Annotated in this window: 99 protein-coding genes, 2 tRNA genes and 2 pseudogenes (2 of these 103 cut by a window edge); 55 read left to right on the top strand and 48 right to left on the bottom strand. The window is 62.4% G+C overall.

Going from position 1 to position 115343, the window contains the following annotated elements:
- On the bottom strand, positions 1-155 hold the start of the coding sequence (locus ACQY7R_RS05060) for a hypothetical protein (protein WP_428304505.1). 202 nt of this gene lie to the left of the window's left edge; only the first 155 of its 357 coding nucleotides appear in the window; it begins with the start codon at positions 153-155; its stop codon lies beyond the left edge, outside the window.
- A 236-nt stretch (positions 156-391) separates the two neighbouring features.
- Here ACQY7R_RS05060 and ACQY7R_RS05055 point away from each other — a divergent pair, with 236 nt between their 5' ends.
- From ACQY7R_RS05055 to ACQY7R_RS05045, 3 genes are all read left to right on the top strand, one after another.
- On the top strand, positions 392-628 hold the full coding sequence (locus tag ACQY7R_RS05055; RefSeq protein WP_428304504.1) for a hypothetical protein: 237 nt from the start codon (positions 392-394) through the stop codon (positions 626-628).
- A gap of 41 nt (positions 629-669) precedes the next feature.
- Positions 670-969: a hypothetical protein gene (locus tag ACQY7R_RS05050; RefSeq protein WP_428304503.1), complete on the top strand. Its 300-nt coding sequence runs from the start codon at positions 670-672 to the stop codon at positions 967-969.
- 96 nt (positions 970-1065) lie between these two features.
- Positions 1066-1443, top strand: coding sequence for a small ribosomal subunit protein bS21 (locus ACQY7R_RS05045; RefSeq protein ID WP_428304502.1), 378 nt, complete (start codon positions 1066-1068; stop codon positions 1441-1443).
- Between the two features lie 146 nt (positions 1444-1589).
- Here the strand turns inward: ACQY7R_RS05045 and ACQY7R_RS05040 are convergent, their stop codons facing one another.
- From ACQY7R_RS05040 to ACQY7R_RS05025, 4 genes are all read right to left on the bottom strand, one after another.
- Complete coding sequence (locus tag ACQY7R_RS05040) at positions 1590-2816, bottom strand: hypothetical protein (RefSeq protein WP_428304501.1); 1227 nt, start codon at positions 2814-2816, stop codon at positions 1590-1592.
- Between the two features lie 401 nt (positions 2817-3217).
- Entirely contained in the window at positions 3218-5212 is a 1995-nt protein-coding gene (nadE, locus tag ACQY7R_RS05035) for an NAD(+) synthase (RefSeq protein ID WP_428304500.1), read from the bottom strand.
- A 63-nt stretch (positions 5213-5275) separates the two neighbouring features.
- Positions 5276-6544: a CinA family nicotinamide mononucleotide deamidase-related protein gene (locus ACQY7R_RS05030; RefSeq protein ID WP_428304499.1), complete on the bottom strand. Its 1269-nt coding sequence runs from the start codon at positions 6542-6544 to the stop codon at positions 5276-5278.
- 50 nt (positions 6545-6594) lie between these two features.
- Positions 6595-7206, bottom strand: a complete 612-nt coding sequence (locus ACQY7R_RS05025) for a glycine zipper domain-containing protein (protein ID WP_428304498.1) — start codon at positions 7204-7206, stop codon at positions 6595-6597.
- Between the two features lie 366 nt (positions 7207-7572).
- Here ACQY7R_RS05025 and ACQY7R_RS05020 point away from each other — a divergent pair, with 366 nt between their 5' ends.
- The 4 genes from ACQY7R_RS05020 to ACQY7R_RS05005 all read left to right on the top strand — a co-directional run bounded on the left by ACQY7R_RS05020 (position 7573) and on the right by ACQY7R_RS05005 (position 11430).
- The gene (locus tag ACQY7R_RS05020; RefSeq protein ID WP_428304497.1) at positions 7573-8820 is read left to right on the top strand and encodes a trans-sulfuration enzyme family protein; all 1248 of its coding nucleotides are present in this window, start codon (positions 7573-7575) and stop codon (positions 8818-8820) included.
- A 61-nt stretch (positions 8821-8881) separates the two neighbouring features.
- Positions 8882-9247 (top strand): four helix bundle protein, encoded by a 366-nt coding sequence (locus tag ACQY7R_RS05015; RefSeq protein WP_428304496.1) that lies wholly within the window; start codon positions 8882-8884, stop codon positions 9245-9247.
- Positions 9248-9300: 53 nt separating this feature from the next.
- Positions 9301-10446: a trans-sulfuration enzyme family protein gene (locus ACQY7R_RS05010; protein ID WP_428304495.1), complete on the top strand. Its 1146-nt coding sequence runs from the start codon at positions 9301-9303 to the stop codon at positions 10444-10446.
- Between the two features lie 72 nt (positions 10447-10518).
- On the top strand, positions 10519-11430 hold the full coding sequence (locus tag ACQY7R_RS05005; RefSeq protein WP_428304494.1) for a sugar phosphate isomerase/epimerase family protein: 912 nt from the start codon (positions 10519-10521) through the stop codon (positions 11428-11430).
- A 126-nt stretch (positions 11431-11556) separates the two neighbouring features.
- Here the strand turns inward: ACQY7R_RS05005 and ACQY7R_RS05000 are convergent, their stop codons facing one another.
- The 3 genes from ACQY7R_RS05000 to ACQY7R_RS04990 form a co-directional block, all read right to left on the bottom strand.
- On the bottom strand, positions 11557-14058 hold the full coding sequence (locus tag ACQY7R_RS05000; RefSeq protein WP_428304493.1) for a class I SAM-dependent methyltransferase: 2502 nt from the start codon (positions 14056-14058) through the stop codon (positions 11557-11559).
- 441 nt (positions 14059-14499) lie between these two features.
- Positions 14500-14970: a TraR/DksA C4-type zinc finger protein gene (locus tag ACQY7R_RS04995; protein WP_428304492.1), complete on the bottom strand. Its 471-nt coding sequence runs from the start codon at positions 14968-14970 to the stop codon at positions 14500-14502.
- A 260-nt stretch (positions 14971-15230) separates the two neighbouring features.
- Positions 15231-16085, bottom strand: a complete 855-nt coding sequence (locus ACQY7R_RS04990; protein ID WP_428304491.1) for a formyltetrahydrofolate deformylase — start codon at positions 16083-16085, stop codon at positions 15231-15233.
- A gap of 230 nt (positions 16086-16315) precedes the next feature.
- Here ACQY7R_RS04990 and ACQY7R_RS04985 point away from each other — a divergent pair, with 230 nt between their 5' ends.
- A complete protein-coding gene (locus ACQY7R_RS04985) occupies positions 16316-17848 on the top strand; it encodes an AAA family ATPase (RefSeq protein WP_428304490.1) in 1533 nt (510 codons plus the stop codon).
- Between the two features lie 380 nt (positions 17849-18228).
- On the opposite strand, the gene dcd is transcribed toward ACQY7R_RS04985, so the two are convergent.
- Together dcd and nth are read right to left on the bottom strand one after the other, a co-directional pair.
- Positions 18229-18801, bottom strand: coding sequence for a dCTP deaminase (gene dcd / locus ACQY7R_RS04980; RefSeq protein ID WP_428304489.1), 573 nt, complete (start codon positions 18799-18801; stop codon positions 18229-18231).
- A gap of 20 nt (positions 18802-18821) precedes the next feature.
- Positions 18822-19532, bottom strand: a complete 711-nt coding sequence (gene nth / locus ACQY7R_RS04975) for an endonuclease III (protein WP_428304488.1) — start codon at positions 19530-19532, stop codon at positions 18822-18824.
- A 293-nt stretch (positions 19533-19825) separates the two neighbouring features.
- On the opposite strand from nth, the gene ACQY7R_RS04970 reads away from it, so the two are divergent.
- From ACQY7R_RS04970 to ACQY7R_RS04925, 10 genes are all read left to right on the top strand, one after another.
- Complete coding sequence (locus tag ACQY7R_RS04970) at positions 19826-20236, top strand: DUF309 domain-containing protein (RefSeq protein WP_428304487.1); 411 nt, start codon at positions 19826-19828, stop codon at positions 20234-20236.
- 153 nt (positions 20237-20389) lie between these two features.
- Positions 20390-21118: an LON peptidase substrate-binding domain-containing protein gene (locus tag ACQY7R_RS04965; protein ID WP_428304486.1), complete on the top strand. Its 729-nt coding sequence runs from the start codon at positions 20390-20392 to the stop codon at positions 21116-21118.
- A gap of 102 nt (positions 21119-21220) precedes the next feature.
- Entirely contained in the window at positions 21221-21877 is a 657-nt protein-coding gene (gene folE / locus ACQY7R_RS04960) for a GTP cyclohydrolase I FolE (RefSeq protein WP_428304485.1), read from the top strand.
- 27 nt (positions 21878-21904) lie between these two features.
- A complete protein-coding gene (locus ACQY7R_RS04955) occupies positions 21905-22681 on the top strand; it encodes a hypothetical protein (protein WP_428304484.1) in 777 nt (258 codons plus the stop codon).
- 56 nt (positions 22682-22737) lie between these two features.
- The gene (locus ACQY7R_RS04950; RefSeq protein WP_428304483.1) at positions 22738-23214 is read left to right on the top strand and encodes a hypothetical protein; all 477 of its coding nucleotides are present in this window, start codon (positions 22738-22740) and stop codon (positions 23212-23214) included.
- 330 nt (positions 23215-23544) lie between these two features.
- Positions 23545-26550, top strand: a complete 3006-nt coding sequence (locus ACQY7R_RS04945) for an anaerobic glycerol-3-phosphate dehydrogenase subunit C (RefSeq protein WP_428304482.1) — start codon at positions 23545-23547, stop codon at positions 26548-26550.
- A gap of 8 nt (positions 26551-26558) precedes the next feature.
- Entirely contained in the window at positions 26559-26792 is a 234-nt protein-coding gene (locus ACQY7R_RS04940) for a MoaD/ThiS family protein (RefSeq protein ID WP_428304481.1), read from the top strand.
- A 23-nt stretch (positions 26793-26815) separates the two neighbouring features.
- Positions 26816-27241, top strand: a complete 426-nt coding sequence (locus ACQY7R_RS04935) for a molybdenum cofactor biosynthesis protein MoaE (protein WP_428304480.1) — start codon at positions 26816-26818, stop codon at positions 27239-27241.
- A 15-nt stretch (positions 27242-27256) separates the two neighbouring features.
- A complete protein-coding gene (gene moaA, locus ACQY7R_RS04930) occupies positions 27257-28297 on the top strand; it encodes a GTP 3',8-cyclase MoaA (RefSeq protein ID WP_428304479.1) in 1041 nt (346 codons plus the stop codon).
- A 43-nt stretch (positions 28298-28340) separates the two neighbouring features.
- Positions 28341-29585, top strand: coding sequence for a PQQ-dependent sugar dehydrogenase (locus tag ACQY7R_RS04925; RefSeq protein ID WP_428304478.1), 1245 nt, complete (start codon positions 28341-28343; stop codon positions 29583-29585).
- 61 nt (positions 29586-29646) lie between these two features.
- Here the strand turns inward: ACQY7R_RS04925 and ACQY7R_RS04920 are convergent, their stop codons facing one another.
- The 4 genes from ACQY7R_RS04920 to ACQY7R_RS04905 all read right to left on the bottom strand — a co-directional run bounded on the left by ACQY7R_RS04920 (position 29647) and on the right by ACQY7R_RS04905 (position 31386).
- Positions 29647-29868, bottom strand: a complete 222-nt coding sequence (locus ACQY7R_RS04920) for a hypothetical protein (RefSeq protein ID WP_428304477.1) — start codon at positions 29866-29868, stop codon at positions 29647-29649.
- 43 nt (positions 29869-29911) lie between these two features.
- A complete protein-coding gene (locus ACQY7R_RS04915; protein WP_428304476.1) occupies positions 29912-30259 on the bottom strand; it encodes a hypothetical protein in 348 nt (115 codons plus the stop codon).
- Between the two features lie 286 nt (positions 30260-30545).
- On the bottom strand, positions 30546-30746 hold the full coding sequence (locus ACQY7R_RS04910) for a hypothetical protein (protein WP_428304475.1): 201 nt from the start codon (positions 30744-30746) through the stop codon (positions 30546-30548).
- Positions 30747-30897: 151 nt separating this feature from the next.
- A complete protein-coding gene (locus tag ACQY7R_RS04905) occupies positions 30898-31386 on the bottom strand; it encodes a hypothetical protein (RefSeq protein WP_428304474.1) in 489 nt (162 codons plus the stop codon).
- A 322-nt stretch (positions 31387-31708) separates the two neighbouring features.
- On the opposite strand from ACQY7R_RS04905, the gene ACQY7R_RS04900 reads away from it, so the two are divergent.
- On the top strand, positions 31709-34111 hold the full coding sequence (locus ACQY7R_RS04900) for a hypothetical protein (protein WP_428304473.1): 2403 nt from the start codon (positions 31709-31711) through the stop codon (positions 34109-34111).
- Positions 34112-34193: 82 nt separating this feature from the next.
- Here ACQY7R_RS04900 and ACQY7R_RS04895 read toward each other — a convergent pair whose 3' ends face one another.
- From ACQY7R_RS04895 to ACQY7R_RS04880, 4 genes are all read right to left on the bottom strand, one after another.
- The gene (locus tag ACQY7R_RS04895) at positions 34194-35231 is read right to left on the bottom strand and encodes a hypothetical protein (RefSeq protein ID WP_428304472.1); all 1038 of its coding nucleotides are present in this window, start codon (positions 35229-35231) and stop codon (positions 34194-34196) included.
- A gap of 249 nt (positions 35232-35480) precedes the next feature.
- Entirely contained in the window at positions 35481-36320 is an 840-nt protein-coding gene (locus ACQY7R_RS04890) for an XdhC family protein (protein WP_428304471.1), read from the bottom strand.
- Positions 36321-36379: 59 nt separating this feature from the next.
- On the bottom strand, positions 36380-38746 hold the full coding sequence (gene xdhB, locus ACQY7R_RS04885) for a xanthine dehydrogenase molybdopterin binding subunit (RefSeq protein WP_428304470.1): 2367 nt from the start codon (positions 38744-38746) through the stop codon (positions 36380-36382).
- Between the two features lie 11 nt (positions 38747-38757).
- A complete protein-coding gene (locus ACQY7R_RS04880) occupies positions 38758-40206 on the bottom strand; it encodes a xanthine dehydrogenase small subunit (protein WP_428304469.1) in 1449 nt (482 codons plus the stop codon).
- A 174-nt stretch (positions 40207-40380) separates the two neighbouring features.
- Here ACQY7R_RS04880 and ACQY7R_RS04875 point away from each other — a divergent pair, with 174 nt between their 5' ends.
- Together ACQY7R_RS04875 and allE are read left to right on the top strand one after the other, a co-directional pair.
- Complete coding sequence (locus ACQY7R_RS04875) at positions 40381-41649, top strand: allantoate amidohydrolase (protein WP_428304983.1); 1269 nt, start codon at positions 40381-40383, stop codon at positions 41647-41649.
- A gap of 41 nt (positions 41650-41690) precedes the next feature.
- On the top strand, positions 41691-42437 hold the full coding sequence (gene allE / locus ACQY7R_RS04870) for a (S)-ureidoglycine aminohydrolase (protein WP_428304468.1): 747 nt from the start codon (positions 41691-41693) through the stop codon (positions 42435-42437).
- A gap of 24 nt (positions 42438-42461) precedes the next feature.
- On the opposite strand, the gene ACQY7R_RS04865 is transcribed toward allE, so the two are convergent.
- Complete coding sequence (locus tag ACQY7R_RS04865) at positions 42462-43469, bottom strand: hypothetical protein (protein WP_428304467.1); 1008 nt, start codon at positions 43467-43469, stop codon at positions 42462-42464.
- A gap of 160 nt (positions 43470-43629) precedes the next feature.
- Entirely contained in the window at positions 43630-45549 is a 1920-nt protein-coding gene (locus tag ACQY7R_RS04860; RefSeq protein WP_428304466.1) for an acyl-CoA dehydrogenase family protein, read from the bottom strand.
- A 236-nt stretch (positions 45550-45785) separates the two neighbouring features.
- Here ACQY7R_RS04860 and ACQY7R_RS04855 point away from each other — a divergent pair, with 236 nt between their 5' ends.
- Positions 45786-46898, top strand: a complete 1113-nt coding sequence (locus tag ACQY7R_RS04855) for an aminopeptidase (protein WP_428304465.1) — start codon at positions 45786-45788, stop codon at positions 46896-46898.
- A 122-nt stretch (positions 46899-47020) separates the two neighbouring features.
- On the opposite strand, the gene ACQY7R_RS04850 is transcribed toward ACQY7R_RS04855, so the two are convergent.
- Complete coding sequence (locus ACQY7R_RS04850) at positions 47021-47275, bottom strand: hypothetical protein (RefSeq protein WP_428304464.1); 255 nt, start codon at positions 47273-47275, stop codon at positions 47021-47023.
- Positions 47276-47591: 316 nt separating this feature from the next.
- Here ACQY7R_RS04850 and ACQY7R_RS04845 point away from each other — a divergent pair, with 316 nt between their 5' ends.
- The 8 genes and pseudogenes from ACQY7R_RS04845 to ACQY7R_RS04810 all read left to right on the top strand — a co-directional run bounded on the left by ACQY7R_RS04845 (position 47592) and on the right by ACQY7R_RS04810 (position 55021).
- On the top strand, positions 47592-48065 hold the full coding sequence (locus tag ACQY7R_RS04845; RefSeq protein WP_428304463.1) for a CBS domain-containing protein: 474 nt from the start codon (positions 47592-47594) through the stop codon (positions 48063-48065).
- A gap of 195 nt (positions 48066-48260) precedes the next feature.
- A complete protein-coding gene (locus ACQY7R_RS04840; RefSeq protein WP_428304462.1) occupies positions 48261-48668 on the top strand; it encodes a hypothetical protein in 408 nt (135 codons plus the stop codon).
- Positions 48669-48831: 163 nt separating this feature from the next.
- Positions 48832-49152, top strand: a pseudogene (locus ACQY7R_RS04835) (DUF1559 domain-containing protein); the annotation flags it as partial.
- Between the two features lie 689 nt (positions 49153-49841).
- The gene (locus tag ACQY7R_RS04830) at positions 49842-50705 is read left to right on the top strand and encodes a hypothetical protein (protein WP_428304461.1); all 864 of its coding nucleotides are present in this window, start codon (positions 49842-49844) and stop codon (positions 50703-50705) included.
- 210 nt (positions 50706-50915) lie between these two features.
- The gene (locus tag ACQY7R_RS04825) at positions 50916-51914 is read left to right on the top strand and encodes a hypothetical protein (RefSeq protein ID WP_428304460.1); all 999 of its coding nucleotides are present in this window, start codon (positions 50916-50918) and stop codon (positions 51912-51914) included.
- Positions 51915-52607: 693 nt separating this feature from the next.
- Entirely contained in the window at positions 52608-53444 is an 837-nt protein-coding gene (locus ACQY7R_RS04820; RefSeq protein ID WP_428304459.1) for an all3515 family Zur-repressed PEP-CTERM protein, read from the top strand.
- Between the two features lie 260 nt (positions 53445-53704).
- Positions 53705-54253 carry a PH domain-containing protein gene (locus ACQY7R_RS04815; protein ID WP_428304458.1) on the top strand — a complete coding sequence of 183 codons (549 nt, stop codon included), beginning with the start codon at positions 53705-53707 and terminating at the stop codon, positions 54251-54253.
- A 279-nt stretch (positions 54254-54532) separates the two neighbouring features.
- Positions 54533-55021, top strand: a complete 489-nt coding sequence (locus ACQY7R_RS04810) for a thioredoxin fold domain-containing protein (RefSeq protein ID WP_428304457.1) — start codon at positions 54533-54535, stop codon at positions 55019-55021.
- A gap of 14 nt (positions 55022-55035) precedes the next feature.
- On the opposite strand, the gene ACQY7R_RS04805 is transcribed toward ACQY7R_RS04810, so the two are convergent.
- Positions 55036-56004, bottom strand: a complete 969-nt coding sequence (locus ACQY7R_RS04805; RefSeq protein ID WP_428304456.1) for a hypothetical protein — start codon at positions 56002-56004, stop codon at positions 55036-55038.
- Positions 56005-56211: 207 nt separating this feature from the next.
- Positions 56212-57210 (bottom strand): aldo/keto reductase, encoded by a 999-nt coding sequence (locus ACQY7R_RS04800; protein ID WP_428304455.1) that lies wholly within the window; start codon positions 57208-57210, stop codon positions 56212-56214.
- Positions 57211-57511: 301 nt separating this feature from the next.
- On the opposite strand from ACQY7R_RS04800, the gene ACQY7R_RS04795 reads away from it, so the two are divergent.
- Positions 57512-61813 carry a tetratricopeptide repeat protein gene (locus ACQY7R_RS04795; RefSeq protein ID WP_428304454.1) on the top strand — a complete coding sequence of 1434 codons (4302 nt, stop codon included), beginning with the start codon at positions 57512-57514 and terminating at the stop codon, positions 61811-61813.
- Here the strand turns inward: ACQY7R_RS04795 and ACQY7R_RS04790 are convergent.
- Together ACQY7R_RS04790 and ACQY7R_RS04785 are read right to left on the bottom strand one after the other, a co-directional pair.
- Complete coding sequence (locus ACQY7R_RS04790) at positions 61799-62635, bottom strand: dimethylarginine dimethylaminohydrolase family protein (RefSeq protein ID WP_428304453.1); 837 nt, start codon at positions 62633-62635, stop codon at positions 61799-61801. The two genes, ACQY7R_RS04795 and ACQY7R_RS04790, sit on opposite strands and share 15 nt — an antisense overlap.
- 116 nt (positions 62636-62751) lie before the next feature.
- Complete coding sequence (locus ACQY7R_RS04785; protein ID WP_428304452.1) at positions 62752-64032, bottom strand: TIGR00300 family protein; 1281 nt, start codon at positions 64030-64032, stop codon at positions 62752-62754.
- A gap of 267 nt (positions 64033-64299) precedes the next feature.
- On the opposite strand from ACQY7R_RS04785, the gene ACQY7R_RS04780 reads away from it, so the two are divergent.
- The 4 genes from ACQY7R_RS04780 to ACQY7R_RS04765 all read left to right on the top strand — a co-directional run bounded on the left by ACQY7R_RS04780 (position 64300) and on the right by ACQY7R_RS04765 (position 69295).
- The gene (locus tag ACQY7R_RS04780) at positions 64300-65703 is read left to right on the top strand and encodes a hypothetical protein (RefSeq protein WP_428304451.1); all 1404 of its coding nucleotides are present in this window, start codon (positions 64300-64302) and stop codon (positions 65701-65703) included.
- A 113-nt stretch (positions 65704-65816) separates the two neighbouring features.
- Entirely contained in the window at positions 65817-67460 is a 1644-nt protein-coding gene (gene ade / locus ACQY7R_RS04775; protein ID WP_428304450.1) for an adenine deaminase, read from the top strand.
- A 232-nt stretch (positions 67461-67692) separates the two neighbouring features.
- Positions 67693-68130: a nucleoside deaminase gene (locus ACQY7R_RS04770; RefSeq protein ID WP_428304449.1), complete on the top strand. Its 438-nt coding sequence runs from the start codon at positions 67693-67695 to the stop codon at positions 68128-68130.
- 109 nt (positions 68131-68239) lie between these two features.
- Positions 68240-69295 carry a type II secretion system F family protein gene (locus ACQY7R_RS04765; RefSeq protein WP_428304448.1) on the top strand — a complete coding sequence of 352 codons (1056 nt, stop codon included), beginning with the start codon at positions 68240-68242 and terminating at the stop codon, positions 69293-69295.
- Positions 69296-69316: 21 nt separating this feature from the next.
- On the opposite strand, the gene ACQY7R_RS04760 is transcribed toward ACQY7R_RS04765, so the two are convergent.
- The 6 genes from ACQY7R_RS04760 to rimO all read right to left on the bottom strand — a co-directional run bounded on the left by ACQY7R_RS04760 (position 69317) and on the right by rimO (position 75759).
- Positions 69317-69901 carry a phospholipid scramblase-related protein gene (locus ACQY7R_RS04760; protein WP_428304447.1) on the bottom strand — a complete coding sequence of 195 codons (585 nt, stop codon included), beginning with the start codon at positions 69899-69901 and terminating at the stop codon, positions 69317-69319.
- Positions 69902-70015: 114 nt separating this feature from the next.
- Positions 70016-70852, bottom strand: a complete 837-nt coding sequence (locus ACQY7R_RS04755) for a hypothetical protein (protein WP_428304446.1) — start codon at positions 70850-70852, stop codon at positions 70016-70018.
- A 221-nt stretch (positions 70853-71073) separates the two neighbouring features.
- Positions 71074-72210, bottom strand: a complete 1137-nt coding sequence (ispG, locus tag ACQY7R_RS04750; RefSeq protein WP_428304982.1) for a (E)-4-hydroxy-3-methylbut-2-enyl-diphosphate synthase — start codon at positions 72208-72210, stop codon at positions 71074-71076.
- Positions 72211-72406: 196 nt separating this feature from the next.
- Entirely contained in the window at positions 72407-73540 is a 1134-nt protein-coding gene (locus ACQY7R_RS04745) for a lysostaphin resistance A-like protein (protein ID WP_428304445.1), read from the bottom strand.
- Positions 73541-73625: 85 nt separating this feature from the next.
- A complete protein-coding gene (pgsA, locus tag ACQY7R_RS04740) occupies positions 73626-74261 on the bottom strand; it encodes a CDP-diacylglycerol--glycerol-3-phosphate 3-phosphatidyltransferase (RefSeq protein WP_428304444.1) in 636 nt (211 codons plus the stop codon).
- 76 nt (positions 74262-74337) lie between these two features.
- Positions 74338-75759 carry a 30S ribosomal protein S12 methylthiotransferase RimO gene (gene rimO, locus ACQY7R_RS04735; RefSeq protein ID WP_428304443.1) on the bottom strand — a complete coding sequence of 474 codons (1422 nt, stop codon included), beginning with the start codon at positions 75757-75759 and terminating at the stop codon, positions 74338-74340.
- Between the two features lie 662 nt (positions 75760-76421).
- On the opposite strand from rimO, the gene ACQY7R_RS04730 reads away from it, so the two are divergent.
- The 3 genes from ACQY7R_RS04730 (at position 76422) to ACQY7R_RS04720 (ending at position 78762) form a co-directional block, all read left to right on the top strand.
- Entirely contained in the window at positions 76422-77177 is a 756-nt protein-coding gene (locus ACQY7R_RS04730) for a HEAT repeat domain-containing protein (RefSeq protein WP_428304442.1), read from the top strand.
- A gap of 70 nt (positions 77178-77247) precedes the next feature.
- Complete coding sequence (locus tag ACQY7R_RS04725; RefSeq protein WP_428304441.1) at positions 77248-77925, top strand: hypothetical protein; 678 nt, start codon at positions 77248-77250, stop codon at positions 77923-77925.
- A gap of 201 nt (positions 77926-78126) precedes the next feature.
- On the top strand, positions 78127-78762 hold the full coding sequence (locus tag ACQY7R_RS04720) for a PEP-CTERM sorting domain-containing protein (RefSeq protein WP_428304440.1): 636 nt from the start codon (positions 78127-78129) through the stop codon (positions 78760-78762).
- Positions 78763-79072: 310 nt separating this feature from the next.
- Here the strand turns inward: ACQY7R_RS04720 and ACQY7R_RS04715 are convergent, their stop codons facing one another.
- The 4 genes from ACQY7R_RS04715 to ACQY7R_RS04700 all read right to left on the bottom strand — a co-directional run bounded on the left by ACQY7R_RS04715 (position 79073) and on the right by ACQY7R_RS04700 (position 82265).
- Positions 79073-79975, bottom strand: a complete 903-nt coding sequence (locus ACQY7R_RS04715) for a DMT family transporter (RefSeq protein ID WP_428304439.1) — start codon at positions 79973-79975, stop codon at positions 79073-79075.
- A gap of 197 nt (positions 79976-80172) precedes the next feature.
- Positions 80173-81057 (bottom strand): SMP-30/gluconolactonase/LRE family protein, encoded by an 885-nt coding sequence (locus ACQY7R_RS04710; protein WP_428304438.1) that lies wholly within the window; start codon positions 81055-81057, stop codon positions 80173-80175.
- Positions 81058-81096: 39 nt separating this feature from the next.
- Positions 81097-81612 carry an EamA family transporter gene (locus ACQY7R_RS04705; RefSeq protein WP_428304437.1) on the bottom strand — a complete coding sequence of 172 codons (516 nt, stop codon included), beginning with the start codon at positions 81610-81612 and terminating at the stop codon, positions 81097-81099.
- Positions 81613-82028: 416 nt separating this feature from the next.
- On the bottom strand, positions 82029-82265 hold the full coding sequence (locus tag ACQY7R_RS04700) for a hypothetical protein (RefSeq protein ID WP_428304436.1): 237 nt from the start codon (positions 82263-82265) through the stop codon (positions 82029-82031).
- Between the two features lie 180 nt (positions 82266-82445).
- Between ACQY7R_RS04700 and ACQY7R_RS04695 the strand changes: the two genes are divergently transcribed.
- The 4 genes from ACQY7R_RS04695 to ACQY7R_RS04680 all read left to right on the top strand — a co-directional run bounded on the left by ACQY7R_RS04695 (position 82446) and on the right by ACQY7R_RS04680 (position 90539).
- Positions 82446-83408 carry a DMT family transporter gene (locus ACQY7R_RS04695; RefSeq protein WP_428304435.1) on the top strand — a complete coding sequence of 321 codons (963 nt, stop codon included), beginning with the start codon at positions 82446-82448 and terminating at the stop codon, positions 83406-83408.
- Between the two features lie 255 nt (positions 83409-83663).
- Positions 83664-87905, top strand: coding sequence for a beta-1,3-glucanase family protein (locus tag ACQY7R_RS04690; RefSeq protein WP_428304434.1), 4242 nt, complete (start codon positions 83664-83666; stop codon positions 87903-87905).
- A 170-nt stretch (positions 87906-88075) separates the two neighbouring features.
- Positions 88076-89404 (top strand): sugar porter family MFS transporter, encoded by a 1329-nt coding sequence (locus ACQY7R_RS04685; protein WP_428304433.1) that lies wholly within the window; start codon positions 88076-88078, stop codon positions 89402-89404.
- A 256-nt stretch (positions 89405-89660) separates the two neighbouring features.
- Positions 89661-90539: a transposase gene (locus tag ACQY7R_RS04680; RefSeq protein ID WP_428303583.1), complete on the top strand. Its 879-nt coding sequence runs from the start codon at positions 89661-89663 to the stop codon at positions 90537-90539.
- A gap of 101 nt (positions 90540-90640) precedes the next feature.
- Here ACQY7R_RS04680 and ACQY7R_RS04675 read toward each other — a convergent pair whose 3' ends face one another.
- From ACQY7R_RS04675 to ACQY7R_RS04665, 3 genes are all read right to left on the bottom strand, one after another.
- A complete protein-coding gene (locus tag ACQY7R_RS04675) occupies positions 90641-91354 on the bottom strand; it encodes a class I SAM-dependent methyltransferase (RefSeq protein ID WP_428304432.1) in 714 nt (237 codons plus the stop codon).
- Between the two features lie 214 nt (positions 91355-91568).
- Positions 91569-91781: a hypothetical protein gene (locus tag ACQY7R_RS04670; RefSeq protein ID WP_428304431.1), complete on the bottom strand. Its 213-nt coding sequence runs from the start codon at positions 91779-91781 to the stop codon at positions 91569-91571.
- Positions 91782-92001: 220 nt separating this feature from the next.
- Positions 92002-92898, bottom strand: coding sequence for a sulfotransferase domain-containing protein (locus ACQY7R_RS04665; protein WP_428304430.1), 897 nt, complete (start codon positions 92896-92898; stop codon positions 92002-92004).
- 347 nt (positions 92899-93245) lie between these two features.
- Here ACQY7R_RS04665 and ACQY7R_RS04660 point away from each other — a divergent pair, with 347 nt between their 5' ends.
- Positions 93246-93452 carry a hypothetical protein gene (locus tag ACQY7R_RS04660; protein ID WP_428304429.1) on the top strand — a complete coding sequence of 69 codons (207 nt, stop codon included), beginning with the start codon at positions 93246-93248 and terminating at the stop codon, positions 93450-93452.
- 84 nt (positions 93453-93536) lie between these two features.
- On the opposite strand, the gene ACQY7R_RS04655 is transcribed toward ACQY7R_RS04660, so the two are convergent.
- Positions 93537-93749 carry a hypothetical protein gene (locus ACQY7R_RS04655; RefSeq protein WP_428304428.1) on the bottom strand — a complete coding sequence of 71 codons (213 nt, stop codon included), beginning with the start codon at positions 93747-93749 and terminating at the stop codon, positions 93537-93539.
- Between the two features lie 6 nt (positions 93750-93755).
- Between ACQY7R_RS04655 and ACQY7R_RS04650 the strand changes: the two genes are divergently transcribed.
- On the top strand, positions 93756-94574 hold the full coding sequence (locus tag ACQY7R_RS04650) for an ImmA/IrrE family metallo-endopeptidase (RefSeq protein ID WP_428304427.1): 819 nt from the start codon (positions 93756-93758) through the stop codon (positions 94572-94574).
- Here ACQY7R_RS04650 and ACQY7R_RS04645 read toward each other — a convergent pair.
- Together ACQY7R_RS04645 and ACQY7R_RS04640 are read right to left on the bottom strand one after the other, a co-directional pair.
- Entirely contained in the window at positions 94565-95437 is an 873-nt protein-coding gene (locus tag ACQY7R_RS04645; protein WP_428304426.1) for a hypothetical protein, read from the bottom strand. The genes ACQY7R_RS04650 and ACQY7R_RS04645 overlap by 10 nt on opposite strands.
- A 15-nt stretch (positions 95438-95452) precedes the next feature.
- Positions 95453-96169 (bottom strand): PTS sugar transporter subunit IIA, encoded by a 717-nt coding sequence (locus ACQY7R_RS04640; RefSeq protein WP_428304425.1) that lies wholly within the window; start codon positions 96167-96169, stop codon positions 95453-95455.
- A gap of 207 nt (positions 96170-96376) precedes the next feature.
- Between ACQY7R_RS04640 and ACQY7R_RS04635 the strand changes: the two genes are divergently transcribed.
- A complete protein-coding gene (locus tag ACQY7R_RS04635) occupies positions 96377-97666 on the top strand; it encodes a hypothetical protein (protein ID WP_428304424.1) in 1290 nt (429 codons plus the stop codon).
- Between the two features lie 178 nt (positions 97667-97844).
- Here the strand turns inward: ACQY7R_RS04635 and ACQY7R_RS04630 are convergent, their stop codons facing one another.
- Complete coding sequence (locus tag ACQY7R_RS04630) at positions 97845-98522, bottom strand: PEP-CTERM sorting domain-containing protein (protein WP_428304423.1); 678 nt, start codon at positions 98520-98522, stop codon at positions 97845-97847.
- 320 nt (positions 98523-98842) lie between these two features.
- Positions 98843-100417: a hypothetical protein gene (locus tag ACQY7R_RS04625; RefSeq protein ID WP_428304422.1), complete on the bottom strand. Its 1575-nt coding sequence runs from the start codon at positions 100415-100417 to the stop codon at positions 98843-98845.
- A 227-nt stretch (positions 100418-100644) separates the two neighbouring features.
- Here ACQY7R_RS04625 and ACQY7R_RS04620 point away from each other — a divergent pair, with 227 nt between their 5' ends.
- Positions 100645-102513: a serine/threonine-protein kinase gene (locus ACQY7R_RS04620; RefSeq protein ID WP_428304421.1), complete on the top strand. Its 1869-nt coding sequence runs from the start codon at positions 100645-100647 to the stop codon at positions 102511-102513.
- Positions 102514-102561: 48 nt separating this feature from the next.
- Positions 102562-103860 carry a glutamate-1-semialdehyde 2,1-aminomutase gene (hemL, locus tag ACQY7R_RS04615; RefSeq protein WP_428304420.1) on the top strand — a complete coding sequence of 433 codons (1299 nt, stop codon included), beginning with the start codon at positions 102562-102564 and terminating at the stop codon, positions 103858-103860.
- Between the two features lie 114 nt (positions 103861-103974).
- Here hemL and tsaB read toward each other — a convergent pair whose 3' ends face one another.
- On the bottom strand, positions 103975-104676 hold the full coding sequence (gene tsaB / locus ACQY7R_RS04610; RefSeq protein ID WP_428304419.1) for a tRNA (adenosine(37)-N6)-threonylcarbamoyltransferase complex dimerization subunit type 1 TsaB: 702 nt from the start codon (positions 104674-104676) through the stop codon (positions 103975-103977).
- 174 nt (positions 104677-104850) lie between these two features.
- Between tsaB and ACQY7R_RS04605 the strand changes: the two genes are divergently transcribed.
- The 5 genes from ACQY7R_RS04605 (at position 104851) to ACQY7R_RS04585 (ending at position 112156) form a co-directional block, all read left to right on the top strand.
- Entirely contained in the window at positions 104851-105405 is a 555-nt protein-coding gene (locus tag ACQY7R_RS04605; RefSeq protein ID WP_428304418.1) for a DUF1579 domain-containing protein, read from the top strand.
- Positions 105406-105777: 372 nt separating this feature from the next.
- Positions 105778-106530, top strand: coding sequence for a metallophosphoesterase family protein (locus ACQY7R_RS04600; protein ID WP_152098682.1), 753 nt, complete (start codon positions 105778-105780; stop codon positions 106528-106530).
- 158 nt (positions 106531-106688) lie between these two features.
- The gene (locus tag ACQY7R_RS04595; protein WP_428304417.1) at positions 106689-109025 is read left to right on the top strand and encodes a YidC/Oxa1 family insertase periplasmic-domain containing protein; all 2337 of its coding nucleotides are present in this window, start codon (positions 106689-106691) and stop codon (positions 109023-109025) included.
- A gap of 24 nt (positions 109026-109049) precedes the next feature.
- A complete protein-coding gene (locus tag ACQY7R_RS04590; RefSeq protein WP_428304416.1) occupies positions 109050-110450 on the top strand; it encodes a tRNA modification GTPase in 1401 nt (466 codons plus the stop codon).
- A gap of 89 nt (positions 110451-110539) precedes the next feature.
- A complete protein-coding gene (locus ACQY7R_RS04585) occupies positions 110540-112156 on the top strand; it encodes a M20/M25/M40 family metallo-hydrolase (RefSeq protein ID WP_428304415.1) in 1617 nt (538 codons plus the stop codon).
- Positions 112157-112213: 57 nt separating this feature from the next.
- Here ACQY7R_RS04585 and ACQY7R_RS04580 read toward each other — a convergent pair whose 3' ends face one another.
- Positions 112214-112540, bottom strand: a complete 327-nt coding sequence (locus ACQY7R_RS04580) for a DUF971 domain-containing protein (protein ID WP_428304414.1) — start codon at positions 112538-112540, stop codon at positions 112214-112216.
- Positions 112541-112704: 164 nt separating this feature from the next.
- On the opposite strand from ACQY7R_RS04580, the gene ACQY7R_RS04575 reads away from it, so the two are divergent.
- Positions 112705-112786, top strand: a tRNA-Leu gene (locus ACQY7R_RS04575).
- 99 nt (positions 112787-112885) lie between these two features.
- Positions 112886-112958, top strand: a tRNA-Lys gene (locus ACQY7R_RS04570).
- 713 nt (positions 112959-113671) lie between these two features.
- Here the strand turns inward: ACQY7R_RS04570 and ACQY7R_RS04565 are convergent.
- Positions 113672-114235, bottom strand: a pseudogene (locus ACQY7R_RS04565) (phage integrase SAM-like domain-containing protein); the annotation flags it as partial.
- 18 nt (positions 114236-114253) lie between these two features.
- Positions 114254-114433 (bottom strand): helix-turn-helix domain-containing protein, encoded by a 180-nt coding sequence (locus ACQY7R_RS04560; RefSeq protein WP_428304413.1) that lies wholly within the window; start codon positions 114431-114433, stop codon positions 114254-114256.
- Positions 114434-114797: 364 nt separating this feature from the next.
- Here ACQY7R_RS04560 and ACQY7R_RS04555 point away from each other — a divergent pair, with 364 nt between their 5' ends.
- Positions 114798-114977, top strand: coding sequence for a hypothetical protein (locus ACQY7R_RS04555; protein ID WP_428304412.1), 180 nt, complete (start codon positions 114798-114800; stop codon positions 114975-114977).
- Positions 114978-115207: 230 nt separating this feature from the next.
- Here ACQY7R_RS04555 and ACQY7R_RS04550 read toward each other — a convergent pair whose 3' ends face one another.
- Positions 115208-115343, bottom strand: partial view of a hypothetical protein gene (locus ACQY7R_RS04550; protein WP_428304411.1) — the final stretch only. Its footprint extends 287 nt past the window's final position; the window shows 136 of its 423 coding nt (coding positions 288-423); its start codon lies off the right edge, out of view — the gene reads right to left on this strand; it ends in the stop codon at positions 115208-115210.

The raw sequence follows: 115343 nt of genomic DNA, 5'->3' as shown, positions 1-115343 counted from the left end.
AAGCGATCCAACTTCGCGATCAGATTGTTCAAGACCAGCAAGCCGCCAATAAAAAACGCGATCATGATCGCCTCGCCTCCGAGCACCAGCGCGCATGCTGCAGCGGGCACGCCGGCATAAACGATCGCTCGCAGAATTCCGATATGCTTGCACATTTCGTCAGTATACGGCCATCCGCTATTCTCCCCAATCTTTTTGAGGTTCGCCTTGATGCCCGTACCCGATCTGGTATCCCGCTCTTTTCTTCGCCTTATCCGGCGTCGTATCCTTTCGTCTGGGGCGCCGCTGCACGCTCCGCTAGGCGCTCATCGCCACGGCGGTTATTGCCGGGGTACTGGGAATGGCAGCGGTGTAGTAGGAACTATCCGCGGCGGCGGTTATAAAGGAACCTATGGCGTCTCGACTCTTCTACTCTGCCGTTCGGATCATCGCCCTCAGCTTGGCTGCTGCGATAGGCTACGTCGCCGTCTATGTTCCGCTGATGAATCTGTTCTTCAGGAAGGAGCCCGTGGGGTTCCTGGCGATCCTTGCGCTATCGATTACTGCCGCGTTCAAGTGCGCTCAACTGGCCGACAAGCTTCTTCCTCGGAGGGCGGCGTCCAACTCCGCTGAGGAATCTAGCGGCTAGGTCTGTTTTCGCTCCTAAGAATTGCGGGGAGAGTACAGGGCATGGATCAAGCCAAACTCGCCGTTGCTGCATGGGCTGTCTTCCTCGGCGGATTCGTGGTCCTCGCCGCGGTTCACAGCTGGCAGCGGAGCCACGGGACCGCGATGTCCGACAAAGTGTGGTTCGGCGTTCCAGCAACGCTCGCCATCGTGGCTGCGCCATTGCTTTGGCGATCGACGTCGCCGCACCGTCCTGCTTGGATCCGCGGACTGCTAGTCGCTTGCCATGCGGTTGCGGGGTTTGTTATCTACACCGCCATGTGTCTTTGGTATGTTGTCGGGACGGGGCTCGATGGCCAGTAGCTGGCCTCCTAAGCTCTGGCTGCCGCCGAGTGGTGCAGTCGGGTAAATTCACATCCAGATGAGGTGGCGCAGCGTCAGCCATACAAGACGCACCGAATGCCAGGTCGTATCGAGGTTCAAGAAGGCGAGCACCTCAGCAGTGCGCTTCGCCGCCTTTATTTCGCTGTCAGGCACTCAAGCAAGCGGCAGTGGAGCAAATCACGCCCCGGCTGCTACGAGAAGCCCAGCGATTTACGCCGCCGCAAACAGGCGACGTCTCGCCGAAATGCTCGCCGGCACTCCAGCGGCCGTTCCGGGTACAACACCGTCTACCTTGGGCTCAGTCAATTGCTGGCGCCAACTGAGCCTTTCGCGGGGCAGCCGTCGCGAAAGCGAAAGCAGCGGTGGGACGACCAGCCCGATTCGTTTGCGGCGGCGCAGCAAGCGCGGCAGAGCGGCGACGCCCACATCAATGGGAAAGACACAGTAGCCTAATGTATCGAAATCAGGAGGCGCGAGGCCGCGCGGTTACTGCCCGTCAACGAAAACAGGCTCCGGCATCCGAAGATGCCGAAGCCTGTTGATGTTGAGTCTAACGTCTTGTGACTAACCCGACTGCGAACAGACGGCGCCAGTTCGTTCTACCAGATGTACTCGATGCCGCCGTGGAAGCCGTTGTACAACGCATCGCCTTGAGTGTAGAGCGCCGTTGAGGCAACGTTCGTCGAGTCGATGTTGTTGCCGACCGTTACCAGGCTGCTCATGTACAGCACCCGGTAGCCGCCGCGGAGCGAGATACTCGGCAGGATGTCGGCGACGAGGTCGAACTTCGCTTCGCCGACGAAGGCGACTTGGTTACCGTCGTCCTGGAAGTTGACGTTGGTGATGTCGGGATCAGGAATGTTCGTCTGGTGGCCGTACTTGAAGCGGTTGTTATAGATGCCGCCTTTCACTTCGCCGCCGAGCCGCAGGCCTTGACGCAGAGCAATCCAGCCGTCGCCGCCGAGTTGGGCGCCGACCAAGTCGTTCGTCGTGTCCCAGCCGATGGTGCTGTCGCCGAGCAACGCGGTGGCGTCGAAGTTCATTTCCTCCGTCATCCGCACATAGCGGAAGCCGGCGAGGTAGGTGCCCGAGATCCGCGGGTTGTGACCGACCCAGTAACGGCGGTAGCTCAGCTCGGTGCTTTGCAGATCAGACTGGTAGTCGAGGCTGTAGACCGACCCCTCGTCGAGGCCGTCGATCGGGACGACGCCGTATTCAGAGAACACCGAGTTCAACTGGAAGTCTACGCCGTTGGCGACGTTGACCGAGCTGACGCTCGTATTGAACCCGAGGTCGTAGATACCCATGTAGGTCGCTTCGAACACTGATAGCGGGCCGAGGTCGAGCCGGGCGGCAATTTCCCAGCCCGGTTCGTAATCCTCGTTGAGCTGGTCCGCATCGAGAATCTTCGTCGGGCCGTTGACGCCGACCGAGCCGAGTGGCGGCACGTCTTGGAACGAGCGGGTGCTCTGCAGGAACACCGCGTTGGCTGCGATGTCGAAGTAGTGCGGACCGCACTGGTCGGGCGTGCCGTAGCCGCCGAAGTCGGCGTAACCAGGGTCGCCGTATTCGCAGCCAGGTTGACAGCCAGGCTGGCACATCTCGCCGTAGCCGGGGCCAGGCGCGTTGTAGCTAGCAGGCATGACGATCGATTCGCCGTAGGCGTTTTGGTAGGCGCCCCCTTGGTAGGCGGCTTGCCCACCGGCTAGCGGCGCGGCAGGAAAGTTGCTGGGCACTTGGGCCAGTGCCTTCGTTCCGGCCCCGGCGCCGCAGGCGAGCGCGGCAGCGACCATGGCCGCTGTCGAGCGATTGAAAAGCGATTTCATCCGTCCATTCCCCCTAGTGCGACGAGAAGGGGCGCGACAGTTCCGCCCCCCCGGGTGGATCTGTCGGCTGCCGCGTCGACCCCCGCCGACGCGTGCTCGCCTGTCTCCTGCCGTTGTATCGTGGCAAGCGCTCAGAGCAGATTGCGTATTCGCAACCTACTATGGGCTCGGAACAACTTATCGGACTCAGAAATGAGGAATAATCAGGGGTTTCCGTAGATGCGGCAGATTTTCGCGCAAGTCCCCAGCTTAACGCGCTGCTGGCGGACGCCCCGCCGAGCGCAAGTGCTGGCGCCAAGCTTGCGGTCGGCAACGAGAGTGGCGGCCATTTAGCCGCGGGCGTGAGCCCGCGAACTCGCCGCAAACGGCGGGGCTAAATGGGCGTCGCGGCGTGGCAAATGCTATTTCGCCGCCGCCAGATAATCGCGCAGCGCCGCTAATTCGCGCTCGAACCCGCCGCTCAGAATCGGGAACCGGCACCAGCCCTTTGGATCGAGCCCGCGATCATCGACATGGAACCCGGGGGCAAACCGCTCGCGCTTCCACTGATTGCGCGACCAGAGCGTGAAGAACCGTTCGACCCACGCCCCGAGTTGAGTGACCGTCTCGTCGGCGAACTGCGGGCGAATCGTTTCGAGCACCTCGACCGGCGTCAGTTTGTCGCGGATCGCCGAGCGTTCAATCGCGTCGAGCACGCGATACGGCATCAAGTCGCCTTCGTCGGTCTGGCCCTCGGCCGGCGGGCGGAGTTCCGCAGTTGGGCGTTGATTGTTGACGACCGACAATGCCGCCAGCGGCCCGACGCCTTGCGGGCCGGTCGTTTCCATCCACTTCAGCCAGTCGAGCAAAAAGGCCTTATCGACGCCGCCGATCGGCGCGAGCCCGCCGCACGTGTCGCCATCCATCGTCGCGTAACCGACGGCCGCCTCGCTGCGGTTGCTGGTGACCAGCAGCAGCGCGTCGCGCAGGTTTGCCAGCAACCACGCCGCCGGACCGCGCGTGCGGGCCTGAATGTTCTGCAGCGCGACGTCGTCGCGATCCCACGTCAACTCGCGGCCGGTTGCTTTGGAGACCGTCGACACGTAGCCGTCGACGAGGGCGTCGATGTTCCACTGGAGGAACTCGGCGCCGACCCCCTTCGCCACCGTCTCGGCGGCGTTCCGCGTCGTTTCGCCGCTGTTGCGCGTCGCTTGATAGACGCAGGCGAGCAATCGGCCCACTGCTGCTTCAGCCGATTTCGCGCCGGCCAGATCGCGAATCTGCGGCAGTCGCGATGCGAACGGCTCGACGCCAAGTTCCGCGATGCCGAGTTTCGCCATCAACCACACAAGCGTTGTCACCGCCGAGGAATCAGCGCCGCCGCTGAGCGACACGACGAACCCGCGACTGCGGCTCTTTCGCAAGTAATCGAACAGCGCGAGCGCGACGGCCCGAGCGAACTCCTCATTCTTCGGCGGCGGCGAAGCATCCCACGGCGACGGCGTGGCGACAGGGCAGGGGAGTTGCGGCGATTCTAGTTTGAACGAAGACCGTACCGTCTCGCCGCCGTAGGCATGCGGCGGGAGGCTGGGCTCGCTGGAGGTCGCCTTCAAGCGACGGGTCTGTTCAACGTCGATATCGGCGCAAATGAGCGAATGGTCGCCGAACGATAGTCGCGGCCCCTCGGCCAGCATTCGCCCACTGCTGGCGATGTGCGTCCCGCCGTCGAAGATCGCGCGGCCCGCTTCGTTGCCCAGCAAGTTCGCAAACGCGAAGCTGACGTCGAACGTCCGCGAACCTTCGAGCACTAGTCGCCGGCGGATCTCTTGCTTGCCGAACGAAAAATGACTGGCGGTCGGATTCAGAATAATGTCGGCGCCGCCGGCGGCGAGTCGCGAGCCGGGCCGATCGGCGACCCACGCGTCGCGGCAGATCTCGATGCCAATTCGCACGCCGCCACAGTTGTAGAGCAAGTCGCCGACGGGAACCTCGCGGCCGTCGAGTTCAATTCGCTCGACGGCGCTTGTCGGCCATTTGCGGAACCAGCGCGGCTCGTAGTGAATCCCGTCGCCGGCGAGATGTTGCTTGAGCGTGAACCCCAGCACTTCTCCGTTGCACACCAGCGCCGCGGCGTTGTACAGCCCGCGGTTGACCATCAGTGGCAGGCCGAGCGCGACTGCCATGCCTTCAGTGGCGGGCGCGATCTCGGCAAGCATCTCCAGCGCCGTCCGCTGCAACCCAATCGAGAAGTATTGATCCTCGCAGCCGTACCCAGTGATGCAAAGTTCCGGCAAGCAAAGAATCGCCGCCTCGGCGGCCTTCGCTTCAGCGATGGCGGCGAGTATACGGTCGCGGTTGCCCGCCCAATCCATGGGGGTTTGATTCAACGAAGCGGCGGCGAGGCGAAGTTTGTGCATGCCCAAAGTATACGCCGCGCCGTGCGGCGCGAAAGGCTGCCGCAAACGCCCGTTAACGTCTCCTTAGAGCGGCGCTTGCGTCTCTTCCGGCAACTCGCGGGCGAGCAGTACCAGCCGCAACGCATTGAGCGCCTGCTTAGCTGCTCGTGACTGGCGGATAGCCGGATGCGTGGCGCTGTCGAACTGCAACCGCCGCGTTCGGTCAGGCCCGGCAATCGAAATACACAGCTTCGCCGCTCCGCCGTTTTGGATCGGCGGGAACGCGGCGACGCCAATGCCGTAGTCGGCGCCGATCGTTCGCCGCACCCACTCTGCCGCCGCGGTGGCGACAATCGAATCGCTTGGCGCGGCGTCCTGCAACGCCGCCTCTCCCGTGAGCTGTTCAAGCTGCTTCAGACTGCCGATGACGAACCCGCCCGCCAGCACGCTCTCCATCGGCGCTGCCTTAGCCAGCCATTCCGACACCAGCCCGCCCGTCGCCCACTCGGCGACGGCGACCGTTTGATGCCGGTCGACGAGTAGCCGCGCATCGACGGATTCAAGTTCGTCTTCCTCTTCGCCGTAGGCGATCGTGCCGAGGATCTCGTAAATCATCGCCGCCGTCGGTTCCATCGCACGACGGCAGGCGTCGTCGTCAGGGCCGGCGGCGGTGATGCGAAGGGTGATCGTCGCATCGCTTACCGTGATCCCGACCGAAGGTTCGCGGCCGCGGCGGATGAGGTCGGGGAGCATTGCTTCGAGTTGGCTCTCGCCGACGCCGAAACATTTGATTCGCCGGTGGCGAATCACTCGCGCCTCGCCCCGCGCCGAGGCAATGGCGGGAGCGACCGTTTGCTCCCACATCGGCCGCATCTCGGCCGGGACGCCAGGCAGCGCGAACACGCTGCACGGGAGTCGTTCAGCGCGGTCGACATGAAGCTCAACGCCCGGCGCCGTGCCGTGCTCATTCGGAATCGCCGTCGCTCCCTCCGGGAAATCAGCCTGCACGGCGTTCCGCTCCGGCATCGTCCGGCCCCGGCGTTCGAACAGTTGGCGTATGTAGGCCAGCGACGCGTCGTCGCGTACGAGCCCTACGCCTGCCGCAGCCGCGATCGACTCGCGCGTCAGGTCGTCGGCCGTGGGACCCAGGCCGCCAGTGGCAACGACGACGTCGACGCGCTTGATCGCCAGCTTAAAGGCTTCGACGTTGTCGGCGAGGTTGTCGCCGATCGTCGTATGAAACGCGACGTCGACGCCAAGTTCCGTCAATCGCTCGGCCAGCCACTGCGTGTTCGTATCAAGCCGCTGGCCCGTGATGATCTCGTCGCCGATGGCAATGATTTCTGCTCGCATTCCAGAAGTCTCCCTGACGAGGGACGACTTGGGAAGGCACTATCGGGACATTACCGCCCCACAGAGACTCCCCAGCTGAGGCCCGGACGATGGCAATGGTAGTCGGGACCCCAGTATGGCGGCGGGTAGTAGTGCTCGACGATCACCGGCTGAGGCCCCGCGACCATCACGGGCGCCGGTCCCATCGGTATCGGCGGCGCCTGCATCGTTTGGATCACTTCAGCGGCGACGCCATTGTTGTGGAGATAAATGACGTCGTTCGCCGTCAGTGGCCGCGCCATGCCCGAGGTCCGCACATAGTTCGAGATCAGCGCCGGATTGACGCCGGAGCGCGTCATCGCGATCACCTCTTCAGGCGTCGCGGCGCCTGCCTGCACTTGGCGGCCCATCGCCATGGCGATCTCGGCGCGGTTCTGCGCTTGAATATCATCGAGCGCCGTTCCTACCGCCGCGCCGCCCAGCGCACCGACGCCGGCGCCAATCAGAGCTCCGCCAGCGGTACTGCCAACGGCGTTGCCCACAATGGCGCCAACGCCCGCACCGCCGAGGGCACCAATGCCAGCCCCTTGGTCGGAATAGTAAGGCGAACGACAGCCCACGGCGGCAAGCGCCAGGGCCAACAGCAGCGGCGCCGCGCAGGCGCGGCAAAACGGGCGGGTCATCGGGGTAGGCCCCATCGGGGTGACTCTGAGCAGTGCGGGGCGGGGATCGTCTCAATCGGTCAGGGGACGGTCAAGGCCGTCTGATCCCGCTGGCGGGGGGATTTGCGGGCGCCAGCGACTTGCATCTGCTCCGCGGCGCGCTTAGACTTCAAGTAACTCGGGATTTGTGGCCGCTTGCAGCCGTGACTGCTAAAGAGCCAAGCCGTTGCCCCCTTGCCCATTGCTGGCAGAGGGGGCGGCGGCAATCTTTATGGAGCTTGGTGAGCATCAAGCCGCATCTGCCGAGAGCGCATGCGGCTTTTTTCGTGCCTGTGCGTTGCGTAGGAGCCCTCGCGGCTCGTCCGCCCACTCACCGAGATGCCAGAAATGAGTCACACTCAGATGACCCGTCAGCCGTCCGCGGGAGACGATTCCGTCTCGCCGACCCTCCCCGCCGCCGACCAGCAGTTCGGCACCGTCGCCGTCCACGCCGGCGAAGCCCGCCAAAAGCCCGGCGACGCGATCACCGACGCCATCTTCTGCGCGTCGACCTATACGTTCGAAGACACGCAGTCGATCATCGACTTCATCGAACAAGAGCAGCCCCGCGAAGAGTACGGCCGCTACGGCAATCCGGGCGAGAAGGTCGTCGAGCGTAAGCTCGCCGCGCTCGAAGGGGGCGAGGAAGCCGTCCTTTACTCCAGCGGCATGGCCGCGATGGTCGGCCTGCTGATGGCGAAGCTCAGCAGCGGCGACGAAGTCATCTTCTTCGACGAGTGTTATCACCGCAGCCGCGAATTTTGTATCAAGCACCTGGGGCGGTTCGGCGTGACGACGCGCCAGGTGAAGACATGCGACTACGCCGCGATGGAAGCGGCCATCACGCCGAAAACTCGCATGCTCATCAGCGAGTCGCCCACGAACCCCCACCTCAGCGTCATCGACCTCGAACGCTTCGCTGAGATCGGCCGCAAGCACAACGTCGATACGCTCATCGACGCAACGCTTGCTACGCCCTACAACCTGCGGCCGATCGAAGCGGGCGTCGACTTCGTCCTTCACTCGGCCACGAAGTACCTCGGCGGTCACAACGACCTGCTCGCCGGCGTCGTCATCGGCTCGAAGGAAAAGATGGAGTCGGTCCGCAACCTCCGCGGCATCATGGGCGCCGTCAATGGTCCGCAAAACTGCTACCTACTTGGCCGCGGCTTGAAGACGTTCGAACTCCGCATGCAGCGGCACAACGAAAACGGCATGATGGTCGCCGAATTCCTCGCCGGCCACCCGCGGATCGAAAAGGTCTACTACCCCGGCTTGCCGTCGCATCCATACTACGACGTCGCCCGCAAGACAATGCGCGGCTTCGGCGGTTTGGTGACGTTCCTGGTGAAAGACGCCGACTGGCGCGCCACGGCCGACGTCATCGATGCGGTGAAGATTCCCCGCATCGCCCCGAGCCTCGGCGGCGTCGAGTCGCTCATCGAGCAACCGCTCGTGATGAGCTACTTCCAACAAACGCCCGAAGCCCGCAAGCAGTTCGGCATCTTTGACAACATGATTCGCATGAGCTGCGGCATTGAAAGCGCCGACGACCTCATTGCGGATTTGAGTCAAGCGCTCGACGCCACGGCGTAGCTGGGAGGGTGATCGGGGATCGGTGACTGGTGATCGGGAATGCTTTTGGGAGCAGTGTTCGATGGCCAGCAGTCACGAAGATCTCGAAGTGTGGCGACTTGGCATCGACTTAGTAGATGCGGTCTACGATTTGTGTTTGTCGATGCCGGCTGCTGAACGCTTTGGTCTGATTAGCCAGATGCAACGCGCGTCTGTTTCAGTTCCTGCCAACATTGCCGAAGGTTGCGGGCGCGATTCTACGAAGGACCTCTTGCGACATTTGGCCATCTCGCAAGGCTCGCTCGCAGAACTTCGCACGTTGCTGCTAATCGTGCAGCGTCGGAATTTTGTAGCGGCCGAAGAGCTTGAACCGGTCGACGCGTTGGCATCGCGAGTCGGTCGACTACTAGTCGGCTTGCAGCGCTCCCTACGCAAAAAGCTTGAGTAAAGTGAACGTCGTCCCCGATCACCAGTCACCGATCCCCGATCACCTGCCTCCCCATGCAATTCCGCACCCGCGCCATCCACGTCGGCAACGAGCCGTGCGCCGAAACCGGCGCCGTCGTGCCGCCGATCCACTTGGCGACCACTTTCATTCAACCTGGCGCCGGCGACTGGGGCGAGTTCGATTACTCCCGCAGCGGCAACCCGACGCGGAAGAATTTTGAAACCACCCTCGCCTCGCTCGAAGGGGGCGTCGGCGCCCTGGCGTTCTCCACCGGCATGGCGGCGACGCACTGCGTCATCGCCTCGCTGAAGACGGGTGATCACGTCGTCGCCGGCAGCGATATCTACGGCGGCAGCTACCGGCTACTCCACAAGATCGCCAATCGCGCCGGCATTACGGTGACGCTTGTCGACACCACCGATCTCGCGAAGATCGAAGCCGCCTTCACCCCCGCGACAAAGTTGCTCTGGATCGAAAGCCCGGGTAACCCCCGGATGTCGATTACCGACATCGAAGCTTGCGCGAAGCTCGCCCATCGCCACGGCGCGCTCCTCGGCATCGACAGCACGTTCGCGACGCCGGTGCTCACGCGGCCGCTGGAGCTCGGCGCCGACATCGTGATGCACTCGGCCACCAAGTACATCGGCGGCCATAGCGATGCGATGGGCGGCGCGCTCGTCGTCCGCGACGCGGCGCTGCTTAAGGAACTCTACTTTGTGCAGAACGCCACCGGCGCCGTGATGGGCCCGCTTGAAGCGTTCCTCTGCTCGCGCGGGCTGAAGACGCTCGAACTCCGCGTACGCGAACAATGCCGCACCGCCCAGCAACTCGCCGAGTGGCTCGCTTCCCACCCCCGCGTCGCCCGGGTACTGTACCCGGGGTTGCCGAGCCATCCCGGCCACGAACTCGCTCGCAAACAAATGGGCGGGCAGTTCGGCGCCATGATGTCGTTCGAAATCAAGGGCGACCTCGCCGATGGCAAGCGATTTGCAGAGTCGACCAAGCTGTTCGGCCTCGCCGTGAGCCTCGGCGCCGTCGAGTCGCTGATCGAACAGCCGGCGTCGATGTCGCACGCTAGCTACGACGCGGCCGATCGCGCGAAGCACGGCATCGCCGACGGGCTGATTAGAATTTCGGTAGGCCTCGAAGCGTACGAGGACTTGCGCAGCGATTTGGAATCAGCGTTCGGCGCGATTTAGTCGATCGGCGGCGGTTACCCTACGTCCACCTACTCTCGGTTTGAAGAACCGGGGGCTAATTGGAGTTTTGCCATGCAACTTGGTTTTGTGACTGCCATTTTCGGCGACCTGAATCTCGAAGAAGTCCTCAAGCACGCGTCGGAAATCGGCTACGACTGCGTCGAAGTGATGTGCTGGCCTCCCGGTACGGTTGACCGCGAGTATGGCGGCGTCGTTCACATCGACTGTACCGACTTCACGCAGGCCCAAGCCGACGACATTCGCGCCCTGTGCGAGAAGTACAAGGTCGCAATCTCAGCCCTTGGCTACTACCCGAACGCCCTGTCGCACGATGAGGAAGAAGCGCAAATCGCGCGGACCCACGTCCGCAAGGTGATCGACGCCGCGACGAAGCTCGATCTGCCCGGCATCAATACCTTCATCGGCGCCAATCAATACGAGTCGCTCGAAGACAACCTGCTAAAGTTCGAAAAGGTTTGGCCCGAAATCATTCGCTACGCCGAAGATCGCAACATGCGAGTCGGCATCGAAAACTGCCCGATGATGATCGACAAGAGCTGGCCGTTCGGCTGGAACCTTGCCCGCACGCCGGCCATCTGGCGGCGAATGTTCGAGGTGATCCCGTCGGTCTTCTTCGGCCTCAACTACGACCCGTCGCATCTGCGGATGCAACTGATGGATCCGATCGCCCCCGTCTACGAGTTTGGCCAGCGAATCTTCCACAGCCACGCGAAGGATATGCGGATCGACGTCGAAAAGCTCAACCGCCTCGGCTCGCTCGTGCCGCCGATGCAACGCAGTACCGCAAAGATCCCCGGCCTCGGCGACGTGAACTGGGGTAAGTACATCGGCGCCCTCGCTGACGTCGGCTACGACGGCCCCGTCTGCGTCGAAGTTGAAGACGAGGCCTTCGAAGGGAGCCTTGAGAAACGGCGTAAGTCGCTCGAAATCAGCTACCGCGTGCTGCGGCCGCTGATCGCTTAAAGTCTCGAATGTATTAACCACGAAGACACAACGGCACGAAGTCATCACGAAGAGCGTTTTGCAGCGAATGCTTACCGGGCATCTGAATTACTCTTCGTGCGTCTTCGTATCTTTGCGTCTTCGTGGTTAGCTCTTCACAATCCGCCAGCAGCGATGAATACGCTGGTTGCGGAAGTCTTCCGGCACCGTTTGCTTTGAAATCTCCCGCACCGCCGCGCCACGTAGCGAACCCTCGTCGAATTTAAACTTCCGCGAGTTCGTCGAAAAGTAAATCACGCCGTTAGGCAGCATGCAGCGGAGCGTTTCGTTCAGCAGCCATGCGTAATCTTGCTGGACGTCCCAGTCGTCTTCGACGCGTTTGCTGTTGGAGAACGTCGGCGGATCGACGACGGCCAGATCAAACTGCGGGCGGCCGTTGAGCGACGCGACGAACTCGCGCGAATCGGCGCGGACGAACTGATTTTGAATTCCTTGCAGGCCATTGAGTTCGAAATTCTTCTCGGCCCATTCGAGGTAGACCGGCGACAGGTCGACGGTGACGGTCTCGATCGCTCCGCCCGCCGCGGCGTAGACGGAAAACGAGCCGGTGTAGGCGAACAGATTGAGCATCCGCTTGCCCGCCGCGGCGTCGCGAACCATGCCGCGGGTGACGCGGTGATCGAGAAATAGACCTGTGTCGAGGTAGTCCGACAGGTTCACTTGGAACTTGAGCCCGGCCTCGTTGACGACGCGCAACGCCTGCTGGTCGTCGAACCGTTCATACTGCTCGGCGCCCCGTTGCCGCTGACGATGTTTGAGGAACGTCAGCTCGATGGGGGTTTCGAGAGCTTCAGCGGCGGTACGGACCATGTGGTCGAGCCAGTCGGCATGCTCCGCGGCGGTCCGATCATGGGGGCGATCGAACTCGGCGATGTGTAGCGCGTCTTCGTAGCGATCGACGACGAGCGGGATCTCGGGGATGTCGCGTTCGTAGATGCGGTAGCACGTGATGCCGCGCTTCGTTGGCCAACGACGCAAGTGGCGGGCGAGTTTTTTGAGACGGTTACTGAACTCGGCGGCTTGGCGGTCGGCCTCGTCGCGTAGGCCGCCGAAGGCTGGGCGTGGGCGAGCAGGAAGTGAGGTCGACGTGGGGCTCGGCTTTGCGTCAGTCAGTTGCGATTGGCGGCTGAAGCGATCCTCATTCTTATCTGATCCCGTTTGGTCCCCCTCCCCTTGAGGGGGAGGGGATAGGGGAGGGGTGATTGAAGTGGCAGACGATTCCGCCACTTCAGCCCCCCTCCCTGGCCCTCCCCTCGAGGGGGAGCGAGCCTCAAGATCCAACCCGCCTGAAGGGGCGATATTTCTGTTTGGTGGCCGCTCAACGGGGTCGGGGACCTTTTGCCACTGGCGACTCTCTTCTGAATTGGCGCTCTCCAGTGGCAAAAGGTCCCCGACCCCTTCGCCGCTTCCCACGCCATCAGCGCCGCCAGCTTTCCCAACCCCATCCTTCCGCCGCGGCGGCTTCGGCCCGAAGAACTGAAACAAATTGCACTGCAGCCGCCCGTTGTACAGCTTTCGCCGCTTGTCGGCCTGCTGCCCGACGAGTCGCTCGAATTCGGGATGCGCCGTGAGAATAAAGTGCGACCACGTCTTCAATCGCCGCAATACGTCGGGCATCGACCGGTAAAGTTCCTCGATCTCCGCCTCTTCGCCCATCCGCACGCCGTACGGCGGGTTCGTGATCACGCAGCCGTACTGCCGGCTGCTCGTCAGTTCGTCGAAGGTATGTTGCTGGAAATGAACATCTTCGGCGACGCCTGCGAGCCCGGCATGGTAGCGGGCGAGTTTCAACGACTCGCCATCGGCGTCGCAGCCGATGATCCGCAACGGCAGCGCGGGCAGAGCGAGGTCGGCCGCTTCTTCACGCGCCGCTTTCCACGCAGCAGTGGGGATCTGTTCCCACCCCTCGGCGGCGAACGCGCGGTTGCGCCCCGGGGCCAATCGGCGACCAATCATTGCCGCTTCGATGATGATCGTCCCAGTGCCGCAAAAAGGATCGACCAGCTGCCTTTCGGGCTTCCAAAAGCTGAGTTGCACCATCGCCGCCGCCAGCGTTTCGCGCAACTGCGCTGCGGCGGCGAGCGTGCGGTAACCGCGGCGATGAAGGCCATGTCCCGACGTATCGAGATCGATCGTCGCGAGATCGTTTACGAGCGACACTTCAACGGCGATCGGCGCTCCAGTTTCCGGAAGTTCAACGCCCGGCCGCGCGGCGAGCAACCGCTCGACGATCGCCTTCTTCACCGACCGCTGAATCGCCGGCACGCTCGAAAGCTGCGACTTGACCGATCGCCCGCCGACCGGAAACGCAGCGTCGGCGGCAATCCATTCTTCCCACGGGAAGTCGCGCGTCGTATCGAACAAGGCGTCAAAATCGGCCGCTTGGAACGAAACCAGCTCCACCAGCACGCGGTCGGCCGAGCGGAGCCACATGTTCGCTCGGCAGAGTGCCGACGCATCGCCGCTGAACGCGATTCGCCCGGGCCGGGCGACTTTTGCGCCGTAGCCGAGATCGCTTAACTCGCGCACGACGACCGCCTCCAGACCGAAGGCGGAAGTGGCGATCAAGTTGAGCGATGCGGCAGACATAGGGTATTCGTAACGGCGTCGTAGAACGGAATTAGTTCGAGGCGGGGGACTTTCGGCTTTTGAGCGTTGCGGGGGGCCCCATTAAAATGGTGCAAAAGTCGGAGCTCGTCCGGCGGCGGGCGGCGTTTTACTCGGAATTTGCCGAGAAAACAGCCGTCGCGAGGGTCGCTTGCCGAGGGACTTTTGCGTTTTTCTGCTCTGCACTGCGTGGTGCAAAAGTCGCTTCGGCGGGCGGCCGCCACCTACGCGCAGGCGGGAAGGAGCGGCGAACCTTTCACCTTAGAGGAGTGAGTGGCCGATTTCTACCGGCAAGTTTAGGGAATACGCGACCGGCTCATGGCGTGGAGCAGGTGGCGTTGACGGGGTCGGGGGCCTTTTGCCACTCGAAAACGTCATTCGGTGCAGCGCTACCAGTGGCAAAAGGCCCCCGACCCCCTTTCGCTACAGTCGGCATGAAGGGCTGCCAGTGCAGAACAGCTTGTACCGAGTCGGCCCGCCGCCGCGGCTGACGCGGATTTCGAGTAGGGCGCCGCATTTGGGACAGTAATCAGGCTCGACGAACGAACGACCGCGGTCGGCCGCGTCCTGGCAACCAACGCAGCGGCGGGCGTCGGGTTTGAACTCGAGCCGCTCCGGCGGAATCGGCTCGCGACAAATTTCGCAGATAACGACCTGCTCCCAATCGTCGCCGTCCGATTGGTTCGGATCGATCGTCAGTTTTAATTTCGGCTTCTTGCAACGATCGCAGGGGAGGGCGTGGCCATCTGTGGCGAGCACCTCGCGCACGATCTCCTCCGGCGGATCGGTCGCCCGACGAAAATGCCCCAGCGGCCGCAACCGCCGAACGATCTCCGCCTCGCCGCATAAGGTCCACCAACCGCAATCCTGGCACTCAAGCTGAACCGACAACATTTAGTTTGCTGACCTGGGAGAGGACTAACCACAAAGACTCTAAGGCACGAAGGAGAGCACTAAGAAAAGATGGGTAATTGAAGAGGAAAAAATTGGAACCGCAGATGAACGCCGATGAACGCAAATAAGAATAAGTACGATACGGCGTTTATTGTTTCTTAAAAAGCACTATCTGCGTTTATCCGCGTTCATCTGCGGTTCCTTCATCCTTCATTCTTCTTCGTGCAGAACTTTGTGTCTTCGTGCCTTCGTGGTCAATCCTAACGCAAGGCCACCACGCGATTGAAGTGCAGCGCCACTTCGCCATCGACGACGCGGCGGACGCCTTCGACGAGGCAGGCTGGTTCGTTCTGCTGCTCGCCGCGGCGGATGATTTCGTCGCGCGGCGTCCCGGGAGCGACGGTGAAGGTCGTCTGGTTGATGATTTGATTCCCCGCATCAAGCTCCGGCACGATGAAGTGACAGGTGGCGCCGTAGGTGAGCATCCGCGCGGCGTGGGCGTCGTGGTAGGGACGCATGCCGGGGAAAGAGGGGAGCAATCCATGGTGAAGGTTGATGATCCGTCCGCCGGCGTACTTCCAGCAGCTCGACGGCGGCAAGATACGCATGTAGCGGGCAAGGATAATGTAGTCGACGCCGAGCTCGTCGCAGATGTCGATCAATCGATCATCGTCGGCTGAGCCGTCTGCTTCGCCGATGTAGTGCCACGGGACGTTGAACTCGTCGGCGAGACCGCGGCAAACTTGGCGGTTGCTAATGATCGCCGCAGCGTCGGCGTTGATCACCCCGTTTGCGATCGCGGCGAGGACAGAGCGCGGCGTCTCGGTGCGGAGCGTGCAGCAGATCGCCAGTCGCGGTCGACGGCCCGGCTCGCGCGGCGCCCAGGTGCGAATCGACAGGCCGGTTCGTTCGCTGATCTCGGCGACCGATTGGCGGAGCAACGCATCTTGGGCCGGATCAAGCTCGACCCGCGTCAGCATCGAGAAGACCGATGCTTCGTCGTGGTCGTACATCTGGATCTCGGCAATGTTGCCGCCGAGCTGCGTCACGCAATGGACGATCGGATCGGCGAGGCCGCGATGATCAGGACCAACGGCAGTAATAACGTATCGCATAACGGGAAACTCAATAGCCGCGGGTCAACGACCCGCCGGAGCGACCTGGATTGGATTCTGAATGACGAATGCATTAATGGTCAGCGCCGGTCGTATGGGTTGTACCGGCAGCGCCAGCCGCGGCCAATCACAACCGGCGCGGGGTAAGTCTACGACGTAAGATAGCTTGCGCCGACGTCGCGCACTTACGAATCACCTTTTCTACCGCTCCCCAGGCAGTTGCGCCTACGATGAGCAGCACCGACTCACCTGTTTCCGTTCCCGGCCGCTCAGCGTCTGCCGGCGCTTCGAGCGATTTGGAGTCGATGCTCGCGCGGATTCACCAGCTTGCTGAGAGCTCGCGCAGTGAGGGGCAAGCCGCGGCGGCTGCGCCCGTCGCCGCGCCGCCGCGCGAAATTTCAGGCACGAACACGACGATGATTGATCCGCCGACGCTCGCCGCGGCGCGGTCGATCCGCACCACGCCGCCGCCGGCGTCGCGCAACGCGGAGGCGGAAGACACCGAACCTTGGCGCCCGCTCGAGCCGCAGTCGCTCAAAGCGGCTGGCGTGAGTGAAAGCCAGCTTGAGCATCTTGCCCTGAAGTGTCTTGCCGCTTGCGGTGAGATGAGCGGCCGTGCACTTTCTGATCAGCACGCGATTCCGTTCCGCTTGCTAGCGCCAGTGTTGCAGGAGATGAAGCTCGGTCAGCTGGTCGCGTTCCGCGGGTCGGCGCCGATGAACGACTTCGTTTATCAGCTCACCGACATGGGGCGCGATCGCGCGAAGAAGCTCTCCGAACTTTGCAGCTACTTTGGCGCCGCGCCGGTGCCTCTGGCCGCTTATTGCGATAGCGTCAAGGAGCAGAGCCTTACGAAGCAGCACCCAACGCAGAGCGATTTGGAAAAGGCGTTCACCGACCTGCTCATCAACAAGAATATGTTGAAGCGGCTTGGGCCGGCGGTGAACTCCGGCCGCGGGCTGTTCTTGTTCGGCGCGCCGGGTAACGGCAAAACGAGCATCGCCGAGCGGGTGACGGCGGCGTTCGGCGACTGTATTTGGATTCCGCGGGCGATCTCGGTCGACGGCGAAATCATGCGCGTCTTCGATCCGGGGCTGCACACCGAAGCGCCCCTTAACGAGCCGACCGGCCCGTTGCAGATGAAGCCGATCGACCTCCGGTGGGTGCGCATCAAACGGCCAACGATCGTCGTCGGCGGTGAACTGACGATGGATGCCCTCGAAGTCCAATCGAGCGCCGGCGTCAACGTGAGCGAAGCGCCGATCCAGATGAAGAGCAACTGCGGCACCCTCGTCATCGACGACTTCGGCCGGCAACGGATGACGACCGATCAGTTGCTCAATCGCTGGATCGTGCCGCTCGAAAAGCGGTACGACTTTTTGCAAATGAACAACGGCAAGAAGATTCAGGTGCCGTTCGATCAGTTGATTATTTTCTCGACGAACCTCGAGCCGAAGCAACTTGTCGACGACGCGTTCTTGCGGCGTATTCCGTACAAGATCGAGGTGCTTGATCCGTCGGAGGAAGAGTTTCGCGCATTGTTCCAGATCATGGCGCCGAAGCTGGGGATTCGCTTCGAGCAATCGGCGCTCGATCATTTAGTGAACAACCACTACAAGGCGATCCACCGCCCGTTCCGCTGCTGCCAGCCACGCGACTTGCTGCTGCAGATCGTCAACTACTGCCACTACATCAGCAAACCGCCGGAGATGACGGTGGAGTACTTTGATTACGCGGTGGCGAATTACTTTGCGATTATGTAGGCGTGCGTGGTGCGACGGGGCGGGATCTTGCGTGCGCCGCTCTGGCGGGGCGTTGACCCGCGGTTACGAACGCTGAAAGCGTTCAAGCTTCCAGCCCAGGGTTCGACGCGCAGCGGCGTACCCTGGGATTTTTGGATCGTGGTTGATCACAACCCTGAAAGGGTTGCGTCGGCCGTTTGGCTAGCGAGCTGATTCAACCCTTTCAGGGTTGGTGCGGCGAACTGGCTAGTCGACCCGGGGTAGATTGCTTGCGCAATCAACCCCGGGCTGGATGATGCAACGCCGTTGGCGTTGAGGAGCGCAGGCAAGCACGAGCGAGAGGGTTTGCGCTCTCATTGCCGCTTGCGGGGACGCTCCGGCTGATCGTTGCCCGGCGGCTGCTAGAGAATTAGCTCGGCGTCGAAGTTTAGGGGGAGCTGCGGGTCGGCGCCGTTTTTCGACGCGAATTCTTGAAACAGCATGCTTGGCTGGATGTCGTGGTTGTGCTGGTACTTGCTCGCGTACTCAGCGTAGGCGCCGGTGATCTGGTGGTAGAAGATTTGGCAGATCGGCACGCCCGGGTAGATGCGAATCGGTTGCACGGCGAACATCTCCAGCGTCCAGTAACCGCAGAAGCCGACGTCGCCGAAGCCGGCGGTCACGTGGACGAACAGTCCCAACCGGCCGATCGATGAACGGCCTTCGATCTGCGGCACGAGGTTGTGCGTTTCGGTCCGCTCGACGGTACGGCCGAGATAGAGCTGGTTCGGGCTGAGGACCAACCCTTCGGGCGGGATCTGCACGCGGCGGACGCGGTTCGCCTTGGCCATGTCGAGGATCACTTCCTCGTAGACCATCAGCTCGTCGTGGAGCGTGAGGTTGTAGCTGTTCGGGTTGAGCGCCGCCGGATTGTACGGTTCGATCTTCACGTCGCCGCCGAGTCGTGCAGCGATTTCTTGACCGGAAAGAATCATGGGACGCTCCGTCGGAGGAATCAGGCGGCGGGAAGGCCAATGCGCGGGCAGAACTTTAGCATCGTGCACTCACCGCACTTCGGCTTGCGGGCGATGCATACCCGCCGGCCGTGCGCGATGAGGCGGTGCGAGAAGTCGATCCATTCCTTTTGCGGAATGATCGCCATCAGGTCGGCTTCGACTTTCACGGGGTCGTCGTTCGCAGTGAGGCCGAGCCGGCGGCTTAGACGGCCGACGTGGGTGTCGACTACGACGCCGGTCGCCTGGCCAAACGCGACGCCGAGCACAACGTTGGCCGTCTTGCGGCCGACGCCGGCGAGGGCGACGAGCTCCTTGAGCGTCTCGGGAACCTCGCCGCCGTGGTCGTCGACGATGGCGGTGGAGGCAGCTTTGATGTTCTTCGCTTTGTTGCGGAAGAAGCCGGTGCTTTGGATGGCCTTCTCGATCCCCGCCAGCGGAGCGGCGGCGAAGGCGGCGGGATCGGGGTATTTGGCGAAGAGCGCGGGGGTAACGATGTTCACCCGGGCGTCGGTGCACTGGGCGGAGAGGATCGTCGCGACCAGCAACTCGAAGGGGGAGTTATGGACGAGCGCGCACTCAACCTCGGGGTATTCCTTGTGGAGAGCCCGGAGGACCTGTCCTGCACGGCGTTTGACCTCGGCGGGGCTGCCGATGGCGGCGCGGGTCTTCTTGGCGGCGGCAGGACTACTAGCAGGCTTCCGTCCAGTCATATATCGCCTGCCATGGTGAGCTGAGACCGGCCCTGGCCGCCTCGGGGAGAGTGTTCCGACGGCCATAGCGGGGCCAATTCTCCCGTCAGTCGACCAATTGTGAGGGCGGCGCCGATAGTGTCAACCCGCTCGATCGGCGGCCGCAAAAGCGGGGTATTGGGGCCGGCTTGTCGTTTCTGGCCCGGCGGGGGACGCACGTCTATAATCCACCAGCGATCCACCCGAACGGATCGTTCCCCGACCCTGGCCGCCTGTGCCGACACGTCAGCCGCGCCGCCCGGAGCCACCGCACAATGCCGCACGACGCCGAATCAGACGATTCGCTCTACGACCAAGGCATTCGCTATTTCAACGATTGCGAATTCTTTGAGGCTCACGAAGTTTGGGAAGAACTTTGGACCGAATACCGCGGCCCGCTGCGGAAGTTCTATCAAGGGCTGATTCAAGCGGCCGTCGCGCTCCATCACTTCGGCAATGGCAATATCCGCGGCGCGAAAAAAGTCTACCTGTCGAGCCGCGGCTATTTGGAAACGTTCCAACCCGCCTGCCGCGGCATCGATCTCGAAGCGTTTCTCGGGCAAATGGATCGCTGCTTCGCGGCGGTGATGGCTGCGACCGAGGAGTTTCCGAAGCTGGAGATTGAGCCCGATTTGATTCCTGAAATTCACCTCGACCCGGCGCTTGCCGCCGCGGGCGAACCATAACTGCCGCTGGCGACAAACATAAAAGCCACCGGCTCCGCCGGTGGACGAACTACCACCGAAGCTGTTTTTCACATCGTCCACCGGCAGAGCCGGTGGCTTTCATCGCGGCGATGAGTGCCGCCTCCTCACCCTTCCTGCCTTCCCGCACAAGCCATGTCCATGTTGCCCTGGAACGCCGACGACCTCACCTTTGACGAAACTCGCTTCAAGGGAGTCGCGCGGCTGTTTCCGCTGCCCGATCTCGTGATGTTCCCGCATGTGATGCAGCCGCTTCATATTTTCGAACCGCGGTATCGGGAGATGCTCAACGACGCTCTCGACAGCGACGGTCTCATTGCGATGAGCATCCTGGCGCCAGGCTGGGAAGCGAACTACGAGGGAAAGCCGCGGCTGCTGCCGCAAGTTTGCGTTGGCAAGGTGGTGACGCACCAGCGACTCGAAGATGGCCGTTACAACATCATGTTGCTCGGGATGCGGCGGGCGCGACTGGTGAGCGAAGTCGCCAACGGCCGCTCGTTTCGGACGGCGGAGTTGGAACTGCTCGACGAAACTTATCCTGGCGAAGGCGAAGCCGATCGGGCCGAGTTGCAGGCGGTGCTCTGCCGGGAGTTCCAGCAGGCGCTGCCGTTACCTCCCGGGGCCAAGTCGCCCGGACCGGTGCAAGACCTGCTCGCGGCGGAACTGCCGCTGGCCGTGCTGACCGATTTGGCGAGCTTTGCCCTGCCGCTCGATGCGGGGCTTAAGTGCCGGTTGCTCGCTGAGTGCAACGTCGACCGTCGGGCCGAGCTGCTGTTGGAGACGCTCGGCAAGCCGTGGAAGGGAATTCCCGCGGCGCCCGCCCCGGCGGCGGCCGGTTTTCCGCCCCGTTTCAGCCAGAACTGAGCCGGTTGACTCGCTGCGCCGCCGCAACGTACGATCGGCTGTTCCCTCGCCTTGCGAGGGAGCTACTGACAATGTTCTGGGCCACAGCGAACGGCGGTATTGATGAGCGCTTCGCAAGCGAACAGCGGCAAGTCTGTCGACCACGGCAGTCTGTCGGGCGAACTCGACGAACCAGGTGACAACGCGACCTCGCACGAGGTCGATCTGCCGCGCATCGAGCGGGCCGTCCGCGAAATTCTGTTCGCCGTCGGCGAAGATCCCGATCGCGAAGGCCTGCGCGAAACTCCGGCTCGCGTGGCGCGGATGTACCGCGAGCTGTTCAGCGGGCTGCATACCGATCCGCGGATCCATCTGCAGAAGTTCTTCACCGAGAAGTACGACGAGATGGTCCTCGTGAAGGATATCTCGTTCAACAGCATGTGCGAGCATCACATGCTGCCGTTCATCGGCAAGGCCCACATCGGCTACGTCCCCAACGGCAAGGTCGTTGGCCTGAGTAAGCTGGCCCGCGTCGTTGAAGAGATTTCGCACCGGCCGCAAGTGCAGGAGCGGATGACCGAGCAGATTGCCAACTTGCTCGTCGAAGAACTCGGCGTGAAAGGCGTGGCGGTGGTAATCGAAGCGGCCCACTCGTGCATGTCGATCCGCGGCGTGCGGAAGCCGGACAGCCTGTGCGTCACTTCGGCGATGAAGGGGCTGTTCCGCTCGAACCTTTCGAGCCGGTCGGAAGTGATGAATCTCATTTACGGCGGTAAGTAGGCTGAACGCCTAGCCCGCGGGGAACGCATGGCGTTGCTGACGGAATTCCTGCTGCGGCTGTCGTTTGGCCTCGCGGCGGGGATGACGATCGCTTCGCCGCGATTGGTGACGAGCGGGTACTTTCGCAACCACCTCTACGTGACGCTGGGGCTCTCGGCGCTGGCGGCGTTGCTCAGTCGCGTGGCGGCGCCCGCGGCGTTTGGTTGGGCGATTGGTTCGGCGGTGCTGAGTTATGTCGGCGCCGTTTGCTGGCTCTACGAGAAGCCGCGGGCTGGCGTGGCGCTGTTGTATGGCGTGGCGATTGTTGGCGCCGTGGGAGCGCTGGCCGCGATGAGCGGCGTCGACAGCCTTCACGTCACGGGAGCAGCGGCGAAATCCTCAGCCGTGCTGGAGTGGCTGCGATTTCTCCAGCCAATCACCTCGGGCTTGCTGCTCGGCACAACGACCGCGGCGATGTTGCTGGGGCACTGGTACCTCAACGCCCCGGGAATGCAATTGGCGCCGCTGCGCGAACTGCTGCTGGCGATGGCGGCGGCGGTTGCGCTACAGACGCTTCTCTGCGGCGTCGGGCTCGTTGGCGAGGCGTCGTCACAAGCGCTCAGCACGCAAGATTGGCTCTTCCTGTTGCTGCGGTGGTCGTTCGGATTGATCGGTGTGATCGTGCTGATTTACCTGACCTGGAAAACGCTCGAAATCCCCAATACGCAAAGCGCCACGGGCATTCTGTACGTCGCCGTGATCGGGACGTTTGTCGGCGAAACGATGTCGTTGCTACTGTCTGCCGAGTCGGTTTACCCCGTATAATGGCAGTTTGCCTTGGCCAAGAGGGCGAGGCGTCCCGTTCCCCCGCGCGGTCAGCGATGCACGTCACCTACGCCTGCAGCTCTTGCGACAGCGCCGTTCGTCACGAGTTCGACGAACGGACGACGGCGCTGGCGTGCCCGGCGTGCCGGCACGAGGTGGCGCTGCCGGAGGGAGCGGTGAGCGGCGAGCGGGTGCGGCGGTGTCTTGTCTGCCCCAGCCACGATCTTTACATGCGGAAAGACTTTCCGCAGCGGCTGGGTGTGCTGCTCGTGGCGATTGGCGTCATTGGCAGCTCGATCGCCTGGGCCAACGCGAACCTGGCGTGGACGTTCGGGATTTTGTTCGCCACAGCGCTGGCCGACCTGCTGCTGTTCATGTTCGTCGGCAACGCGCTCATGTGTTACCGCTGCGGCGCCCAATACCGCGGCGTGGCAGAGATGGAAACACACGGGCATTTCAATTTGGAAACTCACGAGAAGTATCGACAGATCGCGGCGCGGACGAGCGAGATGGCTTCTTCTCGGCCTTCCTAGTTGTGGGGACTAACCACGAAGGCTCAAAGACGGGAAGGGGAGCACGAAGAAAGACGAACTTGGCCCGCGAATGACGCCAATCTTCGCTAATGGGAATAAATAGAGTTAGCAAGAATGCTGCCGCGGGGCGGAGCGGAAATGTTGGTCTCAGCGTGGCTTAGTTCAATAAAATAGCTTTCCAATTCATTTTCAATCGTGCGGAGTGAATTCTTCATTTATTAATTGGCGTTCCATTCGTGTGATTCGCGGGGAATCTTCTTCCCTTCGTGAGTTCTTCGTGCCTTCCAGCCTTCGTGGTTAATAGTTTCCCTCTGCCGCCGCAATCGCCCTATGGACGCTGAACAGCTTCGCATCCGTGACGACCTGCGGGGGCAACTCGATGGCGACGTTCACTGCGACGATTTGTTCGTGCAGATGTACGCGAGCGACGCGAGCATCTTCGAAGTACCGCCGTTGGGGGTGGCGTTGCCGCGGCATCGGGACGATGTGGTGGCGATTGTGCGGTACGCGGCGGAGCGCGGGATTCCGCTCTTCCCGCGCGGCGCCGGCACGGGGCTGGCAGGAGATTCGCTCGGACGCGGCATCGTCGTCGATTTCTCAAAACATATGCGACGGATTGTTTCGGTGGGCGAAGACCACGTCGTCGTGCAACCGGGCGTGGTGCTGGCGCAGCTGAACGATCGGCTGGCCCGCAGCGGCCGGATGTTTGGGCCCGATCCGGCCAACGTTGAAGTGACGACGATGGGAAGCGTCGTGGCCCTCGACGCGTCAGGAAGCCGCTGGCCTGCGTATGGTTCGACGCGACGGCATGTGCGTGAGTTGGAAGTGGTGCTGGCCGACGGGCAAGTGACGAGATTGTCGCAACACGTTCCCGACGTCGATGCCGAGCGGCGCGATGACCCGGCCGGCGCGCTGGCGGCGGGAGTCGCTGACATCATCGCTCGGCATCAACATGCGATTGATGAGCGGCGGACGCGCAGTCTCGTCGATCGTAGCGGCTACCGCCTGCACGACTTGTGGAAGTCGAATGACGCCGATGAGCGGGGGACGATCGACTTGGCTCGACTGCTCGTCGGGAGTGAGGGGACGCTCGCGATCGTCACCGAAGCAACGCTCGCGACAGTCGCGCTTCCGGAGCACACCGGCAGCATGCTGCTGTTCTTTACGTCGCTCTCCGGGGCGGCCCAGGCGGCGGCGGAGCTCTCGATGCACACGCTGCGGGCGTGCGATCTGATGGATCGCCGGCACTTGAGTCTCGCGCGAGAGAGCAATCCGCGGTACGAGTTCCTGATTCCCGCCGAGGCCGAGGCGGTGCTGCTCGTTGAATGCGGCGGCGAATCTGAGGAGGAGGTGCGGCAGGCGTTGCGCGAGATTGAGCACCTGCTCGTCGATCAGCGGCGGATGGCGTCGAGTTCTCAGTTGGCGCTAGATCCGTTCGACAGCGACATCCTCTGGCAATTAGCGCGGCGCTACGTGCCGACGCTCTACCGCTTGCGTGGCTCATCGCGGCCGGTCCCGTTCGTGGAAGACATTGCGGTGCCGCCCCAGGCGCTGCCGAATTTCTTGCAAAAGGCGCTTGAAACGTTGCGGCGGCATCAGGTGACGGCGTCGATCTTCGGGCATGCGGCGCACGGGCAGCTCCACATTCGGCCGTTCATCGATCTTACTGACCCCCAAGAAGTGCCGAAGCTCCGCGAACTAGCGGAAGAGCTGTACGGCTACACCTGGGAAGTGGGCGGCACGATCAGCGGCGAGCATGCCGAAGGGTATAGCCGGACACCGTATGCTGCGGGGCAACACGGGCCGTTAATGGCGGCGTTCCGCGAGGTGAAGTTGCTGTTCGATCCGCGCGGGATTCTCAATCCGGGCAAGAAGATTCCGGCCGATTCGGTTCCGCTCGAAACGCCGCTGCGGCGCGTGACGTTCCCGCTACTAGATCGTCTGGAAGTCGATGACGCGCCGCCGCAGTCGAGTTCGCTCAAGCGGCCGCCGTCGAGTTTGATTCAGCTGCAACTCGACTGGCGTCCCGACGAAATGACGTACGCGGCGCGGATGTGCAACGGTTGCGGGGCTTGCCGCACGCAAGAAGCCGAGTCGCGGATGTGCCCGACGTTTCGCCCCGCGCCGCGCGAGGAAGCGTCGCCGCGGGCCAAGGCGAACCTGGCGCGGGCGATTCTCACCGGCGCGCTGCCGGCGGGGGCGGTGCTTGAGGAAGCGGTGAAAGAAGTCTGCGACCTCTGCATCCACTGCCACATGTGTCGGCTCGAGTGTCCGGCCAACGTCGACGTGCCGAAGCTGATGGCGGAAGCGAAGGGTTCGTACGTCGCCGTCAACGGGCTGCGGCTGCACGATTGGTTCATCACGAACATCGACGTGCTGTGCGGCTACGCGTCGCGTTTCCCAAACATCGCGAATTGGGCGATTCGCAGCCGCTGGGCGCGGTGGGTGATCGAGCGAACGCTTGGCATCGCCCAGGGACGGAAGTTGCCGCGGTTCACGCGCGGGCCGTTCCTCGAATCCTCGACGCAAGCGCGCCTGGCCAAACCGAATCGCGATCCAGGCGAAAAGGTGCTGCTGTTCGTCGACACGTTCGCCAACTTCTGCGATTCGCAGTTGGCGAAGGCCTTTGTCGCCGTGCTTGAGCACAACGACGTCTCGGTTTACATTCCCGACCGCCAGTACGAGGCGGGGATGCCGATGATCTCGCAGGGAGCGCTCGGCCCCGCGCGGTTGCTTGCCGAGCGCAACGTGGCGATGCTCAGCGAGGCGGTGCGGCAGGGGTACACGATCGTGTCGACGGAGCCGTCGGCGATTCTCGCGCTGCAGCGCGAGTATGCTCACTTACTTGGCGACGATTCCGACGTGCGACTAGTGGCCGAGAACTCAATGGAAGCGACGCAGTATCTGTGGCGGCTCCATCAGAAGGGGCGGTTGCGTCTCGATTTTCAACCGCTGGAGATGACCGTCGGCTATCACACGCCGTGTCATGTGAAAGCGCTCGAGGTCGGCGTGCCGAGCGTCAACTTGATGGGGCTAATTCCGAAGCTCGACTTGCGGCTGATCGAAAAAGGTTGCAGCGGCGCGGCGGGACTCTTTGGGTTTCAAAAGAAAAACTACCGGACGAGTCTGCGGATTGGCTTGCCACTGATCACCGAATTACGGAAGGGTGGCTACCGGCTGGGGGTCACCGAATGCAGCACGTGTCGGATTCAGATGGAGCAGGGGGCGTCGATGGCGACGCTTCATCCGGTGAAACTTGTCGCGCTCGCCTACGGGCTGATGCCCGAGCTGCGGCAGTTGATTGATAGTCCCGCGCAGGAGCTGGTAGTAAGATGAGGCTGACGGTGAAGTTGTTCGCCGCGGCCCGGGAATTGGCGGGGTGCGGCGAGTTGCCGATCGAGTTGCCCGCCGGGGCGGACGTGGCGGCGCTGCGTGTCGTGTTATGCGCAACGGCGCCGGCGCTTGCAGAATTGGCGCAGCGGTCGCTCATCGCGGTGAACGAAGAGTATGCGCGGGACGCAACGCGGTTGCATGATGGCGATACGGCGGCGCTGATTCCACCGGTGAGCGGCGGGTAGCGCTGAGATTGCCCTGATTACAAATGATTCAACTGACCGACAACCCGATCGACGCGACGGCGCTCCTGCAATCGGCTCAGCAGCCGGAGGCAGGCGCCGTGGTGTTGTTCCTCGGGATCACGCGGCAGTTCACCAAGGGACGCGAGACGGCGACGCTGAGCTACGAAGCCTACCGCGAGATGGCGATGAAGGAGCTGGAGCGGCTCGAGCAACAAGCACGCGAGCGGTGGCCGCTGGTGGATTGCAGCATCGTGCACCGCTTGGGCGAGGTGCCGCTGGCCGAAGCAAGCGTCGCGATCGCGGTGAGCAGTCCGCATCGCGGCGATGCATTTGATGCGGGGCGGTGGTTGATCGATACGCTCAAGGAAAGCGTACCGATTTGGAAACAAGAGCATTGGGCGGACGGCGGGGCCGAATGGGTTCATCCGACGACGAACATAAACGGATAGGTTTAGCGACAGACGATGTCAACGGCGATTCACCATGCAACGGATCATGACGCGACGGCAGGGAAACTGCCGCCGCTCGTCGATTCGTTCGGTCGTCGGCATACAAGTCTCCGCATCAGCGTCACCGATCGGTGCAACATCCGCTGCTTCTACTGCATGCCTGCCGAAGGCGTCGTCTTCCGGCCGCGGGCGGAACTGTTGACGTTCGAGGAGATCGAGCGATTCGTGCGCGCGCTCGTGCCGCTGGGCCTCGACAAGCTGCGACTCACTGGCGGCGAGCCGCTGTTGCGGGCCGACTTGCCCGAACTCGTCCGCATGCTGGCGGCAATCCCGGACATCCGCGACTTAGCGCTGACGACCAACGGCATGTTGCTCGACCAGCAAGCTGCAGCGCTTCAGTCAGCAGGCTTGCGGCGCATCAACATCAGCCTCGACACGCTGAGCGAAGCGACGTTCGAACGGATCACGCGGCGGCAGGGACTCGATCGCGTGCTCGCCGGCATCGCCGCGGCGCAAGAGGCAGGGTTCGACGAAATTCGTCTCAATGCGATTGCGATTCGCGGTCTGACTGAGGACGAAATTATTCCGCTCGCGGGTTTTGCTAGAGACCGCAAATTGGAGTTGCGGTTTATCGAATTTATGCCGCTCGACGCCGAGCATCATTGGTCAACCGAGCAGGTCCTCACCGGCGCTGAGATTCGCCGCGTTATCGAGGATCGCTGGGGCCCGCTGCAAGTCGCGCCGCGCGACAATGCCAGTCAACCGGCAGTCGATTTTTGCTTCGCCGACGGCGGCAAAATCGGTTTCATCAACCCGGTTAGCGAGCCGTTCTGCGGCGATTGCAATCGGCTCCGCTTGACGGCGGAGGGGCAAGTGCGAAACTGCCTGTTCTCGACGGTCGAGCGGGATGCCCGCCGCGTTCTTCGCAACGGTGGGAGCGACGACGATTTGCGGACGCTGGTTCGCGAGTCGGTCGCCGCGAAAGCCGCCGCGCATGGCGTCGGCCGGAGCGATTTTCATCAGCCCGAGCGGGCGATGTACCAAATCGGCGGATGACGAGAGTCTTCAAGTTACGATTCACCTCATGAGGAATTCCCCCGTGAAGTTTGCCGCTACGATTGTTTGCCTCGGCGCCATGGGCGTCGCGTCGTTCGCCTCCGCCGAAATCGACCGCTCGAAGGTCGATCAATCGCCGCTCAAGTCGGTGAAGGTGGTCGAGGCGTTTCCGAACCTATTCTGGCCCGACGATGTAACCGGCGTCGACGAAGGCAAGCCGAAGGAACTGCGGCCGCTGGTGCTCACCGGGGCGGGCGATGGCAGCGGCCGGTTGTTCATCGCGACACAGCCAGGGCGGATCCATGTGATTGAAAACAAGCCCGACGCCGAGGAGATGGGGACGTTCCTCGACATCACCGATCGCCTCCACTACGCAGCGCCGAAGGAAAACGAAGAAGGCTTCCTCGGCTTTGCGTTCCATCCGAAGTTCAAGGAAAACGGCGAGTTCTTCGTCTACTACACGAACGACTACAAAAACGAGAAGGATCGCAAGTCGATCATCTCGCGGTTTCGCGTCTCGAAGGACGACCCGAACAAGGCCGATCCAGCGAGCGAAGAGATTGTCATGGAGATCCCGCAGCCGTATTGGAATCACAACGGCGGCACGCTCGTGTTCGGTCCCGATGGCTATCTGTACGTCGGCCTCGGCGACGGCGGCTCGGGCCGCGATCCGCACGGCAACGGGCAGAACCTCAACACGCTGCTCGGCAAGATTTTGCGGATCGACGTCGACAAGAAGGACCCGGGCCTGAACTACGCGATTCCGCAGGATAATCCTTTCGTCGGCAAGAAGGACGCCCGCGGCGAGAACTGGGCTTACGGCATTCGCAACATTTGGCGGATGGCATTCGACCGTAAGACCGGCACGCTGTGGGCCGGCGAAGTTGGCCAGGATCTGTGGGAAGAAATCGACATCATCGAGAAGGGGGGCAACTACGGTTGGAACCTTCGCGAAGGGACTCACAAGTTCGGCGACAAGGGGAGCGAGCCGCGAGCCGATCTCGTTGAACCGGTGTGGGACTATCACCACGACCTCGGCAAGTCGATCACTGGCGGCAACGTCTACCGCGGCAAGAGCGCGCCGGAGCTGGAAGGCGCCTTCATGTACGGCGACCTAGCGACCGGGCAGGTCTACGCCCTGTGGGTCGACGAGGCGACGAAGCAGGCGACGGCAAATCGGCTCGTTCTTGAGAAAGGGACGCCGATTTTCACTTTCGGCGAAGATGACGACGGCGAGACTTATTTCTCAACCCAAGAGGGCGGGATTTATAAGTTCGAGTCGCAGTAGGTTGGCGCGGCGAGACGGCCGCCTCGACCTCGCTTGAATGCATCACGGAAATGCTCGACGGTCAGTCACGCTGATCGTCGAGCATTTCTTTGCGCTTGTCGGAGTCGCCGCGCGGCAGCACAAAATAACTTACCAGCGTGCTGATCAAAAACAATGCGAGCAGTGCAGCGATCGCGAGCGTTGCGAATAGTCCCCACGCGTTGCCGAGAACCGCGGTGAATGCGGCGCCAATCAAGATGGCCGCGGCGGCGAAGAGTGCGGCGACTTTCGAGATCCGTCGCATCTGGCGTGACTTGTTCCTGGGGGCGTCGAATTGCCTGCGAATCTCAACCAGCCAGATACTCGCTAACAAACGATCCCATGCCGATCCAACTGAAGAAGATGACGGTTAGCATCGCGATGAGCGGAATCGCGTTGACGGTGGGAGTTTTTGTTGGATGACGTGCGCCATCCCTTGCATGTGAGATTTGTACGAGCACTGTAACGATGAGGAGTGAGAGAATAAGCACGCCCACCAAGAAGCTGAGCAATATCAACTCGACCGCGTTCTCGGGCAGCCGTAGCAGTACGGCTGCGCCGGGTAGCAGTAAGCAGCAGCTGCAGCTTAGCAGCGCCAGCGGAAGCAACTTGCCGCGGAGGCGTTCGCCATCATGCTTGGGGCGTTGCTGACTCAAGGGCGGCCCTCCGAAACTCCCGCCGTCCGTAGACCAGGCTAGCGGCGCCATTCAAAGCTGTTGCGAGGCCAAGAACGCGGAATTCGCTGTTGAACAGCAAGTCGCCGCCGATCACGAAGCTGATGATGGCGGCGATAACGCACAGTTGCGCCCGTGATCTCCGTCGCGAAGGTTGTTCGGTTAGGGCGTTCATGCCACGCATTTTACTCAATCCGGGCACGCTGGCCTACGCGGCGGCATACTCACGATTGATGATTAGCTGACAGATTTTTGAGGCCAGACCGCTTCAACCGGGCACGGCGAAGATGCCTGTTCTCACCAGCATGATGCCGAAGACGGCGATCACGGCGGGAACTAAGATCGCCCCAATGACGAACCCGACCGCGAAGCCGCGATTACCGCGAATGAGCGCCCCGCAGGCGCCGAAGACGATGCCGCCGACAAGGGCGATGGTCATTACGGCGACGGGATTGGTGGCGGCTAACATGATGGTAACGGTAGCTGACGCAAGAATTTGGATGAACCGGTTTCTAGCTGTTGATCGGCCGAGGAAGTCGTTTCGTTGACATCGGCGCCTGCGTGGAGTTCGCCTACGAGCGGCAATTCTTGCCAAAGTGGTTCGTGAGGCGGCAGATTCTCTATAGCGCCACGACGATTCCCAGTAGCCCCGCTACGGCAGTCGTGGCGATGATTGCCGAGCGAACTGTAAACCGTTGCCCGAGGCGGAGAGCGCCGACGCCCAGCAAAGTGAAGAGGAGAGCGGCGTACCAGAGTGGGAAGATCACGGATCCGTCTGCGGCGGCGAACAAGCCGCTCGATGCCAGTTTCTCCTGAAACCAAATGTCGATCGGACGGTCATCCAGGGTGAAGTGAACGATTGTCCGCGATATGCCCATGCCGGTTCCGCCGCCGGCTGTGATCGCACTCGGAGTGCCGACTGGGCAAAGCTCAGGGTCCACTGGCGTGGCAGAGACCTCGGCCATCCCGTGCGTCGCGTCGAAGCTCCACAGCCGCGTTCGGGTTTCGATGCTGAATCGGCAGAAGTTTCCGCTCGCCCACAGTGCGAAGGCGGCGACGCCGAGCGCGAGGCATGCTGTCGCCAGAGCGTAGCGGAGGTACGAGAGCATGGTGGCGAGTATAGCGGGCGTTGGCAAGATTGAGCGGGCGTCTTTTGCGCTGCTCTCGGGCTGAAAGCCCAACCTACACAAACTGACGACACCTGCATCGCTGGCGATACGTTGTTCACGGCCCTCCTGGGCTTGAAAAGTCTGTAATTCACGCGAGAGTTGTAGTTGCGCAGGGTTGGCGCCTCGTTTGCGTCAACCTCTGCCGGCGAGGTGCGTCGTGGGCCGACGCAGCGTTCTCGCCCGCTTACCGCCGCCGACCCAATGCATAGCGGCGGCAAGTTGCAATGGTTACAAGCTGCTCCCGAGGAAGGGGGATCTCGCCATGCCTGTCGTTAAGTCTTTCACCGCACTCAGCGCGCTCGTCGCCGTTTCGTTCGCACCGATCGCTGCGACGCGCGCTTTCGGACAAGTCCCCGCCCCCCCGGCACCGGGCGGCGCTCCCGCACCGGCGGTCGCGCCCGCGAACCCAGGGCCGCTGGCCGGCGCTCAACAGCAGGGCGGGATGCAAGTACTCGACCAGGGGCCGATCCACGAAGCCTTCGCCGAAGCGGTCGTTCTCGAAGCGGGCCAATCGATCCGCGTGAAGCAAGAGCCGCCGGAACCGATCAACGAACTGCCGCCCGAAGTCCGGCCAGAAGGCGACAATGTCGAGTGGATTCCCGGTTACTGGATGTGGTCGGACGATCAGAACGATTTCATTTGGGTGAGCGGCGTTTGGCGCGATATTCCGCCGGGGCGGCGTTGGGTGCCGGGGCATTGGACGGCGGCGGACGCCGAGTTCCAGTGGGTTCCCGGTTTCTGGGCCGGCGAGCAAGTGCAAGAGGTGCAGATGCTGCCGTTGCCGCCTGAGACGCTGGAGGTCGGGCCGTCGAGCCCGGCGCCGGCGGCGAACTTTTTCTGGGTGCCCGGTTGCTGGACTTGGAATGGCGGCGCCTATGATTGGCGGGCTGGCTATTGGTACGCCGGGCAAAATAACTGGGTCTGGATTCCCGATCGCTATTGCTACACGCCGCAGGGTGCGATCTTTATCTCTGGGTATTGGGACTACCTGCTCGCCTACCGCGGGTTGGCGTACGCCCCGGTTTGGTGGCCGCAGCCGGTGTGGCGCGGCGTCGGTTGGTCGTACCGCCCGTATAGCGTTCTTGATTCCGGGCTGCTGCTCTCGGCGCTCTACATCAACCGCCACCACCATCACTACTACTTCGGCTACGGCGGCTGGCACGGCAACCACTACAATCCCTGGTGGCAGAACGGCGGCCGCGGTCGCGGGTACGATCCGTTCTGTGCGTACCACCGCTGGCACGATGGCCGCAACCGGGATGACTGGGCGAACAACTACCGCCGCGACTTCGATCGCTTTCAGCAAGACCATAAGCGGCCTGGCGGCGGTCACCAGGGTGGCCCGAACGGTATTGCTGGCGGCGGCCCCAACGGCAGTCCGCATCGCAACAAGCTCGTGACAACCGCCGACCTGCGGCAGCGCTCGCAGATCGGCCAAGTGAAATTGCAGCAAGCTTCGAAGGCCGACCTTGATCGTTCGCGCGGTCAGATCGACCAGTTCAAGCAAATTCGCGATGCGCGAGTTGCCGCGGAAGGACGCTTCAAGGGATTCGAGAATGGCGTTCCAAAGAACTTCGACGATTTGAAGAACGGGCGCGGCGGCCAGCCAGGCCGCGGGCCTGGGCAGGGCGCGGTGATCAACCGTGACGCAATTGCGGGCGGGAAGAACGGGCGTCCCAACGATCCAGGCAAACTCGCTGGCGTCGTCGATCGCGACGTGATTCGCGGTGGCAAGGCGCTCGAAGGAGTCGACGGCAAGCGGCCGGAGCGGACGGCGTTTAACTTGCCGCCCGTCGCGCGTACGACCGGCAAGCCGACCGTCGACGCGGGCGTTGGCAGCGGTAAACCTCCGGGCTTTGTCGGCGGTTCACGCGGCGACGTGCGGACGCTGCCAAACGGTTCAGTCCGCGGCGGCGACGCGAATGGGATGAAGTTCAGCGATTTGCAGCGGCAGATGCGCGATCGCGGCGGCAATCTTCCCGGTGGTCAGAACGGCCAAACGGGCGGGGGCAATTCGGTTGTACGTCGCGAACAGTTGCCGGTTGGCAGCGGCGGCGGGATTCCGAGCGCGTCGCGAGAAATCATTCGCGGCGGCCAGGACTTGCCGCAGAACGGCGGCGCAGATCCGTTCCGCTCGAATCGTTCCGTGCGGAACCCCCAAGAGTTCCGTCGGCAGCAGAACTTCGACGGCAACTCCTCGTTCCCGCAAGGGAGCGGCCGCACGATGGAGGGTCGCGCTCGCATCGAGATGCCGCAGAATCGCCTGCAGCAGCCAGTCGGCCCGACGGGGCAGCTGGGAGTCCGCAGCATGCCGTACCAGTCGCGGAACCTCCAAGTGCCGATGCCGAGCGGAGCGAGTTCGCCGAGCATGATTCAGAGCGACCGGCCGAACCAGAGCTTCCGCGGCGTTCCCAGCGGCGGAGGTGGCGCACCGAGGTCGTTTGGCGGATTTAACCCGGGTAATTCGGGCCCGAGCAACTCCGGCAACTTTGGCGGCGGCAACAGCGGCGCTGAGATGCGAGGCTTCCGCGGACCGTCAGGGGGCGGGCAGATGATGCGCAGCCAAGGGGGGAGTGGCGGCGGCGGACCATCGGCCTTCCGCAGCAGCGGCGGCGCCGTCGGCACTGGAGGTGGCGGCGGAGGTCACGGGCACGGGCGCCGTTGAGGTTAAATCGCTCGGCGCCTCGGACTGGTCGCTTAAGCGACCAGTCCGAACCCACGCTTGAGTTTTCCAGTGCTGGGGTGCGTTAGTACCGCAGAATCGCGTCGACCGTGAGGCGATTCTCCAGCACGTCGCGACGTTCGGTGAGCGGCAGTTCCCACGCGACGCCGATTTCAACATGCCGGTTCGGCTTGTATTTGGCGCCAATCGCCCCAGTGACGATGTCGTTGCCCGCGACGCCGGTCGAACCAAAGTTGAACAGATCGCCGCCCTCGATGCCGGGCGCAAAGTCGTTGTTGCCCGAGCTCATCCAGTGGTACCAGTTGTATTCAGTGAGGAAGTACCACTTCTGCACAACCTGGTAGTCGAAGTGGTTCGACCAGTACCACATCTGGCTCTCTTCGCTGCTATCGGCAGGGAGGCGGAAGCCTGAGCCGCTAATCACGTGGCCGTAGCCTAGGACCTGAGCGCCGCCGGTGAGGAACAGATGGAACTCGCCGTCGCCGTTGCCTTGTCGCGTCCGCGGCGTGCCGGCAGGGATCTCGTAGGTGAGGCCGCCGCTGAGGAGCCGTTGCGTCTCGGCGTCCGAGTAGATCGTATACTTCAAGCCAGCCGCTACGTCGGCCCAACCGTCGGCGATCACCGGGTTCTGCGAGACGGCGTAGCCATCTTTCGTCGCGATGATCGACAGCCGATCGGTAATGCGAGCCCGCGCCTGGGCCGCGTAAACTTGAATGTCGCCGCCGCCTGCCGCGAGCGGAACCTTATGGTTCAAGAAGATGCCGCGGACTTCGGTCAGCTGCCGCGGATCTTCAAAGAAGACCGGGTTGGTCATCGGGCTGATGAAGCTGTCGAAGCAGTGATCCGACTGCTTGATCAACCCGCAGAGGATCGCTTTCTCGCAGCAGGAGTCGCTGCACGAAAGCTGCTCGGTGCAGCCGACGTCGCACGAGGGATCGTCGATCACGAACTGATCGGCGATGGCCGGCGGGCTCGCGTACTCGTAAGGGGCGACGGCCGAGTCGGCGCCGACGATTTCTGAGGGCATCAGTTGCTGAGCGGGGGCGATCGACGGCATGCCGAGCGCCAGCGCCGCAACGGCGGCGGAGAATTTGGCGTTCATCCTGAACGGTGTCCTATGTGCGTCGTCCGTGTCGAGCAGCCGGGAGCGTGGGGCTCGGAACCGGCGCGGCCGAGAGAGCGGCCTGACGCTAGCATCGACGAGAATCAGCGTTAATGCGCTAGATTTTGTTCAAGCCTAGCGCGCACGGAATAAACGTGATGACTCTTTCGACAGGAGTCGCGCGATGCGGCAATTGGCGCCTGGCATATTCGCTACCGATTGCAAGGTTTAACAGAGCCGGAGTGCGGCTCAAGCTTGGATTTTCAGAGCGTCGCGCACCTGCAGTAATTGGGCGACGATGCTGATGGCGATTTCCGCCGGCAGGTTGCTGCCGAGCGGCAGCCCGATCGGGCAGTGGAACGCGTCGGCTTGCTCTTCTGGAATGCCGGCCGCCACGAGTTCGCGGCGTAGGACCGCTCGCTTGGCGGCGCTGCCGATGACGCCGAGGTACGGAAATTTCAGGCCCTGGCGAAAGATCGCTTCGAGAATCGGCCGGTCGGTACGGTGGCCCATCGTCATACAGAGGACGAAGGCGTCGCGGGTCAGGTCGTCCAACATCGCAGTTGGATCAGCAAGACAGCGTTTGCGCAGCCGCGGGTGATCGAAGAGCTTGGCGAGCCACTCGTCGCGCGGATCGACGCAAACGATGCGGCAGGGGAGCGGGAGCAACGCGGCGATGACCGCCGCCGCGACATGTCCAGCGCCGAAGATCGCGATTTGCCACTCGCCGTGGTTGTAGATTTCGAAGAAGAGTTGGACGACTCCGCCGCAGGTCATGCCGACGTCGCGTTGGAGGTTCCACTCGACGAGTTGGGGTGAAGGAGTAACGGAAGACCGGGGGGATGAACCCCCCGGCTCGCTGTTGGGATAGTCGTGGCGGAGGAATTGTTGCGCTTCCGCGATCGCTTTCGCTTCGACGCGGCCGCCGCCGATGGTGCCGAAGTCGAGCCCCGCCGCCGTGACGAGCATCTTGCTGCCGACGTCGCTCGGCGTGCTCCCCACGACGCCGACGAGCGTGACGCTAACGAACGGCGCACCGGCGGCGGCGAGTTCGGCGAGGCGTTCGATGTATCCGTGAAGGGAGGGCATTGGCGAGGTAGCCGCGGGTCAACGACCCGCCGGAGCGGAGTTAAATCGATTTTCAATTATTAATTTGATCGTGCGCCGCTGCGTCCAACGGAAGTTGCTCCGGCGGGTCGTTGACCCGCGGTTGCTAGCGTTAGACACCGCAGAATTTCCTCGCCAGTCGCCGGCAGGTTCAGAGAAGCCGCTGCTTCGGCGCTTACGTACGACAACGCATTTTTCACCGCCGCCCATGCCGCGATGCCGAGCATCAGCGGCGGTTCGCCAACCGCTTTGCTGCGGCGGATGTTCTGCACGTTGTCGTTGTTATCAAGCAGCGCTAAGCGAAAGTCGATCGGCACGTCAGTGATCGCGGGGATTTTGTACGTCGTCGGCGAGTGGCTCAGGAGCACTCCCTTGTCGTTGTAGGTGAGGGCCTCTGCGGTTACCCAGCCCATCCCCTGGATGAAACCGCCGATGATTTGGCCGCGATCGACGCCGGGGTTGATCGAGCGGCCGATGTCGATCAGCAGGTCGGCTCGCGCGACGGTCAATTCACCGGTGAAGCGGTCGATCGCGACTTCAACGGCAGCGGCGCCTTGGGTGTAATAGAAGAATGGGGTACCTCGGCCCGTTTCGCGGTTGAAGTCGATGCCCGGCGTGGCGAAGAAGCCGCGGGCGCCGAGGTCGACTCGTTCGCGGCGGGCTTCGTCGCAGAGCGGGCCGAAGGCGATTCGCAGTTCGGGGCGGCGAGTGTCGTAGACGACGTTGTCGGCGAAGACGATGTGCCGCGGCGATGGCGTGAGGCCTTCTGCTTTATCCGATAGTCGGTCGGCGGCGAACTTCTTCAACCGCCGTTTGATCTGCTGGCAGGCCCGCACCGCGGCGGCGCCGTTGAGGTCGGTGCTGGCCGAGGCGGCGGTCGGCGAGGCGTTGTTGTTCTTCTCGGTCGAGGTCGCCATCAGGCGAACGCGGGCCGGGTCGAGGCCGAACTCATCAGCGACGAGTTGGCGGATCTTTGTGTTGAGCCCTTGGCCCATCTCGGTGCCGCCGGTGGAAACCTGCACGGTGCCGTCGGTGTAGAGATTTACGAGCGCGTTCCCTTGATTAAGGAACTTCGAAGTAAAACTGATGCCAAACTTCATGCCGGTTAGTGCGAGGCCGCGGAGCGTGAGCGGATCGTTCGCGTTGCGGCGGGCGATCTCCGCGCGGCGGGCGTGATATTGCGACGAGGCGGCGAGGGCGTCGAAGATTTCCGGCAGATGATTCTTCTCGACGATTTGGCCGTAGGGAGTGACGTTCCGCTCAGTGACGCCGTAGACGTTCGCGCAACGGACTTCGTAAGCGTCGATCGCGAGATGCTGGGCGATTGACTCGAGAATGTTCTCGGTCGCCGCCATCGCCTGCGGGCCGCCGAAGCCGCGGAACGCGGTGTTCGACGGCAGGTTCGTGAAGCAAATGCGGCCACGGAAATCGGCGTGAGGAATGTAGTAGGCGTTATCGGAATGGAGCAGCGTCCGCTCCATGATCGACGGCGAAAGGTCGAGCGAGCAGCCGCCGTTCGAATAATAGTCGTACTTCAGCGCGTGGATACGGCCGTCGCGTTCAAAACCGACTTCCCAGCGGACGAGGTAGGGGTGCCGCTTGCCGGTGGAGCACATGTCGGTGTCTTTGTCGAAGATCACCCGCGCGGCGCGGCCCGTCTTGCGCGCGACGAGCGCCGCCATCATTGCGGGGATCGCCGCCTGCGTCTCCTTGCCGCCGAAGCCGCCGCCCATCCGCTTAGTGACGCAGACGACTTCGTGAAAGCCGACGCCAAGCATTTCGGCGACGACGGTTTGAATTTCGGTCGGGTTTTGCGTCGAACTGTGGACGACCATCTGGCCATCTTCGCCGGGATAGGCGATCGCGGCCTGCGATTCGAGATAAAACTGTTCCTGGCCGCCGATGTGAAACGTGCCGCTGAGGCGATGGGGCGACTTCCTCAGTTCCGCGTCGATCTCGCCGCCGCGGGCGATGCGACGCTCGACGCCGAGGAAGCGTTGTTGAGCGATCGATTCTTCGAGCGCGAGGAGCGGCGGCTGCTCCGAGTATTTTAGTTCGACCGCGGCGATGCCGTGATGAAGCGCGGCGCGGGATTCAGCCGCGACGATGGCGACCGGCTGGCCGACGTAGAGGAGTTCGCGGTCGGCGAGAAACGGCTCGTCGGCGGCGAGCGGGCCGAACATGTTGTGCGCGGGGACGTCGGCAACTGTGTAGACGGCCGCGACGCCGGGGATCGCACGCGCAGCCGTCGCTTCGATGCTCGTCAGTTGGCCGCAGGCGATTGGGCTCGGGACGAAGCCAACGTGGAGTTCTCCCGCCATCGACGGCATGTCGTCGAGGTAATACGCCTGGCCGGTGACGTGACCTACGGCGGAATCGTGCGGGATGGTTTGGCCGACGCTCGGCATAGTGATCTCGTTTATACCGCCGCAAGTTGCGATTGTGTTTGGTGGTAGAACTTTAACAGCACATTGCGGGTCAATTGACGACGGTACTCCGCGGAGCCGCGGACGTCGTCGATGGGCGTCACTTCGTTCACCGCGATGTCGCCGGCCGTTTGCATTGTTTCGAGGGTGAGCGGTTCGCCGACGAGGAAACGTTCGGTTTGCCGCGCTCGCATTACTGTTGGGCCGACGGCGCCGAAGGCGATGCTCGCTTGTTTGATCGCGTCGCCGTCAAGTTGCATCCGGACAGCGGCGGTGAAGCCGGAGATGTCGAGATCGCGGCGGCGCGAAACTTTGTAAAGTTGCAGCAACTCGCGCTCGGCCGGCAGCGGGATGCGAACTTCGATGATGAGTTCGCCCGGCTTCAGTTCGAGCTTTTTGTAGCCGTGGTAGAACTGATTGATGTTCACTTCGCGGCGACCCGACTTACTGGCGAGCACCAGCACCGCTTCCATTACGAACAGGAAGGGGAGTGAATCGGCGATCGGCGAGGCGTTCGCAATGTTGCCGGCGATCGTGCCAACGTTTCGGATCTGCGGGGCGCCGAAGAGTTGCAAGATGCTGGCAAACGCCGGAGCTGCTTGGCGGAATGCTGCGAGCAGCGTGGTCCAGCTCGCGCGGGCGCCGCAACGGAGTATGCCGTTTTCAACGGCGACGGCCTCAAGTTCCTTGATTCGGTTGAGATCGAGAATCACCGGCGGCAGGCGATGGGCTTTGTTTGCACGGACGCCGATGTCGGTGGCGCCGGCGACGATCGTGGCGGTCGGCTGCATCGCGAGGAAATCGAGCGCTTCTTCAAGCGTGCGAGGCGAGCAGGCGATGTGCTGGACGCCGAATGAAGTGGTTTCAAGACGCAGCTCGTCGTCGCCAGCGCCGGCAAACGCGGCCAGCATCGGTGCGGAGGGATAAAGTTGCGCGAGTCGCTGATGATCGGCGCCGTTGCACTTCAAGCCGGAGTCGATGATCGGCGTGTAGCCGGTGCAGCGGCAGAGGTTGCCGGTGAGTTCGGAGCGTAACGATGGTTCGTCGAGCGAATCTTGCCGTTCAAGCATGCCGGTCATCGCCATGACGAATCCTGGCGTGCAAAACCCGCATTGCGAGCCATGGCAATCGACCATCGCCTGCTGGACGGCGTTAAGCGTACCGTCGCGGCGGAGACCTTCAACAGTAACAATGTGGGCGCCGTCGAGCTGGAACATGAACTGAATGCAGGAATCGACCGGTTTGTAGTCGAGCTGCTGGCGGCTGGCAGCCGGCCGGCCGATGAGCGTGGTGCAGGCGCCGCAATCCCCTTCGCTGCAAACGATCTTCGTGCCGACTAGGCCGCAACGGAGTCGCAGATAATCCGAGAGCGACAGGAACGCGTCCCCGCCGCGGACTTCGCGCTGTTCACCGTTGATGAAGAGGAGCAGGTGGTCGCGCATGGGCGGGGGCTCGCTGCGGCCCCCGGTTTGAAGAACCGGAGGCTAATGGGGGAACCGACATCGTTGGCTGTCGCGATCGACGTTCTTCCGCGTTGAACTTTGGAAAAACTGCAGTTCGCGACTATAATCCGCTCGCACCGCCCGAACACCCCAATTATCGGTTTCGTTTTGCCTGTGGTCAATGCAAGTTCTCAGTGGCAGCGCTTGGCTGCGGACGTGATGGAGCGGTGCGACGCGCTCGCACGTTGCAGCGACGAACCGGGACGAATCACGCGACTCTTCTGCACGCCGGCGATGCGCGACGCCCATCGGCTCGTCACTGGGTGGATGAGTGCTGCTGGGATGATCGTCAACATGGACGAGGCAGGCAATTTTCGGGGAACGTACATACCGCTGGGTTGCGATCCCGCGAAACGCTTGATAATTGGCTCGCATCTCGACACCGTCGCCGACGCAGGACGCTACGACGGCGTCCTCGGCGTGATGATGGGGATCGCCGTCGTCGAGGCGCTCCGCGCGGCAAACACGCCGCTGCCGTGGGCGGTCGAAGTGATCGGCTTCTCGGAAGAGGAGGGTGTTCGCTTTCGCTTGCCGTTCATTGGGAGTCGCGCGCTCGTTGGAACGTTCGATCCGCAACTGCTGACGCTCTGCGACGGCGCAGGAGTCAGCCTCGGCCAAGCACTCACCGCGTTCGGTTGCGATCCAAACGCGATCGGCGAATGCCGTGTTCTGGAGGGCGACATTGTCGCCTACCTCGAACCTCACATCGAGCAGGGGCCGCTGCTCGAAGCGGTTCATCAGCCGCTCGGCGTGGTGACGGCGATTGCCGGCCAAACGCGCCTGACCGTCGAGTGGGCAGGGGAGGGGGGGCATGCCGGCACGGCGCCGATGAACTTGCGGAACGATCCGCTCCCTATCGCCGGTCGTTGGACGATCGCCGTCGAGGAACTTGCCCGCGCGACGCCGGGGCTCGTGGCGACGGTCGGTCGTTTCGTCGTCGATCCGAACGTGCCGAATTGCATTCCGCGGATGGTGACAGCGTCGCTCGATGTGCGACACCAGGACGACGCCGTGCGGATCATGGCGGTGGCGAAGCTGCTCGCCCTGGCAGAAGAGTTGGCGCAGGGCGCCAATTTGGCCGTGCGCGTGGAACGGCAGCACGAACACGCAGCAGTCGCGATGGACGTCGAGCTGACTGCAGGACTCGCCGCGGCGGTGGCGGAGATCGACTCTGCTCCGCGGCTCATGGTCAGCGGGGCTGGCCACGACGCCGGCGTTGTCGCCCGCGCGGCGCCGACGGCGATGCTCTTTCTCCGCAGTCCCGGCGGCGTGAGCCATCATCCGGCCGAGGCCGTTCACGCGGACGATGTGGCGCTTGGGATCGAGGCACTGGTAACGTTCGTAAAACAGTTGGCGGCGCAATCGGCCGCCGCTCCGCGTTGATAGATCACAAGCACTGAAAAATAGTAGTGAGCCATCCCGCCATGGATTTGTTTGGAACGACTCGCAGCCACGTCACCTCGCAGCATGCTCTCATCACGCCAGATACGTGGGTGTGGCAAGATCTTCCCGGGTGGCGGGGGGCTAAAGGCGTCGTCTACATCTCGCCCCACATGGGAGCCCGGTTCGTGCAGGCCAACGTCGCGATTGATGCGGGCGGTTTCACCAGCGGCGCGGCCGAGGGCGTCGAACGCGTCGTTTGGGTGCGAACGGGGAAGCTCGCGCTCAAGTTGCCCGGGGGCGCGGCGCACACGCTCGTGGCGGAAGATTTTGCATATCTCCCGCCCGATCGGCCGCACGAACTGAAGGCGATCGAAGCGAGCAACATCGTGCTATTCGAAAAGCGGTACCAGAAAGTGGCGTTCGAGTGGCCCGAAGCGATTGTCGGCACGACGGCCGACGCCCCAGGCGTCGCATTCATGGGTGATGAACAAGCCCGCCTGCAAACTCTACTGCCAACCGACGAGCGGTTCGATATGGCGGTAAACGTTTTTACCTACCAGCCAGGCGCCAACTTGCCGCAGGTTGAGATCCATGTGATGGAACATGGCCTAGTGATGCTCGACGGCATGGGTGTCTACCGGCTGGGCGATTCGTGGTACCCCGTCGAAGAAGGCGATGTCATTTGGATGGCTTCGTACTGCCCGCAGTGGTTCGTGGCGATGGGGAAGACGCCGGCGCGGTATCTGTATTACAAGGACGTGAATCGTGAACCGCTGCTGGGCTTGTAACTGTTGCCGCAGCGCGGTGAGCGACTAGCGCAGAATCGTCGCATCGGACGACGGCGCTTCGACGGCATTCGCCTGGCGAACCTCGCCGCTCTGGGCGGCGGGAGGGGCGACTCCTTCGGCGAAATCGCTCGGCCAAGTCGTCTTTTCCGGCGCGTCGGCGAGTTCAGTCGATTGCTCGTACTTCGCGGCCGCTTGGGCGAATGGTTCCATGCCGACTTCCGGGGCGGGCGACATCGCGTTGACCGCATGTCCGACGCCGGCGCCGGCGAGCGAGAAGACGATGGTCGAACCAGGAACGAACATCGCCGTTTGCCCGCCGATTTCGCTGCCGAATTGCGGGTAAAGGGCGTCGCGAGCAGCGACCTGTTCGTCGTACGTGCCGTTTTGGGCAACGTGGGCGTAGACTTCTTCCTTGGCCGCCCGCTCGGGATAGAGCGTCAAGATCGGCAGCGAGTAGATTGAGGCGTAGGTGCCGGGATTGTCGCGCCAGCGGACGTTCTTCGCATGGGCGCCTTGTTCGACCGCGAGCGCTGGAATATCGGAGTAGACGTAGATGCTATCGGTGTAAGGGTTGTACGAATCGCCGCCGACGAGCCCGCTGAACACGCGGCCCGGCAGAATGGTGTAACCGAGCGTACGGACGGCGCCGAACGTGTACCGCCAGCCGGCGCCGACGCTCTTATTCGCGGCCAGCCGGCGCCATTCGTCGCCGGGGGCGTACTGGTTGATGCGAACCTTGGTTGAGCCCATGCCGTTGGCCGCCATGTATTCCGAGAGCTTCAGCTCGGTGTCGGCAGAGACCTGATGGTTCGACGCGCGACGGTCCCAGAGAGCGATTTTTTCGGGTACGCCGAGGACCCAGCCGACGCCATCGACGACCGGGTGCGCGTCGCCCCGTTCAATCTGCGGGCTATCGTCGAGCGGATGCGAGACGCCGTTCGCTGGCGATTGATCGAACGTCGGCACGCGGTGAGCCGCGCAGCCGGAAGCGATCGATAACGCTAGTAGCAAGACCGCAGCGCGAGATTTCACGACGCGACTCGACGAGGGTGAACGGTGTGCACGCTGCCTCGAACGACGAGGCGACGGCGAAACAATGGCGGGGGATTAAACAGTCCTGGCGACGGGGCGCCAAGATTGATTTCCAGCCGCCAAGATCGCTGCTAGCTGCCGTTCGAGTGCGGATGGGAAGCTAGTACCGCATCATGATTTCGCCGCCGTCGAGCCCTGCGATTCCCTTAAATCCCCCCTCGGCAATCGCAGCGCCGAGGTCGGTCACTTGACGGTAGTAGCTGTTGCTAGCCCGCTTGCCCGTGTACTTGCTCTTCAGCTCTTGGCAGAGCACGTCCGCGGCGTTGCGCACCAGTTCGTCCTGCTGGCGGGCGCCGTAGAGCGACGTGCAGAGCATCGTGATCAGATCCTGGCAGCGCTGCGAGAGTTCCGCCATCCGGCATTGGCGGTCGGCGAGGGCGAGTTGGAACTTGCTCATCGTTTGCGAGATTTCGAGGCCCATCGCGTGCAGGTTCTCGCAGGCGAACTCGGCGTGCTTACGCAGTTCGCTCGGCATCGTCGGCAGTTGCGGCGCCGCGCCGCTGGAGAGGCGGCGGGCGATCATCCACTTGGCGTAAGGCCAGGCGACGCTTTTCAGCGCCCAGGCGTGGGCGGGGTTGAAGGGGTTCGGCTTCTTGATGCCGGCAGCGGCGAGCGTTTTGCCGATCGGTTCGAAAAACGTTTTGCCATGCTCCTTTACGAGCGACTTGAAGAAGCCCATTGCCAGCATCTCGCCTTCGCCTTCGTAAATGCAGGGGGCGAGGTACTCGTGGACGTTGTCGCCGAAGTTGTGGCCATGCAGGAACGAGCGGCCGCCGTGCGTTTTCATGTATAGCTCGATCGCCGCGTGCTTTTGCGCTTCGCTGCCGAAGATTTTGGCGACGATGCATTCCATCTCGCCCCGGTAGCCGCGATCGATGAGGCCGGAACACCACGCGACGAGGCCGTCCGCGGCGGTGATCAGTCCCGCCAGTTGGCCGAGGCGGCGGCGGACAAGTTCGCGGCGGGCAATCGTCTGGCCGTAGGTTTCGCGGAAGTTGGCCCACGGGATGATATTCGCCATCATGAGGCGCATCGTGCCGGCGGCGTTCGCACAGAGGGCGATGCGGCCGAGGTTAAGGCCGTGGTACGCGATGGTGAGTCCGTCGCCCTTGGGAGGCGCGAGCAGATTCGCGGTCGGCACGCGGAAGTCACGGAAGATGATGCCGCGGTTGTAGGTGTGCTTCAGCGCCCAGAGGCCGTATTTACGGAGTTGGAAGTGTTCGTTTTCTTCCCGCGGCAGCTCGACGATGAGGACGGCTGGCTTCCCTTCGATGAGGCAGACGAGGCCAATCGTCCGGCCGGGGACGACGTTGGTGATGAACAGTTTTTCGCCGTTCACGATGAAGTCGTCGCCAGAGCGGACTGCCGTTGTTTTCAGTGCCGTGAGATCGCTGCCGGCGCCTGGTTCGGTAAGCGCGAACGCGCTCAGCCGCTCACCCGAGGCGAGCCCTGGCAGAAAACGTTGTCGTTGCTCGTCCGTGCCGAACGTTCGCACCGGGTCGACGGCGCCGATGCAGCCGTGGACTGATGCTAAGCCTGCGACGGTCGGATCGATGGTCGCCATCCGCGTGAGGAACGGGGCGAATGACGAAAAGGGAGCGCCGCTGCCGCCATACGCCGGATCGACTAACAATCCCCAGTAGCCCGCTTGGCCGAGTTCAGCGAGCACGTGGTCGGCGATCTTGTGTTCGTCGTTGTAGAGCGAACCGCCGTCGCGATGGCGACGGACGATTTCCACCGAGGCGTCCATCACCTGCTGGATGGCTGGCGGCGTCATCGCCGGTTCGCTTTGAAACAAATCGACCGGCACGCCGTTGTCCCACACTGCGCGGTGGGCGGGACTGTTGGCCGTTTGGTACTGCGAGGCGAACAGCTTTTCGACTTGATCGTCGGCCGCGTCGATTGCCCCGGTGCGGCGGGCTTCGTCGTCGCTCTTGCCGCCCAGCTTAAGCGCGGTCTCGGCGAACGAGGGGCCGTCGTTGTCGTCAGACGCGGGGCGAGGGCGGAGCTCGGTGGACATCACGGTTCCTCATAGTCGGAAAAGGCAAACTTCAGTACATTCTACCGTCGTCGGGCCTGTTCGACTTCCTTGAATCCTCGGACCAATCGCTACAGACGGACATGCGACCAAGTTGGGGCCGCGGTGCGTAGAGACGGTTGGGTGCGAAGGGCGTCGATCCATTGAATACTGCTCCGGCGGGTCGTTGACCCGCGGCTACTGATCACCAGTCACCGATCTCCGATCACCTAAATCCCATGCACGATCCACGCATCGACAAGCTTGCCAATTTGCTCCTTGATCACAGCTGCCGGATCCAACCGGGTGAGCGGGTCGTCATCGAGGCCTTTGATTTGCCAGAGATGAACCTCGTCTGTGCGCTCGTCGAAGGCGCCGCGGAACGGGGGGCAATTCCGCTGGTCACCACGAAGAGCAACAAGGTGCTGCGGTCGCTCTACCGCACGGCGACCAAGGAGTCGATGGAAGCGGCCGCGAAGTTCGAGAAGGATCGCATGGATTCGGCTCAGGCCTACATCGGCATCCGCGGCGCCGCGAACAGCAGCCAGCAGGCCGACGTGCCGCAAGAGCGGATGGACCTCTACCAAAAGTATTGGTGGCACGCCGTCCACAGCGAGATCCGCGTCCCGAAGACCAAGTGGGTCGTGCTTCGTTATCCGACTGATTCGTTCGCCCAGGCGGCGAACATGAGCAGCTCGGCGTTCGAAGATTTTTACTTCAACGTTTGCACGACTGACTATGTCGCGATGCAAGAAGCCCAGCTGCCGCTGAAGAAGCGGATGGAAGCGGCGGACCGGGTGAAGATCACTGCCCCCGGAACCGAGCTAGAGTTTTCGATCAAGGACATTCCGGTGATTCCGTGCTTCGGCGAGCGAAACATCCCCGACGGCGAAGTCTTCACGGCGCCGGTGCGCGACAGCATCAATGGCGTCATCCGCTTCAACACGCAGTCGCGCTATCAGGGGACGGTGTTCAGCGATATCACGTTCGAATTCAAGAACGGCAAAATTGTGAAGGCGACCGCCAACAACACTGAGCGGATCAACGCCGTGCTCGACTCCGACGAAGGCGCCCGCTACTGCGGCGAGTGGTCGCTGGGGACGAACAACCGCGTTCGCCACCCGATGCTCGACACGCTGTTCGACGAAAAAATCGGCGGCAGCTTCCACCTGACGCCGGGCAACGCCTACGACATTGCCGACAACGGCAATCGCAGCCGCATCCACTGGGACCTGGTGCTGATTCAGCGCGAAGATTACGGCGGCGGCGAGATCTGGTTCGACGGTGAGTTGCTGCGGAAGGATGGGCGATTTGTGCCCGCGGATCTGCAGGGGCTCAACGAAGGGCTGTAACCGTCGCATCGCACCTAGCCCCGGGCTCCGCCCGGGGGTCGCGCTGCGTCACGTGCGACAATGCCCACCGGAATTGTGACCGACCCCCGGGCGGAGCCCGGGGCTAGTACGCCGCGATGTCCTCAGTAGCCGCTGAGAATGATTCGATCGAGCAACAGTGCCAGTGCTGCGCCGAGCGTCGCCGACGCGATGCAGCGCGGGCAGAATGTGCCGGCGCTAGCAATCGTCTGTTGTTGCTGCTTCCGTTGGTGGAGTGTGGAACGCAGCAGATCGGCTGCCATCGTTTCGCTCTTCCCCTCGCGATGAGCCCACGCAGCGACCTCTTTGTTCGACCGCGTCGAACAACTGTCCAGCAGTGATAAGTGGGAGAGATTCATCGCAGCGTCTCGTCAGCCATCCGGGCTCAACTGCGACATTGGAGGTGGCAATCGGCCCGCGGGTTCGCTGGCTGCCGAAAATCCTCGCGGTTCGGGTGCACTGGCCCCGAAGCAGATAACGCACTTCCAGCGAAATGCGGCACTTGTGAATTAATTCACAAGCGAGAATTACCCCTTTTTGTTGGCCGACCCTGCGGTTGAGTGGTACTGTTACTATTGGAACCGAGAGTAGGGGCTGCGCGGCGGAACCTCTTCTCTACACTCTTAGACGACGATTTGCGGTCGGGCGGCGCAAATCGCGGGAGCGGTGCGGAACATGACGCAAATCACGGCCCGCGACTGTATGGTGACTGAGGTGTATACCCTCACACCGTCGACCGATGTCATCGACGCGGTTCGATTTCTGTTGGAGCACGATATCTCGGGCGCTCCGGTCGTCGACCGTCACGATCGCTATCTGGGCGTCTTCAGCGAGAAGTGTTCGATGCACGTGATGCTCGATGCCGCGTATGAGCAGCTGCCGGTGCGCGACGTGCGGGCCTTCATGGATACTGAAGCCCAAACGATCAGTCCTGAGACCCATCTCCTATCAATCGCCCAAGTCTTCCTGCTGACGCCTTACCGACGGTTGCCAGTCGTGGAGGATGGGCGGCTGATCGGGCTGGTGACGCGCGGCGACGTGATGTCTTGCTGGATGGACCTCATTGACCAATTTCCAAGCGAATCACCCGAGACGACGCTGCTCTACTTCAGCTCGCTATTTGCGAGTGAAGAGGCCCCGCTGGCTTGAGTTGGGCTTCGTGGGAATCGCCTCCGAGGGACTTCTCGGCGGTATTCAAGCCGTTCAGCGAACGCGTTCGTTGCGGCTTCGCGCGAAGCGTGCGACGCCCCGGCGTGCGGTCTGATAAACCTTGACGGCGCTAGCGGTTCCACCTACCATAGCAGGGTAATCTCTCTGGCCGCCCTAGCTCTTGGCGCCTCTCTGATGTCGAGTTCAGCCCTGTTTTCCCGAGTAAATCGCACGTTGGCGCTGATCGCGCTGGCGTCGATTAGCGCGCTCGGAATCTTTGGGCACTCGCTTCACTCGCTGCTACCTTGCGGCGACGGCGCCTGCGGGATTCAGGCTGCGACCGCTGCGGAGCCCTGTTGTTGCTGTCATCATCACGCTGCTGAAGAAGTAGCTGCCGAAGGCCCGCGGGTGACGAAGCCTGGGCACGACGCTGAGAACTGCCCGCTCTGCACGCTGCTCGCCCAAATGAAGGTGAGCCGTCCGTCGCAAACTGTCGCGACGATTGAAACGGTTGCCGTCGAGCAGCCGATCACGCTCGTCGAAACGCTGCAGGTGCAGCAGTTCGACCTCTCTGCCGCGCCGCGCGGGCCGCCGCTGGCGTAACGAGCGCACTTCTTGCGCTCGGCGATTGCGCTCTCTTGCCAGTTGCTTATCCGCTTGGATTGGCTTCCACGTTCGTCGTATGCGCATTGCTGCGCGCCGCTGCGAGCGGGCGAGAGTTCCCTTCAGCATTGGTTCTCGCTCTGGATTTTCCAGCAAGGGGTCCATCGTGCGCGCACGGTCTGGATACGGATTTACGCTCGTAGAGCTATTGGTCGTCATCGCCATTATCGGCGTGTTGATTGCGTTGTTGCTGCCGGCGGTGCAAGCTGCCCGGGGCGCTGCGCGACGTTCGCAATGTGCGAACAATCAGCGGCAAATTGGCTTGGCGATCCATCAGTACGCCGACGTGCACCACGGGCGGTTTCCTGAAATCGCCCACGGTCACAGCGGTCACGAGGAGCCTGAAGACGCCTCCGATCCGCATGATCACGACGCGGAAGACGAGGTCGATTCGTGGGTCTATTCGCTCGCGCCGTACATGGAAAGCGTCGATGCGATCCGGCTCTGCCCGGAGGATCACGAGCGGCTTGAGAATACCAATGGGCGCGTCACCAGCTACGCGATGAGCGGCTATTTACAGGATCCGGCCAAGGCCTATCCGCCGTCGTCGCTGCCGCCGGGCGTCTCGCCGCCGGAGGGAATGTATGGAAGCCTTTTTGATCTCCCCGCGACCCACGCCACGATCATGATGTTCGAGGCGGGGATGACGGTGGAGGCGACCTTCGACCATGTCGAAGCTCCCGAGTGGTTCAGTGAGCAGAACCTCAAGCACAATGCGACCGATCGACTGGTCTGGAAGGCGGTCGAGCAGGAAGTGGCGGTGGACCGGCATACCGGCGCCGTCGCCAACTATCTCTACGCCGACGGGCACGTGAAAGCGCTCGCGTCGGAGGAGATCGCCCAGTGGTGCGACGAAGGTTTTGATTTTGCCAAACCGCCGGAATAACGGTCGGGCAATCAGGCAAGTTCTGAGCGTGCAATCGCCGCCGCAGTTTGGTTGCGGCTTCTAGAGTCCGTGCGCAAGCGCCGCTACATAGTCGCTGCGCTCGGCGTCCTATTTTTCAACGCGCTTCACCCCGCGAACGGGATCGGTGCGCGCATGCGCACCGCGGGCGGGGAGTGGGCGCCGTTGAACTCACTCACTTGCATTATTCAACATTGGAATTGCTAACCATGAAACTTTCTTACCTGTCTCTTTCTTGCCTGTTGGCTTTTGGTGCTTTCTCGATCTCGTCGAACGCCGCTTATGCTCACAGCGACGCGCTGCTGACGAACGTCGGCGGCCAGGTCGGCGTCGGCACGGCGTCGGACATCGACGGCCCCGACGAAGCGTTTGGGCTTCACGCCGACGTCTTCGAGGCCATTTTACGTTCTGGCTTCGCTCCGCCGACGCCGGCTGATTTTGAAGGGGACGAGCCTGGCTTCTTCGGTCTGCATGGCGTTAACGACGCCGCCAAGCTGGCCGCGCTCGGCGCCTCGGCGCTCCCTCCCGGCGCTGCGGTGACGGGAAGCATCACGACGTTCACCGTCAACGGTGCGAGCGACTCGCTGTTCTACTGGAACGGCGTCGGCGCCGTCGATTTTCAGCCGATCAGCGCGGCTCAACCGGGCGTGACATTTGCGTTCAGCCCCGCAGCGTTCGGCGCTACCGGACCGAATGGCGCGCTCGACGATCACCCGATCTACCAGATCAACCATCCGACCGGCACGCCCGCCGACGGCGTGTATCTCACAGCGCCGACGATCGGCGTCGCGGGGCTGAGCGAGTCGCGGCCATTCTATATGGCGTTTCTCGTTGATGCATTGATCACGGGGGAGGATGAACAGGAACTCGTCGAAGCGGCGCTCGAAGGGTTGGAAGAAGGAACAACGCCCGGCGCGCTCGTCGACTTCGGCGGCGGCGCGACGAAAGATTTTGCCTTCTACGAAACCAGCGTCGCATGGGTCGAGGGGAATCTCGTGGTGCCGGAACCGGCTACCGCTTCGCTTGGCGCGTTGAGCTTCTTCGTGTTGCTCGCAGCACGCCGAAAGCGGTAACGCGCGGATTGCGCTGGTTTGGTTTGGGCTGCAGCCTCTCGGCACATGCCGAAGGCTGCAGCCGCAAGCCGCGACGAACGCTGATTACTGCTAATCAATCACTCCAACGCCGCTACGGCGAAAGCGTTTCTTATGTTTTACTTACCTATCAGTACGACAATACGAAGCCGTGCTCGCGGCGTCGCGCTTGCACTCACGATAGCCGCCGTGATGGCTGGCAGCGCCGGCGCGCAACATGCCGACGTTTTGGTTCAAACGCTCGGCAATCGCCTGGCGACCGGCAACGCTGATTTCGATTCAGGGGCATGGACTCTCGGCCGGCGCGTCTATCCATCGGAGTTTGGCAGCAACTGGTCGGTTAACAATCCCGGCTTCAACGCTCTCGCGGCGAACTCGCCCTCGATGCCTGTCGGCGCTAGTCGTTTGCCGGGCAATACGTCGCTCACATGGGACTTCATGCCAATGAAGATCGGCGGCGTGCTGCAGAACGCGTTTTATTGGGATGGCGTCGGATCGACCGTGGCGGCCGTCGACTTTGGCGTCTTGCCTGGGCCTGAGTACGAGATTGCTCTCTACGGGCGCAACGCGCCGGTCGCGGTCGATGGCGCCCCGTCGCTCGTCGCGGGCGACGTGATCGACGTTACGAGCAGCAGCGGTGCACTTCATTCGCACCGTTACTTCTATCTTGACTCGGGCAACCAGAATACCGCGAGCTCGCCGGCCGACGGAATATACCTGCTATCGCTGCGGATGAAGATGAACGGCTACGATCCGTCGCAACCAATCTATATGGTGCTCGGTACGCCTGGTTCGACGCTGGCCGCGTTGCAAGCGGCCGAGTCGTGGGTGAATGCTTGGGCTGATGAGCTCGCGCCTGACTTCGACGCCGACTTCAACGGCGATTGGGTTGTCGACGGCAGCGATTTTCTTGTTTGGCAGCGGAACTTTGGCGCGACGAACGCGCGGTTGGCGCTCGGCGACGCTGATCGCGACGGAATCGTCGGCGCTGGCGACCTCGCGGTGTGGCGCGACGAGTTTGGGTTGTCGATCGATTCGTTTCCGGGGGCGGTGAATGGGACGCTGCCGACGCCGGCGGTAAGTGTCATTCCCGAGCCCGGCAGCGCGGTGCTTTTCTTGCTGGGCTTCTCAATGCTCGCCCGCTGCACACGAACCAGAGCGAAACGTCGGGCGTCACTGGCATCTTGCTAATGAGATATGGTGAGCATGTACCCAATTCCGCACTGGCAAGATGCCAGTGGCACCCCAACTAAATCTTTGAGTTTCTTGAGTAGCGAACATTCTTGATGTCCAGCACCTCGACAACTCGATCAACGGCGTTCGCGCTGCTGACCCTCATCGGGTGCGTCGGCGGTTTGGGCTCAGGGCTCCACGCGCTCGTCCACCAATTCGGCGGCTACGCCCATTGCTATTGGCATGCAGTACAATGTCGGCATGAACCCCCACTGCCTGGCGCGCAGGAGGGAGTCAGCGCGGAGAGCCGTGAAACCTCAGGCTTCGCTGCAAATACGGCGAAAGGCCATGGCGAGTGCCCGATCTGCACACTGCTTGATCGCTACCACGCACCGCCAGCTACTCCCCACGCAACTTGCACGGCAGCGCTCCTTCACGCCGCCGTGATCTCGGTTGAACCTCGTCTGCCTCACTCCGCGCCTTGCCGGGCGCACCGCCCGCGCGGCCCTCCTCGTAGTGTCTGAGCGGTCTCTCGCCGCTCGCTCCAGCTGCAGTTCTTCCTTTAGCGGCAAATGTCGCAACGCGCCGATTGGCAAGAAGAACGGCAGCCCTACGCGCACGCTGCGCCGACCTTACTGGCTTGGCGACCGCGGTCGCGCGTTCACTGAAGACGCCATCTTTTTGAATTCATCATTTACGAGGTACTGAATAATGAAGTTTTTGTCTCGAATCGCCGCCAGCGCTGCAGCGCTAGCGATGATCTCTTTGTCGGCTGTCGCGGCGCACGCGGCGCAGCACAACTACTACGTCACCGTCGACGGGCGGCCGACGCTCACGTCGGGAACATACGCGGGGCAGGCCAATCCGAACAGCGGGCGGCTCACCTTATTGTACGGGCACTGGAACGATGCGACGCCATCGTCGAATCACTTCCACGGCCTCGGCATCTACTCGTTGACGGGCTCGGCAGACGCGCCGACGGTGACTGATACCAACGCGAACAACCGGCTCCCTGAGACCTACACGGCGCAAGCGCCGTTAACGCTCAAGGCGGGCGCCGGGGCTTACGCCGGCAAGTTGGTAAGCGGAGAGAATGGCGAGCACTATAGCGACCTGACGCTCGTCTCGATCCACGACCTCCAAGTGGCGGCGATGGCGAATCCGACGAGTCCTGAGGGGTACATGTACAACAGCAACGCTGGGTACACGAACACTCCGCTGGCTGGGCTCAATCTGGCGATGGAGATTGTTTCGATCTCGCCGGGGCTCAACCTGGGCGCTGCCGGATTGAAGCAGCCGGGCGACCGGTTGGCGATTGGCGGCGAAGGAAGCTGGCCGTTCGAACCATTCTTCTGGACCGACGGCAACGCGGCGGCAGGAAACTACTCCGCGGCGCTGAGACTCGTCGATCAGGCGAACGGGTTTGGCTCGTCCGGCACGTTCAACGTCGACTTCACTGTCGTTCCCGAACCGGCCAGCGTCGGCATGGCGCTAATTGCCGGCCTGGGGTTCGTCGTGGCGACCTATCGGTTCCGTCGCAGTAAGTAGCACGTAACATCGACGCGTCGGCCCGCTGCTCGCGACGGGCCGACGCGATTTCTTTAAAGTCGACCGGCTCTGCCGGTGGACGGAGTAGGTTAGAGATTGCGGGCAATTCGTCCACCGGCGGAGCCGGTGGCTTTTATCGAACGTTGCGGGGCGAAGCGGGCGACTCTAGCCCGTTTCGGCGAAGTTTGTTACTCTATCGGCGTCGGCGAGATCGATCCGCCGACTCTCTTCTCCCGCGACGACACTTACCGGGCAGGCCGATGACCACAGCCATTGCAGGGGTTGCTCCCGCCACCGAGCGCGAAGTCACGATCATGTCGGTGTGGCCGTCGATTGCTTCGACGGCGTACGGTCGCTGGTGGGGACGGCGGTTCGAAAGCGAAATCGGCTTCTCCTTCTTGGGAATTCCGCTGACGCTCGGCCGGTTGATGGCCCTCGTCTCAATCCCGTTCATCTTGCCCGCCTACTTTCACATGCTGATCCCGCGGATTCCGTTTGTGATTGCGGGAATCCCGAACGGCGCCTGCCGCCGTTATCGGTTGACGAACAAGCGGGTGATTGTCGAGCTCCCTTTCGGCGGGGGCGAACAGCAGGCCGTGTCGCTCGATCGCTTCGACTCGGTAACGCTCGAAGTTGTGCCGGGGCAGGGGTGGTATCCCGCGGGCGATCTCATCTTCCGCAACGGCCAGATCGAAACGCTCCGCCTGAGCGGCGTCCCGCATCCTGAGCCTTTCCGGCAAACCTGCCTCAAGGCGCATCAGATATACGTCGGCGTGCAAAAAGCCCGCGCGATGGGCGTGGCGGTTTAGTCCCGGGCTCCGCCCGAGGGTGAGTCTCTATTCCATTAGGCATCGCCTTAGGTGCTGCAACCCCCGGGCGAAGCCCGGGGCTAGGGATGCCGTCGCGTTACCGCGCCACGCTTCCGATTGTAGCGAACGCGAAATCGCTGCCGAAGTCGCGAGCCGCGCGCATCGTGCCGAATGAGCCCGCCGGCAAAGTTTGGCGCCGGCGCCGCTGTCGCGATCGTCCGAAGAACTTTCTGTTCCGCATTCTCGGTGCGGAGGGGGAGTCAACCTTCGGAGAACTCCATGCGCAACGCGTCGGTGTGCCTGTTTGCAGCGTTGGCCATATACCTGTCGGCGACGCCTACGTTGCGAGCCGAAGAAGCTCCCCACGCCGCAGCTCTTACCACATCGGCGAAGCCGCTACTGCGGCATGGCATCTTCCGTTTCACGAGTTATCCTGCCGCTTGGACGGCCGCCCAGGAGTCGAACCGGCCAATCTTGTTGTACGCGACGGCGCCGAACTGCCCTCACTGCGTGCGGATGATCAAAGAGACCTACGGCGCCGCAAGCGTCAAGCAACTCGCCGTCGAGTCGTTTGAGACGGTTTACGTTGACCGGGCCGAGCAGCCCGAACTCGCTGCGAAGCTGAAGATTCGCTACTTCCCGTCGACGATCATCGTCGCGCCGAACAACGAAGTTCTCGACGTCGTCGAGGGCTACGTCGACGCGGCGGCGCTGAAGCAGCGTATGCAAACGTCGTTCGCGGCGCACGAGCGCTCGACGCGGAAATAACGCGTTCAGCCTGTCTAGACCAGCGTCACTTCGCGGCGGTGCGATTCATCTAGTTGCCGCACGCAGTTCGGCGCTTCGAGATCGACCTCAAACGTAATCGGGTACTTGTACCCCTGCGGAGCGGGCGGCTTGAGGCCTGGCACGCGACGGCAAACTCGCAGCGCGAACTCCTTCAGAGCTGGGCGCCAACCTTCCAGCTCAGTCCGCCGCCAAGTGCCGCCCAGCAAGTTGCGGAAGTGGCGGTTGGCCAGGAAGACGTTGTTTCGGCGCGCGGCCCGCGGCGTCATGTGCTCGGTCGAGAGCGAGACGTTCAGCCCCTCGGTGTTCACGACGCGATGGGGCGTATGCTGCGGCCAGGTGATCATTTCGCCCGGTTCGAGATCGTGGACGACGGCCAACTCGTCCCATTCGCTCCGGAAGTCGAGCTCTTCGCTCTTCTCGCCGCACAGGACGCCTTCGATCGTTTCGTCGCTGACGATGCTCGATTCGAGCGGGTAGGCCCAGACGCGCTTCTTCCCGCGGAGATGCCAGAGCATGTTCGCCGGGCAGTCGAGATGGTAATACACCATCGCCTCAGGCGCGGAGATCAGCAGGTTCGCGGAGTGATTAAACGTTTCGAGCCCGGGGCAGGCCTCTTCGAGGTTGTCGTAGAGCGCGAGAACGAGTTCGGCGTATTCGGGGTGGTGGTCCATCACGCGGCGAACATTGAGCCAAATGCGGCCCTTGCGAGCGGCTTCCAGGAGTTCAGCGGCGTTGAGGTTGCCGGCGCGACCTTCCTGCCAATCACTGCGGCGGGTCGGGTTCGTCCCCATCGTGTTGATGCCGAGGTCGCGACGCGGGTGGCGGTCGAGCAGGTCTATCAACTGGTCGTCGCCGAACAGATCAAGCTGGTTGAGCCGATGCTGCGCGACGAAGATGTTCCGCTCCATGCGGGCGGCTTGTTCGGGGGTCCAATTCTCGAGCAGCTTGAAGTTGTTGGCCATCCGGAGATTCCCGCGTGCGAGGAGCGACGAATCGCCGCTCCCCACGGAGGCGTCGCGTCGTCCTGAAAGCGTAGGTCGCTCCTGCGGGAGAAGACGACGACGCCGGGAATAACGGAAATCCGCCGTCGGGTCGCAAAGGAGAGCAATTCGTCCAGCCGTTACAACCTGACTGAAGACTCGCTACCGGGATTCGTTCTGTCAGCATGCCTACTGGAAGATTCGCTTCACCGCGGCAGTACCGCGGGCTGCAATGGCGGTCTCGATGGCCGCCAGCGCGTCAGGTGGCAGCCGCCAACCCATCACCGAGGCAGTTTCTTCGATCTGCCACGCCCGCTTCGCCCCGCACAGAGCCGAAGTAATGCCTGGCTGGCTGATCGTCCAGTTGATGACGACTTCCGCCACCGTACGACCGACGTTCGCGGCGATATCGCGGAGCGACTCGACGAACGCTTGGTTGCGTTCAAACTCGTTCCCTTGGTACATCGGGTAGCTCTTGCGGTTGTCATCGTCGGCGAGCTTTGTTTCCGTGCCGATCTTACCGGCGAGCAGGCCTTTCATCAGCGGCCAATAGGCGGTTACTGAAATCCCTTCAGCCAAGCACCACGGGATGGTCGCCTGCTCGATGTCGCGCTGCAGCATGTTGTACGGGAGTTGCACGGCACTTAGTGGGCAGACCGCGTGGAACTCCTGCAGTTGCTCAAGCGTGCAATTCGACGCACCGGCCGTGCGAGTTTTGCCGGCGTCTACTAGACGTTGAATGGCTGCGGCCGATTCCACGAGCGGCACGTTCGGATCGGGGGAGTGGAGGTAGTAAAGTTCCACATGCTCGACGCCTAGTCGCTGCAGACTTTCTTCGCATTCCCGCGCGATCGTGGAGGGCGAGGCATCTTTGGCTTGCTTGCCCGCGGCGTCGTAGTGGATGCCCCCTTTGGTGGCGATGACGACTTCGTCGCGTCGCAGGCCCTCGAGGGCCTGGCGAATGAGATTCTCGCTCTCGCCGTGGGCCCCGTAGCAGTAGGCGGTGTCGATAAAGTTGACGCCTGCGGCCAGGCTGGCGCGAATCGTCGCAATGCTGTCTGCATCGTTGACGTCGAGGGACGTGACCCCAGCGATCGGCCAGCAGCCTAGAGAGACCGACGAAACCTCGATGTCGGTCCGTCCCAAACGTCGGCGATCAGAGGCAGTGTCGAATGGGGGAACGGGCATCGTAAACTCGCTTGGTTGATCGCTGTCATTTGAAGTGCTGGCAACGGTCCAAGATATCTTCATCGACTCCCCATTGGCAAATGGGGCCCACTCCGCGGGCCTTGTCGCTCGTGCTGTAGGCAATGCGACGAAATTGCCGCCAAGAAGCGACGAATCGCCCTGTTTTGCCGACTCGGCGTCTAGGGGATTGGTCTTGACGTACCTGCGTGAGCATTCGCTACACTCCCGTCGATTTTTTAGATGCATGCGGCGCCATCGCTCCGCCGACGCCGTTCCCTATATCATCCTGGCGACTCAACTTATGAGTTTGCAGCTCATCCTGCTCAGTGTGGAAGCCGACGCAGAGTCGGGACGCGCCTCGATGGCGCTCGGCTACTTCGCGTTCATCATTCTGTTTGCCGTCGCAGCGTTGAAGTGCAGCGCTCTTTTGGCACGGCCGCAGACCCACAAACTGTGCGTTGGGGCACTGACGACGCTCCTGCTGACCTTCACTCTATCGTTGATTTCGGCCGCGTTGAGAAACCTGCTGGAGCTACCCCCCTGGATGGGCGTGGCGTCGTTTCTGCTGTGTTCGGCCGGCCTCGTCAGCACGCTTGTGATGGCGATCATCGGCCTAATCGACTACCGTCGCCGCTCAGACTTGTTCAACCAAGGCCGCGTTCAGGCGTGGTTCGCCTTCGGCATCGCGTTGGTCCCTGCTTGCCTGGTGACGATTGGATTTGCACGAGGTTTCATTGAAGGCGCTCGTGCGGCCATGGAACGGAACGCGAGCCGATATGCGGAACGTGAATCCGATTCGAATGCCGGCGACTTTGCCGCACAATCACCAGATACAGGCGAGCGCTCAGAACAATCAGGCGTGAAAATTGACTCTGCGGTGCAGCCGGCGGCCCACGAGGCCGTCGCGCCTCGACCCCGTTCCGACGGGACGCAGCATTTCGACGATCTCAATTTCGAATTCACGCCGCCTGACGAGGGCTGGATCAAACTGCACGCCGCGAGCGTGAGCGCTGATGCGAACGTGGCCTACACCAGCAAGGCGCCGCAAGTCATTTTCTTCGTCATTGCCGAGCAAATTGGCGTCGACGTCGACGTCACCGTCGATGCATTGCTAGAAGTGGTGAAGGCGAATCTATACGCGAGCTTTGAAGAAGTCGAATTCGAGAACGCCGTTTCTCAAACGGTCGGCGGGATCGAAGGCGTCAGCGTCACAGCCACGTACACGAAGGGCGTCGTCGAACATCGTCGCGCGATGTGGCTTGGCGCTCGCGGCGGTTTTCTCTACCAACTGATTACCACCGGAAGAGAGAAGTACGCGGAACAGCTGGACTCGCGACACGACGCGATGCTGGCCGGCTTTCGCGTTTTGGATCGCGATGCAGTCGTCTACTCCGAAGGCAAGACGCCGTTAACAAACTACGCATCGTCGCATTACGGCTATCGTGTTGATTTGAGCGGAGCGCCGTGGTTGAAGGCCTCGGCAGATGACGATCTGCTCCCCGCCGCCGAAGTTGCGGCGACGCTCAAGGGCCGAGCGGCGTTCGCCGTTGTACCGCTAGTCCTGCCCTATGACGGCGCGACCGTCGAAGATGCGTCGTCGGCGCTCGCCAGCGTGTTGATCGAAGGCTTTGACGTGGATCGTTGCACCGACTTCACCTCGACTCCCGCCAAGAATTCAGTGGAGGAAGTGCGTTTTCGCTACGTCAGATCGTCGACGGCCGGCGTAACGATCGAGAACCGCTTTCGCATTCTCCGGCAAGGCCGACGCGCCGTGATGGCCGTCGGCTGGGCGGCCGCCGACGAAACTGAGCTACTGGCGGAGATTGATCAGGCTCTGGGAACCTTGCAACTGGACGAAGCTGGCCAGGCGAACAACGACGACGGCGAAGAGCAACAGCGATTTTGGCGCGGCATGGCGGTGAATCGGCTGGGGATGAAAGCGTTCGACCGGCAAGACTTAACCGCTGCGTTGGCATGCTTCGAGGAAGCGATCAAACTCCAGCCGAAATATCCCACGGCTTTGATCAACTATGCGCACATTCTCGCCGAGAGCGGTAAGCCAGAGCAGGCCGTCGCTGAGCTGGAAAAACGGATCGACCAGTACGAGGACAAAACACGCCTGCGAGAGAAGTACGCCGAAATGTTGCTCGAAACGGGCGATGAGCAACGCTGTTGCGAAACGCTGCAGCAACTTCTTGCCGAAGGACATCGGAGCGAAGAGACGTTGCTGGTTCTCGTCGGCGTGCAGATGGGGAACGAAGAGTACGAGGCGGCGCTTGCCGCCGTCGACGGTTATCTAGCGGGCGGGCCGAGTCCGCAGGCCACGCAAATTAAAGCCGCCTTGCTTTCAAAGCTGGGGAAGCATGACGAATCCATCGCGATCTTAGAGGAGATTCGCAAGTCGCGACCGCGCGACGTCTCGGCAGTGATTGGTCTGGCAGTAGCCTATCATGAAGCGAAGCGGTTCGATGAAGCGCTGCAGCTGACGCAAGAGCTTCTCGACACGGGTAAGCCTACAGAAAGCATTCACCTCCTGCGGGGCCGCTGTCAAATTGGCTTGAAGCTCTATCAGGAAGCGAAAGAATCTTTCGAGGCTGCGCAGGCCCTCAACCCGCGCAGCGAGGATGCGAAGGAGTGGATCGCGGTGGCGTCCAGCATGCTTGGGCAGGGGAACAACTCGCTCGTTAAGACCCCGATCGACCCGGTGCCGCTACCGGCTGAGATCGCGGGACGGCTCACGCAAATCCCAGCCAACGATGCCGCCGCCGGGACGTTCGGCGCGTATGAAAAGTTCCGCGTCGTCGGCTACGAATATCGCCGTGGCGAGCGGTGGCGCTCGACGACGTACCGGCAGATCAAGATCGTCGGCCAAGAGGGCGTCGATCGCTTCTCAACGCTGACCGTGACGTTTAATCCCCTCGGCGAACGCGTTTTCGTCAATCGGCTGGCCGTCTACGACGCGGCCGGCAAGCTCGCCGCTGAGGGAAACGCCGGCGACTACTACGTTGCCGCCGACTCGCAGAGCGAACTTGCCACTGGCGACAACACGCTGACGATTCCGATCCCTCAGTTGCAGCCAGGCAGCACGTTGGAGTTCACTTATACACGCGAGAGTTTCGGAGTCGAGGAATTTGGCTACGAGAACGTCATGCTCACGTCGTCGATCCCGGTGCAAGCCGCGGCGGCATTCGTCGTCGGCGACGTGGACAAGTTGGCCTACACCTCAAGCGGCCCCGAGCCGCGTCAGAGCGCCGACGGCGGACTGTTCTGGGGGATGAGCGACCCGCCGGTCTACGTTGACGAGTCGTCTCAGCCTCCCGTCGCCGAGTTCTTGCCGGTGATCCACCTCACTGACGCAGGGCAGGAGTGGAACGTGCTGGGAGACGAATACGCTGAGCAGATCGCCGACCGTCTAAAGCCAGACGCCATTGCTGCGGCCAAAGCCACGGAATTAACGCAGGGAATCGCCGGACGGGACGAGAAGATCGCAGTGCTTACACGCTTCGTGCAGAAGCAGCTGAACTATCAAGGGCTGGAGTTCGGCGTCCGCGGTCTCATGCCGAACACAGCTGCTAAGTCGCTGGAAAACGGCTACGGCGACTGCAAAGACCATTCGGTGTTGCTGAAGCAGCTCCTCGACGCGGCCGGCATCCCAGCGCAGGTTGCAATTGTTAATTCCAGCGGCGACGTCGACGGGCGGCTCCCCTCGGCTTCGCAATTTGACCACATGATCGTTTCGATTCCCGGCCCCGATGGCAGCGACGTTGGCCGAACATTCGTCGATTGCACGGCTAAGTATTCCGACCCCCGTCAGGTCACCGCTGATGAATTCAACGGGCGTCTGGCGTTGCTGATTGAGTCGGGCGCGTCGCGTCTCGTGCCGATCGCGCCTAGGACGACGCTCGCCTCAGAGATTCGTTGCGGGCGCGAAGTGACGATCGTTTGCGACGAGCCGGAACGTGAGACGGCGGACGCCGTAGTCAGGGAACAGGTGCAGTTCAGTTCGACGCCCGCCGGAACCCTCCGCTCGATCTTGATCGGGATGCAGCCGCGCGATCGCAAGGAAGCGATCTCGCGACTGATCTCCGATCACGGCGATGTCGAGGTGACTCGGTTGGAAGTGGTTAATCTGGAAGATCCTGCGGCGCCGCTGATTCTCCAGCTTGAGTACCGGATGGACAACGTATTTCACCGCGTGGGCGACGGCGGATCGCCGCTTTCCGGCCGGCTCGTAAGCCCATGGGAAACTTGGGTGACGACGGCCTACGCGATGAATGAACGGCTGACTCCATTCCGCACGACGGGAGCGGCGATCGTCGGCTCGACTCGCTACGTGCTGCCGTCAGGTTTTACGCTCGATCGTGGTTTAGAGTCCGTCGAATCGCCGCCATCAAATAGTTTCGTCACTTGGCGAGTGGAAGCAAATCCTGCGGACGGCACGACGCTGCTCCACGTCGATCGCCGTTCGGGGAGTCATCCGGCGTCAGCGTTTGCTTCCTGCTCTGCTGAGGCGAAGCAGTTTCTCGACCGCCTCAGGCGACCAATTGCGATTCGCGAGATTTCCTCGACGGCGCAGGCGCCGGGTGACTCAACCGTGCGTTGAACTCGCCCAAGCGGCCGCGTCTTCGCCGTCGAGCCGCAGCGTGAGGCACTTAGCGCTGCCGCCTGCTTTGACGAACTCGCCCAGCGGAGTTTCGACCGGCATGAAGCCGGCGTTTCGCAATTGTTCGTGGAGGTGCGGGCAGCCGATGTTCGTCACGACGGTCTTCCCGACGACGACCGCATTGCAGGCGAAACTACGGGCTTCCTCCGCCTCCACGGCGATGAGCGTCGGCACGTTGGCGGCGAGAACGCGCTGGCCATAGTCGTCGAATGCCCCAGGGTAGTAAATCGCTGAGTCTGCCGTGAGTGGGCAAAAGCAGGTATCGAGGTGGTAGTAGTACGAGTCGATGAGTTCCAGCGGCAACACGCGGACTCCGAGCAGTTCGGCAATCTGCTGATGCCCGAGCGCGTCGCTCCGCTGGCGATACCCGGCGAAGAGCGTATCGCCGCAAAACAGGGCGTCGCCGGCGCCCTCGAAGCTGAACCGGTTTGGCGTTTCGAGCACTTCGAACCCATCCGCAGCGAGCCACCGGCGAAAATGCTCTTCCTCGCCTTGCCGCTGCAGATGCTTAAAGTGCGAAATGACCGCCTTCCGACCGAAAACCATCGCCGCGTTGGCGGTGAAGACTAGATCGGGCAGGCCGTCGACGGGGGCGAGTTCCTCAATCGTCGCGCCCGCCGCGACCAAGTGGCCGCGCAAGGCTCGCCACTGCTCCTGAGCGAGCGGATGGTCGGCCTGCCGCTCAGTGTTCATCCACGGATTGATCTCGTAGTGAATGCCGTAATGAGTCGGCGGACACATCAAGATACGAGGCGATGACATGGCAGGCTCGAGAATAAAAGCCACCGGCTCCGCCGGTGGACGGAGCGGTGGAAGCTCGCTTGGTAGTTCGTCCACCGGCAGAGCCGGGGGCTTTCATGGGGAGGTGCGACGAACCGCTAGGCCGTCGCTGCTTCCTCCAACTTCCGCACTTCTGCAACGAGCGCCCGCAGGAATGGCTCGACGTCGGTGACGAGGCCCACTGTTTGAAAGCTCCCGCGGTCGTTCAGCTTGATGACGGTCGACGGGTTGATATCAACGCAGACGACCTTCACCACCGCCGGCAGCAAGTTGCCGACGGCAACGGAGTGGAGCGTCGTGGCCACCATTAAGCAGAAAGAAACGTCCTTCACCATCGCCCGCATGATCCGCTGGCATTCGAGGGCGTCGGTCACCACGTCGGGCAGCGGTCCATCGTCGCGGATGCTTCCCGACAGGTGGAACTGCACGTCGTTCTTGATGCATTCGTACATGATGCCGCTGCGGAGCGTGCCCGCTTCGACGGCGGCGGCAATCGAACCGGCGCGGCGGATGCGGTTGATCGACCGCAAATGATGCTCGTGGCCCGCGTCGACGCTCGTCCCTTCGTTCAGATTGACGCCGAGACTCGTGCCGAAGAGCGATTGCTCGATGTCGTGCGTGGCCAGCGCGTTGCCAGCGAACAGTTTGTGGAGATAGCCGTCGCGCAGCAGTTCGCACACTAGCGGCCCACTGCCGGTGTGGACGATTGCCGGTCCGCCGACCAACAGCGACTTCTTCCCATCGCGGCGATTTTCAAACAGCTGCCGCGCGATCTCGCGGATGACCACGCCTTTGGGCTTCTCGGTCGAGACGGCGCTGTTCATAAAGCCGAACGCATGGCCTTGCTCTTGCCGCTCGAGCGGAAAGACCCGCGTGCCGACGTGCCCGACGACGACCTTCATCCCGCGCTTCACCTCGGTCATCGGCAAGCAGCGGCAGGTGATCGAGCGATCATCGACGACCACGCCGCAGTCCATTTCCTGGTCGCCGACTTCGATCCAGTGCCCGCCGAGCCGAATCTCGCTCCTCTGATTAGTCGTGCTGTAGAAGCCTTCGGGAAAGGCCCCGTCCATGTCGGCCTCGACCAGCCGTGCGTCGCCGCCGTGGACCGCAACGGCACCATGGTCGGCAATCTGAGCGATGATCGCCTGCAGGGCTTCTTCACTTGCGGCGCGGACCTCGATGCGGGCAAAGCTCGGATCGCTCCGGTCGTGCCCGATGGCGACGTCTTTGATCGTGAACTCGCCCCCAGCGGCGGTGATGCCGTCGAGGACTTTGGGCAAAATGAGGCTGTCGATGATATGGCCCCGCACTTCGACGTCTTCCACGGCGGTGAACGTGGATTTCTGGGACGACGAGACCAGACCTGGATTCGACACGGCGGAAACCTCCATTCGAACCGACAAGGGGGACTTCTGTAGGTATTCTAGGCGTCGACGAGGCTGGCGGCCCGCCAGAATGCCGGTTGGGCAAAGTTGGCCGGCGGGGCCGTTCGACGCAGATTACGGCGAGTCCTATTCGCCTTGCTGACAACACTTTATATTGTTTGCAGAGGCTCGGCAGACGTTGCCACGCCTTTCCCAGAGGCCCATCGCGCGCCTCCGGCCCCCACGTGCGGGCTGTCACCATTTTCATCGACGTAGCAGATGGACCAAAACCAGAATTCCTCTTCCTGGGACGACCTCATCAAGGAGATCGGCGCCGCCCCGGCCCCCGACGCGTTGGAGCGGAAACGCCCCGCGATCGAAACGACCGTCATCCCGCCGACGATCGTCGCCGCTCCGCCGAAGGCGAAGCCGAGCGATTGGGGGGGCCTGGCCTCGCAATTGGGCATCGAAGTTCCGCCGGAACCAGAGCCCGTTGCCAAGCCGCAGCCCAAAGCGAAGGCCGAACCACCGGCGAAGGCAGAGCCCAAGCCGCAGCCGAAGGCTGAACCGAAAGCTAAGGCTGAGCCAAAGCCAAAGCGCGAATCGAAGCGGGCTCCACGGGCCGAAGTCGAAGAGCCTCGGCACGAGCCGACGCCGGGCGAACTCGAATCGAGCTTCGCGGGCATCGAGCCGCTGGAATCGAGCTTCGTGGAGATCATCGAAGAAGAGATCGTCTCGGTAGAGTTTAGCGACGACGATTCGGATTTAGCTGATGAGTTCGCCTCGCGGCTTGGCGACGATTCACTCTCCGGCGAAGCGGCCCGCAACGCGTTTGACGCTTTGTTCGAGGGGACGTTCGCTCCGCCGGCTCCGCGCCCGCCCCGCCCGCCGCGCACTCCCCGGGTTCGCGAAGAGGGTCGCCGCGGTCCGCGCTGGCGAGAGGAAGGCGATGACGACGAAGCCCCCGTATCGCGTTCCGTCGAGGACGAACTCGATCCGCTGGAAGGCGCCGGCGACGACGACGAAGATGAAGTCGCCGATGAGAGCGAAGTGGCTGCCGAAGAGACCGAAGGCGCGGCTAGCGAAGACGGGGATCGCCCACGTCGCCGTCGCCGTCGTCGTCGCGGCGGTCGTGGCCGCACCCGCGAAGGCCGCAGCGACGAACCGCGCCAGGAACACGATGCCGAGGATTCCGAGTCGGATTCAGATGAAGAACTGACCGACGGCGTTGAGCCTGCCGAGCAAGATGAAGACGAGGCGCCAGCCGAGGCTGCCGAGGGTGATCGCCCGCGTCGCCGTCGCCGCCGTCGCCGTCGCGGCGGTTCGAGTGAAGGCTCCGAAGAACGTCCCGCTGCCGCTCGCAAGCCTCGTCCTGCTTCGCGCCGTGACGAGGAGAGCGATGGCGAGGAGGAGCATGACGAAGAGGCGGAGCACGACGATGACGACTTCGCTCCCGTCACCCGTTCGCGTGACGATGACGACGAAGATGATGACGACGATGACATGCCGCAAATGTCGCACAAGAACATCCCGACTTGGTCGGAGGCGATCGGCGTGATGGTCGATCTGAACCTGCAGTCGCGGAAGGATTCGCCGTCACGGCCCGGCGGTCCCGGCGGCGGTCGCGAACGTGGCGGACGAGGTCGCGGACGTGGCCGCGGTCGCGGACGCAGTAGTTCGTAAGTCGAAGTTATTGCAGTAAAACAAGCGGCGGCGCCGTCGTTGGGATCGTCTCAACGACGGCGTTCGCGCGTTTCAGGCGTTCAATTCAACTAATACATGGAAGAGGTCGCCGCATGAACGCGGGTTCCCACACCATCGTTGGACAGGTCGTCGACATTGCCGGTCGGAAGATCGCCGCAGCGGAAGTGAGCGTCGTCGACGGACGAATCGCCGCGATCACGCCGACGAAGCAGCCAGCCGCGACGTTCCTCTTGCCGGGGTTCGTTGACGCCCACGTCCATGTCGAGAGTTCGATGCTCGTGCCGAGTGAGTTTGCCCGCGCGGCCGTCGTCCACGGCACCGTCGCCACGGTGAGCGATCCGCACGAAATCGGCAACGTGCTCGGCGTGGCCGGCGTCCACTACATGCTGGAGAACGCCTCGCACGTCCCGTTCAAGTTCTACTTTGGCGCCCCCTCGTGCGTCCCGGCGACGACGTTCGAAACGGCCGGCGCGACGATCACAGTCGCCGAAGTCGAGCAGTTGCTCGACGATCCGCGGATCGTCTACCTCAGCGAGATGATGAACTTCCCGGGCATTTTGTTCGGCGATCCCGACTGCCTAGCGAAGGTCCGGGCCGCCCACGCTCGCAACAAGCCGGTCGACGGCCACGCCCCGGGCCTCCGAGGCGCCGATGCGGCCAAGTACATCTCTGCCGGAATCACGACCGACCACGAGTGTTTTACAAAAGAGGAAGCGCTCGACAAGATCGCCGCGGGCTGCAAGATTTCGATCCGCGAAGGCTCGGCGGCGCGGAACTTCGACGCCCTTTACACGCTCATCGGCGAGCACCCGGCGATGGCGATGCTCTGCAGCGACGACAAGCACCCTGACGAGTTGCTCGTCAGTCACATCAACGCATTGGTCCGCCGCGCCGTGGAACGCGGCATCGACGTCTTCGATGCGCTGCAGGCAGCGTGCGTGAACCCCGTAACGCATTACGGGCTGAACGTCGGCCAACTTCGCGTTGGCGATCCGGCCGACTTTATCGAGGTCGATTCGCTCACCGAGTTCAACGTGAAGCGGACCTGGATCGACGGCAAACTCGTCGCGGAGAATGGCAAAACGCTGATTCCGCGTGTCGAACCAAAAGCCGTCAATCACTTCACGGCGACGCATGTGCAGCCCGAGCAATTCGTCGTGAAGGCGCACGCGGGAACAAAGCTGCAAGTGATTGAGGCACTCGATGGCCAGCTAATCACCAACCGCTTGGAGTTTGAGCCGTTGGCCGTGGAGGGCGTCGTCGTCAGCGATCCGACGCGAGACTTGCTCAAACTGGTCGTCGTCAATCGATACACGAAGGCGGCGCCGGCGATTGCGTTCATCAAGAACTTCGGGCTGCAAAGTGGCGCCATGGCGTCTAGCGTGGCCCATGATTCGCACAATGTAATCGCCGTCGGCGTGAGCGACGACGACATCGCCGCGGCGGTCAACGCCGTAATGGATGCGGGGGGCGGACTGGCGGCGGTAAACCACGTGCAGGGCGATCATTGGGTGCTGCCGCTGCCGGTGGCGGGGCTGATGGCGACCGGCACGTGCGCCGAGGTGGGGCACGCCTACCAGGAACTCGACGCCGCGGTAAAACGCTGGGGCTCGACGCTCCGGGCGCCCTACATGACGCTGTCGTTTATGGCGCTGCTGGTGATTCCCGCCCTAAAACTCAGCGACAAGGGCCTATTCGACGGCGGCAAATTCGAATTCACGCCGCTGTTGGCTTAGTGGCGTAAGATTAACCACAAAGGCTCTAAGGCACGAAGCGAAGCCACGAAGAAGTTGCACAAAGAGTTGTTGCCTGCGCATCAGCTCTTACGGATGGGACTGCCTAACCGCTGATGAACGCTAGCGTCAGTTCACGGTGCTGCAGTTAGCGAAGTCCTTCGTGCTTTCCTTTGCGTCATAGTGCCGTCGTGGTTAATCCTCATTGAAGTAAGTCCAAGCCAAGAGAATGCCGATGGACCCGTTTCTGCAAGCCGCGATCGACGAAGCGAAGCAAGGGCTCGCCGAGGGAGGCATCCCGATCGGTTCGGTGCTGGTGATCGACGGCGAGATCGTCGGCCGCGGCCACAATCGCCGCGTGCAAAAGGGAAGCGCGATCCTCCACGCCGAGATGGACTGCCTGGAAAACGCTGGCCGGCTTCCCGCGCGGGACTACCAACGCGCCGTGTTATACTCGACGCTGTCGCCGTGCGACATGTGCAGCGGCACGGCGCTGCTGTACGGCATCCCGCGCGTGGTGATCGGCGAGAACCGGACCTTTCAGGGGCCCGAAGAGTACGTGCGGTCGCGGGGCGTGACGCTGGAGATTGTCGACGACTCGACGTGCGTACAATTAATGCGCGACTTCATCGCCGCCAGGCCGGAACTTTGGAACGAAGACATCGGCGTTTAGTTTGAAGGGGTCGGGGACGTTTTGCCACTGGCGTCTTGCCACGCAAAGTCAGCTCTCTAGTGGCAAAACGTCCCCAACCCTGTTAACGCTTCCACCATCAGTGCCAGTAATGCTCCTCTCTCCCCGCATCCGCCTCAAACCGCTAGCCACGCTTTGCCGGCGATTGGCGTTCGCCACCAGCGCGGGGATCGAAGATCGCAAGATCTGGCGCGATGAAGCCGCCCGCAGCCGCGGACGCGAACAGGTGGCCCTGCAAGAGGTGGCTGACCAACTGTCCCGCGGCGTATCAATCAGCGACGCCCTCGCCCTGAGCGACGGTTACCTGCCGCGGATGTTCAAGCAGATCGTCGCCATCGGTGATACGAGCGGTCGGCTCGATCACGCTTACAAGAGGCTGGCTGAACATTACGAGCATGCTCAAACAGCGAAGCGGTCGCTGCAAACGGCGCTCGCGTGGCCGATGATTCAGCTCTTCATCGCGTTGGCGGTCGTTGGGATCGTGATCTGGATTTCCGGAGCGTTGGGGCTTCAGAACCTGGACGGCGAGCCGCTCGACTTGTTCGGGCTGGGGATCTCAGGCTCGTCGGGTCTCGTGCTGTACGCCGGGGGTATTGCAGTCACGATAGCTGCCGTGTTTTTGGCGATTGAAGCCGGCCGGCGTGGTGTTTTCTGGACTCGCCAGCTACAGCGATGGTTGCTGAGCGTTCCCGCGCTCGGCGAGGCGCTCCGAACGCTCGCGCTCGCACGATTCACCTGGGCGTTGCAACTGATTCTCGACACCTCGATGGATCTGCGCAAAGCGCTGCCGCTCGCGCTCGATGCGTCTGGGAACGACTACTACCGCGGACTGGGGCCGCAAGTGGCGAGTAACATCCAAAACGGGATGTCGCTCCACTCAGCACTCGCTGAGACGAACGCTTTCCCGAGTGACTTGCTAGAGTCGATCGCCATCGGCGAGCAGACCGGCATGATGTCGGAAACGATGGAGCGGCTCTCGAAAGAGTATCAACGCCGTTCGAACACGGCGATCAGCATTATCGGCCAGACGATCGGCTACGTCGTGTGGGCGGTGGTGATCGTGCTGATTGTCATCCTCATCTTCCGCGCCGCTGGCATGTACATTGGAATGATCAACCAAGCGGCGAGTCCGGACTTCATGAAGTAGGGCGATGTGGCTCCCGAACGCTTACTCCTTCAGCACCATATCGATGCACAGCACCGCCGCGAGAATGAGCTTGCGGATCGCCGATTCGGGCGGGATGTTGTTCGCTACGTCGAGCGCGTAGCTGTCGGCCGTCGTGAACATCTCCTTATGGATGCCGGCCCACTTCTTGCTAACGCGGGCCAACTCGACGCCGTTCGCGGTGAACTTAAACTCCCAGCCCGTCCACTTGCCCTTGAGCTCACAGACGGTCTGGCCATTTTCGTCGTGCACATTGAAGGCGCCGCCAATGGAAAAGAGCTTCTGCTCGAAGCCGCCCAGCAGGCTTCCTTGGCCGTCGTAGACCTTCACTTTCGAGAGGAATAATGAAAAGCCGCGAACGACCTTCACGACGAGGTCACCTTGCATGTCGGTGACGTGGATATCGAACGGCGTCATGCGGCGATAGTCGGTGAAGCGCATCGCCTGCGTCAGCCAGCTGAGGTGCGGCTCGCGGCACTCAAGCACCATCTCGCCCGAATCGAGGTCGTAGATGTCGTAGTTGCTGGCCGCTTTGAATAAGCCGAGGTGTTCTTTGACGATCAGTTGATCTGCAGTATCCCAAGCCATGGAGGGTCCTTCGACGAGAATGTGGCGCAGGCGGAAGACTCCGTCGTCCGGCTAACGCCGGTTGGACGAAGGCAGCGTGACAATCTTAACCTAAAGGATCGCCGCGGAGATCGACTATTTGGATAGCGATCGCAAATGGGCAACGACGGCTTCGTGCGGGTCTTTGACGCTCGCCTTGACCCAATCGCCGAGCGAGCCAGCTGGGACGCCCGGCTGCAACGAGGCGAGGTAGCCGGTGAGGAGCGTTTCGCGTCCTGCCTCGGAGTGCAGCAGGAAGTGGACCCACAGCCACGACTCGGCGTAGTCGAGTTGGGTAAGGGCCCCCGCGTCGGTTAGCTGTTCAAGCCGCGGTAAGTTCGGCCGCCAGCCGCCGACGGCCAACTGGCCGCGGAGGTAGTCGAGGTGCATCCGGTTAACGCCGTCGAGGCCGCGGCCGACTTCGAAGTATTCGGCCAGGCCTTCGTCGAGCCACAACGGGATGTTTGGCTTGCTCGCATGGAGGTAGCCGTGCGCGACTTCATGCCGCAGATCTTCGGCGATCGCTTCGCCCCAGCTGGCGTAGACGGCAAGTTCGCGGTCGGTCTCGACGAAGATCGCCCGCCGTTCGGGGAACCCTGGAAAACGGCGCGAGACGTGGCGTTTAAAGTCCGCTTCGTCGGCGAACAGGTGGACGTGAATTTGCCGGTCGCTGGTGGGGGTGCGGAGCCGATCGCTGATGAGCTGCCGCTCGGCGACCAATTCGTCGATGAGGCGGTTTTCGCTCGGCAGAATGAAGTCGGCGTGGAATACCAGTTGGCCGACGGTGACCGGGTGAGCAAGGTAAGCCGCGGCGTCTTTTTGCCCGGCGCCGGGGCGGAGATCGATCGTCCGGTTGCTGCTGAATGATCGACACGCCCCCAGCGCAAGCGTCGCGATCGCGAGCCATGCAGGGATAGGGGGCGTTCGACGCATGCAAAGGCTCGCAAAGCCGCGGAAAACGGCGCTGCTGGCGCCGACATTCGGACGCGGGATTCTAGCGGCCAGCGGCCCTTCGCCGAATGGCAATTCACGCCCAGTAGCCGCGGGTCAACGACCCGCCGGAGCGGTGATGGAGAGACTAACGAAGTAAATCCGCCCAACACTCTTCGCTGAGAATCTTTCTGTACTCGCTCCGGCGGGTCGTTGACCCGCGGCTACCGGCCGGCGGAGATTAATGCGTCGAGTTCTGCCTTCAACCGGGGCAAGATGGCGTCGTAGGGGAACTGGCCAAGCGATTCGCTGCGGCGCTTGAGGTTCACCACCGTTGGGCCGCACCAGAGGCCGAGGTCGGCGTCGTCGGTTTCGCCGGGGCCGTTCACGCGACAGCCCATCACGGCGATCGTGATGGCATGCTCGCTAGCGTAGCGGGTCATCTCTTTCACCTGCTCGGCTAGGTCGATAAACGCCTCATTCTCGACCCGAGAGCAGCTGGGGCAGCTGATGATGTTCAGCGTGCTTAGGCCAAAGTCGACCACCGAGCGGACGCGACCGGCGGCGATGTCGGCCAAGATCTTGCGGCCTGCTTCGATCTCTTCGGGCTTGCGAGGGTTCGAGACAGTCAGCGAGACGCGAATCGTATCGCCGATGCCGCGGCTCAGCAGTTGTTCGAAGGCGATCCGCGTTTTGATGATGCCGTCTGGAGGGAGGCCCGCTTCGGTGACGCCGAGATGGAGCGGCACGTCGGGCCGCCGTTCGGCAAAGCGACGGTTGACCTCGATTACCTTTTGCGGATCGGAGTCTTTCAGCGAGACGCAGTAACGCGAGAAGCCGAGTTCATCGAGAACCTGGCAATGCTCAAACGCGCTGTCGAGCATCGGCGAGATCGAGTCGTCGTGGGCGTAGCGATCTTTCACCGCCGGGTCGACGCTGCCGCAGTTGACGCCAACGCGCATCGCACAGTCGTTGTCGACGGCGATCTGCGCCAGATAGCGGACCTTTTCCTGCCACGGCTTCTCGCGTTCGTGGTGATAGAGGTGGCCGGGGTTGTAGCGAATCTTGTCGACGTGAGGCGCCACGAGTTCGGCGAGGCGGTAGTTCTCTTGTAGGTCGACGGAGAGGTTCGCTTTGGTCTGTTTGCGAATCTCGGCGAGGGCGGTGGCGTCCTTCGTGCTGTCGACGGCCACGCGCACGACGTCGGCGCCGGCGGCGTGCAGGGCGTTCACCTGCTCGACCGTCGCGTCGATGTTTTGCGTGTGCGTCGCGGTCATGCTTTGCACCGCGACGGGGTGATCGGCGCCGATCGCGGTCGTGCCGATGCGGACCGAACGAGTTGGATTGCGAGTGATTTGCACGGTGAAGCGTTTGCCGAGGATCGCGAACTTGGAGCAGTTTACGTTGATTTTACGGCATGCGAATCGAGCGGTCGAGGCGGAAGAATCGGCCACCCGCGTAGTTGGTGCGGCGCTCTAGCCCCGGGCTCTGCCCGGGGGTCGCGCACCACGCCGAGACGCATCGGAGTGCAAACCGACCCCCGGGCGGAGCCCGGGGCTAGTTTCTTGCGCCAAACTCTAGGGCGAGCAGGACGAACGTAAACCCGTTGAACAAGACGTGGCAGGTAATGCAGGGGACGATGCGGTGGGTCCGCTGGTAGGCGTAGCCGAGGATTGCCCCCAGCAGGATGAGCGGGACGGGGGAGACGCCGTGGCCCCAATGAGCCAGACCGAAGAGGGTCGCACTCACGGCGATCGGCAGCCACTGCGTCGGCAGCGGGACGTATGGCAGGACTCGCTCCGGAAGAGAGAGCGTCGGGGGCGTCGCCGCAGCCGCTGCAACTGTGGACGCCGCTGCCTCATCCGCTGCCACTGCCACGATGACGGCTGGCGGTTCGACCGCTTCAGGCGATCCGAGCAGCATATCGGCGCGTTCGAGCCAGCCTTGCAGCACGAGCCGAAACGCCAGCTCTTCGTAGAGGGGCGCCGCCACGACCGCCGTGAAGGCAGCGGCGAGCATCACGCCGATCGAGTGATCCTTCATCAGCCGCTCGATGATCGGATGTTGGTCGGTCGGCTCTAACGCGAAGTTGAGCGCCACCATGATCGCGTAGATCGGTACGAGCGAGGCGGCCCACATGCGGGCGCCGAGCTGCACGTCGGCGAAGAACTGCGCGGCGTCGGCGGGCAGGCCGAGGTCGGTGCGGTTCGCGCGGAACGCGAGGACGAGCAGTGCGAAGCACGCAGCCGCCAGGGTGAGCGTCATTGCCGCCTGGCCCCACATGGCGGCGATCATCGTGCTCGAGTCGATGCCGTAGAAGGCGTTGCTAATCGCGGATCCGGCGATGGCGGCGGCAAGCGACTCGCTGCCGGCGGGGAGCCCGGAGCTCGTGAGCGCGGCCGCGGTGGCGCCGGCGGTGAGCGTGGTTTCAGGTTCGCCGGGGAGCGACTCGCTGCCGCCGGATAGCGCGCTCGTGGCGAGCGCAATCAGCAGCGGGGCGAGCAGCACCAGCGGCGCCACGGCGTTCCACGGCACGATGCGGCGGAGCTCGGCGGGGATCAGCGGCTCGCCGGCGATGTGGCGTTGGAACAGTTGGAAGAGCGTTCCCAGACTGAGCGCGACCGCTGCGATTACGGCGTAGCCCATGAAGTCACCAGGAACGTTGTCGATCGCCAGTAGGTTAAAAGCCACCGGCTCTGCCGGTGGACAAATCTCACATAGATCGCCGCCAACTCGAACCGCGTCCACCGGCGGAGCCGGTGGCTTTGATGAACGCTCAGCCATCCATCCGCTTGAGGACTTTCACCGAGACCCAAATGTACTCCAAGCCGGAGTAGATTGTCAGGATCAACGCGATCCACAGCGTGATGTGCAGCGTCGACGGCACCCAGCCGGGCAGGTCGGCGGCGAAGCTGCGGGAGGCGGCGTCGAACCACTGCAACTGGCCGATGCTGAAGCCGGCGGCGATGCACTGGAACACCATCTTCCACTTGCCGGCCCACTTCGCAGAGAAGTCGCCGCCGTTGGTTTCGATGAAGCTGCGGAGGGCGGTAACGGCGAGTTCGCGGGCGAGGATCACCGTCGCCATCCACGCGGTGACGCTCGACGCGGGCGAGCCGTCGACGAGCTGCGGCGCGGCGGCGAGGTAGATGAACGTGCCGCAGATGATCATCTTGTCGGCGAACGGATCGAGGATCCGGCCGAGCTGCGTCACTTGGCCATACTTGCGGGCCCAATAGCCGTCGACCCAGTCGGTGCTCGCGGCGACGATGAACGTCACCAACGCCGCCGTGTACTGGCTGAAGCTCATCAACCCGAACAGCACCACCGCAAGAATCAGGCGCGAGATCGTCACCATGTTGGGGACGTTCAGCACGCGAGCCTTCGCGGCGGGAAGGGCGGTGTCCGACATGACGGCGGCTCGTTAGGCGATGCGAGGGATGTTGACGGAGAAGCGCTAAGCCGCGAGCGGCTTGGGGGCGGCTTGCCTAGCGAGGTTTGCCGCTCAGTGCTCCTACTAAATCATACTCCTTGCTTGCCACAATTTCACATGGGGCGATCTTGCCCGTCGCCAGTCCCTTGCCCGTGACGTAGACGATGCCGTCGACGTCGGGGGCGTCGGCGTACGACCGGCCGATCCAGACGTCGCGCTCGCCCGGCACGGCCGAATCGATCAGCACGTCCAGCTTGCGACCTTGTTGGCGTTCGTTCCAGTCGAAGGCGATCTCTTGCTGGACGGCCATCAGGATCTCGCGGCGTTCGTCCATCACCTCGACCGGGACGTGATCGGGGAGCTTGGCCGCGGGGGTGTCTGGTTCGAGCGAATAGGTGAAGACGCCGGCTCGTTCGAATTTTTGTTCGGCGACGAAGTCGACTAGCTCGTTGAACTGCTCGTCGGTTTCGCCGGGGAAGCCGGTGATAAAGGTGGTCCGCATCACGAGGTTCGGAATCTTCGACCGCAGCTTGCCGAGGAGTTCTTCGGTCTCGGCCCGCTTCACGCGGCGCTGCATGCGGCGGAGCATCGTGTCATTGATGTGCTGCAGCGGCATATCGAGATATGGCACGATCCGCTGGCTGCCGGCAATGACGTCGATCAGCTCGTCGGTGAAGTACATCGGGTAGAGGTACATCAACCGGACCCAGTCGAGGCCTTCAACCTTCTCCAGTTCGCGGAGCAACTCGACGAGGCGCGGCTCGCCGTAGAGATCTTTGCCGTAGTAGGTGGTGTCTTGAGCGACGATCACCAACTCGCGGACACCGTCGGCGGCGAGCTCGCGGGCTTCGGCGACGACTTCTTCGATGGGCTTCGTGGCATGCTTGCCGCGCATCTTGGGGATTGCACAGAAGGTGCAAAGGCGATCGCAGCCTTCGGAGATTTTGAGGAAGGCAAAGTGCTTGGGCGTGATGCGGAGGCGGGCCGTATCGGGCAGCGGATGAGTCGGGGCTGGTTGGAAGATGTTGCGCTGTTCTTCCAAACCGCCGAGCAAGCGGTCGGCAACCTTCGTGACATGCTCGCGGCCGAAGACGCCGACGAGGTGGTCGATGTCGGGACGCTCGACGAGCAGCGCTTCTTGCTGGCGTTCAGCCAGGCAGCCCGAAACGATGACGCCGCGCAGATCGCCACGGCGCTTCAGGGCAAGCATTTCGTCGATCGCGCCGAACGACTCAGCGCGGGCCGCCTCGATGAAGCCGCAGGTGTTGACCACCGCGAAGTCGGCTTCCTCGGGGGTGTTCACGAGCTTGTAGCCGTCGAGTTGCAGCAGGCCAAGCATCCGCTCGCTGTCGACCAAGTTCTTGGGACAGCCGAGGCTGATGAAGCAGTACTTCCCCTTCACGAACGAAGGATCGGCACCGGCGGGCGCCGCCGGGGCAGGGGGAGTGCTCGGAAGGATAGGCAACTGAGACGACATCGACGACTCCGGAGGACCACTCGGTCCCCGGCCAAAACGGGCGTGGGGCGGCGCAACCCATGATTGTAGACGGAGATCGGGCGAAAGCCAATTGGCTCCGTAGGACCCGCAGAAGCTGTTTAAGTTAACTGTGAATCAGGCGAATTGGCGTCGATCGGGGGGCTAACGGTGTTATTCGTCTGGCCTCTGGCTGCTATCTATCACTGCTCCGGCAGGCCGTTGACCCGCGGCTGCTTTGTCGCTTTTTGTCGCGAAACGCGTGTTTGGCGACATAAATCGTAAGTTGCTTTTGGCGCGTGGGTTACCTGCTTCGGCATTGCGACAATTTGTCGCGACCACAAGCCGCGAGCGCTGTGCGACGGCGGTTTGAATTGCCTTATCGCGCAGCGGCGCCTTGGTAGATCGAGCCTAGCAAAAGTGGTGGCCTAGTTTCGACAACAAACTTCGAAGATTTTTGGTCGGCGAGTCGTCGCTTCAGACTGGGGCCGCCTGGCGAGGCGACTTCCGGACGGTGAAGAATCTCACGGCTGGTTACTGGCTTCGGAAAAGATCCGGCCGTTCGCAGCGAACATTAAATCGATAGATGCGAGTGACAGGGCAAGAAATAGTGCATTAAAATCGTTAACTCATAGAGATCGATGGCGCCGAGGGCTGATCTTCTGATGCGTTTCCCTTCGTTTCTGCTGGTGCTTCTCGCCGCGTGCGGCGCGGTTGGCTGTCAACCGGGCGGCTCGACGCCGTCGGCGGACGTTGCTCGGCAGTCGAGCGAGTACATTGCGTCTTGGGCGGAGATGGGGATGTACCTGCCCGATGCGAAGCAAGTCGCGTTTCTTCGTGAGCACTTCGATGAGTTGCGACCAGAGCTGGTCACCGCGCTCTCCGCTCCGGAATCTGCCGTTCAGCAACGCGCCGCCTATGTCATTGACGAGATCGGCGGTTCCGCGCGGGCGTGCGGCCCCGATCTGCTGCGCCGGTTGCAGGAGAATCCTGAGCGGCTGATTCGGATGTACTTGATCAACGCATTGGGTAGCGTTGGGTACGACGACCCCAGCGCGATCGACGAACTCCAGCGTCGCTACAAGACCTTGAACCCTGAGAACGTGCCGCGCGGCATGTTCGCCAGCGAGTATGACGACGTTGACGAGCGGATTAACGTGGCCGCGGCTCTGTATCGACTCGTACGAGCGGAGGATCGCGCCGAGTACCGGGATTTTGTCATCCAGTGGCTTGAGCCTCCCGGCGACGGATTGAGTAGCCGCGAACTCAACGGCTATACAGAGCGGCGGTGGCATGCGGTGATCGTCTTGGAATACATGCGGGGGGATACGAGGCGATCGAACCGCTCGACAAAATGCGGCAAGAGGAAGACGCTCCGGACTGGGTCGAGGTCCACGTGCCGCGCGTGCTCAAGGCGCTGATGTCGAAGCCGGAGTGAGCTCATTCTTGATTCGGGCGATTCGTAACACGCAGGGCGCTCGAGGAGTCTAAATGGAAGATTTGCGAATTAACCTAGTGACGGCGATCGAGGACCGCTTTGGCATTACCATTCGCGATGACGAAGCCGAGGCGATCCAAACGGTCGGCCAATTGTTATCGTTGATTGAAGCGCGGCGGGCGGCCGCGCGCTTTGCACTGTGTCGTTCGCTGCCGGCCTTCTTGTATGTTCGTCGCAATCTGCGTGACTTTCTTCACCATGCGGACCTTCGCCTGCGCCCCTCCACGCCGTTGGAGCAAGTCATTCCGATAAGCAGACGGCGCCAGTACTGGCGGTCAATTCAACCCTGGGTGGGAGCGGCTCCAGCGTTGGAGCTGCCGCTAGGATTGCGTCGCATTGCGTGGGCGATTTACTTCGTAGCGTTCTTACTCGGGACTTCGACCTTGCTGATCGATGCGAAGTGCCTCCCGCTGGGCTTGATGGCCGCTGCCTGCTTTTCGATTTTACTCAACCTCGCAACTACCCCCTTACGCGTGATTCCGCCGCCGAAGTTTGCTACTGTGGGCGATGTTACGCGGCGTTTTGTCGGGCGCTCGACCGCCGTCAATATGGATATTCGCGACGAAGATTTGCTCTCCACGCTGCAGCAACTTGTTGCGGGCGTGCTCGGGGTCGACCCTGGCGAAGTCGTTCCCGAGGCCAGCTTTGTTAATGATCTCGATCTTGAGTGATCGAGATGGATAACTTCCAGACGTGAGCGCGGTCCTGGAGCCAGCGACGCTGGCAATTGCGGGTAGTCGTCGAGGGCAATTGCAAATTTTTTGGATGCGACAGAAGCAAACTCGCCGCGTTGGCGCTTGGCCCTTCGAAGGTCGTCTCATGCGAGTCAATGCCTGCGATTCGCGGCCACTCCCTATCAATCAGGATGAACCATGACGAAGAATCTGTGTTTGCTCGCCGGAATGATCACGCTCCTGTGGACCTCGGCGCTTAGCTCGCCGGCGTCGGCAGTGACGCTTGAGAGCACTTTCGACGCTGGCCTGGAGGGCTGGACGGGGAGCACTGGCGGAGACTTGGCTTTCGTTTCCACCGGCGGTAATCCGGGCGGATTCCTGCAGCAAACCGATACCGATCTGTCGGACATGTTCGTGACGGCGCCGGCGAGCTTCTTGGGCGATAAGAGCGCTTTTTTGAACGGCACGTTGTCGTTCGATGCGCGCCAAGTCGGCGGCAACGCGGAAAAGTACGCGGCGTTCGGCTTTGTGACGCTCTTCAACGGCGGCAATGCCATCAGTGCCGACATCGCCGGGGCGAATGCACCGTCGAACGACTGGACGACCTTTTCCGTGAACCTCAATGCCGTGGGATTTGAAACGACGCCCGAAGCGGTGGCGGCCGTGCTAAGCAACGTGACGATGATCATGGTCACGCTCGAGTCGCAAATCGGCGTCGCCGAAACGACGGGGATGGATAATTTTCGGATGGTGAGCGTCCCGGAGCCGGCGACGCTTGGCATTGCGGGGCTTGGCTTGTGCGGCGTGGGGTTGCTGCGCCGCAAGCGAGGGTAAAGGTTTTAGGCGGCTACCTGCAGGAAGCATAAATAAAATAGAACTTTGAGGTCCCCTCCCCTTGAGGGGGAGGGTTAGGGAGGGGTGAAAGAAGCGGGTACCAGCGGTCCACCCCCTCCCCAGCCCTCCCCTCAAGGGGGAGGGAGTCGGAACATTCTTAGTCGCGAAGCTTAGGCGTGCATGAGCGCTTTCATCTGGAGGCCAGCGCCTTGCGCGACGAAGCCGACTAGTGTGGAGATCTGATGACCGGAGGGATGAACCCTCCGGCTCGCCGTAGTGCCGCGCGCGATCATGCCGACCGGAGTGGGGGCTACCCCCGGGCGGAGCCCGGGGCTATTGGCGCGGCGACGCCGTGGGTTGGCTTGGGAGGCGGCGAGAGGACGATGCTCAGGATGCCGCCGAGGCAGACCAAGGCGATGCCGATGGCGGAGACCCAGTCGAGCGTGTTGCCCCACACGGCCCAGCCGATAAGGCCGGAGAAGATCACCACCGAGTAGTTGAACGGCGCGATTTGCGACGCGGTGGCATGCTGGTAGGCGAGGATGATTAGTAGCTGGGCGAGCGCCATGAAGACCCCCACGCCGGCTAAGTAACCCCACTCACGGGTCGTCGGCGTGCTCCAATCGGCAATCGCGAACGGGAGCGTGGCGATCGACGCGATGCAGAAGTAGTAAAACAGAATCGTATCGGGGCGGTTCTGGCCTGAGAGCTTGTTGACGCTCACCAGTGCGATCGCCGAGAAGAGGGCGGCCGAGAGGGCGATCAGCGCGGCGGGGTTGGTGAGCAGGTCGGCGCCTGGTTTGATGATCAGCACGACGCCGATGAAGCCGGCGAACAGGCTGACGGCGACCGCGGGGGTGATCGGCGTGCGGTTCCAGAGCCAGGCGACGAGCGGAATGAACAGCGGCGCCGCGTTCACCAAGAGCACGGCGTCGATAAGCGTCATTTCCTTGACGGCCCAGAAGTAGAGGACTTGCGACAGCAAGCCGGCGAGGGCGCGTGCGAGGTGGAGCGGGAACTGCGTTGTCTTGAGATCGGCGAGGCCGTGTCGCAGCGTCCAGGGGAGGAAGAGGACGAGGCTGATGAAGCTTTGGAAGAAGCTGATCGTGGCCGTCGAGACGTTGGCGGCGCCTTTGCCGAAGGCGCTCATCACGGCGACGCAGAAGAAGGCGGCGACGATGAGGAGGATGCCGTAGAGGTGTTGCCGCGACATGAAATGATCTTGGGTTGCTGCGGTTGATTCGATCCGCGGTAGCGACTGAAAACCGCTTCTATTATCCAAATTTCTGGCTCCCTCCCCCTTGAGGGGAGGGCTGGGGAGGGGGTGGATCGCTGGTACCCGCTTCTTTCACCCCTCCCTAACCCTCCCCTTCAAGGGGAGGGGACCTCAAAATTTCTAATCTATTTGTTTCAACCCGCGAACTGGGCCTCCGGCAATCCGCGTACGCCGGGCTTCGCGGCGAACAGGCTGCCGGAGAGGGGGAACTGTTCGAGCTGTGCGGGCGTGAGCGTTTCGCGGGCGGTGGTAATGTAGAGGGTATCGAGCCCTTCGCCGCCGAAACTGCAGCCGCAGGGGCGGGGGACGGGGAGTTCGACCGTTCGTTCGAGGCGGCCGTCCGGCGTATAGCGGACGACCCGCCCAACCGCGTTGTGGACGCTCCAGACATGCCCCTCGGCGTCGACGGTGAGGCCGTCGGGAAAGGCGCCGGTGGTGCGATCGACTTCGGCGAGGGTGCGGCGATTGGAAATGGCTCCACTCGCGGCGTCGAAATCGTAAGCGTAGATCGCGTAGCGGAAGCTTTCGGTGAAGTACATCGTGCGGTTGTCGGGGCTCCAGCCCATGCCGTTCGCGCAGATGACGTCGCTTTGATGTTTGGTGATCGTGCGGTCGGGATCAAAGCGGTAGAGGCCGCCGCAGGGTTGGTCCCAATGCTTGTCGCCCATTGTGCCGGCCCAGAAGCGGCCTTGGCGATCGCACTTGGCGTCGTTGAAACGATTGTCGGGGAGATTTTCTTCCGGGTTGCCGAGGCGAGTGAGCTGGCGCGACTTGAGATCGTAAAACGCAAACTCTTTGCGGAGCGAGAGGACGAGGCCGCCTTGGGTGCGCAGCGCGAGGGCGGTGACTGGTTCCCCGAGGTCGAACGTGTCGGTCGTGCTCGTGGCGGGATGGAAGCGGTGGATCTGGCCGCCGGTGATGTCGACCCAGTAGAGGGTTTGTTCCGCGGGGGACCAGACGGGGGATTCGCCGACGATCGCGTCGTGGCGGCTCACGCATTCTGCTTGAAGGACATCCATGTACGTCTGCTGGAGTACGTAATGCGGGTGGGGAGGCGTTCAGCGGGCCCAGCTTAGCAAGAAGACGCCAACGGCGGCGAGAGCGACGCCGAGCCAACTCACGGGGCCAAGACGTTCGCTGAGGAAGATCGCGGCGAAGATGGCGACCATGAGGACGCTCAGTTTGTCGACGGCGGCGACGCGGGTAGCGTCGCCGATTTTCAGCGCGCGGAAGTAGCAGGCCCACGAGGCGGCGGTGGCGAGGCCGGCGAGCATCAGGAAGATCCAGTTCTGCTGAGTGATGCTGCCGAGCGCGCGGAGCTTGCCCATGAGCGTGAGCGCGACGCCGAGCAAGGCGACGACGACTAACGTGCGGATGAGTTGCGCTGCATCGGGATCGACGCCGCGGACGCCAAGTTTGGAGAGGATGGCGGTGAGGGCGGCGAAGGCGGCGGAGAGGAGGGCCCAGAATTGCCAGTTGTCGGTGAGGTTCATGCCGCACTCGTGGCTGTTGAGGTTTGAAGATTCGAGGCGCACATCAAAGCCACCGGCGGAGCCGGTGGCTTTCATATGCATGGCACGGTTGCTTCGGCGCATAAAAAAGGGCGTCGCCAGTTCCCCCTAAGAGACTGGCGACGCCCCTCCGTGCCCCAACTCGAATCAATGATGTCGATCGGTGTCCAAACGGATCGCTTCGCGTCGTGCGTCCCGGGTTCCGCCGCCGAGCATTCAGGCCGCCGTGAATATAGGTGGCGACGCGTCGGCGGGCAATTAGGTAAAAGCATTAACCGCCAAGGACGCCGAGAACGGCAAGGGATACGGGGAGGATTGAACCACGACAACACGACGAGAGCGAGTCAATTCTCTGACTCGTGTTCCCTTTGCGCCCTTGCGTGAGATTTCAGTAAAACAGGTCTCACGCAAAGGCGCGAAGACGCAAAGGAAATCGCCGACAACTTCTGCCCTCCTTGGCGTCCTTGGCGATTCAGCACTTATCCCGCGGCCCGCATTGCTAGCTCGCCGGTAACTTGTTGCAGATTGGGTAGCCCATACTCGCCGCACTTGTCGCTCATTTTGCGGAATTGCTCGGCTGTGAACGACTTGGCATCGGCCGAATCTTCAGTGACGAGGATCGCCTCTTGGAGCAGCTTGCGATCTTCGGCGCTCTTGCAATGGATGATTTCGTTCACATATTGGAGCGGGAACAGGCTGTCGGTATCGGTAGTCATGGGGAACTCTCCGGGGTTGTTGCTCGGACGACTGGCAGTAACTGCAATCGCGATGCCAGAAGGTCGGCGGCTGGTTTTGCCGGGCATTCTCGCGGGAGGCCGCAGGCGAACCGGCGGTGGTCGATTGGTGTCCGTCGGAGATGCAATGAGTTGAACGATTTGGAATCAGGACGCCTGCCGATGACCGAGCCGAACCCCTCTTCGCGATCGCTCGTGTGGCGCATGAGCCGGCAGGAACTTGTGCTGCTGGTGAGCACCGTCGGCTGGGGCGGCACGTTCCTGGCGACGCAGAAGGGCGTCGCACTCAGCGGGCCATTGTTCTTCGTCGGGCTGCGGTTCTTGTTCGCGACGCTGTTCATGTTGGCGGTGGGGCTGAAGGTCTTGCGCGGCATGACGCGTCATGAACTAATCGCGGGAGGATGGATCGGGCTGACGATGTACTTCGTCTACGCGCTGCAAACTGCCGGGCTGCAAACGATCACCAGCAGCAAGTCGGCGTTCATCACGGCGCTCTACGTGCCGATCGTGCCTCTGCTGCAGTGGGCCGTGATGCGGAAGCCGCCGCGGTTGATGAGCTGGATCGGCATCGCGCTCGCGTTCACCGGGCTGATGCTGCTGGCCGGGCCGGAGCCGGGGTCGCTCGGCATGGGGCGGGGCGAGGTGTTGACGCTGTTGGGGACGTTTGCGATTGCGGTCGAGATCGTCCTCATTGGGCACTTCGCGTCGAGCGTCGACAGCCGACGGGTGACGCTTATCCAATGTGCGGTGACAGCCGTGCTGTCGTGGGGGACGATGCCCCTATTGGGCGAGTCGCTTCCCGGCTTCTCGTGGACGCTGGTAATTATCGCGGCCGGGCTGGGGCTTGTCGGCGGGACGATTCAACTGGCGATGAACTGGGCCCAGCGATCGGTCTCGCCGACGCGGGCGACGCTCATTTACTCCGGCGAGCCAGTGTGGGCGGGGATCGTCGGGCGAATCGCCGGCGAAAGGTTGCCGATGATGGCGATTGTCGGGGCGCTGCTTATCTTGGCGGGCGTCGTCGTGAGCGAGCTGCGGCCGCGGAAGCGGCGCGATGAAGAAGATGAAGAATGCGACAGTGAGTTAGAGCCCGAGGGCGTCGACGGCGAGCTGTGCAACTCTTAGCGGCGAGTTGTTGATTCGCCGTTAATTCGTGCGCTCCAGACGCGCGCCGCGCTCAAGTCCACATGTGACGGCAAGGCATTCCGAGCATTCTGCATAGCTTCGCGCATTTCTAAAAAAGCTTCGCGGCGCGCGTGACAAACGCGGGTTCCTGCTCTTGAATGATGCAGCGGGCGACTCCGATATTGGATGATGTGAGTCATTGGTGGCGCGCTCGCGGTGAGCGACGCGCCGACTTCTCGCCAATTCGAGGTTGCCATGGGTTTGAAGCGTCGCCGTCAACGTTCCGCCAACCGTCACAATCCGCGGTTTCGGTTCGAGCCGTTGGAACGGCGCGATTTGATGAGCGGCAACCAGGTGATTTCGATCACCAGCGGGACCACCTACAACTTTCGCGACGCCGACGGCACGAAGGTCGCCGTGAAGCTGATGGGCCCCGGCAGCGGACAAATGACGCTAACGAACGGCCAGTTGACGGGCGGTTCGATCGATTGGATGACGCTATCGGGGACGACGTCGACGTCGCAGCTGAAGATCACCGCCAGCGGCGGCACGGACAACGGCTCGACGATGAACAGCCTCACCGTGTTCAGCGCGATCAATAGTCAAACGGCGCTGAAGCAGTTCAGCGGCTCGGGGATCACGCTCTCGCCGAACGGCGAAATTTTGCTCCACGGGAATGTGGGCGATAGCTTCGCGATCGACAACGTGGGCGCTAATGCCTTGATCGACGTGGAAGGAACGGTGGCGACGTTCACCGCGGGGACGATGCATTCCAATTCATCGTTGACGACGGACGGCATGATTACCTCGTTGAACATCGTCACCATGAACGCCGGCTCCAAGGTGTTGGCGCCGCAGGTCGGCAAGGTGAAAGTCACCGGGACGGCCACGGGGGCGGAGATTGCCGCCGGCATTGGCGGCATGCAGTCGGTGTTCTTTCAGAGCGTCGTCAACTCGAACGTCTACACCTCCGGCAACATCGGGTCGGTGGTCATTCAAGCCGCCAGTAACGGCAGCGTCCTCGCCGCCAATCGTTCTCCCGGCACCGACAACGTCTTTGGCACGATCGACGACTTTACGATGGGGGCGATGCCCTCCGTCGGCTCGATTGGCACGGTGACGCTCAACGGCGCCGTCAGCACCCTGCAGCTGCTCGCCACGGGGACGGTTGGCGCCGTGACTGTTCCGAATGGACAGTCGCAGCCGACGGTCGTGGACGACGTGATGTCGAGCTTCATTCCGCTGGAGATTGCGCAGGCGGTTGCGGAGGCGACAGGATATGATGACGATGAAGTCTGGATTGCGGTTTTCGGCCAAGAGATTCCCACGCCGGCGCAAGGGGCTACGCCGACGACGGGGGTAAGTTACCACCTGGACGCGGGGAGCCTGAGCCCCGTTGGGCCGAACGGCCAGCCGACGCCGATTCCCATTTCGACGGCGACGCTTGAAGTGGGCATTAACACGCCGAACCAAGCGATTTTGCCAAGTTCCACGATCGCGGAGTGGGCGAATGCTTCGTCGACTTGGGGTAGCAATTTGCAGTTTCCGATTCCGGCGCCAGGCAATCAGTTTACCGGCCGCATCGTGATTTCGGTCGGGGCGCCGGTGCAGGCGCAAGTCAATTCGACGAACGGCAGCGTGTCCGCGCCGAGCGCTTCGAGCTCCACCGATCCGAGCACCGGCACGTTCTACGACTTCCTGGAATTCACCGTCACGAACACGGCCGGCGTGCCGAGCCTCGATATCGATACGTCGCAGGTCGATGCGTTTGGCTTGCCGATGACGCTGCAGTTCTTCAAAGACGTGCAGGCGACGCAGCCGTTCAATGCTGGGTTTACCGGCGTGACGACGAACTTGAGCAATGTGGTCACCGTTCTCCAAGGGATGAGCGGCCTGAAAGTCGGCCAGGTCGTTACTGGAAACGGGATTCCTACGGGCACGCTCATCGACAGCATCAACACGGGAGCCGGGACGATCAAGCTGAGCGCGGCAGCGACGGCGACGTCGTCGGCGCAGGGCGCATTGTTGCAGGCGCTCAATGGCGGGCCGGTGGGGGTCGACGGCACGCGCAACGAGATCCTCCACAACGAGAGTTTGTACTCCTTGGCGGAGTTCCTGAATCAGGAAATAGGCGCGGGGCATACCGGGGCACGGCCGTTCTTGCAATCGGCGTCGCCGTTTGAAGTTGCCGGCGGGGTGCCGATTACGGGCGTGACCACGGCCAGCAGCACCGTCACGATTACGACCGACAGCACGGCTGGGTTGGTCGCCGGCTACCAGGTGTTCATTTCAGGCGTCCAGGGCGCCACGGCGGCCAACGGGTTGTTCACCATTGGCAACGTGACGGCGAACACCTTCACGCTCAACGGCTTGACCTCCGCGGCCACGTATGTCGCCGGCGGCGAGTGGTCGCTGGCGATCACCGGCGCGAGCAATCCGGGCGCCAATCAGCCGATTGTGATCACCGCCAGCAGCACCGCCGGCTTGCAGCAAGGCGATCTCGTGGAAATCTCGGGCGTCGCCGGCAACACATACGCTAACGGCTTCTACTACATTTCGAATGTCACCGCCACGACGTTCGAACTGGACGGGTCGGACGGCAGCTCCGCAAACGCTTATACGAGCGGCGGAACATGGCGCGTCTACGAGAGCGGGACGAGGCTCGTGTCGCCGAAGGACATCGTCGAAGCGCTTCCCAACGCGCAGTCGTCCAATAAGCTCAACAATTACTACAACGAATACATCGACCAGTTCTTTTTGAAGTACCTGCCCTCGAGTCAATACGTCACGTCGGGCGGTCAGAACGTTTACGGCGGCGGGGATGTGTTGCAAATCGAGTCGACGGCGTCCGGAAGCAAATTGACCTACAGCGGGACGGTGAAACAAATTGCCGGCTTGGGTTACGTCTTGTATCTGACGACGCCCAGTGAAGCGACGCCCTATTTGGTCTTCTATCCGTTTACGGCTTCAAACCTACCGAATCCCACCGACTACGTTCCGCTATTTCCCACCGTCGCTGCGCCGACTTGGCTCGTGTGCGCGGGGCTGGAGGGGCAGTCGGCTTCGCAGATGCTCTTCGCGTGCGACGGCTTCTTTGCCGACAACACGTTCCGCGCGGAATACTACAAGAGCAACAACCTGCCATCGTACTGGTCGGCGGTGCTCGGCGATTTGGAGAACTCGATCGCCGCGGCGTTTAATCGCGGCATCGCTCTCGAGCCTGGAACCAGCTGGGGCGACCGCTCGACGTGGTTCCAGCAAAATAGCGGCCAGAACGGAAATTATAACTACTGGGTCCAGTATTGGCACGAGTCGGGGCTGGCCGTCAACGATCTAGCGTACGCCTTCCCGTACGACGACAAGTACGGCAGCAGCACGAATCTGAACGTCGCCAACGTTGGATTGGCGCGGGTGCTGCTCAATTCGTGGAGCGCGTCGCAGCTACCATCGACGACGACCTTCACCACCATCCCGGCGAGCGCCCAGCAGGGGGGGCCGATCACGCTGAAGGCGCACGTCGCGCCGTCGGGCGCGAATCCGACGCCGACCGGAACGGTGACGTTCTTTATCGACGGCGTGGCGATCAATTCCAACGACTTCAGCTCCTCGCCGCCGTGGCAGCCGGTGACGCTTGACGGTAGCGGCAACGCGACGATCAGTGCGACGCTGCCGGCGCTGGCCGACGGCAGCACGACCCACACCTACACGGTGACCGCGGTCTACTCGGGCGACGTGGATTCGGCGCCGAGCATCGCGAGCCAATCGCTCAAGCTTGTCGGCGTGAACGGCGACTTCCTGATGACGCTGAATCCCGATTTGGGCCCCCTCGGGACGTCGGTGAATGTCACGGCGACGCTGCCGGGGCATGAGTTCAGCGGCACGGTGACCTTTAGCGCGTCGTTGAGCGACGGTAGCGGATCGCAGCAGTTGGGGCCGCCGGTGCCTGTGTCCGGGCCGATGCTCAATACGAATATTACGATCCCCAGCAGTCTGCTCACCTTCACGGGCGACATGTTAAGCGGCCACCACACGATCACAAATATTTCCAATGCGGTGAATTTGGAAGTGGGGCAATCGCTCACCAGTCCGCAATTTACCGGCGGCCAAGAGATCACTGGGATCACGATGCCGAGCGTTACGCTCGATAAGTCAGCATTGCTGACCGGAACGGTGACGTTTATCTCCAACGGAGTGACGTTCACGGCGACGGCGACCAAAAATTCCTTCCAGCTTACCGGCATTAATACACTGAATGGACTGACTCCCAGCGCGGTCACGCAGGTGACCGGCAACAGCCAATTGCTCCAGGCTAGTACGACGATCACCATGCTGAACTACGGCTCTGTCACCGTACAGGGGACGGCCAATACCACAGCGACTGGCGCGTCGTTCGTCAGCGACGGCGCTCTCACCGTATTCCCGATCACGGCGCACTTCGTGCCGCTGGTCGGACAATCGTACACGGCCTTCATGGGATACGAGGGACCCTCGGCGTAAGTTGTTTCGAAGAAGCGCTGGTGGCGAGCGACTGCGGGGCGGCCAAAGGATCTCAAGGAGTAACTGCAAATGTTAGATGCGTGAGTTGCAAGCAACCTGTAAATTGCCGCGCAAAGCAAGTTGGCATACGTTAGTGGCATTCTTAATGCTCAACCTATTCACGCATCATCATGTCGCTTCGCTTATTCCTTTGGTCACTGACCGCTGCCTTCGCCGGGTTCTTGTTCGGCTTCGATACGGTCGTCATGTCGGGCGCCGAGAAGCCGATTCAAGACCTGTGGCAACTCAGCCCGCAGTTGCATGGCATCGCGATTGGCTCGGCGCTGTGGGGAACCGTCATTGGCTCGGTGGTGGGACAGTGGCCGACCGACCGCTACGGTCGGCGGGCGACGCTGATTTGGGTCGGCGTTTTGTTCATCGTGTCGGCCGTGTGGTCGGGACTGGCGCCAGACGTTTACTCGCTGATGATCGCCCGCTTCCTGGGCGGGCTGGGCATCGGCATCTCGACGGTGACGGCGCCGCTGTACATCGCGGAGATTTCGCCGCCGGCGGCGCGCGGACGGCTGACGGCGCTGTTTCAGTTCAACATCGTGCTCGGCATCGTCATCGCCTACGCCTCGAACGCGGCCCTTGCCTGGATCGGCGACGATGCGTGGCGGTGGATGCTCGGCGTCGCGGCGATTCCGTCGGTCATTTACACGATTCTCGCCTTCGCGGTGCCAGAGAGCCCACGGTGGTTGATCGGTTTGCGGGGGCAGCGCGACGCTGGGCTCAAGGTGTTGCGGATAATCCGCCCCGAGGCGAGCGATACGGAACTCGCGCATGTCGCCGACGAGATTGAGCAATCGCGGGCGGAGGAATCGTCGACCGCGGGGTTCTGGTCGTGGCGGTTGCGAACGCCGATCATGCTGGCGTTTCTCGTGGCGTTCTTCAACCAGATGTCGGGCGTGAATGCGATCCTGTATTTCGCGCCGCGGATTTTTGAGTTGGCGGGGCATGAAGCCCAAGCGGCGCGACTCACGTCGATCGGCGTCGGCGTGACGAATCTCATGTTCACGTTCGTCGGGTTGTGGCTGATCGATCGACTTGGCCGGCGGACGCTGCTGTTTATCGGCTCGCTCGGCTACATCGCGTCGCTGGGGCTGTGCTCGTGGGGCTTTTACTCGGGCAACTCGAAGATCGTACCGGCGTGCGTCTTTGCGTTCATCGCCGCCCACGCCATCGGACAAGGGACGGTCATTTGGGTGCTCATTGCCGAAGTCTTCCCGAACCAATTCCGCGCGGCGGGGCAATCGCTCGGCAGCTTCACCCACTGGATTTTCGCAGCGCTCGTGGCGACTTTCTTCCCAGTGGCGGTCGATGCGTTCGTACCGGGAACGATCTTCGCGTTCTTCACCGGGATGATGGTGCTGCAACTCGCCTGGGTCATCTGGCTGGTGCCGGAGACGAAGGGCGTGCCGCTGGAAGAGATGTCGCGGCGGTTGGGGATTGAGGGGTAGGGCCGAGGCAAAATTGGCTCTTGAGGTTCCCTCCCCTTGATGGGAGCAACGAGCACGGTCGCCAGTGGCGACCGTGCGCAGGCGGTAGTCAGTGCGAAGCACCGGGTTAGGGAGGGGTGAGAGGAGCGGGTACCAGGATTCCACCCCGTCCCCAGCCCTCCCCTCAAGGAGGATTATGCAACTGCTAGCAGCGTCTTGAAAAGAAGGAGTCCGCGTTCCACCTTGTCGGTAGCAAACCCCTGACAAGGAGAGTTTTATGGAACGCGAACTCTGGCTGGCACTTTACCTATTAGCGCGCGGATTGGACAAGCGTTGGGGAAGTTGGAAGTACTCGACGGCGGAGATTGTGGCGGTTTACTTCTGGGCGGTGGTGCACGATCGGCCGACGAGTTGGGCGGCGTGTGCCGAGGAGTGGCCGGCTGATCTGCGGCTCGATCCACTGCCGCCGCAGAGCACGCTCAGTCGACGACTGAAGCAGGCGGACGCCGTGGAGTTGTTGACGGCGGTAGAGCAGCAACTGCTGATCTTAATTGGTTTAGGGCGGCAGTGGATCCACATCATCGACGGCAAGGCCTTGGCGGTCAGTCCGATCAGTCAGGACCGGGACGCCGCCTGGGGTCGCGGCGCGAAGGGGAAGCAGAAAGGTTACAAGCTGCACGCCGTGTGGAATGGAGGGCCGTTGTTTACGACGTGGTCGCTCGCTCCGATGAACGTGAGCGAGAAGACCGTCGCGCGTCAGTTGTTCGAATCACTGCCAGGCGGCGGTTATCTGCTGGGAGATACGCAGTACGACGCGAACGGGCTCTACGATGCGGCGGCGCAAGCCGGGTTTCAACTCGTCGCCAAGAAGACGCCCAGTCGCGGTCGCAACGGCCTCGGCCATCGTCGCCAAAGCCCGAGCCGCCTGCGATCGATCGAACTGTTGGCCACGCCGTTCGGCCGCGAGCTCTATCGCGAGCGTGGCGCCATCGAGCGACAGTTCGGCGTCTTGGCAAGCACCGGAGGAGTCTTAGCCCCGCTGCCAGCCTGGGTGCGACGCTTCCACCGAGTCCGACATTGGGTGCAAGCCAAATTCATTCTCAACGGCCTCCGGTGGATCAAAATCCGGCAACCGGAACTGCTGGCACTTGCATAATCCTCTCAAGGGGGAGGGAGCCAGAAGTTGAATTGAAGCGTGGGCGTTGCGAGCGGTGGCTTCTGCCGGAGTGGAGGCCGACCCCCGGGCGGAGCCCGGGGCTATTTGATCGCTTCGACGACGAGCAGCGTTTCGTCGCGCGTTTCGAGGCCGCGGAGCGCTTCGACGGTGCTTTCCTTGCGGACGGCGTCGCGGATCGTTTCGAAGCCCGCTTCACACAGCCGGCGGTGGAGTTCTTCGCGATCGTAGAGCCATTTGTGCTCCCACTCGCGGAACGCAATGTTGATATTCTCGGCACGCGTCTGAATGTGTTCGTAGCCGTACTTTTTCATCCACGGCAGCCGCCAGTCGTTCTCGGCGTATTGTCGGACGACGTCGGCGAGGTCGGGCATGCCGATGCGGAGGATGCCGCCCGGCTTAAGCATCCGGCGGCACTCTCGCGACAGAGCAAGTCCCTCTTCGACGGTGAGATGCTCCATGAAGTGTTCATGGAAAATGTATTCGACCGTGCCGTCGTGGATTGGCAGCGAATGGCGGAGGTCCCACGAGACGTCGACGATCTCGGACATAGGATCGCGGTCGACGTTAACCCATCCGGGGAAGTGAACCTTGCCGCAGCCGATGTGGAGGCGGTAGGGGGCGTGGAATTTTTTGAGGGCTTGGCACGCGGCGCGGAAGTCGCGGTCGTAGTCGGTTTCCGGCGCGGCGGGTTGATTGATCGGCGTCAGAGCGACGCTTGCGGCCGACGCTGGCGAGCGCGTCGGTTGCGGGCGGCGATCGCGGCGGAATTGGCGGAGAACGGATTTGAGCGACATCGCGGCGCCTCTCGACGGCATGGACGGTGACGACAGGCGAGCCAACGCCTGCGGAGCGCCCGGAAGTAGAGGAGTTCGCCGGGTGCGAGTCAATGTCGATCGAGTTGCCTAGTTTCGCTATCCTCTCCGAAGTCTTGCGACGAGTGGGAAAACGTAAAGACGCCGCGGTTCCTCCTGAACCGGCGGCGCCTTTGCCCCTAGCGGACGCGCTTGCTCAGGGCGCGTCGTGCTCCTCGCACTTATAGACCATGCCGTCGCCGACGGCTTGATAGACGCCTCGCCCGCGGACGAGGAGGTGGCGGCCGTTGGCTAAGGTGACGACGGTCGACTGTCCCCGCCGCGGGCCGTGAATGCGAAGCTGAACCGCGTTGCCTTGCTCGTCGAAGGCATTGATCCATTCACTCTGTTTCATTGCGGACGAACCCATCTCAGTAGCTCCAACAAAGGCGGAAACTGATTTGCCATGTCCGCTGAAGGGAAATGCACGCCGCGTGCCAAGAAGTGGCCCATTATGGATGGAATACTCCATCCTGGACGGCATAAACGGACCGCCGAGGTGGTTGATTGCCGACCGGGGCGCTCAATCGGCGATCAGTGCCGGATAATTCGACAGCCTTGGCAGCGTTAAACAGCCAGGGGAGCGCCGATTAGGCGGCGGCTCGGCGACGGGCGAGCGAACGCTCGACGAATCGGGGCGGCTGGGGCAACATTTCCGCGAGTTGGCGGTTCGATTCGCGGTAGAAGTTTTCCAGGAAGGCCCGTGATTGCGGCGGCATTTGCGACGCTGACTTCCCGACGAAAACGTCGGCCAAGTTCGCCTGCGACCAGTCCCAGGCTGGCATGCCGAGGAACTCGAGCACGCGGTTGAGGGTCGCGGTGCGGTTGAGCTTGAGATCTTCGCTATCGAGCACCAAGAGCTGCGAAGACGAAAACGCGTCGATGTAGCGCCGCAGCTGTTGAGCGTACAGCCCTAAGTAGAGCAGGCTGCACGTCAGGTGTTGGTTGCGGCTCATGAACTCCGCTTCGCGGCGAATGGCGAAGTCGAAGTCTTCGAACTCTTCATCGAGCCGCGGGAATTCGTTTACCAGCTGGTCGGGCGCATAGCGCTCGCGATGCAGGCGATGGTAGAAATCGGGATCGTACTCCAACTGTTGGCGATACATTCGCCAGGAGGAGTAGGCTCGCTCCACCGGATCGCGGAGGGTGACGATGAGTTTTACTTTGGGGAACGTCTCGCGGATCCGCCCGCACGCCACCGGTGCCGCGAGGTATTGCGGCGAGGCCTCGAAACGGAGCTTGCCGTGGGCCTGCTTTTCGTCCCAGTTGGAGAAGTACCAATCCATCCCCTTGGTGTACATGAAGTCGCTGCCGAAGAAGTCGAGCTCCTTCTCGCGCGATGGCGCCATGCGGGGGTGTTGGGCAAGATAGCTAAACAGCGCCGAGGTGCCCGCTTTCTGGGCCCCAATGATCAGGACGGTTGGCAGCCGTTTCGCGTTGTAGTAGCGGAAGGTCGCCCCTCGCCATGCTGCGCTAAGTTTGCTCATCCGTGACCAGCGTCTCGAGGCGTCTGTGGTGGCGATTCGCCTTCCTGGCGTAGTTGCCTAGACAGTTTCCATCGTCATGCGCAACGACGTGCGCCAAAATCTTTCTAAAGAATTGCGTTTCCCCGAAACATCTGGCTGGAGAATCGGCCTATCCCCGTCAGATTGCGGAAAAGTAATTCGCTAGCGTGGTATCGCCAATAGGGATTTCCACCATCACGCTTCATTGCTGGCGACAAAAGAGGCCGCTTTCGTGCGGAGGCGTCCAAGCGAAGTCTTTAACACGCCGTAGTTGGCGCAGTTTCGCGCCAACTGTTGGAAAAAAAGAGAGCGGCGCGTATAGTGCTCCCATGAACTGGAACGACTTGCCCAATTTCGCGCTCCTCCTCCTGGCGGGCGGCGTTGCCAACTATATCTATGCCGAGCCGATGGCCCGGTTTTTTCATCGGCTGGTGCCGGGGCATTGGGACAGCGAGCCGGAATGCCAACGGACCTGCGGTCGGATGCTGAGCGCGGCGGGCGGGCTGCTGTTTGCCGTGACGTTCGTTACGGGTTAGGTCGCGCCGATGAAAGTCACCGGCTTGGCCGGTGGACGAAGTGAGCTGAGGCGCCGCTACAGCTTAGATCGTCCACCCGCAGAGTTATTGGCTTTCGATAAGATCATTCGTCTGCGGCTGCAGGCTTCTGATTATTCCACCAAGCATCGAGCCGTGTTCTACGCTGCGCGGCGATTGCTCATGGTCGGCGGCTAGTTCTGCCTTTCTGAAACCGCCGGCGTGATAACGCTCGCCAGTCCTTCGTCCTTGCGCAAGAAAAACCGTGCGCTCTTGGTGGATTTTCTTGCTGGTGGTCAAGTGTTCATGTACAATCTGTCGAGCGACGCTCATCAAGATTCGTTGCCCGGCTGCGTGAGGTGGATGGTGCTGACGGAGATTCCAGACGAGCAGTTGCGGTGCGTGCTGGAGGGGGTGGCTCGCGAGATCTTGGTGGAAGCGGAGGTGCGTGAACCGCCGGTCGATTGTTTGTTGCTGGCCGATCGTTTGGGGCTGGTCGTGGCACGAGATCAGCCAGTTGCGAATGGAGCGCTGCAGCCGCGAGCGCGATTCGTCAAACTCGCGCGGGGCGTGGCGCCGGCTGCGGAGACAATTTTTCTCGCGGAAGAGCCACGCCGTGAACGCCGGCATTGGGCAGTGGCGCATGAGATTGGCGAGAGCCGTGCGTTTCGCGTCTTTGCTGAGTTCGACGTCGATCCGTCCGAAGCGCCGCCCGCGGCGCGAGAGGCGGTGGCCAACGCGCTCGCCGGGGCGTTGCTGCTGCCGCGCGAATGGTTTGTCCGCGACGGGGCTCGCGTCGATTGGGATTTGTTCGAGCTGAAGGCAATGTACGCGACGGCGAGTCACGAGCTGATTGCGCGGCGGATGCTGGAAGCGCCGCCGGCGATCATCGTGACGCTCGCCGACCAAGGGCGGTGCGTTTGGCGTCGCAGTAGCAGCTCACATCGACCGCCGCCGCTCACGCCGCCCGAACGCGACGCTTGGACCACCGCGCATCAGCAGGGGCGGCCGGTGCAGTGCGAGCGGGCGGAGTTGCCGGAGGGAATCGTCGACGTGCGGGCTTGGCCGATCCACGAAGAGGGTTGGAAACGCGAAATCATTCGGACGGAACTGGCTCAGTGGTGAGCCGACCGGCCGGCGGCAGCGAGCCGCTCGAGTTCGTTGACCAGTTGTGCGAGTTGGTACGGTTTCCCCAGGATGGCGGCGGCGCCGGCGTTTCGCACGGCTGCGAGATGTTCGACGCGCGGGAAGTCGAGCAGCGCGATGACGGGCGCCGCGGGGCTAGAGGCGTGGATCGCAGCGGCGAAGGTGCGGAGGGCGTCGAGTTCGTTGTCGGCGAGTTGGCCGCCATCCCAGATGGCGGCGGTAGACGCTGAGTCGGGAGTGTTTTCGTGGCGGCGTCCGCGCGGGCGCCAATCGCATTGCCAGCCGAACGGGGCTAGGGCGGCTGCAAGCGTTTCGAACACCGCGAAGTCGGTGGCATCGACGGCGAGCAATCGTGGCGCGTTTCCGCGGGCATGGGAGCGAGCGGCGGCCGTCTCGCTGACCGGCGTTTGCTGCCCGCTGCGAGGATCATCGAGCGGCTCCGACCAAGCGGGCATGCGGCCAGCCTCCGCAGCGTCGTTCGCTGCCCGCCACCAGGGGGCGAATTCGTACCAGTAGAGGCGAATCACTCCGTCGGGCGGGCGCCCCGTGCGGAGTTCGCCTTCGCACCAGGAGCCAGCGATGCAGATGATTCGCGTCAGCGGAGCGAGGGTGCGGAGCGTTTCGATCGCTGGCTGGTGATTGTCGCCGGGCGTCGGTTGCGCGAGCAGGATCACCTCCGCTGCACCTTCGGTAGCGTCATAAGATCCGAGTTGCTCGATCAATGCACTCAGCGTGGCGGCTGTGGGCCACTCGCCATGTGGATCCAGCTCCGCTCGCATTGCGGCGAATTCGCCGCGATCCCAAGGGCCGACGGCGACAAGCGGTGGAGGGGAGGGGGGCATGCGTGGGCGAGCGACCTAACCGGTGATTTCAGCGTCGCGCTCCAGAAACAATTCGCGAGCAGTGAATGCATCGGGGGCCGCGCGGAGCGTCGCCGTCCAGTCGCGGTCGTTGACGATGCGGCTCACGCGGGCGAGCGTGCGGAGGTATTCGTGATCGCTCGTGGCGGCGATCAAAATAAAGATGTCGGTCAGGCCGCTGCCGCTCGGTCCGCCACCGAAGGGGATGCCGCCGCTGGTGATTCCGAGTGCGATCACCGCATCGCCCAGAATTGACGATTGCGGTCGCCGCGGGTGGAGCAGGGCGATGCCGTTTTCGAGCGCCGTCGGCGCCATCGATTCGCGTTGCGACACCGCCTCGGCCATCCGTTCGACGTCCCACAGCCGGCCCGATGCGGCGGCGAGTTCACACATGCTGCTGATGACGCTCGTGCGCGTCCGCGCGGCGAGCGGCACGGCGACGGTTTCCGGCAGCAGCAGCTCGCCCAGATCGATAACGCTGGCGCCATGGGAGTCGTCGCGGCGGAGGCGGCTCTCCATCGCGGCGAGTTCCTCGTCGCCGGAGAGGCCCATCCGCTCTTCGAGCCACTGGCTCACTTCAGGCCGAGTGAATTTCCACTGGCCGCCGATGCGCCGCCCCGGCAGCTTGCCGCGTTCGGCCAGCCGGGTGACCTGCGCGGGCATCATGTGGAGGTATGCCGCCAGGCTCGCGATGTCGAAAGAGTCGTCGGCCATGGGGGCTCAGGGGGGCTCGGCGCCATAGGTAGGCGGGCAGGGGTTAGGGAATCCTCAATTTTCGGCAGGCCGGTGGGCGACGTCCAGTCTGATCTTGTTGCTTCGGCGGGGTTTGTTGACAATCCGCCCGCTCTTTCCGGACTCTGCGGGCCGTAACGGCAGCGACGAGCCTATTTCCGCCGCCGCACGGCATGTTGGACGATCGCGATGGAAACTCAATCCATAACTTGGCGCCAACGTGTCACCCGGTGGGTGATCGCGGCGATAGCAGTGGGGTGGATGACGGCGATCGCTTGCGGGGTGTGGTACGAAGTGGCGCGGCGTCGGCAGGCGAACTTTGCGGAGCAACTGGCCGCGCGGATCGTCGCCGCCGAGGCAAGGCCATCGCGGGCGGTTGTTGCCGAGCTGACGCTGCTCGACGACGCCGGCGTTGAACCGCTCGTGCGTCTCGCATCGCTGCAGCGCCGCGATGTGGCAATCGCGGCTCGTGGCGCGGTGAATCAGCTGCTGCAGACGTGGGAACTTGAAGCGACCGAGTCGGGCGACGTTCGGCAGTTCGCTGAGCGCACGACAGCGCTCTCCGCGGCGCTGGAGCGGCATGCGGCGGAGTTCGGTCCTGAAACGCAGCGCTGGGCGAACGGCTTGGCCGAGCGGTTGGTGACCCACAGCGATCAATTCGCTCCGGCTGATTCGTGGGAGATTCTGGCGAACTGCGATCTTGTGTTGAGCCGGCCATTGCAACCGCGCGAAGCGCGGCCGGTGCCGATCGTGGCTGTGGCCGAGCCGCTGGCGCCGTCGACCCCGCCGGCTAAGCCATTGGCCGCAGCAGTTCGCCCGCAAGCGAGTGCGCCGGCGAAATCAAACGGCGATCAGCAGGCTCCTGCCAACGACGGCCCGAAGGGCGATTTGAGCGTGCTGGGGCCGGTGACTTCGTCGGGATCTTCGTTCAACTTTAAAGAGCAGCTCGGCAATACGTTGCGATCGGCCTTACGATTCGCCGACGAACATGCCGGCGCCTCGCGGGGAAGCGATCAACCGGTGCGCGTTACTCCGATGGGGCCGGTGATCGACGTGCCGTCGCCGCAAGAGACGCGGTTGCAATCGCGACGACTGCGGACGCAGCCGCCGGCAGCGCCCGCGGCTGATGCCCATGTGGTGAAACTCGATTCGCAATCGGGCGCTAGCGACCAAGGGTTGAGTGCACTTGGCCCCCGCGGACGCGATGCGGTGGCTGAGCTGACGAAGCAGATCAACACGCTGCCGCCCGACGAACGGCTCGCTAGCCTGGAGCGCGCCGCACAGCTGCCGCCGGTTGAGGCAAGGCGCTTGCTGCGGAATTTCGTTAACGACGCCGAACCGAAAATTCGGATCCAGGCGCTGACGATGCTCGCCACGGCGGGCGATCCACAGCTGATGGAACTTGCCCGCGAGCGAGCAGTTGAAGATGCGGATCCGCGGGTGTCGGCGTTCGCGTCGGAGTTGCTGCGGAAACGCTAACGAGATGCTCCAACATCCCTACCCCCGGGCTCCGCCCGGGGGTAGCGTCACGAAGGGCGACGTCTAACGGAATGGTTGCCTACCCCCGGGCGGAGCCCGGGACTAGAAAAACGGGCGACGCCAATCGGTGATTGGCGCCGCCCGCTGCGTTGCGTTCAAGAGAAAGCTGACCGCTTGTTTAGCCGCGGCGTCGGCGGGCGGCGACGATGCCCACCATACCGAGCGCAGCGATCCCCAGCGTTGCCGGTTCGGGGACGCCGACGATCTGAATATTGCCGAACGGCGCTACGTCGGTCGACCAGACGTTTACGCCGGTGGTCTCGAAGCCGAACTGGATGTGGCGCGTCGGGTCGTTGATGGTGTTCAGCGTGACGCTGAAGTCGCCAGTCGCCGACAGCGTAACGGTGGCTGCGACGTTCGACGAGTAGTTGGGAGCGAAGTCCTTGATGAAGGCGACCGTCGAGTGGGCGCTGGTGAACGTGTTACTAAGGACCTTGCCGACGAACGTGACGCTCTGGCCGGAGAGCGTGCCCGTCTGTTCGACGTACATGCTGGCGGCCATGATCTTGTTGCCTGGAGCGCCGGGCCCGCCGCCCCCTTGGTACCAGAAGGTCGCGGGGTCATTCACGGAGTTCGGCTTGAGCGTGAGCACCGGGCCGGCAAAGGTAGCCACAAGGTCTGCGGGCGCCCAACCGCTGCCGAAGACGTACGCGCCGCCGTTCGCGGGCAATTCAGAGACGTTCATGTAGCCGTTCCAGCTGGCGCTGGGATCGACCGTGACGGTCGCGGCCCGCGTGCACTGCGCGACGCTGATCGCGACGCACGCGATGAGTGACGCTGCCAACATTCGTTTCATGAGTCGTTTCTCCAGAGTTGGCGCCGCGGAACCATGAGGAGGGTGGCAGGGCAGCGCGCGCCACGGCGTCGCGTGCTGCTAGGTAGTCAGCGCATTGGATGCGCCGGTGAGAATGCCGCCGAACGAAAAGGGAGTGACAAGAACTGGTGCTGCTTCGAGCTTCAAGCCGTCGGCTGAAGTTGAGAAACAGTTACGAAACAGTTTGCATCGCCATTATGCAGCCGAGAGGACTGCGATGTCAACTATTTTTTCCGGTTTTGTCGGTTGGGGGGAGGGAACGCGAATCGGGCGAGCGGCGGCGGAAGGAGGGGAGGAGGGGCTTAGCGAATCATTCGCTCTTCGAGGGGGGTGATGCGGCTAGCGGTGACGTGGGCTCGGCGATACTCGGGCATGAAGCCGCGGTTGCCGAGGACGCCGATCCGCTTGCCGACGTACGACTGCAGGTTCACGTCGGGCGATGCGGTAACGAAGGTGACCACGTCGCCATGGTCGTCGACGAGCGCGAATCGCGGGGCTTGGGCCCGCTTCGAGACGACTGGCTTGAGCGTGCCGACGGCGTCGTACTTGGCGTCCGTAGCGGCGAGTTCCGTCGCTGCTGGAGCGGCGCCGGGAGTGGGCGTGATCGAGCTATCGGCGCCGAGGTCGCTGCGGATGCGAGCGAGCACTTCACTCGACTGGCCCGTCATGCCCTGAGTCGTTTGAGCAGCCGCGGCGCCAGTCGTCGGCATCAGCGGCGAGCCGGCGGCTAGGGCGCTGGGAGTTGCCGTCAGGCCCGCGTTGCGGTAGCGAGCCTGAACATTTTCAAACGTGGCGATGCGATCGAGCAGGTCGCGCAGTTGATCGCGTAGCTCCGGCGAATTGCCTTGAGCCAGCAGCGTGGCCGCTTCTTCGCGCAGTCCGCCAAGCTGCCATGTGGTGGGGGGCTGAACGACGATCTGCGACAGGCGGAGCTGCATCTCAACGACGCGCGAATCGAACGGACCCGTTGGCGCCGAGATGCCTTCAAATCGGATACGAGGCTGCTTGGTTGCGAACGCCTGCTGTGAGTTATCGGCGATCAATCCCGGGGCAACGGGAGCTGCGGCGGGGAATTGAGCCGCAGCAGGCGAGCCGGGAACGACGTTCATGGTATCGGCCGATTTCGCGAGGGCGGCAGCGCTCGCCGGTGGCGCTGAAGCGCCGACAGCATTCGGGTGCCACGCCGGGTTTGCGGGTAGCGGCGATGCGGCGCCGTTGTTGCCGAGCGCCGCATCGAGGTGAGCGAAGGGATTCGAGCCTGTGGCGGCCTCGGTTTCGGTGTACTGCGCTGCCTGAACATTGGCGGCGTCCCCGGTCGATCGCCACGCGGCGTTTCCGCTCGACGCGGCCCCCTCGATGGGAGGCGACTTCGCGAGCCGGCGGGCGGCGATCCAGCGGAACTCGCCCGCTGGAGGCGCGATCTTCACCCATGGCTGTCCAGGCGAGGGCTGTTCGATCAACTGCACCATTTCACGCTGTTCAAGATTCACCTGCACGGCGCTACGGTCGTCGGTGAGCGATGTGCCGACGCGGGCAGGAACGTGCGGCGCAATGATCTCCGCGGTGCGGCTGTCGAGAATACGGAGTTGATGGGCCGGGGCTAGGCTGAAGCTTCCTTCAACGGGGCGAATCGCGCACCAGCCGTCGCCGTCGTGGCGATAAACCTCCACGGCGTAGCCGGTTTTTAATTGGCTCGTCGGGTAGAAATCGCCGCCCGGTCCGCTGCGGACGTAAGTGTCGTTCTGCGTCACGTAGGCAATGTACGGAAAGCCATCGGCAGCCAGCGCTGGTCGTGCGCACGCCGCGACGATCGCCACGAGGCTCGCGAGTCCGAGTGAAAGGAGGTTGGTCGGTTTCGGACGCATCGAGAGAAGCATGGCGTGCTCCGTGGCAATGGCGTGGCGCGTTCCAGGAGGAACGTTGCCAGCTGTCATAAGCGGTTGCGCTGAGGCTTATAGGAAAATGGAGAATTGGGCTCAAGATCGGAAGGGCCGGGCGCCGACAGAGGGCCTTGCTAGCTGGTCGCCCAGGCCAACGTTAAGATGGGGGAAAGTCCCTTTTCTGCGCATCGCTTGCTGCGCCAGGGCCGAGGCGAGGCGTCATCATGCAGATTGAACAACTCGGTCCCTATCGAATCGGCCGCAAGATCGGCAAAGGGGGGATGGGCTCGGTCTACGAGGCGGTCGACGAGAAGAGCGGGCAGCGGGTGGCGGTGAAAGCACTCGCCCCGCAGCTAGCGATGGCCGAAGGGTTTCGCGAGCGTTTTGAAGCGGAGATCGAGTCGCTCAAAAAGCTGCAGCACGAAGGAATCGTGCGGCTGCTCGGCTACGGCGAGCACGAGGGGATCCTCTTCTACTCGATGGAACTGGTCGACGGGCCGAGCCTCGAGCAAGAAATCAACGCGGGCCGGCGGTTCGATTGGAACGAGACGCTCGGCATCGCGGTGCAAATTTGCCGGGCGCTGAAGCATGCCCACGACCATGGCGTCGTGCATCGCGACATTAAGCCGGCGAACTTGCTGCTCACGCCTGACGGAAAGGTGAAGATCGCCGACTTCGGGATCGCGCGGTTGTTTGGTTCGACGCAGCTGACGACCGCAGGCGGCGTGCTTGGCACTGCCGACTACATGTCGCCGGAGCAAGCTGATGGCCGGCCGATCACCGAGAAGTGCGACCAGTATTCGCTCGGTTGCGTGATGTTTGCATTGCTCGCGGGGCGGCCGCCCTTCCGTGCCAAGACAATGCCCGAGATGTTGCAACTGCAACGTTTCGCTGAGCCCGAGCCGGTGCGTCGCTTCGCGCCGCAGACGCCCGAAGATCTGGATCGCTTGATCCGGCAACTCCTCAGCAAAGAGCCGAGCGAGCGTTTTCCGAATGTGCAAGTGCTTGGCCGGCATATGGAAGCGATGCAACGGGCGCTTTCGCGGCCGCCGAAGCCGCAGGCGCCGCCGGCTGCCAATGGTGGGAAGGTCAATCAAACGCTGAGCGATACTCGGCTCGACGCGACCGCGGTGTTCAACGCCGACGCGACGCTCGCGCCCGAAGACATGCTGCTCGTACCGCGCGACACGACCGACAGCGGCGTTTACAATGCGCCGACGCTTGCCGATGAGGGGCAACTGGAGCTGGAGCAGCCGGTTCATTCTGGTTCGCCGCTCGCGCCGTCGATCTCGGCGCCGACCGGGCCCAAGACGGTGACGCCACCGAAGACGAGCCGGTTCACGACCGTCGATGAAGAGGCGGAACGTCTGCGCCGCGAAGAGCCGTCGCAGCTTTGGCCGCTCATGGGGCAGGCGGCAGGGATTCTCGGCGCTTTGGCGGCGCTCATCATGTTGGGCTGGTGGATGACGCGGCCCGCGACCGCTGATGCGCTCTACGAGTCGATCGAGACCTATGTCGACGACAATGGCGACGATGATCTGAAGCCAATCGAGAAGCGGATCGACGAGTTTCTTGCGCGCTTCCCGAACGACTCGCGCGTGGCCGATTTGCAGCCGTATGCCGACGAACTGGAACTGCAGCGAATGGAGCGGAAGTTGCGGTTCCAGAGCCGGCGAAGCGGGCAGGGGGATGCTCACCCGATTGCCGAGCTGTTCAGCGAAGCGAACGCGCTCCGCGAAACCAATCCCGAACGGGCGGCGGCGATTTTGCAAGATACGCTGACTCTCTACCCGACCAGCGGGTCTGCGGCGGCGGGGCTGAGCGAAGAGATGCGGCAGTACCTCACGCTGGCTGAGCGAGAGCTGGCGAAGCTCCGCACCGCGATCGCTCGGCAGGCCAAAGAGCAGATGCCGATGCTGCGTAACCGATTGATGGCGGCAGAGCGGCTGGAAGCGAAGGATCCGGCGCAGGCCCGCGCGATGTACGAGGCGCTAGTCGATTTGTATGGCGCCCAGGCGTGGGCATCGGAACTGATTGATGAAGCGCGAAAGCGAATGACGGCGCTGCCGGCGGTTAACGCCGCAAGTAACTAACGACGACAATTTCTCAGACGGCAGCGGCGCCGCAGCAAAGGAAGCGACATGGCTGAACAACCCTCGAAGGTGGCGCGACCGCGGAGCATAGCGGCGTTTGAGCGGGCACTCACATTGATGCCAGGCGGCGTGAACAGCCCTGCCCGGGCGTTCGGCGCCGTGGGCGGCACGCCGATCTTCATCGATCGCGCTGACGGCGCTTACCTCTACGACGTCGACGGCAATCGGTACATCGACTACATCGGCTCGTGGGGGCCAATGATCTTGGGGCATCGTCACCCCGAGGTGATCGCGGCAATTGAACGCGCGCTGGCGCACGGAACCAGCTATGGTGCTCCGACGGAAGCGGAGAGCGAGCTTGCCGAGCGAATCATCGATGCGGTGGCGTCGATCGAGAAGGTGCGGCTAGTGAGCTCCGGCACCGAAGCGACGATGAGCGCGATTCGCCTAGCCCGCGGCTACACCGGTCGCGACATGCTCATTAAGTTCGCTGGCAACTACCATGGGCACGTCGACAGTCTGCTCGTCGCTGCCGGGAGTTCGGCGGCGACGCTGGGGGCGCCGAATTCGCCCGGCGTTACGGCAGGGGCTTCGAAGGATACGCTCGTCGTTGAATACAACGACGTTGCGGAATTGGAGCAGGCCTTCGCAACTCACGGCGACAAGATTGCCGGTGTCATTCTCGAACCGGTGGTCGGCAATATGGGCGTCGTGGCGCCGAGCCGCGAGTTCGTCGACGCGCTCCATCGCCTCACGCAGAAGCACGGAGCGCTGCTCGTTTGCGATGAGGTGATGACCGGCTTCCGCGTCGCGTTCGGCGGGGCGCAGTCGGTGTTTGGGATTCAGCCTGATATCACGACGCTCGGTAAGATCGTCGGCGGCGGGTTGCCGGTCGGCGCCTACGGCGGGCGGGCCGAGATCATGAATCACATTTTGCCGGCGGGCAAAGTATTTCAGGCGGGAACGCTGAGCGGCAATCCGCTGGCCACTGCGGCAGGTTCCGCGACGCTGCGATTGTTAAAAGAAGAGTCGCCCTACGAGCGGCTCGATGCACTCACTTCGCGATTGGCGAACGGCATGCACCATGCCGTCGAGCGGGCGGGGATTCCGCACACGATCGCCCGCGTCGGCAGCATGATGACGCTCTTCTTTCACCCCGGCCCGATCCGCGGTTGGCGCGAGGCGAGCCATTGCGACACCGATCAGTTCGCCCGTTACTTCTGGGGGCTGATGGATCGCGGCGTGTATATGCCGTGCAGCCAGTTCGAGGCGTTGTTCGTGTCGACGGCGCACACGGAGGTCGACGTTGATGCGACGATTGCGGCGGCGGAAGAAACTCTGCGGTAGCTCTTCTACTCCCTGGCTCCGCCAGGGGTAGCATCACGCGCGGCTGCGTCTCTCGGAATGGTGGCCGACCCCCTGGCGGAGCCAGGGGCTAGGAAGAAGCGACGCCTTCGCGTCTTACTGAACGGCGTTCGCGGCGTCGGCTTTTTCTTCGGCGGCGCTTTTGCGGAAGTAGTCGGGAACCAGTTCTAGCGGGCTGATGGCTCCACCGTTGGCGACCTTCAGCAAACCGAGCCGCCCGACGGCGACTGCCGAAGGGTTCCACTGCGACTCGGACGCGGCAACGACTCCGGCGGGAAGTTGCGACTGGAGCTTTTCGAGCAGCGGGCCCGTGACGACTTCGCCGCTGCGGAGTTGCTGCAACCACGCGTCGATCGTGATGATATCGGTCGGCGGTTCGAGTTGCTTTTCAATAGCAGCACCGGCGGCGAAGCAGGCGGCAAACAGTTCTTGCCGCTGGGCGTCGAGGATCGTCCAGACTCGCGATGCGTTTGGCAGCAGCGGCGCGGCGAGAGCAGCGAGCGTGTGAACGCCGACCACCTGAGCACCAACGGCGTAAGCAAACGTCTTCGCCGCAACAACGCCGATCCGCAAGCCGGTGAACGAGCCGGGGCCAGCTGTTACCGCGACCAGTTTGATGTCGCTGGGACGCCAGTTTTGCTCTTTCAACAGTTCATGGACCGTCGGCAGCAACGAGCGCGCGGTCCGCTCTTCGGCTGGCGTGGTTCGCTCGACGGAAAAGACGACCTGGCCATCGTTGGCTTCGAGGAGCCCGACCGTGCCGAGCCGTCCGCTAGTTTCGAGGGCGAGGATTTTCATGATCAACCTACGATATCCGCCAGCCGCTGAGGCTTGCAATCGGCTTGGCGGGTACGTGGGCTGCGTTCGGCGTCTCTTTTGCTGCCACCTCCAACTTGGCATTTGGCCTGTTACATTGGGCCCGCGACGGCAGCGGCCGAGCCCGATTTCCTTGGCATTTATGGGGGACGAACGATGAAGATCTGGATGGCAATTCTCGCGGCGTTTGCAGTCTGCGGCAGCGATTCTTGGGCGTTCGCGCAGGAGATGCCAGAACTGCCCAAGCCGCAGAAAGAGCACGAATGGCTGGCTCAACTCGCCGGTGATTGGACGGCGTCCATGGAGTGCTCGATGGGACCAGACCAGCCCCCCATGAAGAGCGAAGCGACGCAAACCTCGAAGCTGCTCGGCGACCGCTGGCTGATCGCCAAGTCGGAGGGGGATATGGGGGGCCAAATCATGACCTCCGTACTGACGATCGGCTACGACCCCGCCAAGAAAAAGTATGTCGGAACCTTCATCGCCTCCTGCGGAAACGAGCTGTGGACCTACGAGGGAACCGTTTCCCCTGACGGCAAGAAGCTGGTGCTGGATACCGAGGGGCCCAACATGCTGACCCCAGGCAAGACCTCGAAATACCAGGAAGTGATCGAGATCAAGGACAAGGATCACTACGTCTACACCTCGGCCATCGAGGGCGAGGATGGCAAGCTCGTCCAGTTCATGAAGGCCGACTACAAGCGGAAGTAATGTCGCCGCTGGCAGTTGTGTCGCGGGTACCGACCGCAGCGAGCCGAGAACCAGTGCTTGGCCCGCCGAATCGCCTGTGATGCAGGCGGCGGCGGGCGGCGAGGTTTTCGGCTCGATCTATTTTTGCGGCTTCCCGGGCGAGAACGGGCCCCAGTGGGGCGTTGGTCGATCCTTGACCCCCCCACCGACGAGACTTAAACTGGCGGGTTAGCAAGGTTTAGGGTGAAATTGCCTGCGCAGCGGCTGGTCGGTTGTTGATAATCGATGTAGCAAGCTGCGGGTGGTTTAAATCCCTCCCCTAGCCCCTCCCTTCTAGGGAGGGGGAACCTGAGCGACGCACAGCAGCTTGTCCTCTATGGGATCGACACGACGGTGAAGCGCGCGATCATCAGCGACATCCACGGCAATCTCGAAGCCTTGCGGGCCGTGCTTGCGCATATCGGCGATCAGCAGGTAGAAGAGATTTTCTGCCTTGGCGACGTCGTCGGCTACGGTCCCAACCCGTGCGAGTGCCTCGATCTGGTGATCGACCGCTGCAAGCTCGGCTTGCTGGGGAATCACGATCAGGGGGCGATGTTCGACCCCGAAGGGTTCAACAGCGGCGCGGAGCGGGCGATCTTCTGGACCCGCGAGCAGCTTGAAGGCGCCAGCGGCGATCGGGGACGTATCGACGAGCGGTGGGATTACCTCGGCACCATGCCGCGGATCCACCGCGACGACCCGTACCTCTACGTGCACGGCTCACCGCGAAATCCGGTGAACGAATACGTCTTCCCGGAAGACATCTATAACCAAAAGAAGATGGAGAAGCTGTTCGGGCTAATCAGTAAGGGGTGCTTCCAAGGCCACACGCACGTGCCAGGCGTTTTCCTGGAAAGCCTTGAGTTCATCACCCCCGAGCAGGTCGAATATCGCTTCCCGATTGGCCAAGAACGCTTCATGGTGAACGTCGGTTCAGTGGGCCAGCCCCGCGACGGCGATCCCCGTTCTTGCTATGTGATTCAAGAAGACGACAAGATCACGTTCCATCGCGTCGAATACGACTGTAACGTGACGGCTGAAAAGATTTACCGAACGCCCGACTTGGATAACTTCCTGGGCGATCGCATCAAGGAGGGGCGGTAGACGCATCCGGTCTGCCCGCGCCATGCAGGCTCATTGTGCCTGAATTACTAGAAGTCTAGCGGAGACTTCTCTCACTTCGAACATTGCTTCGTTCGGCATCCCCGCCGAACGTCATTGGTCGGGCCCGGAGTGGCCGATCGCTGCGAGGATCGCAAAACGTGGAACGCCGATTTTTAACGTTTCTGGTGCTGTCATTCGGCATCATGGCGGTGTGGCAGATTCTGAACCCGCCCAAGCCGCCGGCGAAGAAGCCAGACGCGGCCGCGGCTGCTGCTGAGGACGAGAAGGAAGAGGCCGTCGCTGCCGACGAAGCAGCAGGCGATAAACCCGCGGGCCAAGACGCCGACGGCGATGGAGCGGATGACGCGGAAGCCGCGCAGCCGCTGGAATTCGTCACGCTCGGTTCGATTGATCCCGCCACCGGTTATCGCATGGGCGTGACGCTCACGAACCAAGGGGCGGCGGTTCACCGGATCGAGCTGTCGAGCGCCCGGTACCAAGACTTGCACGACCGCCGCGGCTATTTGGGGCAGCTTGAACTGACCGTCGGCAATGGCGAGGGCCTGCTCGTCGGCAACGTGATTCCCGGTTCGCCCGCGGCTGTCGCCAGTATGAAAACGGGCGATCGAATCGTCGAAGCGGGCGGCGAGAAGCCCGAGAAGATCGCGACGCTCGAAGATTTCCAGAAAGTGCTAGGTGCGATTCGCCCTGGGCAGGAGGCGACGCTTGTGGTGCTTCGCGACGGCCAGCGGCAATCGCTCACCGCAAAGCTCGGGCGACGTCCGCTCGAATTGATTCGCCCCGAATCGGAAAACGTCGCGCTCCGCACGGGCAAGCCGGCGCCGCTTGATTTCGTGTCTCCGCCATCGTTCCTGATGACGCTGACGCAACTCGGCGACAAGAAGGCGACCGACGCGAAGCCCCTGGCTGGCGTTGACCTCGAAACCGCGAACTGGCGCCGCATCGATGCTCCCGCCGGCGGCGACGGCGAAGTAGTTTCCTTCGAACGTAAGCTGGCTGGTTCGGGACTCGTCGTCACGAAGACCTACCGCCTGCGCAAGGCGCCGGAGAAGGAAGCCGATGGCGCGGCGCTACCGGCATATGATCTCACTGTCGAAGTGGCGGTGCGCAACGACGGCGAAGCGAAGCAAGATTTCGCCTATCAGCTCGACGGGCCTAACGGCTTGCCGATCGAAGGGTGGTGGTATGCGACGAAGATCGGCCGCAATTGGGGCGGAGTCGGCCTCCGTGATGTGATCGGCCGCTACTTCAACGGCGATCCAACGCAGTTCGGGGCCGCGACGGTTGCCGCAGGCGATGCCAAGCCGTTGGAGGGCGCGAACCTCGCCTACATGGGCGTTGATGCTCAATATTTCTGCGTCGCGTTAATCCCGAACGTCGAAAAGCCCGAGCAATCGGACTGGGTCATTCAGGCACGCAGCGTCGTGGCGGGAACGCCGCCTTCCACCAAGCCGGACGGTCGATTCGCCAATGTGTCGACTCGGTTCGTTTCGAAGCCGTTCAACTTGGAACCGGGCGATGCGGTTCGCCATTCTTACACAGTTTTCTCCGGTCCGAAGCGGCCAGACCTTCTCGCCGAGTATAAAGCGGCTAACGAGCCCAACTACTCGCTCAGCGACTTCGTCTACTACGGCTGGTTCGGCGCCGTCGCCAAGACGATGCTTGGATTGCTCCACTTCTTCTACGGCATCGTCGGCAACTACGGCATCGCGATCATCATGTTGACCGTGCTTGTCCGCGGTTGCATGTTTCCGGTAAGCCGCGGCCAAGCGAAGAGCATGGCGAAGATGCAGGCGCTTAAGCCGGAAATGGATCGCATCAAGGAGCGCTATAAGGGCGATCAGCAGAAGCAAGCCGCGGCGATGCAGGATTTGTATCGCAAGCATAGCGTCAATCCGCTGGCCGGCTGTTTGCCAGCGCTGATCCAGCTGCCGATTTTCCTCGGCCTGTACCGCGGTTTGGCGGTCGACGTGGAGCTGCGGCAGGCTCCGCTGTTCGGCGATTCGATCCGCTGGTGTTCGAACCTTGCCGCGCCTGACATGCTTTACGATTGGTCGTGGTTCATGCCAGATGCGGTCACGAGCGGGCAGGGGATGTTCGCGCTTGGCCCGTATCTCAACGTGCTGCCGCTTGTTACCGTGGCGCTCTTCCTGTTGCAACAAAAGCTGTTCATGCCGGAGCCGGCGAACGAGCAAGCGGCGATGCAGCAAAAGATAATGAAGTACATGATGGTGTTCATGGGACTCATGTTCTACAAGGTGCCGAGCGGCTTGTGTCTCTACTTCATTGCGTCGAGCCTGTGGGGCATCGCGGAGAAGAAGATGATTCCGCCTCCCGCGACGCCTGTCGTAGGCACGGGAACTTCGACCGATTTGTCGCCGACTCGCAACGGCGGCTCTGGCGGCAAATACCCCGAGAAGCGTCCGGGCAAGAACGGCGACTCGCGGAATCGCAATCCGAAGCGGAAGCGGTAGTCGCCAGCGATCGAGCCGACGGCCATGTCGTACGACGTCAATGACACGATAGCGGCGATTGCTTCGGCGGCGGGCGGCGCGGCCCGCGGCGTGATTCGCATTAGCGGGCCGGAGACGCTAGAGCGACTCGCGCGGTGTTTTGTCGCTGCAGGTGAGATGGCCTTGCCGCTGCAATCTCTTCACCGGGCTCAGCGAATTTCAGGATCGATCAGCGTGCCGTCGTCGCACGGCGGCGCTGCTTGCTTGGTTCCAGGTTGCTTGCTCGTGTGGCCGAACCAGCAGAGCTACACGCGGCAGCCGGCGGTCGAGTTCCACACGGTCGGCTCGCCGCCGCTCTTAGCTGCGGTGCTCGAAGAACTGGAACGCCACGGCGTTCGGCCGGCCGAGCCGGGCGAGTTCACGCTGCGGGCGTTTGTCGCCGGGCGGATCGATTTGATGCAGGCCGAGGGCGTGCTGGGCGTCATCGACGCCGAGGGACGGGCCGATCTTGACGCCGCGCTCGATCAAGTCGCGGGCGGCATGTCGCGGCCGCTTCATCAAATTCGCGAAGATTTGCTCTCGCTGCTCGCGGAGCTTGAGGCTGGGCTCGATTTCGTCGAAGAGGACATCGAGTTTATCGGTCGTGGTGAGTTGGCCGCGCGAATCGCGGCGGCACAACAGGTCTTATCGGCGACGCAGGCGCAGCTTGGCGAACGCGATCGCCGGCGCGAGTTGCCGCGAGTGGTGTTGCTTGGTTTGCCCAATGCCGGGAAGAGCAGCTTATTCAATGCGCTGATCGCCCGCTTCGGCGGAACAAAGGATACGGTGAGTTCGATTGTGTCGCCAATGCCAGGAGCAACGCGCGACTATGTCATCGGCTGCGCGAGGTTAAGTGGCGTTGACGTGGAACTGATCGACACGGCCGGCATTGAGCATGAACTCCAAACTGGCATCGGGGGCGAATCGCAGCGCGCGACCAGCTCGCAACAGCGAACGGCGGACGTGCGGCTTCGCTGCATCGATGGGGCGAGCGGAGAGATTCTCCGTGATTTCGCCGGCTACGAGATCGGCGTTCTTACGAAGTGCGACCTCAGCGGGAAGACCGTTTTAGCCGCTGGTGTGGGCGGCATCACGATTCACTGCAGCAGCACGACTGGCGCGGGGCTCGACGAACTGGCGGCTGCCATCGCCTCAAAAGTGGCGCTGTTGGCCCGCGATGGCGAGGCGCCAGGTCTCGCGGCAACGACCGCCACGCGCTGCGCGGGCAGCTTGCGTCGTGCTGCGGCGTCGCTCGCCGTCGCCCACGACCTCGTGATGAGCGGCGGCGACGAACTACTGGCGGCGGAGATTCGCCATGCTCTAGACGCTTTAGGCGAAATAGTCGGCGCCATCTGCACTGACGACGTGCTCGATCGCGTCTTCAGTCAGTTCTGCATCGGAAAGTGATTGCGAGAAGCGACGCCTGCGCGGCATAATCATCGCGGCTCGCTGCACAATCTCCCCACCCTTATGCTTTCGCCCCGCGGACGCATTCTATGAAGCTGTTGTTGGACCGTCCCTCAGTTCAGTTTGTTGCTGCATCATGCTGCGTGTGGGCAACGTCTTGCCTGATAAATGCTCGGGCAACTGCCGGCGAGGGGAGCGCGACAATCGAATCCGCCATCGCGACGATTACTGATGCTGAGATTCTTGAACATGCCGGCTTGCTCGCCGACGACACGCTCGAAGGCCGCGCGGCCGGCTCACGCGGTGCCATCGCGGCCGCGAAATATCTCGAAAAGCAGCTGAAGGATGCGGGGCTTGAACCGGGCGGTGACAACGGCACGTACATTCAGCGATTCAGCCCTGGTTATCAGAACATCATCGGCATCCTGCGCGGAACCGATCCGAAGCTCCGCAACGAGTTCATTGTCGTCGGCGCTCATTACGATCACGTCGGCTACGGCAACCGCCAGAACAGCAACGGCCCGATTGGATTTATCCACAACGGCGCCGACGACAATGCAAGCGGCGTTGCGGCGCTGCTCGAGATCATCGACGCTCTCCATCGTTCGGGGTGGCAGCCGCGTCGTTCGATCGTCTTCGCGTTCTGGGACGGCGAGGAGATCAATCTACTCGGCTCGCGGCACTGGGTGCGGCAGCCGACGGTGCCGCGCGAGGGGGTGAAGCTCGCGATCAACGCCGACATGGTCGGCCGCCTCACGAACGGTCGGCTCGAAATCGCCGGCACGCGCACCGCCGACGGACTGCGGCGTTTGTTTAGCTCAGCGAAGCTTCCCGAAGATCTACGGCTCGACTTTACGTGGGAGTACAAGGAAAACAGCGACCACTGGCCGTTTTACGTCGATGGGATTCCGTCGCTGCTGATTCACACCGGCTTGCACGGCGATTATCATCGCCCAAGCGATGACATCGAAAAATTGAACATTGTCGGCATCAATCACACGGCGGCATATATGCTCGACGTGATTTGCCGGCTGGCCGATGAGGAGACTTTGCCTGAGTTCCGTGCGGCGTCTCGGGGGGAGGTCGCGTCGATGCGTTCGCAGCGAGAATCGCCGCTTGCTCCGCCTCAGCCGCGGCTTGGTTTACGTTGGGCGTGGCTGCCGGACGAATCAGCGGAGTTGGAGAAGCCTCGAGGCGGAAAGATGCGCGTCACCGAGGTGACGCCTGGTTCGGCCGCCGACGTTGCCGGCATCCGCATCGGCGATGTGCTGACGACGGTCGACGGCGCATCGCTGCCAGTCGAAGAGTACTTGCCGGCAGCCGTGCTTCGCGCGAAAGAATCGATCACGCTCGAAGTCGAGCGCGAAGAAGAGCCGGCGCAAACAGTCGACGTGAAGCTCACCGGCGAGCCGACGGCGCTCGGATTATCGTGGCGCCCTGATTCGGCGCTCACCGGGGCGGTGATGGTGACGCGCGTTGTTCCGTATTCGCCTGCGTCGCGCGCGAAAATCGCCGTGCAAGATCGGATCTACAGCGTCGAGGGCGAACCGTTCGCCGATCACGACGCTCTTTTGAAGCGCGTGCGGGAATTGCTCGATTCGGGCGCCGAGTCGATCACGCTGCAGGTTGAAACAGCCGGTCGAGTTCGCCCGGTCGAAGTGGACCTGCGATTACCGGCGGCCGAGCCGGTTGATTCGTCGCTGTAGGCCACTGGATCGATTGCTCGGAGCGCTTTTCCGCGTGTCGCAAGATTGCAAGAAACCTCACGGCGCAGCGTCGCCGCTGGCGGCCTGCTCGCCTAACTTTCGCAAACGCTCCCATGTGTAGAGCCCTGATTGGTGTCCATCTGACCAATGGATCCGCACGGCGTAGGCTCCGACGAGTTCCATCTGATCGACCGTGATATCGAGGGAGATGGTCGCGGGATCGAGAATCCTCGCTCCGGTCCACTCATTGACGCACTGCGCGCACTGACATTCGCCCCGCGCGAAGCGAAATGCGAGACGATCTTCGCGGTCTGGCCAGACAACGCGCAAGACGCTCTCGCTGCGGAGCGCCTGGAGATCACGGGGGGCAGGAAAGGCGGGCATAGCGAACGTCGGAGTGGCGATAAATGGAAGGGGTAGCGATGCCGTTACGTTCAGAATCGCGTCACTGCGAAGCCATTTTAGCCGGCACTTCACGCCTAGCCGCAACCCGCCGGCGCCGGCTATACTGAGGGCTTGCCGCCCGGCTAGCCGGGCCAGCATTCTGCGGGGACGTGGCGGAATTGGCAGACGCGCTGGATTTAGGTTCCAGTGGGGCAACCCGTGCAGGTTCGATTCCTGTCGTCCCTACTCCGCGGAAATTTTTTGTGCGGAATTGTTGGGAAGCGTACGTTCGTAGGCCGAGAGCATTTTTCGTCCTGCCGAACGTACGCTTCCAACAATCCGTGCGAGCCTGTAGCTCAGTCGGTAGAGCAACGGACTTTTAATCCGTAGGTCTCGGGTTCGAGTCCCGACAGGCTCATTGCACGCCCCCGGTTTCACCGGGGGTTTTGCGTTTTCGGGGCACTTTTGCGGGTTGGTGTCCTTGCCAGTCCGCGTCGGTCCTTGCTTGGCGGACGCTGTCTGCTGTGGATTCTGCTGTGCTTTTGCGGGGCGTCCTAGGGCGGCTTCAAAGTCGGCGTCAGTCACCTGGTTGTAGTGTGCGAGAGCGACTTTCGCACTGTTGCCCAACCACTTGCACGCGGTGGCAATTGGGAATTGCTTCATAAGCTCAGTCTCACGCGTTGAGCGAAGATTCTGAAAAAGCTTCGGCCAAGGTTCCATTCCAGCTCCGCGGATGGCATCTTCAAGGCCTGAACGCCAATTGGTAGCCCCATCCCCCCGTGTAATAACTAGATCGCCGGCACGAGCCAGACCAAGGGATTCAGCGTGGCGGAAGGCAGCAGCAAGGAAGGGCCGGAGTTCTGGAAAGATCGGGGTTTCTCGTTTCCCAGTTTTGGGCGAGAGTACCGTCATCCTCCCCTTCACCCAATCGACATGGCCCCATTTCAATGCGGCAGGTTCGGAGGGGCAACGCATTCCGCCCCAGCGTGTAAGAGCGAAGATCGTGCGGAGATTGATCTGCTTTGAGGGGATCGCCGCGAAAACCTTCTCCGTGTCCTCAGCAGACAAGAAATACATTCGCTCCTCAGGCGACGAGCCCACAGAGATATTCTTCATTTCGCCAAACGGATTCTCATCGATCAGCTTCGCTTTCTTTGCACGCCGAAAGAATTGCCGTGCAACGCTACATCGCTTCCGTAGCGTAGCTTCGGCTAGGTGTTCGTTATCCGCCAGCCACAGGCGGAAATCGTCGGCATCGGCAGAAGTAATGCTTTTAAGTTTCCGGGACGCACCAAAGTAGGCCGTAAGATTTCGCTGCGTGTGACCGTAAACCTTCTTCGTGCCTACACCAACGTCAGTTCGCTTCTCGATATAGTCCTTTAGAAATTGCCCCAGTTCGTCATCGTGCCGCTTATCTTCGTCCTTATGTTCCGCCGTTACTTGGCGTTCCGCCGCTAGCCCGTGCTTCACAAGCTTGGCATGGAGCTTGCCACCGACGCCGCCGAGCCAAATCGACGTTTCAATTGGCGGCGACACCTTGGCGGATTGGGATGTGACGATGGTTTCAACGTGAGACAGTATTGTCTCCGCTTGCTTCTTAGGAATCTTTCCGAGATATAGTGACTTACGCTCGCGAGACGCATTGAAATAATCAATACGACGAAGACCATTCTTTCCAGATACAATTGATGCCATTCTCTCTCCAAGTAAGTATTAGGCGGGCGTTCTGCAGCCTTGAATCAAAGCAGTTAGCGCATCGAGTTCGTAACGAATTGCATCACCGATGCGGACGAATTGAAGTTTGCCGGCTTTGCGAAGTCGCGACAAAGTTTTAGTAGACAAGTTAAGCAGCTTGGCCGCTTGCGGTTCGGTATAAAGAAGTTTCTCTTCCATGTGTCCTGCGAAGTGACGACTTGCTGCGGGCAATATCACCACGCCGTGTCGTCGGCAAAATTGTTGATGTTTCCCTGTGGTCGGGTTTATCACACCCCGTTCGAAGGGGCGCCATTTTGACGTGCTGTCAAAGCGGCGCCAAGTAGCGAGTGTGAGATGTAGCTCAAGGCAGCGAAAGCTGATGACTTTGAATGCGTCAGAGTGGACGCGATACAACCTTAGACATGTGGATAAATCGCCTCGACCTGCTTCACACTGATGCTTTCGAAGCAGCGGTCGTAAATTATGCCTTTGCAGTCCTACGACGCCTAGTCAGTACGCGTTCTTCAGAAAAGAACGCAGCCACTCCTACTGAGCAGTGGCCGTGCTCAACGAAGTTCAATCCGCAGTACAGCATTTCCGCGAGTTCCGCCGGTTCAAACAGTGCCCAGGCGTCGTCGGAATGGTACTCAAACATGAACACCTCGTCGCCGTTGATCGCCGCCGCTCCCCAATCGCCAAGCCACTCGCGTCCGAGATGAACATTGACGAGGTCCGCATCTGAGCAGTTCTACTGGTGGCCAGTGAAGGTCTCGCTTAAACGATCGGCTAACCATTTAGGCACCTTGCCCAACTCGAAGCTTGTGAGCCCCTCAATATCTCGCACACTCTCACTAAATTCAGACATACATTTTCTCCGCACCACACACTTTGTCGAAATAGGCTAGTCCGTCGACAACACGTCAGCGAGTCAACTCCGAGAGGAGCATCTCTAAACGAGGATGGGTTGTTCTCTTACAGCAAGCGGTCAAGAGAAGCTTGCTTCATGTTGAAGCACGCGTTTGGCCCATCTTCGACCCACTTGAATCCCATATGGATCGCGGCTGCGATGAATGCACCATTACAGCAGTAAAAAGGTGCGTAGAAACGT

The sequence above is a fragment of the Lacipirellula sp. genome (assembly GCF_965279485.1).
Classification (GTDB): Bacteria; Planctomycetota; Planctomycetia; order Pirellulales; family Lacipirellulaceae; genus Lacipirellula.
This window is presented reverse-complemented; position numbering and strand designations above follow the sequence as displayed.

Coding starts and splice junctions, on each gene's coding strand:
- ACQY7R_RS05055 (WP_428304504.1), top strand. CDS start 392: ATGGCGTCTCGACTCTTCTACTCTGCCGTTCGGATCATCGCCCTCAGC.
- ACQY7R_RS05050 (WP_428304503.1), top strand. CDS start 670: ATGGATCAAGCCAAACTCGCCGTTGCTGCATGGGCTGTCTTCCTCGGC.
- ACQY7R_RS05045 (WP_428304502.1), top strand. CDS start 1,066: ATGCCAGGTCGTATCGAGGTTCAAGAAGGCGAGCACCTCAGCAGTGCG.
- ACQY7R_RS05040 (WP_428304501.1), bottom strand. CDS start 2,816: ATGAAATCGCTTTTCAATCGCTCGACAGCGGCCATGGTCGCTGCCGCG.
- nadE (WP_428304500.1), bottom strand. CDS start 5,212: ATGCACAAACTTCGCCTCGCCGCCGCTTCGTTGAATCAAACCCCCATG.
- ACQY7R_RS05030 (WP_428304499.1), bottom strand. CDS start 6,544: ATGCGAGCAGAAATCATTGCCATCGGCGACGAGATCATCACGGGCCAG.
- ACQY7R_RS05025 (WP_428304498.1), bottom strand. CDS start 7,206: ATGACCCGCCCGTTTTGCCGCGCCTGCGCGGCGCCGCTGCTGTTGGCC.
- ACQY7R_RS05020 (WP_428304497.1), top strand. CDS start 7,573: ATGAGTCACACTCAGATGACCCGTCAGCCGTCCGCGGGAGACGATTCC.
- ACQY7R_RS05015 (WP_428304496.1), top strand. CDS start 8,882: ATGGCCAGCAGTCACGAAGATCTCGAAGTGTGGCGACTTGGCATCGAC.
- ACQY7R_RS05010 (WP_428304495.1), top strand. CDS start 9,301: ATGCAATTCCGCACCCGCGCCATCCACGTCGGCAACGAGCCGTGCGCC.
- ACQY7R_RS05005 (WP_428304494.1), top strand. CDS start 10,519: ATGCAACTTGGTTTTGTGACTGCCATTTTCGGCGACCTGAATCTCGAA.
- ACQY7R_RS05000 (WP_428304493.1), bottom strand. CDS start 14,058: ATGTCTGCCGCATCGCTCAACTTGATCGCCACTTCCGCCTTCGGTCTG.
- ACQY7R_RS04995 (WP_428304492.1), bottom strand. CDS start 14,970: ATGTTGTCGGTTCAGCTTGAGTGCCAGGATTGCGGTTGGTGGACCTTA.
- ACQY7R_RS04990 (WP_428304491.1), bottom strand. CDS start 16,085: ATGCGATACGTTATTACTGCCGTTGGTCCTGATCATCGCGGCCTCGCC.
- ACQY7R_RS04985 (WP_428304490.1), top strand. CDS start 16,316: ATGAGCAGCACCGACTCACCTGTTTCCGTTCCCGGCCGCTCAGCGTCT.
- dcd (WP_428304489.1), bottom strand. CDS start 18,801: ATGATTCTTTCCGGTCAAGAAATCGCTGCACGACTCGGCGGCGACGTG.
- nth (WP_428304488.1), bottom strand. CDS start 19,532: ATGACTGGACGGAAGCCTGCTAGTAGTCCTGCCGCCGCCAAGAAGACC.
- ACQY7R_RS04970 (WP_428304487.1), top strand. CDS start 19,826: ATGCCGCACGACGCCGAATCAGACGATTCGCTCTACGACCAAGGCATT.
- ACQY7R_RS04965 (WP_428304486.1), top strand. CDS start 20,390: ATGTCCATGTTGCCCTGGAACGCCGACGACCTCACCTTTGACGAAACT.
- folE (WP_428304485.1), top strand. CDS start 21,221: ATGAGCGCTTCGCAAGCGAACAGCGGCAAGTCTGTCGACCACGGCAGT.
- ACQY7R_RS04955 (WP_428304484.1), top strand. CDS start 21,905: ATGGCGTTGCTGACGGAATTCCTGCTGCGGCTGTCGTTTGGCCTCGCG.
- ACQY7R_RS04950 (WP_428304483.1), top strand. CDS start 22,738: ATGCACGTCACCTACGCCTGCAGCTCTTGCGACAGCGCCGTTCGTCAC.
- ACQY7R_RS04945 (WP_428304482.1), top strand. CDS start 23,545: ATGGACGCTGAACAGCTTCGCATCCGTGACGACCTGCGGGGGCAACTC.
- ACQY7R_RS04935 (WP_428304480.1), top strand. CDS start 26,816: ATGATTCAACTGACCGACAACCCGATCGACGCGACGGCGCTCCTGCAA.
- moaA (WP_428304479.1), top strand. CDS start 27,257: ATGTCAACGGCGATTCACCATGCAACGGATCATGACGCGACGGCAGGG.
- ACQY7R_RS04920 (WP_428304477.1), bottom strand. CDS start 29,868: ATGCGACGGATCTCGAAAGTCGCCGCACTCTTCGCCGCCGCGGCCATC.
- ACQY7R_RS04910 (WP_428304475.1), bottom strand. CDS start 30,746: ATGTTAGCCGCCACCAATCCCGTCGCCGTAATGACCATCGCCCTTGTC.
- ACQY7R_RS04905 (WP_428304474.1), bottom strand. CDS start 31,386: ATGCTCTCGTACCTCCGCTACGCTCTGGCGACAGCATGCCTCGCGCTC.
- ACQY7R_RS04900 (WP_428304473.1), top strand. CDS start 31,709: ATGCCTGTCGTTAAGTCTTTCACCGCACTCAGCGCGCTCGTCGCCGTT.
- ACQY7R_RS04895 (WP_428304472.1), bottom strand. CDS start 35,231: ATGAACGCCAAATTCTCCGCCGCCGTTGCGGCGCTGGCGCTCGGCATG.
- ACQY7R_RS04890 (WP_428304471.1), bottom strand. CDS start 36,320: ATGCCCTCCCTTCACGGATACATCGAACGCCTCGCCGAACTCGCCGCC.
- xdhB (WP_428304470.1), bottom strand. CDS start 38,746: ATGCCGAGCGTCGGCCAAACCATCCCGCACGATTCCGCCGTAGGTCAC.
- ACQY7R_RS04880 (WP_428304469.1), bottom strand. CDS start 40,206: ATGCGCGACCACCTGCTCCTCTTCATCAACGGTGAACAGCGCGAAGTC.
- allE (WP_428304468.1), top strand. CDS start 41,691: ATGGATTTGTTTGGAACGACTCGCAGCCACGTCACCTCGCAGCATGCT.
- ACQY7R_RS04860 (WP_428304466.1), bottom strand. CDS start 45,549: ATGTCCACCGAGCTCCGCCCTCGCCCCGCGTCTGACGACAACGACGGC.
- ACQY7R_RS04855 (WP_428304465.1), top strand. CDS start 45,786: ATGCACGATCCACGCATCGACAAGCTTGCCAATTTGCTCCTTGATCAC.
- ACQY7R_RS04850 (WP_428304464.1), bottom strand. CDS start 47,275: ATGAATCTCTCCCACTTATCACTGCTGGACAGTTGTTCGACGCGGTCG.
- ACQY7R_RS04845 (WP_428304463.1), top strand. CDS start 47,592: ATGACGCAAATCACGGCCCGCGACTGTATGGTGACTGAGGTGTATACC.
- ACQY7R_RS04840 (WP_428304462.1), top strand. CDS start 48,261: ATGTCGAGTTCAGCCCTGTTTTCCCGAGTAAATCGCACGTTGGCGCTG.
- ACQY7R_RS04830 (WP_428304461.1), top strand. CDS start 49,842: ATGAAACTTTCTTACCTGTCTCTTTCTTGCCTGTTGGCTTTTGGTGCT.
- ACQY7R_RS04825 (WP_428304460.1), top strand. CDS start 50,916: ATGGCTGGCAGCGCCGGCGCGCAACATGCCGACGTTTTGGTTCAAACG.
- ACQY7R_RS04820 (WP_428304459.1), top strand. CDS start 52,608: ATGAAGTTTTTGTCTCGAATCGCCGCCAGCGCTGCAGCGCTAGCGATG.
- ACQY7R_RS04815 (WP_428304458.1), top strand. CDS start 53,705: ATGACCACAGCCATTGCAGGGGTTGCTCCCGCCACCGAGCGCGAAGTC.
- ACQY7R_RS04810 (WP_428304457.1), top strand. CDS start 54,533: ATGCGCAACGCGTCGGTGTGCCTGTTTGCAGCGTTGGCCATATACCTG.
- ACQY7R_RS04805 (WP_428304456.1), bottom strand. CDS start 56,004: ATGGCCAACAACTTCAAGCTGCTCGAGAATTGGACCCCCGAACAAGCC.
- ACQY7R_RS04800 (WP_428304455.1), bottom strand. CDS start 57,210: ATGCCCGTTCCCCCATTCGACACTGCCTCTGATCGCCGACGTTTGGGA.
- ACQY7R_RS04795 (WP_428304454.1), top strand. CDS start 57,512: ATGAGTTTGCAGCTCATCCTGCTCAGTGTGGAAGCCGACGCAGAGTCG.
- ACQY7R_RS04790 (WP_428304453.1), bottom strand. CDS start 62,635: ATGTCATCGCCTCGTATCTTGATGTGTCCGCCGACTCATTACGGCATT.
- ACQY7R_RS04780 (WP_428304451.1), top strand. CDS start 64,300: ATGGACCAAAACCAGAATTCCTCTTCCTGGGACGACCTCATCAAGGAG.
- ade (WP_428304450.1), top strand. CDS start 65,817: ATGAACGCGGGTTCCCACACCATCGTTGGACAGGTCGTCGACATTGCC.
- ACQY7R_RS04770 (WP_428304449.1), top strand. CDS start 67,693: ATGGACCCGTTTCTGCAAGCCGCGATCGACGAAGCGAAGCAAGGGCTC.
- ACQY7R_RS04765 (WP_428304448.1), top strand. CDS start 68,240: ATGCTCCTCTCTCCCCGCATCCGCCTCAAACCGCTAGCCACGCTTTGC.
- ACQY7R_RS04760 (WP_428304447.1), bottom strand. CDS start 69,901: ATGGCTTGGGATACTGCAGATCAACTGATCGTCAAAGAACACCTCGGC.
- ACQY7R_RS04755 (WP_428304446.1), bottom strand. CDS start 70,852: ATGCGTCGAACGCCCCCTATCCCTGCATGGCTCGCGATCGCGACGCTT.
- pgsA (WP_428304444.1), bottom strand. CDS start 74,261: ATGTCGGACACCGCCCTTCCCGCCGCGAAGGCTCGCGTGCTGAACGTC.
- rimO (WP_428304443.1), bottom strand. CDS start 75,759: ATGTCGTCTCAGTTGCCTATCCTTCCGAGCACTCCCCCTGCCCCGGCG.
- ACQY7R_RS04730 (WP_428304442.1), top strand. CDS start 76,422: ATGCGTTTCCCTTCGTTTCTGCTGGTGCTTCTCGCCGCGTGCGGCGCG.
- ACQY7R_RS04725 (WP_428304441.1), top strand. CDS start 77,248: ATGGAAGATTTGCGAATTAACCTAGTGACGGCGATCGAGGACCGCTTT.
- ACQY7R_RS04720 (WP_428304440.1), top strand. CDS start 78,127: ATGACGAAGAATCTGTGTTTGCTCGCCGGAATGATCACGCTCCTGTGG.
- ACQY7R_RS04715 (WP_428304439.1), bottom strand. CDS start 79,975: ATGTCGCGGCAACACCTCTACGGCATCCTCCTCATCGTCGCCGCCTTC.
- ACQY7R_RS04710 (WP_428304438.1), bottom strand. CDS start 81,057: ATGGATGTCCTTCAAGCAGAATGCGTGAGCCGCCACGACGCGATCGTC.
- ACQY7R_RS04705 (WP_428304437.1), bottom strand. CDS start 81,612: ATGCATATGAAAGCCACCGGCTCCGCCGGTGGCTTTGATGTGCGCCTC.
- ACQY7R_RS04700 (WP_428304436.1), bottom strand. CDS start 82,265: ATGACTACCGATACCGACAGCCTGTTCCCGCTCCAATATGTGAACGAA.
- ACQY7R_RS04695 (WP_428304435.1), top strand. CDS start 82,446: ATGACCGAGCCGAACCCCTCTTCGCGATCGCTCGTGTGGCGCATGAGC.
- ACQY7R_RS04690 (WP_428304434.1), top strand. CDS start 83,664: ATGGGTTTGAAGCGTCGCCGTCAACGTTCCGCCAACCGTCACAATCCG.
- ACQY7R_RS04685 (WP_428304433.1), top strand. CDS start 88,076: ATGTCGCTTCGCTTATTCCTTTGGTCACTGACCGCTGCCTTCGCCGGG.
- ACQY7R_RS04680 (WP_428303583.1), top strand. CDS start 89,661: ATGGAACGCGAACTCTGGCTGGCACTTTACCTATTAGCGCGCGGATTG.
- ACQY7R_RS04675 (WP_428304432.1), bottom strand. CDS start 91,354: ATGTCGCTCAAATCCGTTCTCCGCCAATTCCGCCGCGATCGCCGCCCG.
- ACQY7R_RS04670 (WP_428304431.1), bottom strand. CDS start 91,781: ATGGGTTCGTCCGCAATGAAACAGAGTGAATGGATCAATGCCTTCGAC.
- ACQY7R_RS04665 (WP_428304430.1), bottom strand. CDS start 92,898: ATGAGCAAACTTAGCGCAGCATGGCGAGGGGCGACCTTCCGCTACTAC.
- ACQY7R_RS04660 (WP_428304429.1), top strand. CDS start 93,246: ATGAACTGGAACGACTTGCCCAATTTCGCGCTCCTCCTCCTGGCGGGC.
- ACQY7R_RS04650 (WP_428304427.1), top strand. CDS start 93,756: ATGTACAATCTGTCGAGCGACGCTCATCAAGATTCGTTGCCCGGCTGC.
- ACQY7R_RS04645 (WP_428304426.1), bottom strand. CDS start 95,437: ATGCCCCCCTCCCCTCCACCGCTTGTCGCCGTCGGCCCTTGGGATCGC.
- ACQY7R_RS04640 (WP_428304425.1), bottom strand. CDS start 96,169: ATGGCCGACGACTCTTTCGACATCGCGAGCCTGGCGGCATACCTCCAC.
- ACQY7R_RS04635 (WP_428304424.1), top strand. CDS start 96,377: ATGGAAACTCAATCCATAACTTGGCGCCAACGTGTCACCCGGTGGGTG.
- ACQY7R_RS04630 (WP_428304423.1), bottom strand. CDS start 98,522: ATGAAACGAATGTTGGCAGCGTCACTCATCGCGTGCGTCGCGATCAGC.
- ACQY7R_RS04625 (WP_428304422.1), bottom strand. CDS start 100,417: ATGCTTCTCTCGATGCGTCCGAAACCGACCAACCTCCTTTCACTCGGA.
- ACQY7R_RS04620 (WP_428304421.1), top strand. CDS start 100,645: ATGCAGATTGAACAACTCGGTCCCTATCGAATCGGCCGCAAGATCGGC.
- hemL (WP_428304420.1), top strand. CDS start 102,562: ATGGCTGAACAACCCTCGAAGGTGGCGCGACCGCGGAGCATAGCGGCG.
- tsaB (WP_428304419.1), bottom strand. CDS start 104,676: ATGAAAATCCTCGCCCTCGAAACTAGCGGACGGCTCGGCACGGTCGGG.
- ACQY7R_RS04605 (WP_428304418.1), top strand. CDS start 104,851: ATGAAGATCTGGATGGCAATTCTCGCGGCGTTTGCAGTCTGCGGCAGC.
- ACQY7R_RS04590 (WP_428304416.1), top strand. CDS start 109,050: ATGTCGTACGACGTCAATGACACGATAGCGGCGATTGCTTCGGCGGCG.
- ACQY7R_RS04585 (WP_428304415.1), top strand. CDS start 110,540: ATGAAGCTGTTGTTGGACCGTCCCTCAGTTCAGTTTGTTGCTGCATCA.
- ACQY7R_RS04580 (WP_428304414.1), bottom strand. CDS start 112,540: ATGCCCGCCTTTCCTGCCCCCCGTGATCTCCAGGCGCTCCGCAGCGAG.
- ACQY7R_RS04560 (WP_428304413.1), bottom strand. CDS start 114,433: ATGGAAGAGAAACTTCTTTATACCGAACCGCAAGCGGCCAAGCTGCTT.